General features: G+C 46.2%; 107 protein-coding genes and 3 pseudogenes (2 of these 110 running past the window's edge). 39 read left to right on the top strand and 71 right to left on the bottom strand.

Annotation, left to right across the window (positions count from 1 at the left end; genetic code table 11):
• Positions 1-599, top strand: the end of a protein-coding gene (locus NSU05_RS04410) for an MFS transporter (RefSeq protein ID WP_038428641.1). It extends 958 nt beyond the left edge of the window; the window shows 599 of its 1,557 coding nt (coding positions 959-1,557); its start codon lies off the left edge, out of view; its stop codon occupies positions 597-599.
• On the opposite strand, the pseudogene bstA reads toward NSU05_RS04410, so the two are convergent.
• A pseudogene (gene bstA / locus NSU05_RS04405) lies at positions 596-1,133 on the bottom strand (bacillithiol transferase BstA). The gene NSU05_RS04410 and the pseudogene bstA sit on opposite strands and share 4 nt — an antisense overlap.
• Before the next feature lie 122 nt (positions 1,134-1,255).
• On the opposite strand from bstA, the gene NSU05_RS04400 reads away from it, so the two are divergent.
• Positions 1,256-2,509 (top strand): MFS transporter, encoded by a 1,254-nt coding sequence (locus NSU05_RS04400; RefSeq protein WP_014479207.1) that lies wholly within the window; start codon positions 1,256-1,258, stop codon positions 2,507-2,509.
• Positions 2,475-3,092, top strand: a complete 618-nt coding sequence (locus NSU05_RS04395) for a TetR/AcrR family transcriptional regulator (protein ID WP_038428640.1) — start codon at positions 2,475-2,477, stop codon at positions 3,090-3,092. The genes NSU05_RS04400 and NSU05_RS04395 overlap by 35 nt, the downstream gene beginning before the upstream one ends.
• A gap of 35 nt (positions 3,093-3,127) precedes the next feature.
• Here NSU05_RS04395 and NSU05_RS04390 read toward each other — a convergent pair whose 3' ends face one another.
• Positions 3,128-4,216, bottom strand: a complete 1,089-nt coding sequence (locus NSU05_RS04390) for an acyltransferase family protein (RefSeq protein WP_038428639.1) — start codon at positions 4,214-4,216, stop codon at positions 3,128-3,130.
• A 188-nt stretch (positions 4,217-4,404) separates the two neighbouring features.
• The gene (gene estB, locus NSU05_RS04385) at positions 4,405-5,037 is read right to left on the bottom strand and encodes an esterase EstB (RefSeq protein WP_003243184.1); all 633 of its coding nucleotides are present in this window, start codon (positions 5,035-5,037) and stop codon (positions 4,405-4,407) included.
• A 271-nt stretch (positions 5,038-5,308) separates the two neighbouring features.
• Here estB and padR point away from each other — a divergent pair, with 271 nt between their 5' ends.
• Positions 5,309-5,857: a transcriptional regulator PadR gene (padR, locus tag NSU05_RS04380; RefSeq protein ID WP_003233588.1), complete on the top strand. Its 549-nt coding sequence runs from the start codon at positions 5,309-5,311 to the stop codon at positions 5,855-5,857.
• Between the two features lie 72 nt (positions 5,858-5,929).
• Here padR and lnrN read toward each other — a convergent pair whose 3' ends face one another.
• The 12 genes from lnrN to glvA all read right to left on the bottom strand — a co-directional run bounded on the left by lnrN (position 5,930) and on the right by glvA (position 20,204).
• Complete coding sequence (gene lnrN / locus NSU05_RS04375) at positions 5,930-7,087, bottom strand: linearmycin resistance permease LnrN (protein WP_038428638.1); 1,158 nt, start codon at positions 7,085-7,087, stop codon at positions 5,930-5,932.
• 13 nt (positions 7,088-7,100) lie between these two features.
• Positions 7,101-8,291: a linearmycin resistance permease LnrM gene (gene lnrM, locus NSU05_RS04370; protein WP_038428637.1), complete on the bottom strand. Its 1,191-nt coding sequence runs from the start codon at positions 8,289-8,291 to the stop codon at positions 7,101-7,103.
• A gap of 11 nt (positions 8,292-8,302) precedes the next feature.
• On the bottom strand, positions 8,303-9,238 hold the full coding sequence (gene lnrL / locus NSU05_RS04365) for a linearmycin resistance ATP-binding protein LnrL (protein ID WP_024572985.1): 936 nt from the start codon (positions 9,236-9,238) through the stop codon (positions 8,303-8,305).
• A 142-nt stretch (positions 9,239-9,380) separates the two neighbouring features.
• Complete coding sequence (lnrK, locus tag NSU05_RS04360) at positions 9,381-10,043, bottom strand: two-component system response regulator LnrK (protein ID WP_038428636.1); 663 nt, start codon at positions 10,041-10,043, stop codon at positions 9,381-9,383.
• On the bottom strand, positions 10,040-11,242 hold the full coding sequence (lnrJ, locus tag NSU05_RS04355) for a two-component system sensor histidine kinase LnrJ (RefSeq protein ID WP_017696465.1): 1,203 nt from the start codon (positions 11,240-11,242) through the stop codon (positions 10,040-10,042). Before lnrJ ends, lnrK begins: the two co-directional genes overlap by 4 nt.
• Before the next feature lie 117 nt (positions 11,243-11,359).
• The gene (catE, locus tag NSU05_RS04350) at positions 11,360-12,217 is read right to left on the bottom strand and encodes a catechol 2,3-dioxygenase (protein WP_038428635.1); all 858 of its coding nucleotides are present in this window, start codon (positions 12,215-12,217) and stop codon (positions 11,360-11,362) included.
• Between the two features lie 17 nt (positions 12,218-12,234).
• Positions 12,235-12,639: a DoxX family oxidoreductase CatD gene (gene catD, locus NSU05_RS04345; protein ID WP_015252533.1), complete on the bottom strand. Its 405-nt coding sequence runs from the start codon at positions 12,637-12,639 to the stop codon at positions 12,235-12,237.
• Positions 12,640-12,792: 153 nt separating this feature from the next.
• Positions 12,793-14,607 (bottom strand): ABC transporter ATP-binding protein, encoded by a 1,815-nt coding sequence (locus NSU05_RS04340; RefSeq protein WP_038428634.1) that lies wholly within the window; start codon positions 14,605-14,607, stop codon positions 12,793-12,795.
• Entirely contained in the window at positions 14,601-16,322 is a 1,722-nt protein-coding gene (locus NSU05_RS04335; RefSeq protein ID WP_038428633.1) for an ABC transporter ATP-binding protein, read from the bottom strand. Before NSU05_RS04335 ends, NSU05_RS04340 begins: the two co-directional genes overlap by 7 nt.
• A gap of 105 nt (positions 16,323-16,427) precedes the next feature.
• On the bottom strand, positions 16,428-18,011 hold the full coding sequence (gene malP / locus NSU05_RS04330; RefSeq protein WP_038428632.1) for a PTS maltose transporter subunit IIBC: 1,584 nt from the start codon (positions 18,009-18,011) through the stop codon (positions 16,428-16,430).
• 14 nt (positions 18,012-18,025) lie between these two features.
• On the bottom strand, positions 18,026-18,790 hold the full coding sequence (gene glvR / locus NSU05_RS04325) for a MurR/RpiR family transcriptional regulator GlvR (protein WP_038428631.1): 765 nt from the start codon (positions 18,788-18,790) through the stop codon (positions 18,026-18,028).
• A gap of 64 nt (positions 18,791-18,854) precedes the next feature.
• Positions 18,855-20,204 carry a maltose-6'-phosphate glucosidase gene (gene glvA / locus NSU05_RS04320; RefSeq protein ID WP_014476180.1) on the bottom strand — a complete coding sequence of 450 codons (1,350 nt, stop codon included), beginning with the start codon at positions 20,202-20,204 and terminating at the stop codon, positions 18,855-18,857.
• 335 nt (positions 20,205-20,539) lie between these two features.
• Between glvA and NSU05_RS04315 the strand changes: the two genes are divergently transcribed.
• Genes NSU05_RS04315 through NSU05_RS04295 form a run of 5 tightly spaced genes read left to right on the top strand, consistent with a single transcriptional unit; the run spans position 20,540 to position 23,822 of the window.
• Positions 20,540-20,854, top strand: coding sequence for a WXG100 family type VII secretion target (locus tag NSU05_RS04315; RefSeq protein WP_038428630.1), 315 nt, complete (start codon positions 20,540-20,542; stop codon positions 20,852-20,854).
• Between the two features lie 5 nt (positions 20,855-20,859).
• The gene (locus NSU05_RS04310; RefSeq protein WP_015715519.1) at positions 20,860-22,083 is read left to right on the top strand and encodes a hypothetical protein; all 1,224 of its coding nucleotides are present in this window, start codon (positions 20,860-20,862) and stop codon (positions 22,081-22,083) included.
• 11 nt (positions 22,084-22,094) lie between these two features.
• Positions 22,095-22,862, top strand: coding sequence for a hypothetical protein (locus tag NSU05_RS04305; protein WP_038428629.1), 768 nt, complete (start codon positions 22,095-22,097; stop codon positions 22,860-22,862).
• A 23-nt stretch (positions 22,863-22,885) separates the two neighbouring features.
• Positions 22,886-23,443: a YfjD family protein gene (locus tag NSU05_RS04300; RefSeq protein WP_015715517.1), complete on the top strand. Its 558-nt coding sequence runs from the start codon at positions 22,886-22,888 to the stop codon at positions 23,441-23,443.
• Between the two features lie 49 nt (positions 23,444-23,492).
• A complete protein-coding gene (locus tag NSU05_RS04295; RefSeq protein ID WP_010886445.1) occupies positions 23,493-23,822 on the top strand; it encodes a YnfA family protein in 330 nt (109 codons plus the stop codon).
• A 35-nt stretch (positions 23,823-23,857) separates the two neighbouring features.
• Here the strand turns inward: NSU05_RS04295 and NSU05_RS04290 are convergent, their stop codons facing one another.
• The 12 genes and pseudogenes from NSU05_RS04290 to NSU05_RS04235 all read right to left on the bottom strand — a co-directional run bounded on the left by NSU05_RS04290 (position 23,858) and on the right by NSU05_RS04235 (position 36,610).
• The gene (locus NSU05_RS04290; protein WP_003233621.1) at positions 23,858-24,037 is read right to left on the bottom strand and encodes a small acid-soluble spore protein H; all 180 of its coding nucleotides are present in this window, start codon (positions 24,035-24,037) and stop codon (positions 23,858-23,860) included.
• A gap of 54 nt (positions 24,038-24,091) precedes the next feature.
• Positions 24,092-25,909 carry an acetoin dehydrogenase operon transcriptional activator AcoR gene (acoR, locus tag NSU05_RS04285; RefSeq protein WP_038428627.1) on the bottom strand — a complete coding sequence of 606 codons (1,818 nt, stop codon included), beginning with the start codon at positions 25,907-25,909 and terminating at the stop codon, positions 24,092-24,094.
• A 115-nt stretch (positions 25,910-26,024) separates the two neighbouring features.
• Complete coding sequence (acoL, locus tag NSU05_RS04280) at positions 26,025-27,401, bottom strand: acetoin dehydrogenase complex dihydrolipoyl dehydrogenase (RefSeq protein WP_029317474.1); 1,377 nt, start codon at positions 27,399-27,401, stop codon at positions 26,025-26,027.
• A 20-nt stretch (positions 27,402-27,421) separates the two neighbouring features.
• Positions 27,422-28,618 (bottom strand): acetoin dehydrogenase complex dihydrolipoyllysine-residue acetyltransferase, encoded by a 1,197-nt coding sequence (gene acoC, locus NSU05_RS04275; RefSeq protein ID WP_038428624.1) that lies wholly within the window; start codon positions 28,616-28,618, stop codon positions 27,422-27,424.
• Positions 28,619-28,631: 13 nt separating this feature from the next.
• Complete coding sequence (gene acoB / locus NSU05_RS04270) at positions 28,632-29,660, bottom strand: acetoin:2,6-dichlorophenolindophenol oxidoreductase subunit beta (RefSeq protein WP_024572068.1); 1,029 nt, start codon at positions 29,658-29,660, stop codon at positions 28,632-28,634.
• A gap of 3 nt (positions 29,661-29,663) precedes the next feature.
• Positions 29,664-30,665, bottom strand: a complete 1,002-nt coding sequence (acoA, locus tag NSU05_RS04265; RefSeq protein ID WP_015252546.1) for an acetoin:2,6-dichlorophenolindophenol oxidoreductase subunit alpha — start codon at positions 30,663-30,665, stop codon at positions 29,664-29,666.
• Between the two features lie 230 nt (positions 30,666-30,895).
• Positions 30,896-30,991: pseudogene (locus NSU05_RS04260) on the bottom strand (hypothetical protein); the annotation flags it as partial.
• A gap of 61 nt (positions 30,992-31,052) precedes the next feature.
• Positions 31,053-31,505: a DUF6884 domain-containing protein gene (locus tag NSU05_RS04255; RefSeq protein WP_038428622.1), complete on the bottom strand. Its 453-nt coding sequence runs from the start codon at positions 31,503-31,505 to the stop codon at positions 31,053-31,055.
• 176 nt (positions 31,506-31,681) lie between these two features.
• On the bottom strand, positions 31,682-32,659 hold the full coding sequence (locus NSU05_RS04250) for a tRNA-dihydrouridine synthase (RefSeq protein ID WP_015715509.1): 978 nt from the start codon (positions 32,657-32,659) through the stop codon (positions 31,682-31,684).
• A 736-nt stretch (positions 32,660-33,395) separates the two neighbouring features.
• Positions 33,396-33,680, bottom strand: coding sequence for a YfzA family protein (locus NSU05_RS04245; RefSeq protein WP_021481197.1), 285 nt, complete (start codon positions 33,678-33,680; stop codon positions 33,396-33,398).
• Between the two features lie 552 nt (positions 33,681-34,232).
• Positions 34,233-35,633 (bottom strand): 23S rRNA (uracil(1939)-C(5))-methyltransferase RlmD, encoded by a 1,401-nt coding sequence (gene rlmD / locus NSU05_RS04240; RefSeq protein WP_015252551.1) that lies wholly within the window; start codon positions 35,631-35,633, stop codon positions 34,233-34,235.
• Positions 35,634-35,746: 113 nt separating this feature from the next.
• Positions 35,747-36,610: a DNA-3-methyladenine glycosylase gene (locus tag NSU05_RS04235; RefSeq protein ID WP_003233646.1), complete on the bottom strand. Its 864-nt coding sequence runs from the start codon at positions 36,608-36,610 to the stop codon at positions 35,747-35,749.
• Between the two features lie 118 nt (positions 36,611-36,728).
• Between NSU05_RS04235 and corA the strand changes: the two genes are divergently transcribed.
• Positions 36,729-37,688, top strand: coding sequence for a magnesium/cobalt transporter CorA (corA, locus tag NSU05_RS04230; RefSeq protein ID WP_038428620.1), 960 nt, complete (start codon positions 36,729-36,731; stop codon positions 37,686-37,688).
• Positions 37,689-37,786: 98 nt separating this feature from the next.
• Positions 37,787-38,647 carry an NAD(P)-dependent oxidoreductase gene (locus tag NSU05_RS04225; RefSeq protein WP_014476157.1) on the top strand — a complete coding sequence of 287 codons (861 nt, stop codon included), beginning with the start codon at positions 37,787-37,789 and terminating at the stop codon, positions 38,645-38,647.
• Positions 38,648-38,684: 37 nt separating this feature from the next.
• Here NSU05_RS04225 and pdaA read toward each other — a convergent pair whose 3' ends face one another.
• A complete protein-coding gene (pdaA, locus tag NSU05_RS04220) occupies positions 38,685-39,476 on the bottom strand; it encodes a delta-lactam-biosynthetic de-N-acetylase (protein ID WP_003244439.1) in 792 nt (263 codons plus the stop codon).
• 101 nt (positions 39,477-39,577) lie between these two features.
• A complete protein-coding gene (locus NSU05_RS04215; RefSeq protein WP_003223132.1) occupies positions 39,578-39,763 on the bottom strand; it encodes an SE1561 family protein in 186 nt (61 codons plus the stop codon).
• Positions 39,764-39,907: 144 nt separating this feature from the next.
• On the opposite strand from NSU05_RS04215, the gene yfkAB reads away from it, so the two are divergent.
• Both yfkAB and mscC read left to right on the top strand, forming a co-directional pair.
• Positions 39,908-41,029, top strand: coding sequence for a radical SAM/CxCxxxxC motif protein YfkAB (yfkAB, locus tag NSU05_RS04210; protein WP_003233655.1), 1,122 nt, complete (start codon positions 39,908-39,910; stop codon positions 41,027-41,029).
• A complete protein-coding gene (gene mscC, locus NSU05_RS04205) occupies positions 41,030-41,872 on the top strand; it encodes a mechanosensitive ion channel protein MscC (protein ID WP_010886444.1) in 843 nt (280 codons plus the stop codon).
• Between the two features lie 38 nt (positions 41,873-41,910).
• Here mscC and NSU05_RS04200 read toward each other — a convergent pair whose 3' ends face one another.
• Positions 41,911-42,705 (bottom strand): YfkD famly protein, encoded by a 795-nt coding sequence (locus tag NSU05_RS04200; protein ID WP_082200930.1) that lies wholly within the window; start codon positions 42,703-42,705, stop codon positions 41,911-41,913.
• 70 nt (positions 42,706-42,775) lie between these two features.
• Positions 42,776-43,831 carry a calcium/proton exchanger gene (gene cax, locus NSU05_RS04195; protein WP_003233658.1) on the bottom strand — a complete coding sequence of 352 codons (1,056 nt, stop codon included), beginning with the start codon at positions 43,829-43,831 and terminating at the stop codon, positions 42,776-42,778.
• A 167-nt stretch (positions 43,832-43,998) separates the two neighbouring features.
• Between cax and NSU05_RS04190 the strand changes: the two genes are divergently transcribed.
• Positions 43,999-45,174, top strand: a complete 1,176-nt coding sequence (locus NSU05_RS04190; protein ID WP_038428616.1) for an MFS transporter — start codon at positions 43,999-44,001, stop codon at positions 45,172-45,174.
• A 198-nt stretch (positions 45,175-45,372) separates the two neighbouring features.
• On the opposite strand, the gene NSU05_RS04185 is transcribed toward NSU05_RS04190, so the two are convergent.
• Genes NSU05_RS04185 through yfkJ form a run of 3 tightly spaced genes read right to left on the bottom strand, consistent with a single transcriptional unit; the run spans position 45,373 to position 47,032 of the window.
• Positions 45,373-46,200: a YihY family inner membrane protein gene (locus NSU05_RS04185; RefSeq protein ID WP_038428615.1), complete on the bottom strand. Its 828-nt coding sequence runs from the start codon at positions 46,198-46,200 to the stop codon at positions 45,373-45,375.
• Positions 46,201-46,223: 23 nt separating this feature from the next.
• On the bottom strand, positions 46,224-46,544 hold the full coding sequence (locus NSU05_RS04180; RefSeq protein ID WP_038428614.1) for a hypothetical protein: 321 nt from the start codon (positions 46,542-46,544) through the stop codon (positions 46,224-46,226).
• Between the two features lie 17 nt (positions 46,545-46,561).
• The gene (gene yfkJ / locus NSU05_RS04175) at positions 46,562-47,032 is read right to left on the bottom strand and encodes a protein-tyrosine-phosphatase (protein WP_019712686.1); all 471 of its coding nucleotides are present in this window, start codon (positions 47,030-47,032) and stop codon (positions 46,562-46,564) included.
• Between the two features lie 202 nt (positions 47,033-47,234).
• Here yfkJ and NSU05_RS04170 point away from each other — a divergent pair, with 202 nt between their 5' ends.
• The gene (locus tag NSU05_RS04170) at positions 47,235-47,450 is read left to right on the top strand and encodes a DUF1128 domain-containing protein (RefSeq protein ID WP_003243712.1); all 216 of its coding nucleotides are present in this window, start codon (positions 47,235-47,237) and stop codon (positions 47,448-47,450) included.
• A gap of 92 nt (positions 47,451-47,542) precedes the next feature.
• On the top strand, positions 47,543-48,733 hold the full coding sequence (locus NSU05_RS04165; protein ID WP_038428613.1) for an MFS transporter: 1,191 nt from the start codon (positions 47,543-47,545) through the stop codon (positions 48,731-48,733).
• A 38-nt stretch (positions 48,734-48,771) separates the two neighbouring features.
• On the opposite strand, the gene yfkM is transcribed toward NSU05_RS04165, so the two are convergent.
• On the bottom strand, positions 48,772-49,290 hold the full coding sequence (yfkM, locus tag NSU05_RS04160; RefSeq protein WP_014479166.1) for a general stress protein 18: 519 nt from the start codon (positions 49,288-49,290) through the stop codon (positions 48,772-48,774).
• A gap of 242 nt (positions 49,291-49,532) precedes the next feature.
• Between yfkM and NSU05_RS04155 the strand changes: the two genes are divergently transcribed.
• Entirely contained in the window at positions 49,533-53,852 is a 4,320-nt protein-coding gene (locus tag NSU05_RS04155) for a multifunctional 2',3'-cyclic-nucleotide 2'-phosphodiesterase/3'-nucleotidase/5'-nucleotidase (RefSeq protein ID WP_082200929.1), read from the top strand.
• A gap of 36 nt (positions 53,853-53,888) precedes the next feature.
• Here the strand turns inward: NSU05_RS04155 and NSU05_RS04150 are convergent, their stop codons facing one another.
• The 4 genes from NSU05_RS04150 to treP form a co-directional block, all read right to left on the bottom strand.
• Positions 53,889-54,554: an NAD(P)H-dependent oxidoreductase gene (locus tag NSU05_RS04150; RefSeq protein WP_029726870.1), complete on the bottom strand. Its 666-nt coding sequence runs from the start codon at positions 54,552-54,554 to the stop codon at positions 53,889-53,891.
• A gap of 139 nt (positions 54,555-54,693) precedes the next feature.
• Positions 54,694-55,410, bottom strand: a complete 717-nt coding sequence (treR, locus tag NSU05_RS04145; RefSeq protein ID WP_038428609.1) for a trehalose operon repressor — start codon at positions 55,408-55,410, stop codon at positions 54,694-54,696.
• A gap of 20 nt (positions 55,411-55,430) precedes the next feature.
• Positions 55,431-57,119 (bottom strand): alpha,alpha-phosphotrehalase, encoded by a 1,689-nt coding sequence (treC, locus tag NSU05_RS04140; protein WP_029317488.1) that lies wholly within the window; start codon positions 57,117-57,119, stop codon positions 55,431-55,433.
• 70 nt (positions 57,120-57,189) lie between these two features.
• The gene (treP, locus tag NSU05_RS04135) at positions 57,190-58,602 is read right to left on the bottom strand and encodes a PTS system trehalose-specific EIIBC component (protein WP_003233682.1); all 1,413 of its coding nucleotides are present in this window, start codon (positions 58,600-58,602) and stop codon (positions 57,190-57,192) included.
• A 188-nt stretch (positions 58,603-58,790) separates the two neighbouring features.
• Here treP and NSU05_RS04130 point away from each other — a divergent pair, with 188 nt between their 5' ends.
• Genes NSU05_RS04130 through NSU05_RS04115 form a run of 4 tightly spaced genes read left to right on the top strand, consistent with a single transcriptional unit; the run spans position 58,791 to position 62,783 of the window.
• The gene (locus NSU05_RS04130; protein ID WP_038428608.1) at positions 58,791-60,332 is read left to right on the top strand and encodes a spore germination protein; all 1,542 of its coding nucleotides are present in this window, start codon (positions 58,791-58,793) and stop codon (positions 60,330-60,332) included.
• A complete protein-coding gene (locus NSU05_RS04125) occupies positions 60,313-61,467 on the top strand; it encodes a Ger(x)C family spore germination protein (protein ID WP_038428607.1) in 1,155 nt (384 codons plus the stop codon). Before NSU05_RS04130 ends, NSU05_RS04125 begins: the two co-directional genes overlap by 20 nt.
• Before the next feature lie 15 nt (positions 61,468-61,482).
• On the top strand, positions 61,483-61,683 hold the full coding sequence (locus tag NSU05_RS04120) for a hypothetical protein (protein WP_003233686.1): 201 nt from the start codon (positions 61,483-61,485) through the stop codon (positions 61,681-61,683).
• A gap of 23 nt (positions 61,684-61,706) precedes the next feature.
• Positions 61,707-62,783 (top strand): endospore germination permease, encoded by a 1,077-nt coding sequence (locus NSU05_RS04115; RefSeq protein ID WP_038428605.1) that lies wholly within the window; start codon positions 61,707-61,709, stop codon positions 62,781-62,783.
• On the opposite strand, the gene NSU05_RS04110 is transcribed toward NSU05_RS04115, so the two are convergent.
• The 3 genes from NSU05_RS04110 to NSU05_RS04100 form a co-directional block, all read right to left on the bottom strand.
• Entirely contained in the window at positions 62,780-64,195 is a 1,416-nt protein-coding gene (locus NSU05_RS04110) for a sodium:alanine symporter family protein (protein ID WP_015252561.1), read from the bottom strand. The genes NSU05_RS04115 and NSU05_RS04110 overlap by 4 nt on opposite strands.
• Positions 64,196-64,319: 124 nt before the next feature.
• Complete coding sequence (locus NSU05_RS04105) at positions 64,320-64,712, bottom strand: DUF1992 domain-containing protein (protein WP_003233692.1); 393 nt, start codon at positions 64,710-64,712, stop codon at positions 64,320-64,322.
• Between the two features lie 18 nt (positions 64,713-64,730).
• Positions 64,731-64,868, bottom strand: coding sequence for a hypothetical protein (locus NSU05_RS04100; RefSeq protein WP_082200928.1), 138 nt, complete (start codon positions 64,866-64,868; stop codon positions 64,731-64,733).
• A 100-nt stretch (positions 64,869-64,968) separates the two neighbouring features.
• On the opposite strand from NSU05_RS04100, the gene ltaS reads away from it, so the two are divergent.
• Positions 64,969-66,918, top strand: coding sequence for a lipoteichoic acid synthase (ltaS, locus tag NSU05_RS04095; protein ID WP_003233694.1), 1,950 nt, complete (start codon positions 64,969-64,971; stop codon positions 66,916-66,918).
• A 32-nt stretch (positions 66,919-66,950) separates the two neighbouring features.
• On the opposite strand, the gene nagE is transcribed toward ltaS, so the two are convergent.
• Positions 66,951-68,309, bottom strand: a complete 1,359-nt coding sequence (gene nagE / locus NSU05_RS04090) for an N-acetylglucosamine-specific PTS transporter subunit IIBC (RefSeq protein ID WP_003243372.1) — start codon at positions 68,307-68,309, stop codon at positions 66,951-66,953.
• A gap of 171 nt (positions 68,310-68,480) precedes the next feature.
• Between nagE and map the strand changes: the two genes are divergently transcribed.
• From map to NSU05_RS04070, 4 genes are all read left to right on the top strand, one after another.
• Positions 68,481-69,230, top strand: a complete 750-nt coding sequence (gene map / locus NSU05_RS04085; RefSeq protein WP_038428604.1) for a type I methionyl aminopeptidase — start codon at positions 68,481-68,483, stop codon at positions 69,228-69,230.
• A gap of 81 nt (positions 69,231-69,311) precedes the next feature.
• Entirely contained in the window at positions 69,312-69,626 is a 315-nt protein-coding gene (locus NSU05_RS04080) for a DUF3243 domain-containing protein (protein WP_003233700.1), read from the top strand.
• 106 nt (positions 69,627-69,732) lie between these two features.
• A complete protein-coding gene (locus tag NSU05_RS04075; protein WP_032722995.1) occupies positions 69,733-69,888 on the top strand; it encodes a hypothetical protein in 156 nt (51 codons plus the stop codon).
• A gap of 156 nt (positions 69,889-70,044) precedes the next feature.
• Positions 70,045-70,182 carry a YflJ family protein gene (locus NSU05_RS04070; RefSeq protein WP_003239885.1) on the top strand — a complete coding sequence of 46 codons (138 nt, stop codon included), beginning with the start codon at positions 70,045-70,047 and terminating at the stop codon, positions 70,180-70,182.
• Between the two features lie 40 nt (positions 70,183-70,222).
• On the opposite strand, the gene NSU05_RS04065 is transcribed toward NSU05_RS04070, so the two are convergent.
• Positions 70,223-70,888, bottom strand: coding sequence for an MOSC domain-containing protein (locus tag NSU05_RS04065; RefSeq protein ID WP_038428602.1), 666 nt, complete (start codon positions 70,886-70,888; stop codon positions 70,223-70,225).
• 66 nt (positions 70,889-70,954) lie between these two features.
• Between NSU05_RS04065 and NSU05_RS04060 the strand changes: the two genes are divergently transcribed.
• Positions 70,955-71,230, top strand: coding sequence for an acylphosphatase (locus NSU05_RS04060; protein ID WP_038428601.1), 276 nt, complete (start codon positions 70,955-70,957; stop codon positions 71,228-71,230).
• Here NSU05_RS04060 and nosA read toward each other — a convergent pair.
• The 10 genes from nosA to NSU05_RS04010 all read right to left on the bottom strand — a co-directional run bounded on the left by nosA (position 71,221) and on the right by NSU05_RS04010 (position 81,509).
• On the bottom strand, positions 71,221-72,312 hold the full coding sequence (gene nosA / locus NSU05_RS04055; protein ID WP_003233711.1) for a nitric oxide synthase: 1,092 nt from the start codon (positions 72,310-72,312) through the stop codon (positions 71,221-71,223). The two genes, NSU05_RS04060 and nosA, sit on opposite strands and share 10 nt — an antisense overlap.
• A 118-nt stretch (positions 72,313-72,430) precedes the next feature.
• On the bottom strand, positions 72,431-73,225 hold the full coding sequence (locus NSU05_RS04050) for an MBL fold metallo-hydrolase (protein WP_038428600.1): 795 nt from the start codon (positions 73,223-73,225) through the stop codon (positions 72,431-72,433).
• A gap of 55 nt (positions 73,226-73,280) precedes the next feature.
• The gene (gene citM, locus NSU05_RS04045) at positions 73,281-74,582 is read right to left on the bottom strand and encodes a citrate transporter CitM (RefSeq protein WP_003242978.1); all 1,302 of its coding nucleotides are present in this window, start codon (positions 74,580-74,582) and stop codon (positions 73,281-73,283) included.
• A gap of 42 nt (positions 74,583-74,624) precedes the next feature.
• The gene (locus NSU05_RS04040) at positions 74,625-74,750 is read right to left on the bottom strand and encodes a hypothetical protein (RefSeq protein ID WP_003233716.1); all 126 of its coding nucleotides are present in this window, start codon (positions 74,748-74,750) and stop codon (positions 74,625-74,627) included.
• Between the two features lie 26 nt (positions 74,751-74,776).
• Complete coding sequence (locus NSU05_RS04035; RefSeq protein ID WP_038428598.1) at positions 74,777-75,736, bottom strand: tripartite tricarboxylate transporter substrate binding protein; 960 nt, start codon at positions 75,734-75,736, stop codon at positions 74,777-74,779.
• Positions 75,737-75,738: 2 nt separating this feature from the next.
• Positions 75,739-76,419 (bottom strand): two-component response regulator CitT, encoded by a 681-nt coding sequence (gene citT / locus NSU05_RS04030; RefSeq protein WP_038428596.1) that lies wholly within the window; start codon positions 76,417-76,419, stop codon positions 75,739-75,741.
• Positions 76,391-78,019: a two-component sensor histidine kinase CitS gene (gene yflR, locus NSU05_RS04025; protein WP_038428595.1), complete on the bottom strand. Its 1,629-nt coding sequence runs from the start codon at positions 78,017-78,019 to the stop codon at positions 76,391-76,393. The genes citT and yflR overlap by 29 nt, the downstream gene beginning before the upstream one ends.
• Positions 78,020-78,146: 127 nt before the next feature.
• Entirely contained in the window at positions 78,147-79,583 is a 1,437-nt protein-coding gene (locus tag NSU05_RS04020; protein ID WP_003233725.1) for an anion permease, read from the bottom strand.
• A 126-nt stretch (positions 79,584-79,709) separates the two neighbouring features.
• Complete coding sequence (locus NSU05_RS04015) at positions 79,710-80,972, bottom strand: pectate lyase (RefSeq protein WP_038428594.1); 1,263 nt, start codon at positions 80,970-80,972, stop codon at positions 79,710-79,712.
• 189 nt (positions 80,973-81,161) lie between these two features.
• Entirely contained in the window at positions 81,162-81,509 is a 348-nt protein-coding gene (locus NSU05_RS04010; protein WP_003233729.1) for a general stress protein, read from the bottom strand.
• Between the two features lie 243 nt (positions 81,510-81,752).
• Between NSU05_RS04010 and NSU05_RS04005 the strand changes: the two genes are divergently transcribed.
• The 6 genes from NSU05_RS04005 (at position 81,753) to NSU05_RS03980 (ending at position 87,186) form a co-directional block, all read left to right on the top strand.
• Entirely contained in the window at positions 81,753-82,121 is a 369-nt protein-coding gene (locus NSU05_RS04005) for a YfmB family protein (protein WP_015252572.1), read from the top strand.
• A 109-nt stretch (positions 82,122-82,230) separates the two neighbouring features.
• The gene (yfmC, locus tag NSU05_RS04000) at positions 82,231-83,178 is read left to right on the top strand and encodes a Fe(3+)-citrate ABC transporter substrate-binding protein YfmC (RefSeq protein WP_003243996.1); all 948 of its coding nucleotides are present in this window, start codon (positions 82,231-82,233) and stop codon (positions 83,176-83,178) included.
• 71 nt (positions 83,179-83,249) lie between these two features.
• Positions 83,250-84,251, top strand: coding sequence for a Fe(3+) dicitrate ABC transporter permease FecD (gene fecD, locus NSU05_RS03995; RefSeq protein WP_033883245.1), 1,002 nt, complete (start codon positions 83,250-83,252; stop codon positions 84,249-84,251).
• The gene (gene yfmE, locus NSU05_RS03990) at positions 84,248-85,249 is read left to right on the top strand and encodes a Fe(3+)-citrate ABC transporter permease YfmE (RefSeq protein ID WP_003243506.1); all 1,002 of its coding nucleotides are present in this window, start codon (positions 84,248-84,250) and stop codon (positions 85,247-85,249) included. Before fecD ends, yfmE begins: the two co-directional genes overlap by 4 nt.
• A 12-nt stretch (positions 85,250-85,261) precedes the next feature.
• The gene (yfmF, locus tag NSU05_RS03985; RefSeq protein ID WP_003233737.1) at positions 85,262-86,062 is read left to right on the top strand and encodes a Fe(3+)-citrate ABC transporter ATP-binding protein YfmF; all 801 of its coding nucleotides are present in this window, start codon (positions 85,262-85,264) and stop codon (positions 86,060-86,062) included.
• Between the two features lie 104 nt (positions 86,063-86,166).
• On the top strand, positions 86,167-87,186 hold the full coding sequence (locus tag NSU05_RS03980) for an NADP-dependent oxidoreductase (protein WP_033883243.1): 1,020 nt from the start codon (positions 86,167-86,169) through the stop codon (positions 87,184-87,186).
• Positions 87,187-87,238: 52 nt separating this feature from the next.
• Here NSU05_RS03980 and NSU05_RS03975 read toward each other — a convergent pair whose 3' ends face one another.
• Entirely contained in the window at positions 87,239-87,685 is a 447-nt protein-coding gene (locus NSU05_RS03975; protein ID WP_038428593.1) for a GNAT family N-acetyltransferase, read from the bottom strand.
• 67 nt (positions 87,686-87,752) lie between these two features.
• Positions 87,753-88,883, bottom strand: a complete 1,131-nt coding sequence (locus NSU05_RS03970; protein WP_038428592.1) for a DEAD/DEAH box helicase — start codon at positions 88,881-88,883, stop codon at positions 87,753-87,755.
• Between the two features lie 172 nt (positions 88,884-89,055).
• Between NSU05_RS03970 and NSU05_RS03965 the strand changes: the two genes are divergently transcribed.
• Positions 89,056-90,612: an ABC-F family ATP-binding cassette domain-containing protein gene (locus tag NSU05_RS03965; protein ID WP_038428590.1), complete on the top strand. Its 1,557-nt coding sequence runs from the start codon at positions 89,056-89,058 to the stop codon at positions 90,610-90,612.
• A 119-nt stretch (positions 90,613-90,731) separates the two neighbouring features.
• Here NSU05_RS03965 and NSU05_RS03960 read toward each other — a convergent pair.
• The 7 genes and pseudogenes from NSU05_RS03960 to yfmT form a co-directional block, all read right to left on the bottom strand.
• Positions 90,732-90,885: pseudogene (locus NSU05_RS03960) on the bottom strand (hypothetical protein).
• Positions 90,886-91,176: 291 nt separating this feature from the next.
• Positions 91,177-92,367 (bottom strand): MFS transporter, encoded by a 1,191-nt coding sequence (locus NSU05_RS03955; RefSeq protein ID WP_003233759.1) that lies wholly within the window; start codon positions 92,365-92,367, stop codon positions 91,177-91,179.
• Between the two features lie 65 nt (positions 92,368-92,432).
• The gene (locus NSU05_RS03950; protein WP_014479143.1) at positions 92,433-92,855 is read right to left on the bottom strand and encodes a MerR family transcriptional regulator; all 423 of its coding nucleotides are present in this window, start codon (positions 92,853-92,855) and stop codon (positions 92,433-92,435) included.
• Positions 92,856-92,979: 124 nt separating this feature from the next.
• The gene (locus NSU05_RS03945; protein WP_038428587.1) at positions 92,980-93,426 is read right to left on the bottom strand and encodes a YfmQ family protein; all 447 of its coding nucleotides are present in this window, start codon (positions 93,424-93,426) and stop codon (positions 92,980-92,982) included.
• 122 nt (positions 93,427-93,548) lie between these two features.
• On the bottom strand, positions 93,549-95,438 hold the full coding sequence (locus NSU05_RS03940) for an ABC-F family ATP-binding cassette domain-containing protein (protein ID WP_038428586.1): 1,890 nt from the start codon (positions 95,436-95,438) through the stop codon (positions 93,549-93,551).
• Positions 95,439-95,571: 133 nt separating this feature from the next.
• Positions 95,572-96,432 (bottom strand): methyl-accepting chemotaxis protein, encoded by an 861-nt coding sequence (locus NSU05_RS03935; RefSeq protein WP_003233767.1) that lies wholly within the window; start codon positions 96,430-96,432, stop codon positions 95,572-95,574.
• 13 nt (positions 96,433-96,445) lie between these two features.
• Positions 96,446-97,903, bottom strand: coding sequence for a benzaldehyde dehydrogenase (gene yfmT, locus NSU05_RS03930; RefSeq protein WP_019712579.1), 1,458 nt, complete (start codon positions 97,901-97,903; stop codon positions 96,446-96,448).
• Positions 97,904-98,152: 249 nt separating this feature from the next.
• Here yfmT and NSU05_RS03925 point away from each other — a divergent pair, with 249 nt between their 5' ends.
• From NSU05_RS03925 to NSU05_RS03915, 3 genes are all read left to right on the top strand, one after another.
• Positions 98,153-99,538: an amino acid permease gene (locus NSU05_RS03925; RefSeq protein WP_029946523.1), complete on the top strand. Its 1,386-nt coding sequence runs from the start codon at positions 98,153-98,155 to the stop codon at positions 99,536-99,538.
• Between the two features lie 92 nt (positions 99,539-99,630).
• A complete protein-coding gene (locus tag NSU05_RS03920; RefSeq protein ID WP_015252588.1) occupies positions 99,631-100,338 on the top strand; it encodes a YjjG family noncanonical pyrimidine nucleotidase in 708 nt (235 codons plus the stop codon).
• Between the two features lie 111 nt (positions 100,339-100,449).
• A complete protein-coding gene (locus NSU05_RS03915) occupies positions 100,450-101,679 on the top strand; it encodes an MFS transporter (RefSeq protein ID WP_003243467.1) in 1,230 nt (409 codons plus the stop codon).
• 30 nt (positions 101,680-101,709) lie between these two features.
• Here NSU05_RS03915 and NSU05_RS03910 read toward each other — a convergent pair whose 3' ends face one another.
• The 7 genes from NSU05_RS03910 to cypD all read right to left on the bottom strand — a co-directional run bounded on the left by NSU05_RS03910 (position 101,710) and on the right by cypD (position 112,315).
• Positions 101,710-102,645: a putative nucleotide-diphospho-sugar transferase gene (locus tag NSU05_RS03910; protein WP_015252589.1), complete on the bottom strand. Its 936-nt coding sequence runs from the start codon at positions 102,643-102,645 to the stop codon at positions 101,710-101,712.
• Complete coding sequence (locus NSU05_RS03905; RefSeq protein ID WP_003233779.1) at positions 102,646-103,824, bottom strand: glycosyltransferase family 2 protein; 1,179 nt, start codon at positions 103,822-103,824, stop codon at positions 102,646-102,648.
• A 28-nt stretch (positions 103,825-103,852) separates the two neighbouring features.
• Complete coding sequence (locus NSU05_RS03900) at positions 103,853-104,764, bottom strand: putative nucleotide-diphospho-sugar transferase (protein ID WP_038428585.1); 912 nt, start codon at positions 104,762-104,764, stop codon at positions 103,853-103,855.
• 23 nt (positions 104,765-104,787) lie between these two features.
• Positions 104,788-105,756, bottom strand: coding sequence for a GDP-mannose 4,6-dehydratase (locus NSU05_RS03895; RefSeq protein WP_003244102.1), 969 nt, complete (start codon positions 105,754-105,756; stop codon positions 104,788-104,790).
• Positions 105,757-105,762: 6 nt separating this feature from the next.
• Positions 105,763-106,527, bottom strand: coding sequence for a glucose-1-phosphate cytidylyltransferase (locus NSU05_RS03890; RefSeq protein WP_014479136.1), 765 nt, complete (start codon positions 106,525-106,527; stop codon positions 105,763-105,765).
• Between the two features lie 236 nt (positions 106,528-106,763).
• The gene (gene ltaS1, locus NSU05_RS03885; RefSeq protein WP_003243930.1) at positions 106,764-108,683 is read right to left on the bottom strand and encodes a lipoteichoic acid synthase LtaS1; all 1,920 of its coding nucleotides are present in this window, start codon (positions 108,681-108,683) and stop codon (positions 106,764-106,766) included.
• Between the two features lie 446 nt (positions 108,684-109,129).
• Entirely contained in the window at positions 109,130-112,315 is a 3,186-nt protein-coding gene (cypD, locus tag NSU05_RS03880; RefSeq protein ID WP_038428584.1) for a bifunctional P-450/NADPH--P450 reductase, read from the bottom strand.
• Between the two features lie 149 nt (positions 112,316-112,464).
• On the opposite strand from cypD, the gene NSU05_RS03875 reads away from it, so the two are divergent.
• A complete protein-coding gene (locus tag NSU05_RS03875; RefSeq protein WP_003233793.1) occupies positions 112,465-113,535 on the top strand; it encodes a DUF3900 domain-containing protein in 1,071 nt (356 codons plus the stop codon).
• Between the two features lie 34 nt (positions 113,536-113,569).
• Here NSU05_RS03875 and NSU05_RS03870 read toward each other — a convergent pair whose 3' ends face one another.
• On the bottom strand, positions 113,570-114,679 hold the full coding sequence (locus NSU05_RS03870; protein ID WP_015715487.1) for an FAD-dependent oxidoreductase: 1,110 nt from the start codon (positions 114,677-114,679) through the stop codon (positions 113,570-113,572).
• Positions 114,680-114,841: 162 nt separating this feature from the next.
• Between NSU05_RS03870 and yetL the strand changes: the two genes are divergently transcribed.
• Positions 114,842-115,343, top strand: the 5' portion of a protein-coding gene (gene yetL, locus NSU05_RS03865) for a transcriptional regulator YetL (protein WP_038428583.1). Its footprint extends 2 nt past the window's final position; only the first 502 of its 504 coding nucleotides appear in the window; its start codon is at positions 114,842-114,844; only part of the stop codon is in view: it crosses the right edge, with 1 base visible at position 115,343.

Genomic DNA, 115,343 nt, shown 5'->3' with positions numbered 1-115,343 from the left:
TGGCTTCCGGAATCGGCGCTTGGCTTGGCGGAGCGCTTACCGACCAAAAAGGTCCTGTAAAAACCGTTATTCTTTCGGGAATCATCTCATGTGCGGGGTTTGCTTTATTTCCGTTCTGGGTGACGGAAAAATGGGAGTTTATGATCGCAAGTGTGGCAGCTGGGATCGGTTTTGGCTTTCTGTTAGGCGCTCCGCTGAACGTCCTTGTATCAGAAGCGGCAAAAACAAATAAGGGTACAGCTCTTGGCACGCTTTCATTAGTAAGGCAAATTGGACTGACCTTGGCGCCTACTCTTTATGCAGGTTTTATCACAGCCGGGTTTGACCAAATAGGTGATGAGATCAACAGCCGCTTATCGGACAGCGGATATTCAGAAAAGGCGATGCAGATGATTCCGGAGATCGACAGTTCTGATGTTTCTTCTTTACAAGAACAAATCGAACGCATTCCCGTTCCTGAAGTCAAAACCGCGATAAGCGACGCCATTCATGCGAGTGTCGCCAGCGGCTATGATCAGTTATATGCAGCGGCTGCTGTGATCTCACTTCTGGTGATTGCTGCTATCAGTATTCCGGCTTTCCGCCGGCAAAAGCGTTAAGACCACCCCATCCGTCTGGAAAGCTCCGTAATATGAGCGATATGATGATGTGAGTGCCAGACATACAGGCCGAGCGCGTTCTCCAGGGTAATGATCTCCTTTGTATCAGGGTGATAAAATCCGCGCTTAAATTGCTGATCCGTCAGAGTGCGGAGCAGAGCCGTCCATCTTCCGTGAAGCTCCTGCAAAAGCGCGAGTGAGCCGCTCGGATCTGCCGTTTTCGAGTCTTTTAGCTCCGACCATGCTTTTTCATCATACGGACGAATAGCCGGTGTCTCTTCCGTCAAGCTCAATTTAAAACGAATATAGCTGTTCATATGACTGTCAGCCAGATGATGAACAACTTGCCGAACGGTCCATCCACCGTCCCGGTACGGTGTGTCAAGCTGGCTGTCCGTCATGCCCTCTACAGCTTGCTTCAATTTTGCCGGCACTTCTTCAAGTACTTGAATCCATTTATCTTTTTGCTCCTTCGAGTATGGATTCCCTCGGCTTGTATTCTCCTATTGGGTAGCTTAGATTGACTGATGTCATGCATGTTCTCCCTTCTATTCAATCTTCTCCTTTATTTTACAAGAAAAAGATTGTGTATTGTGTCTTTTTCCCATACAATAAAAACGACACTAGTGTCATTTTAATAATCAGGAGGATGAATCATGGAAAAACCGTTGTTTCGCAATCAAAAAGGACTGATGACACTGTTAGCCTCGCAAACCATTTCTTCACTTGGAGACTGGCTTCACATTTTGGCCGTGCTAACATTAGCCGCTTTTCAGCTTCATGCTTCTCCATTAGATATGTCGCTTTTAATGATGTCGTTTGCTTTGCCTGTCATTGTACTCGGACCTGTATCGGGTCTGCTTGCCGACCGTTTTGACAGAAAAACGATCATGTTTCTGTCTGAAATCGGACGTGCCCTCACCGTTATCAGCTGCGTTTATGTCAGTGAGCTTTGGCAGCTTTACGTATTGCTATGCCTTCAGAGCTGTTTTTCTTCACTTTTTTCACCTGCTAAAAACGGAAAGCTTAAGGAATTGGCTCCGGAAGCACACATTCAGCAGGCTGTTTCCGCCAGCAGCATCATTGATAACAGTGCAAAAATCTTCGGCCCTGCCCTTGGCGGCATGCTGATCGCTGCTGTCTCTATACATTCTGTTTTCTATATTAACGCCGGCGCCTTTCTTCTTTCCGCTGTCATTTTGTTTTTCCTCCCCAAAGATGCTTTTTTACAAAAAGCCAATACACCTCAAGAAAAAACATCAGCACTTGCTTCTATTAAAGAAGGCCTTCAGTATTTGAAACGGATGCCGCTTCTTTTAATAGGCTTACTCACAGCTTGCGTCGTTCTCTTTGTTTTGCAGATTGGTGATTCCCAGGCTATCATTCTTATCCGTTCTTTTTCAGGCGCTCCGCCTGAGCTTGCAGGCTGGTGCATGGCCGTCAGCGGAGCCGGCATGCTCCTTACGGCGGCAATTGCCGGCAGACGGCGAATCACCTCTTATTTTCTTTATTTCTCAGCTGGGACCTTTCTGCTTGGACTAGCAACTGGAGGCGTGCCATTTCTGAGCGGAATGGGAATTGCCGGCATTGCTCTTTTTATTTTCGCTTTTTTCATCATGGGAGCGGCTTTTGGTCTGGTCCATATTCCATTTCAAATTCTCGTGCAAACAACAGTGCCGGTTGATTACAGCGGCAGGGTGTTTGGCGCCATTCAGAGCGCGACAACCCTCGCCTCCATCCTCGGCATGGCGGGCGGAGGCATGCTGGCGGAATGGATCGGTGTTTCACTTGCTTTTCTTGTCTGTGGCTGCTTGCTGATCTTGATTGGGTTGATTACACTTGTAGGTAAGAAAGTTTCAGAAAGCAGGCGATATCTTGTCACCAAAAGTAACAAAGGAGCACAAGGATAAACGACAGGCAAAGATTTTAGAGGCTGCCAAAACGGTTTTTAAACGTAAAGGATTCGAATTAACGACGATGAAGGACGTTGTAGAAGAGTCAGGTTTCAGCCGGGGCGGTGTCTATCTTTATTTTTCAAGCACTGAGGAGATGTTTCGCCGCATTATTGAAACAGGGCTGGATGAAGGACTCCGAAAGCTTGATAAATCAGCTGAACACCAAAGTGTTTGGTCCGCCATTTCAATCTATTTGGATGAACTGTCTGAGGGCCTGCGTGATGTAGCAGATACGCTGGCGCCGGTGCAATTTGAATATTTAGTGACAGCTTGGCGGAATGAGGAACGTAGGCAGTATTTGGAGAAAAGGTATGATCTTTTTGTGGAAAGATTTTCAAAGCTATTGCAAAAAGGGATCGATCAGGGAGAGTTTCAGCCGCTTCAGCCTCTTGCGACTATCGCCAAGTTTTTCCTCAATATGAATGACGGCATCATTCAAAACGCCCTGTATTTCGATGAAGAAAAAGCTGATGTATCTGGACTTGCTGAGTCTGCAAAACTATATTTAAAAACAGTTCTGCAAGCGGATGAGAAGTAAAGAAACGCGGCAGGAGCCCCCCTGCCGCTTGTTTTTCACCCTGCGTGATCACGCACTTCGACTGTTACCTTCTTCTGTTTTGGCTGATAAATTTTCCCCACAAATAAATACCCATATTTGAACTTATTCAGTGCCCACGAGGTCAGAATCGGGCCGGCTGTACACACGGCAAACAGCAGGAGAACAGCCGGTACGGCAGGAATTTCGGGCATATTCAAAAGCAACACGTAGCCTATAATCATAAAATAGGCATGAAGCAGATAAATCGAAAAGGAATAGTTGCTGATAAACATCATGATTTTCGGCACATGCTTCATTTTGGAAAACAAGTGAAAACACAGGAAAATCATGCTTGTTGAATACAGCATGATATCAGGCCGCTTCGAGCTGATCATGCCGATTTCACCGACATAAGAAACAGTGACAACCAGCGCCCCAGAAGCAATTGCGGCGCCGTACACCACCCAGCGGTATTGGTTCAGCAGCGCTAAAAAACGCTTGTATTCTTTTCCGCAATAGTAGGCTAGACAAAAGTAGAAAAGCCAGCCTGCGAACGGAACCCAGAAGAACGGAAATGCCCCGCCCTCTTCAGAAGCAGGAGCCGGGCTGGCTGCGGAGAAATAGCCTAAATAAGCGGCTGTCACCACAAATGAGATAGACAGCACCCATTTCGGCGATGCTTTTTTCAAGTACTCATGAAACATCATATGCAGCATATAAAATTGAAAGATGACGAGAATGAAGTATCCGATAAAGTTTCCTAAGAAAACGTTCGCCAGATATTTTTGCACAAACGCGAGAAAGGTTACCTCTCCCCCCATCGCACTGGTCATCAGCAGCGCATCGATGGCCGCGATAAATAAAAAAGGAACAAAAATCACTTTTCCCCGCTTCTTTAAAAAACCGTCAGGCACCCCATCAGGATAAGAACGGGCCAGTAAAAATTCAGAGATGAAAATAAAAGCGGGCGTGCTGAACATCAGGAGTGTGCGGAAAGAATCAACAGTGTGAGAAATATCTGCAAGAGCTTCTGCCTGAAGCATCAGGACCATTGAAATGATATGGAGCAAGACGACACTTAAGCACGAAATGCAGCGGATCATAAAAATTTCTTTAATTTGCATAACAGCGCTCCTTTTATTTCAAATTGATAGAAATCGATGGTTGTACCTTAACATGTCCGCTCTATTTGAAAAAGTGCCTGATGTCATAAATTGACGTATGCATGATAGACTAAGGTCATAAGACCCTATGGCTTTCTCAGACGAAAAAACCCACTGTAACGGAGGCAGCAGGTTGTTTTTTGAAGATATTAATTTGTATTGAGGCCTCCGCCATTCAGCCCTTCTTTGATATAGCCGTTCACTTGGCTATTAGAAAGCAAGCCAATATGACCGATGCCATAAAGCTGGATGTTTCGCGCTCCTTGTAACCGAGACAAGCTATTGATGACAATTTGATCATTGAGACTGTAAATAGATGTATAGAGGATCTTTTGATTAGGGTCTGTGCCCGGTAGCGCCGTTGATGATACTAAACCATTAGCCCCTCCAAGCGTTACGACATTTTGAATCTTATTGCCTCCGCCTAAATATTTAATATAGTACAGCGTATTGGCGCCTCCCATACTATGAGCCACAATATCTACTTTTTTTGCCCCCGTCTCTTTTAAAACACGGTCAACATATGAAGCAAGCTGCGGGCCGTTATTTAGGTTATTTCCTGTTTTATCATAAAAATCAATTGCGTACAGTTTGTTGCTTTGCCAGCCTTGAGAAATTAAGTAGTTTTTAATAGCGAAAAAGTTGTATGATGCACCACTTATTCCATGAACAAGAACGACAGGATTATGTACTGATTCAGCTTTTGCGCCAGACGGCGGAGCGGCTAAAACAGATAGAATCAGCGATAAACAAATAATGAATGCCATAAGTACTTTTTTCACGTTTCTTCCCCCTTAAAATGTTTATACCACCAATTTCCTATTATACATAAAAAATCAATATGGTTAATATTTTTTCTGAAAATTAAATTTAAATCTCTTTTATATGACGGAGATAAATCGGATACCTTCTGACAAACCTTTTATCTTCATTTCCAAAGAGCCCGGTTGTGTTCCCTTCCTCCCTTTTCTATAATAAGGGGAATAGGCAGTTAGAATCACAGTTGAGCACCGGCTCATCTGTTTTGCGAAACAGCCAGACACGGAGGATAGCATGAGAGTATTAAAATACGCCATATTAGGGCTTTTGCGAAAAGGCGAATTGAGTGGATACGATATTACGAGTTATTTTAAAGAGGAGCTCGGCCAGTTTTGGAGCGCCAAGCACAGCCAGATTTACCCTGAGCTCAAAAAGCTGACGGATGAAGGATTTATCACGTTTCGGACAACGATTCAGGGCACAAAGCTGGAGAAAAAGATGTACACCCTGACAGACAGCGGAAAGCAGGAACTGCATGACTGGCTGATCCGCCACCAGCCGATACCCGAGACGGTGAAGGATGAATTTATGCTGAAGGCTTATTTCATTTCTTGTCTATCGCGCCAGGAGGCTTCTGATTTGTTCAAAGACCAGCTGCAAAAACGACAGGCCAAGCTTTCTGACTTACAGGGAAGCTATGAAAAGCTTATGGCTTCAGCAGAGCCGATGTCATTTTCTTCACCGGACTTCGGCCACTATCTTGTGCTAACGAAAGCGCTGGAGCGGGAGAAAAATTACGTTTCTTGGCTGGAATCAATTTTAGCTATGATAGATAAGGATTAACCGCAGTTCAGGCTACACCCATACGAATGTACCCACATGCTAAAAAACATCTGCCTAAACGGCAGATGTTTTTTAGGCTCGGAGCGCTTTCAGCCCCGCTGCGAAAGTGATCGCAGCAAATGCAAGCAAAATGCCGCAGATTCCGAGAATATCTGTGACGCGGGCACCGTTAGCGATAATCTCCGTCAGCCCGCTCATCGCCCACTTTTGCGGAAGAAATTCAGCGATGGATTGCATAAATTTCGGTTCAATGTCGATCGGCCAATACATCCCGCTCACCATACATGTTGCGATGACAAACAAGTTGCCGAACGCAAGCTGCTGTTCTGGCGTTCTGACGTTGGCCGCAATCATCAATCCAATGCCGACAACGGTCAATAGAAAAAGTGACACTAATACAATAACTGCAGCCGGATTCCCCCAGTTGATGGCAAACAGCCAATGGGTGGAAAGAAGCAATATGCCAAATTGAATCCAGCCAATGACAAAGAAGGACAGCACATACCCAGCACCGATTTCCACTCGGCTGACAGAGGCTGTAAGCAATCTGGACCAGACGCCGTTTTTTCTTGCTTCTAAAATGGTTCCAGCCGCTCCCATCATGGTCAGCATGACAAACAGGATGGAAAAACCTGCTGCTCTGGAGGCTGTGTCACTTGCTTCCGCGCCCTCTTTTTTATCACTGAGCGTCTGCCGTTTTACAGCCGGAACTGTATCTTCATGTTTTTTGGCGAAAACGGTTTTATACGCCGCCTTCCAGTTCTCTCCCGCTGTCTGAGATGCCGTTTTTGCCGCGGTCACCTGAATATTGAGCGTTGCCAATGTGCTTTCTGCATATTGTTTGACCATCGACGCTTCCGACAGTTCAGGGCCGTGACGGAAAATCAGTTCAGGGTTTTTGCCTTTTTCCAGCTGTGTCTGGAACGAGCGGGAAATAACGATGATCCCGGCAATTTTCTTTTGTTTCAGCTTTTCTGACGCTTTGTTTTCAGACACGTTTTCGAATGTATACATATCATCGTGTGCCTTCAGCTGCCGAATATAATGCTGTGAGAGAATCGTATCGTCCTGATCAACGATTGCAAGCCGCACCTTATCATCATTGCCGCCGAGCATACTCCCAAATACAAAGGTAAGCAAAAGCGGGGCAGCAAACATGATCAAATAGTTCTGTGGCTTCTTAAAAATGAGAGAAAGCTCAATGCCGCAAATGGCTAGAATTTTTTTCACCTTTTGTACCTCCTTATCTTGTATGAAGCCGTCTGATACCAATTACAAGTGAACAAAAGCCGATCGCCGCAAAAAGAAGCACAGGCTTTTGAAGGTCAGCCCAGCCTCCCCCTTCCATTAAAGAAAGAAAGCCGTCAAGCGCCCAGCGATTTGGCACCGCTTTGGATACAGACTGCAAGACGTCCGGAAATTGGTACAGCGGCAGCATGGACCCGCCGAGAACCGCAAGCAATTGAATGCCGAAGCCGCCTATCGAGTCTGCAGATTTCATATCGCTGATGCACGACGCAAGCAGCATTGAAATACCAGATACAGCTGCGGCGTAAGAAAGCCCGAGTACACTCACAAACAGCAGATTACCGCCCCAGTCCACACCAAATACATTGATTGTGACGATCAGAAATATGAAAAATTGTATGATAGCAAACAGATACGTCCCAAGCCATTTTCCGAAGAGAATGACGGATTTTTGCGCAGGCGTCATCAGCATTCTGGCAAGCGTCTCCGTATCCTTTTCCTGTAAAAACGATTTCGCCCCGACTGTCATATGAAACAGCATAAACATGCAAAGCATTGCCGCCGAATAGTATTGAAAGCTGGTAACGGCCTTGCTGCCGACAGATTTTTCTGCAATAGTCAGCTTGTCACCTGTTTCTTTTTCTAGCGTCTTTGCCAGCTTTTCTGCAAACTGTGCAGGGTCAAGTTTTCCTTGCTGTACAGCTTCCGTTTTGCTGATGTAGTCCATTGAGGCTGACGCGGCTTCCTTTACCGCTTTATATTGCTCTATAAAAGAGCTGGCAGCTGTTTCGATGATGGAACTTTTCAATGTTTGATCAGGTGCGGCATAAACAACAGCTGAGGTTTTGCCGGCTTCCCAATGGTTCGGGATGACGATGCCTACATCGATTTTCTTTTCATCAATCAGCTTCTTCATCTTGTCTTCGCTGCCGGCTTTTGTGGCCTTTATCGACTTCATTTTTTTGAGAACATCTTTTGTAAACATGTTCGCTGCATCTGACTGGTCTGATTGAATGTAGCCGACTTTGATGTCATCAATCCGGTTGCCTCCGTCAACAACTGATCCGAGCGCCGCCCCTAAAATACACGTTAGGATCAGCGGCATTAGGATAAGCATCATAAACCCTTTTCTGTCCGTGATTCTGATTTTGACATCTTTCCATGCGATCCATATGCTTTTTTTCATTGCCGCCCCTCCTAATCCCGCAACGTGCGGCCGGTCAGATTCAAAAACAGGCGCTCCAGATTCGGTTCCTGCACCTGAAGAGACAGCAGGTTTATATGATGAGCAGCGGCTTCAGCAAGCAGACTGGTGACGACTTTCTCATGATGAGCCGCAGAAATGTCGATTTTGAGCTCTGACTCCTGGACTGTTACATCATTCACATGAGCCAGGGAACGGATCGCCAAAAGAAACGCTTCATCGATCCCGCTGACTGTGAGCTGAATGATGGTATCGCCTCCAAGGCGGCTGCACAAATCAGTTTTTGTGCCAATCGCAATCATTTCCCCCTGATCAATAATTCCGATCCGATCGCATAAAAACTCAACCTCTTCCATGTAATGACTCGTATAGATCACCGTCATGCCCGTTTCGTTGAGCTGTTTGACCGTTTCTAAAATGTGATTTCTCGATTGAGGGTCAATACCGACAGTCGGTTCATCCATAATCAGCAGCTCGGGCTTATGCATTAAAGCCGCACCGATGTTGATTCTTCGTTTCATCCCCCCGGAGAACGTTTCAATCTTATCTTTAGCCCGCTCAGTCAGACCGACATATTCAAGGACCTCAGCCGATCTTTTTTTGGCCTCGCCGTGCGTAAGTCCGTACATTTTCCCCCAAAACATAAGATTCTCATGAGCCGTCAGCGTCGGATATAATGCAATTTCCTGCGGAACAATGCCGATTTTTTGTTTCGCTTTGGCCGTTTCTTTTCCGATGACATAGCCGCCCACCGTGATGTTCCCGCTGTCATGCGGCACAAGGCCGGAAATCATCGAAATGGTTGTGGACTTCCCCGCACCGTTTGGCCCGAGCAGACCGAACGACTCCCCCTTTTGGAGGGAAAAAGAAATACCTTTCACGATTGTTTTTTTTCCATATGCCTTTTTGATGTTTTCTGCTTGCAGCACGTCGTCTCACTCCTTTTTTGATCCATTGCCATTGTAGAAGAAAGAAAGGCGTGCGGCATGTAGCGGCAGATAGAACATAGGGCATGAAAAAAAGGCCTGTAAAAGGCCTTTTCAGAGAAGCATATATGCAAAACGTCATATGTCAAAAGACAGATATACCATATCTGACCGAGTAAATGGCGGCTTGGGTTCTGTCCCTGACAGCCAGCTTGCTGATAATATTTGAAACGTGGTTTTTGACTGTGCCTTCTGTAATGTAAAGCTTTTCGGCAATTTCTTTGTTATTGAGCCCGTACCCCAGCTCAGCCAGAACTTCGATTTCGCGCTCGGTCAGGTCGAGCAGCTCGTTAGGTTTTTCTATCTCTTTTATTCCTTTCAGCTGTTTTTCACGCTTCCATTCATTCAGCATTTGGGCAGTCAATTCCGGCGGAAGCACCATTCCGCCAGAATGAACAGTCATCACCGCTTTTACAATCGTATCTGCCGACATATCCTTCAGCAGGTACCCGCTTGCTCCTTCTTCAAGCGCTTCAGCAATCAGCGCTGAATCCTTAAAGGTTGTCAGCATCAAAACCTTTACGCCGGGCAATGAGCTTGTGATTAATTTTGTTCCCTCCACCCCGTTGGAAACCGGCATGCGGATGTCCATTAATACGATATCCGGCTCCAGCTCTTTCGCCTTTTCGAATGCTTCCTGTCCGTTTCGCGCCGTTGCGATCACATCGAGCTCTTCTCGGAGCTGGAGCAGGGATGCCAGCCCTTCTCTGACGATATCCTGATCGTCGGTAATGATGATCTTAATCATGATAAACTCTCCTTTTGCTGCACGGGCCTGAAGCTCCATTTTTTATTGGCAAGTGAAAATTCTGCATTCACAGTAAATCCTTGATCCTGTTCGCTTTCAAAGCGGATCGTTCCGCCATGCTCCGCTGCCCGCTTTTTCATATTCAAGAGGCCAAAGCCAAGTGCCGCTTCGGGATTGCCTTTTCCGTCATCCTTAATGACAAGGCTGATGCTGTCCGTTGTGCAGGCAAGCTGTATCGAACAAGCTGCGGCGCCGCCGTGCCGTTTGGCATTGGTCAGCGCTTCCTGCACCGTTCTGATCAGGGTCGGATGAAGAGACAGCGGAATGATTGCAGGATCGCCGCTGACCGCAAATTCTGTTGTGACCCCTGCATTTTTGCAAAAGTCCTCTGTCAGCTGTTTCAGCGATTCGATTAGCGAAGGATCGTTTTCAGTTTGCAGAGTGCGTACTGATAAGCGGACATCATCAAGCGCTTCACGGGCAAGTGTTTCACAGACACCTACTGTCTCATCCGCTTTTTGGCTGTCTCTTTTTTGCCATTCACGCAAAAGCTGCAGCTGGACGAGAAGGGCCGTCATTTTATGCCCCACTGTATCATGGATTTCCCGCGCCATTCTGTTCCGCTCGTAAATGGCAGTCAGCTCTTCAACCTGCTTCGCATATAAATGGAGCTCCTGATGTGCAGCAGACAGCGCCAGATGGGACTCCGTCAGTTCCTGAAACTGCTGTTTTGCCGTATCCTGCGCATCCAACAGCTTGCGGATTAATTTGCCCACGACACCGCAGAAGACAACGAATGTCATGCTAGTCAAATGATCAATGACAAATTCATTGCCGAACATCGCATATGTACGGATGAGGACGGTCAAAAATAAAATAGAGGAAAGACATAAGACAGACCATGCTGTTCTTTTAGGAAACCCCCGCAGAAAAAAGGCGACCGCAACCGGACAAAGCATAATAATGAACAAACCTGTGCCGGGAAAGATAAATCCGAACGAAAAGCCGATTGCAATATCAATCAGGCAGAACCAGATGGCATTTGTCTCTTTTGTCAGCAAAACATGATTGGCTGCATACATGGCAGCACCTGCTGCTATAAATACATATCCAAACCAGTTATCCTCTTTCACAATGGACAGATACATTAAACAGCTCACCATCAAGGTGAACATTCTCGTAAAAAAAAGAGCTTTCACGCTCATCACTCCCGATACCCAATTCCCTTCTTATCATACCTGCCTCAGGGCATTTTTGACAGGAGTTTCTGGAAAATAAAAAATCCCTCTGCCGTTATTTCGGCAAGGGGATTGCAGTTAAATCACAAATGTAATATAGGCGCCGGAAACAGGGTCTTTCACACGAAAGCTGTTTTCCGTCTCTTCAATCGAATACCCGGCATGTTTGACTCGGTTTGCCACTAAATCCAGCTCTTCTTGGTGAGGCAGGACAACAGTGTAATAGTCTAGTCCGCTGGCATTTGTCGGTTTAGGCGGCGCATTTCTTCCCGCCCAAATGTTTAAGCCGATATGATGGTGGTACCCCCCGGCTGAAACGAAGAGGGCGGACATGCCCGCATAGTTTCCGACAATGTCAAAGCCCAGTACATCTGTATAAAACGCCTTTGCTTCTTTCAAATCACTGACATGCAGATGAATGTGTCCGATGATTGTATCGTTCGGAAGCGATGTTTTCCGCTCATCTCCTGCCTCTTCCAGAAGGCCCTCAATGTCAACAGCGGTTGTCGTCATGACATAGTTTCCTTCCCGATCACGCTGCCACGTGCTGCGGGGGCGGTCAGCGTACATTTCAATGCCGTTTCCGTCAGGATCAGACAGGTAGAGCGCTTCGCTGACAGCATGGTCTCCATGTCCGATAGCAATGCCGTGTTCAATCAGGCGGGCGAGCGCGATCCCAAGTTCTTTCCTGTCCGGAAGAAGAATCGCAAAGTGATAAAGGCCTGTCACAGACCGTTCAGGCAAGACGACAGCGCTCGGATTTTCTTCAAGAATAAGCAGTACGCGTTTCCCGTCAGCCGTTAATTCCGCTTGGCGATCCGTCTTTTTTAAGACTTGAAAACCGATGACGTTACAGTAGAACTGAAGCGAACGCTCCAGACTGCGAATTGTGAGTTTGGCATAGCCAATGTGTGTATCCTCATGAATTCTGGTCATGCTGCATGCCTCTTTTCTTATGCTGAAACGTTTTCGTTCTTTTTTCCTTTAAACACAAATGGGTCCAGCGCCAGGAATCGACTTCCAGTAAGCGCCAGGTGAATGGATGTCAAAAGCAGAAGGTAATCAAATTCTGCATTGCCCATGAATGGCGCTTTCAGCTTAACAGTGATGATGGCGCCGATCAGTGTAAGAGCGAACAGTACACCGACAATACGTGTAGCCAATCCGAAGAAGACAAGCACTCCGCCAATGAGTTCAATCGCTGCGATGACATACGCCATAAAGCTTGGAAGGCCTATGCTGCCGAAAAATTGGATGGTGCCCTCCATTCCCTGAAACTTTGATAAACCGTGAACAAAAAAGATAATACCTGTAATAACTCTTAAAAGTAATGTGCCAATTTCAAATGATTTATTCATTTTATCCTCCTTGATAAATGTTATCACTTACTTAATGTAAGCTAGTATATATACATAACTTGTTTACGTCAAGTAATTTTGTTACATTTTACGAAAATGAAATAAAAGTACTATAAAACTGTAACAAAAAAGACCTCTGTGCAGGACAAAGGTCTATTTCTCAAATTGGCTTTCATATAAGTCACTGTAAAATCCTTTTTGCCGAATCAGCTCGTCATGGCTGCCTTTTTCAATCATTTCACCGTCTTTTAGCACCACAATCTGGTCCGCTCTTTGAATGGTGTTCAGCCTGTGGGCAATGATGACGCTTGTTCTTCCTTCCATTAAACGGGCGAGCGCTTCTTGAATGTTGACTTCTGTAACGGTATCAATGTTGCTTGTCGCTTCATCCAAAATGAGAAGAACCGGATCAGCAAGCACCGCCCTCGCTATAGAAATCAACTGCTTCTGTCCTTGACTGATGCCCGAACCGTTTTGCGTCAGCACGGTGTCATACCCTTTTGGCAGCCTTTCAATAAAACTATGGGCATTCGCTGTTTTTGCAGCGGCTTCGACTTCCTGATCAGAAGCATCAAGCCTGCCGTAGCGAATGTTTTCTTTGATCGTTCCCTGAAATAAGAAAGAATCCTGAAGAACAAACCCCATGTTTTTTCTCAGGCTTGCTCTAGTAAGAGTTTTAATATCTGTACCATCGATTAAAATTTTTCCTTTGTCAGGCTCGTAAAAACGGGCGAGAAGGTTAGTGACGGTTGTCTTTCCCGCCCCCGTCGGCCCGACAAACGCGATGGACTGCCCGGCAGGCACGGTAAACTGTAAATGCTTCAGTGTCTGCTGCCCTTTATCGTAACCGAAGGACACATCCCGGAATTCAATGCTGCCTGTTTGGATGGGCTGATGCACGGCGTTCTTTTCATCCTCGCGCTCTTCTTTTTCATCAAGCACGTCAAACACCCGTTCAGCGCCGGCGATTGCGGACAGCATCGTATTAAACTGGTTGGCCAGATCGTTTAAAGGGCGTGTAAATTGTCTTGAATACTCGGCAAAGACGACGATGGAGCCGATCGAGATCCAGCCTTTCAGCGCAAACAAACCGCCGATTGCCGCAATCATTGTAAAGCTTAAGTTATTCAAAGAGTTCATGACCTTCGGGATAAACCCGGAAATCGTCTGCGCCCAAAAGCCCGACGTCTTGAGTGCAGCGTTTTTTTCGAGGAATTCAGCAGTAATCTGCTTCTCACGTGAATATGCTTTGATGACCTTTGCGCCTGAAACAGATTCCTCAATATACCCATTCAGATCACCAAGGTTTTTCTGCTGTTCTTTAAACAGCTTTCCCGTTCGGTTGGTGATCCATTTCAGGCTCGCTGCCATCACCGGAATAATGGTCAGCGTAATCAATGTAAGGAGCGGGCTCATGTACAGCATCACCGCAATCGTCCCGACAAAGGTGATCACGCTTGACAAAATTTGAATGACTGACGTGTTTAAGGTAGAACTGACATTTTCGATGTCATTCGTCACCCGGCTCATCAGCTCGCCGTGCCGCTGTTTATCAAAAAATGGAATCGGCAGCTCATGCAGATGGGTGAACAATTCGCTTCTCATTCTGAAAACCGTGCCCTGCGAGATCGTAATCATCCAATAGTTTTGAAACCAAAGCGACAGGGACTGAATGATATAGATAGCGAGCAGAAGAAGCAAAACGGGAATCAAGCCGCTGACCGTTTTCCCGACGATAAAATGGTCAATGGCCTTTCCGATCACAAAGGGGCCAAGGAGCCCGAATATCGCGCTGATGACAACCATCAGCATGACAAGTACGAGCAGTCCTTTTCGTTCAGCCAAGTAAGACCAGATTCGTCTCAGTGTGCCCTTTGTATCCTTTGCTTTCGCCCGCTTTTTCGCGCCTTCTTTTTTGTCAATTGGCAGTTTGGGATATTGGAAAGGCTTGCGGATGTCTTTTAGCATGACTCGCTCCCCTCCCTTCCGAATTGTGACTCGTAAATGCGCTTGTATAACTGAGATGCAGAAAGCAGCTCACTATGAGTGCCTTTTTCAATCAGTTCGCCGTCCTCAAGCAGCAAAATCTGATCAGCTTTCATCGCCGTGGTCATTTTTTGCGTAATGATCAATGTTGTGCACTCGTATGTACTGATTGCCTCAAGCAGCTTCGCCTCCGTTTGCAGGTCAAGCGCGCTTGTGCTGTCATCTAAAAGAAGGATAGCCGGTTTTCGAATCAGCGCCCGCGCAATGGAAATCCGCTGCTTTTGGCCGCCGGACAGGTTGACGCCTCTTTGCCCCAAAACAGTGTCATATCCATTTGGGAGCTTCAAAATCGTTTCATGAATTTGCGCATGTTTGGCCGCATCCATTATTTCATCTAGTGAAGCATTTTCTTTACCCCAAGCGATGTTTTCTTTGATTGTGCCGGAAAACAAGAGGACTTCCTGCGGTACATATCCAATTTGCCTGCGCAGCCCTTCAGCCGGAATATCTTGAACCGGCTTTTCATCTATGTAAATGCGGCCTGAATCCGGCTGATAAAGCCGCGGAATGAGCTGAAAAAGCGTGGACTTGCCCGAGCCCGTCGCACCGAGAATCGCGACCGTTTCTCTTGGCTTTGCGGAAAATGAGACATTCCTGAGCGCTTCTCTGTCCATTTCAGGATAGCGAAAGGATACATGCTGAAACTCAATCCGTCCTGACAAACGATCAGATATGGTGCCTTCCTCCCGCTCGTCGCCTTCTGTTTCAAGCACCTCACCGATTCTATCCCCTGAAGCCTTCGCCCGGGTGAAAATCATAATCAAAAACGGAAACATCGAAAGCGCGCCTGTAATTCGTGTTGCGTAGTTAATTATCGCAACAACATCGCCAACCTGAGTGCTTCCGCTCGTAATACTGTAGGACCCCGCCCACAAAATCAAAAGGATGCAGAGATTCATCAAAAGCATCAGTACAGGCATCGTGAATTCCACAAGCTGAAAGGCCGAAACCGTTTTTTCCATCAGCCTTGTGTTGGCTTTGATAAATCGTTTGACTTCGTGGCTGCCGCGAAGCAGCGCTTTGATCAGCTTGATTGCGATTAAATTTTCCTGCATGATGGTGTTCACTTCATCCAGCCTTTTCTGCACTGAGCGGAACAGTGCCCCGCCTTTCCTTAATACCCATAGCAAAAACAAGATCAGGATCGGAATGGTCACAAGCAGAAAAAAGCCGAGTTTCACATTAACGGCAAGCGACAGCACAATGCCGCCTGCAATCATTAAGGGAGCCCGCAGCATAAACCGCAAACTCATAAAAATCATATTTTGAACCTGTGTGACGTCGTTTGTCAGCCTTGTAATATAAGAAGAGGATGAAAACTGTCCAAATGTGGAATAGGAGAAGGACTGGATTTTTTGAAAAAGCCCTTTTCTCGTATCATAGGAAAAGCTTTGGCTGACATGGGCGGCATAAAAGGAATTCAGCATCCCCGCCGCAAAGGATAACACGGTCAGCCCGATCATGACCGTGCCCCATATCCATACATGCCGCAGATCTTGCTTCAATATCCCATCGTCGATGATTTTTGCAATCAATAAAGGCTGCATCAGTTCAACTGCAAGCTCCGTCAGCATAAGAATCAGAGCAATTCCCGCCAGCAATGAATATGGTTTTAAAAACGACAAAGCCTTTTGCATGTAAAAGCCTCCAAACCCCTTTTTACTCGATTGTCTCTTTCTTTACTTTACTATGGCGGTCTTTTTGACGGCAAACGAAAACCCTCCCGAAAAGGAGGGCAGTCTTTATTGATTCAATATTTTTTCCACACGCTCCCGCATCTGCGGTACGCTTAATCCGATAATCACCTGAAACGCCTTCCCGTTCCTGACGACGCCGTGTGCGCCAAGCGCGCGGAATACGCTGTCGGGTTCAACCTTTGTTTCGTCCTTGACACTGACTCTGAGGCGGGTGGCGCAGTTTGTGACTTCAGTGATGTTGCCTTTTCCGCCCAGCGCTTCAATATACAGAAAAGCGGTGTCATCTGCCGTTTCAGCAGCGGAGGCCGTTTCATCCTTGTTTTTTCGTTCTCTGTATTCCTTTTTCGAATATAGCTTTGTTTCCTGCTGTTCATCCTTTTCCCGTCCTGGTGTAGCGATATTGAATTTGAGGATTAAAAATCTGAAGACGAAAAAATAAATTGCTGTAAACGAGAGCCCGATCAAAATTTGATACACATATGTCATACCGTGGCTGCCAAAGAGCGGAATCCAGTTCAAGGTCACCGCCTCAATCAGTCCGCCTCCCATATTTCCGACGACGCCGGCCATATACATAACTGTCGACATTGTGGCGGCAAGCACGGCGTGAACCGCAAATAAGAAAGGTGAAATGAATAAGAACGTAAACTCAATCGGCTCTGTAATACCGGCGACAATCGCTGTCAGTGTGACAGGAATCAGCAGCCCTGCGACGAGTTTTTTCTTTTCCTTTTTGGCTGTCACATAAAAAGCCAGGGCGATACCCGGAATACCGAAGATTTTCGAGTTGCCGTGAAGCGCGAATCCGCCTTGCGGAAAGAGCTCCTTCAGCGGTTTGGCGCTTTGCGAATATTCGCCGAGATGCTGTGCCCAATACGTGACGATCCCGCCTTCCGCTACAGCCGGGCCATAAATAAACGGCGTGTAAATAAAGTGATGAAGGCCGGTCGGAATTAAAATCCGTTCCAAAAACGTGTATATCCAAACGCCCACCGCCCCAGAAGCAACCAGGAAGCTTTGAAGCGAGCCGATTCCCGATTGAACCATCGGCCAAATATAAGACACAGCCAAGGCAATTGGGATCATAATAAAGAAGGAAATCATCACGATATATGTTGAGCCTTGAAAGATGCCGAGAAAATCGGGCAGTTTTTTATCAAAATAGCGATTATGCAAAAAGACGACAATCGAAGAAATAAAGATGGCTCCGATAATGTTGGTATCGAGCGTTTTTATGCCCGCAATCATCGTTAATCCGCTCGTTCCGCCGACCTCTTGATTCATGTCGACGCCAAATGCTCCTCCCCATACCGTCAATATCGCGCTGACAAAATAGTTGAATGTCAGGTAGACAGTAAGCGCTTCCAAACAAGCGCGTGCCTGAGCTTTCTTCGCCAAAGCAACCGGGATGCCAATGGCGAATAAGAGCGGCATTTGGTTAAAGACAGTCCAGCCGCCCTGCTCAATGATATACCAGCACTGATACCAAAAACCGTCAGGATCGGCGAGCGGTCCCATGAGGGTTTTATTTTTAAAGAGCGTGCTGATACCGACGATAATGCCGGCGAACGCGAATAATAAAACAGGCACAAACATCGCGCTTCCAAAGCGCTGAATTTTTTGCATCATACCAGAACCCCCTGCTACTCATTGTCATTTTTTTCTGCCTCTTTGTAATCAACATATGCGCGGAACAATGCTTCGCCAACGAGAAAAAACGGTGCAAAAGCGACAATTTCCGTTTTATCGCTTAATGTCACAGGTTTGCTTGTCGCATAAAGATTATGCGGAGTCAGCTGGGCGAGGACATTGTTTTTTAAATTCGTAATGGAAATAAAGGGAATACCCTTTGCAGAAAGCATTCTTGCCTGAGGAATCAGCTCCGGTGTTTCTCCGGAAAGAGAAATGATGATAAACAGATCGTTTACTTTAAAATCATCGCGCATCAAATTAAATTCATTTGTATCTTCAATTAAAATAAGATAGCGATGGCGCGGAATAAACATTCTTTGCAGGTCGCGAGCGCATATCTTTTGCGCATTTCCAGAACCGTAGACGAAAATGCGGTCCGCTTCATCAATTAGCTGGCACATGTCCGTCATGTCCTTTGTCCGTAAGAACTTCAAATTTGCTTCAATATCATCAAGCAGCTTTTGAAAACTCATATTCTCGCCTTCTTCCGGCTGATCTTCCCACTTTAAAAAGACGCGAAATTCACTGTAGCCGCTGAAACCGAGCTTTTGGGCAAGCCGTAAAATTGAGGAACGCGATACACTGCAAGCTTTGGCCAGCGCGTCGATTCCAAGGTGATAGCATGTGTGCTTATGATTCAATATATATTTTAAAATATGAAAATCGTTGTCATTCAATTTGCTGTAGTGCTGATTGATCAGTTCTTCGAGCTGCATATCAGATCCCCCCATTTTCTTTCTATTATATACAATTACAGATTCGAAAATGGGGGAATTTCAGTTATGATATGCGGGTCGGGCTTTGATCAAGCTCAGGCCAGAAGTCTTTGTTGGCCTCCATTAAATCCTCGAGAATGAGTCTTGCCACACGCGCGTTCGGCACTGTTTTTGACAAAATTAGCGCCTGCCACAGCTTTTGGAACGATTTCTCCGCCCACGCTTCAACAGTCAGCTTCTCAACGGATACCTGCTGCTCCATAAGCCCTTTTTGGAATTGCGGAATGGTGCCGACGGTAATCGGTTCAGGCCCATTTGAGCCGACAATGCATGGAACCTCGACCATCGCAGTCGGGTCAAAGTTCGCAATTGCGCCGTTATTTTCAACGATCAACAGCATTCTTTCACCTGTGTTGTAGGCAATCGCCCGGGCAAGATCAACGATATATGATGCGTGGTCATCGATTTTGATTTCGCTGTTTTCTGTGGACTGCTCACGTGTAATCATGTCACATTGGCTGAAAATAAAAGCTTCGCGCCCTTCCATCACTTCATTTGCCCGCGTATGATTCGGATTTGATTTTTTCACCATATCATCCGGGAACAAATAATATTGCAAATACGTATTCGGCAGTGTATCAGGATCTGCGGCCTGCACGTCACGCGCTTTGGCGAATGTGTCATTCCAGCTCGCCTCCACCGCTTCAGCCTCTGTTTTCGGAATATAGCCGTATTGAGATACATGCTCCTTCAGCTTCGGCATTAAATCGTTGCCCTCTTGATCCTGAATTGATGTCCACCAGCCGAAGTGATTTAATCCGTAATAGCGGACCTTCATTTCTTTTCTTGAGGATAAGCCAAGAATTTGCGCCATCCGGTCTTCGATCCCAACCGGCATATCACAGATATTGAGAATTTTAGAATTCGGTCTAAGGCGTCTCGTAGCTTCAGCCACAATTGCCGCCGGATTGGAATAATTGAGCATCCACGCATCAGGCGAGTATTTTTCCATGTAATCTAATATTTCAAGCACACCGCCGATCGAACGCATACCGTATGCGATCCCGCCCGGCCCGCACGTCTCCTGGCCGACAACTCCGTACTTTAACGGAATTTGCTCATCAAGCGCACGCATCGCGTATTTCCCTACTCTGATGTGCGCCATAACAAAATCGACATCTGTAAAAGCTTCTTCCGGGTCAGTCGTCGCTGCAAATTCAATATCCGGCGCTTTTTCTCTGATAAAAACGTCACAGGCGCCTGCAATTCGATCCTGTCTCTCCTTATCATTATCATACAGCTTCAGCTTTCTGATCGGAAACTCCTCCAAATGGTCCAAGAGCATGAGTACGATCCCTGGAGTGAAAGTGCTCCCTCCGCCCGCTATTACGATTGAGAATGATTTTTTCTTCATATGACGACCTCCTTGATAACGTTTACAATTCCATTTATACCATGAGATAGCCCGTCCCGTAACACGTTTGGCGCACTTAGGTCATTTGATCAACTTTAGTGTTTTTTCCCATAGAGCGGGAAATTTCTCATTTGGCTTATGTCTGAGGGATTTGTTTTTTTTACCTTTTTTGTAATCTTAAAGTCTCACCAACTGTGAATTTTAAGTGAATATACGCCCTTCCAATTCTTATGAAAAGGTTCTTTTGTACGATTCGGATACATGCCGAATTATTTATAATCATTTATATAAAACATCCAATTGTGCGTGAATTTAGAAAAGGCAGGGGACAAAAGTTGGACTCATATAAAGTCATTGAGCTGGCAAACAAGTACAGTGCGGCCGCAGAAGAGGTCAGAAGCTCCAAAATGCTGCTTGAATCCCGGTTATCTGCATTGGGAGATACTTGGCAGGGCAAAGCAAGAGATTCGTTTGACCAGGATTTCGAGGAAACGAAAGCCGCCTACGATCAATTCGAACAGGAGCTGCTTGAAACAAGCCAAGAGCTGAAGGCTGCCGCTGTCAAAATAGAAGAACGAAAAGCTGAAATTGCCAGAATGGAAGAACTGGAGCGTAAAGCAAGAGAGGAAAGACATAAACTCGGGAGGTGAACGGTGTGTCAGGAAACATTGCAGTTGATCCGGATAAGCTCGAACAGCTTGCAAATGATGTAGTCACTGAATTAACTGATATGGAAAATAAATATAAGGACCTGCATGTGGAGCTGGGGCAGATGATTTTGCAGTGCGATCCCCGCTACAGCAGCTGTTTTTCCGGAGTGGGTGATGCGTGGAGCTCAGGAAAGGCGCTCGTCACTAAGCTGAGTGACAACGAGATTTTCATCAGAAAAACGGGCGATAAATTTGTGGAACAAGATGATATTTTGCGAAAGCTCTACAATGCCTACGACAAATACGGTACGATGACAAGCTTAACCGCCCTTATGCTGACGCAGGGAAAATATTACGGATTAGGGCTTACGAAATTTGTGAAACAGCCAAGCGGCTTGCATACAGCCCAGCACTCAAAACTGCTCTTGGATATTTCCAGGGCCGTTGACAGCTCACGTTATCAAAAAGCGGCAAGAGTGCTTTTGAATCCTAAATATTTGTTGAAAAAGACAAACCGTCCTTTTTCAGATTTGGTACATAAAAAGTTTACAAAATACTTCCCTCAGGACACGGTGGATTTTTCAAACAGCGTCAGAAGCTACACAAAAGGATTTCTTAATGAAGCCGGCGTACGCTCCACTTTGAAGGATGTGGGAAAAACGGGCTTGAGATTCGCGAAAGGAAATGCCATTACCGCCACACTGATTACCGGTGCGACCGAAACATTCGGAGCAGGCGTGAAAATTGCTGAAAATTATGCAAAATACCAAGACAAACCCGAAGTTCTCAAGCGTGAAAACGCCAAGGCCGTCGGGAATGCTGTGAATAATACGATTTTTGTTGCCGGCGGTGCCACAGCTGGTGCTGTTGTGGGCGGTGCCGTAGGAAGTGTGTTAGGTCCTGTCGGCACAGTAATCGGAGGCACAATTGGTTCGGCAGTAGGAGGGTTTGTTGGGGAAAAAATCGCAAAATTCACATCAGTCTATGCTGAAAAAGCAGCGATAAAACTTAAAGAACCGATCCATGCTGTCGTTGATACAGCCAAAAAAGGACTGGAATCAGCCGGCAAAGTCGTCAAATCAGTGAATGACGGCATAGATGCGGCGAATAAAACGATACATAAAGGGATAGACAGTGCGAAAAAAGGAATAGAAAAAGCAAAGAAAACAGCGGATTCGCTCATACACGGCGCAACCCATTTCCTTAAAGGGAAATTTTCATTTGGATAGGAGAATAAACAATGAAGCAGTTTACAATCAGCATAGAAGAACTCTTGTTTTGTTTTTACAGCGAAGGGTTTTTTGAACAGGGAATGGCCTTAAAACAAGCCTATTTTCCCGAAATAGAAGATGAACAGCTCGGCGCCTTATTTGAAGCCGCGTGCCGCTCACTCTTAGCCAAAGATGCGGCGGAATATCGGAATCATCAATATCGGCTAAAGGACGAATACTGTCCGTTTATCCATGTGTTAAACGACGCGGACTATACAGTGAAGCTGTCCAAATTTGATGAACAAGGCAAAGAACAGAATATATCCTGCCATGTTTCAAAGTTTGGCACTTACTCTCATGAATTGCTGTTTGATGAACAGGTGCATAGAGTCAAAAAAATGGATTCAACTAATGGATTACTCTCTAAAACATCCGAGTTTTTAAATATAATAGATGCAGAAGATCACAAAGAATCACTGATCTCTCTGACATCAACTGAATTTGAATTGCTTTTGGAGGGCGCTTCAGACACTCCCACACATCTCAAGGAGTTTCTAGATAAGCATGATCACCAAGAGGACGTTAACCGTTTTGTAAATGATCTTGCTTTGCGAAAAGGAAAAATGAATACGCTGATGCGGCTGGTTTATGACAAAGACAACTCCCCGGAAGTGGCTGACATGGCTTTCGTTCTGCCTGGCAGCCATCATACTTGGCTGGTAACAGGTATTACCCAAAATGAATTTTCTATCGTAACAGCAAATAAAGATGTGATAAAAGGAATACTTTTTTGCTAAAGAGCGATAAAGGAGAATAGCAATTGAAAAACAATGAAGTAATTAAGGTCAAAAGCAGACTGTTTTTTAGAATATGGCTGTTCCTCGCTACAGGGGGCGCCTTTATTGTGGGAGTCTGGCTGGTGTCTGAAGCCCTCACGTTTGAATCTAAATATGCCCTGCTTTATTTGGGCGGCGGATTACTGGCGATGATTTATGGATTGATCACATTCTTTATGGCTTTTCCTGCGTTCACAAGCCGTGGAAATGTCATTTTCACCATAAAGACCGGACCTAGTGGCGAAATCTTCTCGAGAAAGCGCAGCGTGCTGTTTTCCGAGGTGAAGCGGCTTTATATGGGACGCCATCAATACAGTTTGAAAGGAATCTTTTTTGAGGATATTATCATCGAGAAAACAGACGGCAAAATCGTTCGAATCCCGACCTGGAACATCATCGCGAATCCGTTGTTTTTCGAAGCGGTTGAACGCTATATCCTTCCCCATTTGAATGAAGAGGCTCAAAACAATTGGATCAGCCAATTTACAGAGGTTCAGCGAAAAGCGTATTTGAAGGAATTTGAGAATCATCCGAAGCTTTAAAAGCTCTCCTCCTCTATAATGAAAGATAAATGCAAATTGAGGAGTGCTCATGATGCTGATTACCATTCTTTTATTTCTCGCGGCAGGGCTTGCTGAAATTGGCGGCGGATATCTGGTTTGGCTATGGCTGAGAGAGGCAAAGCCAGCCGGCTACGGAATCGCCGGGGCGCTGATCCTCATTGTATACGGCATTCTTCCGACGTTTCAGTCCTTCCCATCTTTCGGCCGTGTATACGCCGCTTATGGCGGAGTATTCATCGTGCTTGCGGTCCTGTGGGGATGGCTTGTTGACCGGAAAACACCTGATCTGTATGACTGGATCGGCGCATTCATTTGTCTCATCGGTGTCTGTGTTATTTTATTTGCGCCGCGCGGATAACAAAATGGCCTGCTTATGAAGCGGGCCATTTTTGTTTAATCCTCTTTTAAGCTGTTCAGCTGCACTTCATGCTCCTGCTGCGGTTCGTCAAGCGGATAAATTCTTGCTGTTCCGTTTTCTTCATTCACGTGCTGAATGTATATAGGAACGCCGTTGTATGTTACTTTTTTCATGTCGGGAGATTCTACAATTTCTTTCGCCCTTTGAATATTCATCGTAAACACCCTCCTTCAATACATAATGTTTCCATTTCCTGAAGGAAGTATGCTTTATGATTCAGCGGACAAGTTGAATTTTTTCAGGCGTTTGTAGAAAGTGCTTCGGGGGATCCCGCTGATTTTTGCGGCTTGAGAGACGTTTCCTTTTGCAGATTCAAGCGCTTTGATCATCATATCCTTTTGGATTTGCTCACGAAAAGTAAGCACGCCGGCAGCAGCCGGCTTTTTTTCTGCAGAGCTGGCCGGCAATCCAGCGGCTTCCAGTAAAGCGGGAAGCGATTCATCCCTCAGCCGGCCGTCCGGAAATCTGATAGAAAGACGTTCAAACACATTAAACAGCTCACGGATATTCCCCGGCCACTTCCATTGCTTCAGCACACCACAAAAATCAGAAGGAAGTTCGCCGGGCCAATGATTCTTCTGTTTGTAGTACTCAAAGAGGTCCGGGATATCCTCGGTGCGATCGCGTAATGGAGGGAGTTCAATTGGATAGACATGAAGACGGTAAAACAAGTCCTCTCTGATTTTTCCGTTTTCGGCAAGCTCGCGTAAATCACAATGTGTGGCGGCAATAACTCTGATATCAACCGGAATTTCTTTCGTCCCGCCGATTGGCGTTATCTTGCGTTCCTGAAGCACCCGTAAAAGTGCAACCTGCATCGAATGGGAAATTTCTCCGATTTCATCTAAAAATAATGTGCCTTGATTCGCTTTTTGAAAGGCGCCCTTATAGCCATTTCGTTTCGCTCCCGTAAAAGCGCCCTCTGCATATCCGAACAGTTCGCTTTCAATCAAATCAGACGGCATCGCTCCGCAATTGACAGCAACAAACGGACCGTGACGTCTCTCACTGTTCTCATGAAGCGCGCGAGCCGCGACTTCCTTTCCCGTACCAGTTTCGCCCGACAAACAGACCGTTGCATCTGCCGCAGCTGCACGTTCAAGGTTCATCAGCATCGCTTGCGATCGGCCGCTTTTCCCGATCACTCCATTGAATCGGAACACCTTCTTTTTCTTTTGTTCCGAAAGATAAAAACAAGTGCCGCCATCTCCTATGGTGACAGCTTTTTCGATTGAGTAGCCCCGTTCCTTCAACTCATACAGGTGCCGGCCCTGCCAATCAGGCATTGAGGTTCGAATCGGTATGCTCGCACTGATGATGTGCTGCTTGTTATTGCATAGCACCATCGGCACACTGGATGCAGCCCTCTCTCCAAAACGGCTGATCAGCTCGAGCTCTTTCTCACGGCTTTTAGCTGCAAGTTCCCGTTCAGCTGCATAGGCGATCGCAGTGGCAATACCGAGCATATGAGGATGAGCGCCTGCCGCCGGACACGATATGTCAATCACACCCGCAAGGCTGCCATCCTCATGGTGAATCGGAGCGGCTGAACAGTTCCAAAGATGGGAAGCAATGGAGTAATGCTCTGATCCTTGTATCGCAACCGGCTCGCTGATGTGGAGCGCCGTGCCAATCGCATTTGTTCCGACAGCCGTTTCCGTCCAGCATGCCCCTTCAACAAAGTTGATGCGTTTGGCTTCATAGAGCGCGAGGGGATGGCCGTCCAATGCCAGAACAACACCGTCTGCATCAATTAGCAGCGCCATCATTTCCATTTCTTTTATGGCAGGCAGCAGTTTTTCGAGGTAAGGCTTTGCGGTCGTCAAGAAGAATGAATGTTTTTTTGACTGCTGATCCAGCTCCGTTTGCTGTAAAACCTTCGGGCCTTTTTCTAAATAAGGATTGACCTCAGCTTTTTTGCAGCGATGCCATGACTCTGCAATCCGTTTTCTTAATCGGGCTTCGTCAAGCACACCGTCTTTCACAAAACGTTTCCAGGTTTGCAAATCGTTTGGGACCGAATTCATTTCCTTGATCGCTCCTCCCTTACACGCCGTTTTCATCTATTGTAGGGGAAAAATAAAGCGCTTTCAACAATAAAAAAGCCGGCGCCTTATATCCATGCGCCTGCTTTTTCCTTTATTATGCATGTACCGCAAGGCCGATCGTGCTTAACAGCGCCTCATGCAATGTTTCCGATAAAGTCGGATGGGCGGCGATAAAATGCTCCGCCATATCTGCCGTCATCTCACCATTCATGATCGCTGCCGCTTGGCCGATGAGCTCGGTTACATCCGGGCCAATCATCGAGACACCCACGATTTCGCCGAATTCCGGTTCAGCCATGATTTTGACCTTTCCTTCCGCTTGCTGTTTAATGAGCGCCTTGCCGTTTGCGGAAAATGAAAATTCGCCGATCTTCACATCCCCGTATATGCTTCTTGCCTGTCGTTCTGTCATTCCGATACACGCGATTTCTGGGGACGTATAGATGCAGCGCGGCACATGTTTCTCATTGATTTTGACATCCCTTCCGGAAGCATGAGAAGCAGCGATGATGCCCTCATGGAAAGCGGCATGCGCCAGCTGAATGCCCCCTATAGCATCTCCGCACGCGTAAATATGAGGCACGTTCGTCTGCATGTGCCCATTCACCGGAATGCCCTTTGGAGAAAAATCAACTCCGGCCTGTTCCAGCTGTAATCCGTCAAGACGGGGTTTTCTGCCGATCGCCACCAGCACATAATCGGCCTTCGTTTTAAACTCTCGCTGACCGCTTTTCCATATTGCCGTTTTGGCCGTTTGATCCACCCGCTCTAATCTGGATGAAGTATGCACTTCGACACCGTCTTCCTCAAGTTTCTCCTGAAAGAGACGGGCAATATCTTCATCTTCAGCCGGAATCAGCTGGTCCGCTGTTTCAATGATGGTCACCTTCGATCCCAATCTGGCGAACAGCCCTGCATACTCACACCCGATGACACCGCCGCCGACAATGACTAGTGAAGACGGAATCTCGGAAAGAGAAAGCGCGTCTTTGCTGTCGATGATCCATTCGCCGTCAAACGGAGCGAAAGGCAGCTCGATTGGCTCTGATCCGGAGGCAATCAATACTTGGTCCGCCTCTCTGATTTCTTTTCCGTTTTCTCCTTCGATTAAGAGCTTTCTTTCAGAAAGAAAGGAGGCTGTTCCCTTTACAACCTGTATTTGATTTTTCTTCATTAGGTACTGTACGCCTTGGACAAGCTGACTGACAACCTGTTGTTTTCGGCTTTGCATTTTACTCCAATCGACTGATATCGCACCTGCCGGAAGTTCGATCCCAAAGCTGTCGGCATGCTTGATTTTATCAAGAACGTTTGCGCTTTCTAACAAAGACTTTGTCGGGATGCAGCCTTCATTCAGGCAGGTCCCCCCAAGCTTGCCTTTGTCAATGAGCAGCACGTTTCTGCCCTGCTGTGCCGCGGAGACCGCAGCCGCATAGCCTGCAGGTCCGCCGCCGATAATGGCTAATGTCATGTCGTTTTCACCTGCTTTTCCTATAAAATTAATACTGCGGGTTCTTCCAAATATGTTTTAATCGCCTTCAGGAATGCAGCGGCTGGGGCGCCGTCACACGCTCTGTGATCAAATGTCAGGCTGAGCGGCAGGATCGTGCTTCTGACGATCTCCTCCCCTTGATACACCGGCGTGTCATAGCTTGCTCCGATGCCGAGAATGCCTGTTTCCGGCGGATTTAGTATCGGTGTGAAATGCTCAACTCCAAACGCGCCAAGGTTTGTAATGGAGAAGGTAGAGCCTTGCAGTTCTTCGCTTCCCGCACGTCCCTCGCGTGCTTTTTTGGCATTTTCTGAGATTGATTGAGCCAGTTCAATCAGCGATAGCTTTTCAGCATGGCGGATGACAGGCACCACTAAGCCGTTTTCCAAGGCTACAGCCATACCAAGGTGTACATGGGGATGTGTGATGATGCGCTCATTTTGATAAAAGCTGTTCAGCACAGGGTGAGCTTGCAGAGCGAGAACGGCGGCTCTTGAGACAAAATGAGTGATCGTCAGTTTTGTGCCGTATCTCTCTTCCGCAGTTGATGAAAGCTGTTTTTGAAGAGTGGCAAGCTTAGTGATATCAGCCTTCATCGTGATCGTCAGCTGCGCGCTGTTTGCCAGGCTTTCCTGCATTCGGGCAGCGATGACCTTTCTCATGCCTGTCACCGGGATTTCCTGCGCTTTCTGTTCCGAACCAGGCTTTGCCTGATCTTTTTTCTGTTCAGCAAGAGCCTTTGTTACGTCATCCTTCACGATTCGTCCGCCTGGTCCAGTTCCTTTCAGTTGTTTTAGGTCTAATCCTGCTTTTTCTGCTATTTTTCTGGCGACTGGAGATATTTTCATTCGATCTTTTTTGGAGGCTGCGGGTTTGTTTTCTTGTTTGACGGGCTGAACGGCTTGCGGCATATTGTCTTCAGCAACAGGCGCACTCGCCTCTTCCTGCACCGACTCATTGGCGTCCCCGATATAGCAGATAGCTGTGCCGGGCGGAACCTCTTCTCCCTCTTTCACTTTGATATCGATCAGCGTTCCTTTTTCAGGCGCTTCGATCTCCATTTCAATTTTCTCCGATTGAATGCTGGCAATGCTTTCTCCCTTTTCAACCGGGTCGCCTACTTTTTTATTCCATATCGATACTTCCCCTTGTTTCATGGCCATTCCCAATTTTGGCATCACTACTTTTACCGCCATTTGTGTCCCCCCTTTAATTCATTGCCGGCTCGCCAAGCAATTCAAGCGTGACGCTGACAATTTTATCTGGTGTCGGCAAATATTGATCTTCAAGCACTGGTGAAAACGGAACCGGTGTATGCGGCGCTGTAATCCGTTTAATCGGCGCATCAAGCAAATCAAAGCCCTTGTCAGCGACAATCGCAGCAATATCCGTGGCAATGCTGCATCGCGGATTGGCTTCATCAATGATGATCAGCCGGTTTGTTTTTTCTAACGATGTGAAAATCGCATCCTCATCCAGAGGAGACAGACTGCGGGGATCAAGCACCTCAGCTTCGATGCCCCTCTCTGAAAGCTGTGCAGCTGCTTCAAGCGCGGTATTGACCTGCTTGCCGACTGCAAATAGCGTGACATCATTGCCTTCACGTTTGATGTCCGCCTTTCCGAGCGGAATTGTATAATAATCTTCCGGCACCTCGCCCTTCATGTTGTAGGACGTTTTGTCTTCAAAGAAGAACACCGGATCATTATCTTCTATTGCTGCAAGCAGAAGACCTTTGGCATCATACGGATTGGATGGAACAACCGTCTTCAGTCCAGGGATGCTCGTGAAAAGGCCATACAGCGCTTGTGAATGCTGGGCAGCGGCCCGGAACCCTGCTCCGTATGTGGTGCGGACGGTAATCGGCACTTGCGCTTTTCCGCCGAACATATAACGGAATTTCGCCCCTTGGTTGATCACCTGATCAAAGCACGTGCCGATAAAATCGTTAAACATCAGCTCGGCAATCGGTCTCAAACCGGTTGATGCCGCAGCCATAGCCGCACCCATATAGCCCGCCTCAGAAATCGGAGTGTCCAGCACTCTTGTACGCCCGAATTCCTGTACGAGTCCCTTTGTGACCCCTAATACACCGCCCCATGCTTCATCATCCTGCAAATGATCGACCGCCGCTCCCCCGGCGACATCCTCACCGATCAAAAGCACATTTTCGTCTCTTCTCATCGCAAGCTTCATTGCTTCATTGATCGCGTCTGACATGCTTATGACTCTCGCCATCTCTTACATTCCTCCTTTTTCATATGACACGTACACATCTGTCAGCAGCTCCGAATCTTTTGGATATGGGCTGTCTTCGCTGAACGAGACGGCTTTTTCAATCGATTCGCTGACACGCTGTTCAATGTCTGACAGCTTATTAGCATCTGTTTCTTTTAAAAGGTAGTTTTTAAAACCTTGAATGGCATCTTTTTCTTCAAGGTGCTCAACTCTTTCATCCTTCGTTTTATAGGTTTGGGCATCTCCTTCGAAATGGCCGTAGTTTCTGTAGGTCATACATTCAATCAAAGACGGGCCGCCGCCGTTTCTTGCTCTTTCTATCGCTTCCTCGGCTGCCTGGTAAACTGCTAAAATATCTTTGCCGTCAACTGTCACCCCCGGCATGTTATAAGCAGCCGCCCGATCGGCGATTGAATCGCAGGCTGATGCGTACTCAAATGGGGTAGCTTCGCCATAGCCGTTGTTTTCAGCAACAAATACGACAGGAAGGTTCCATACAGCCGCTAAATTCAGCCCTTCGTGGAAGGTGCCTTGGTTATTTGCCCCGTCCCCGAAAAAGCAAACGCTTACATTTTTAGTCTGTTTATATTTAGCCGTGAGCGCTGATCCGCATGCGAGCGTAAAGCCGCCCCCGACGATTCCATTTGCGCCTAACATGCCTTTATCAAGATCCGCAATGTGCATAGAACCGCCCTTGCCTTTGCACAATCCGGTCGCTTTCCCGAAAATTTCCGCCATCATGCCGTCCAGGTCACAGCCTTTGGCGATACAATGTCCATGTCCCCTGTGGGTGCTTGTAATGCTGTCGCCATCATGTAAATGAGCGCACACCCCTACAGCCACGGCTTCCTCACCGGCATATAAATGAACGAATCCGGGAAGCACTCCCTGGGCGAACAGGTCATGCACTTTGTCTTCAAAGCCCCTGATCTCCAGCATCTTTTGGTACATCCACAGCGCTTTTTCCTCAGTTAATGACAAGCCCTCTCGTTTTAACAATTCCATTTTGTGCGCCTCCTTCTATTTAGGGTTCACCATTAAAAATGCAAGAAGTGTGCCAGTCTTTTGAGCCCGTAAAATCAGTCTTCTCGTCTTCACCTTGGAGACAGTTTGAGACGTGTGTCTCGTTTTGTCTCAAACTGATTCATTTGTCTCGTTTTACAGCATGCAAAAAAAGACCGGATATCACCCGGCCTTTGACAATGATCGACTTATTTATTTCCTTGGAAATCTTTTTAACTTCCTAGTTCCTCTGCATCGTTTGACTGAATAGCTGCTTTTGAAAGAAAATCAATTGAATATTTGACATATGCGATACCGCCATCTTTTCGGCATCTGTTTTTGATAACCCGCTGGCACACATGTTCACACTCTTTTCTACATATGTGCGTACTACAGTTCATGCTTTTCTTCAACAGCCCGGTTCAGCGCTTGGAGCATGTAGCCTATGCCTTTGTAAGATGATAGCGGCCAGCTGATATGCTGGTGTTCTCCGATGACGGCGTTTAGAACGCTTCGATATTTTTTTCCGCCAAGCATGACTAGCTCTTCGATATTAGAAAAGCCTTTTTCGTGAAATTGACGGCTCAGCTCGTCCGCTGTCATGATTTCCGGATGACCGGTGCCAAAAGTGACATCGTAATTTCCCGAAACGAGATCATTAGGGCGGAGGAACCCGTGCTTCGCAGACAAAATCACCCACTCATCGAAAAATGCTTTCGCATACCGTTCGCACGCCTGATGAAACGGGCTGAGATAAGCGTCCTCTGCTCTTACCGGCCCGGCATCAGGCTGGACGTCCCAGATTTTTTTCTTGCCGCAGGGGATGATGCATAGTCGTTTCATTTTCCTCTCCCCCTTTATAAGATATCTCCACTAAATATACCATTATTTTCTTACAATAAATTAGAGAAAAGACAGGCTGAGTAAAAGCTGCGTACAAAAAAGACCCGGATTTACCGAAAATCCAGGTTTATTTTAGTCAAGAATTGTGTTAGCCTCTTTTGAATCAAGCACTGCTGTTACTCTATCCCATCAAGATACTTTCTCTCAAAGTCGTCGAGCAATGCACGCACTTCATCTGTTGACTTTGTGTTCATGCATTGATTTCTTAATTCACTTGCCCCTCGGAACCCGCGGAGATAAATTTTGAAAAAGCGAGGAAGAGGCTTGTACGGACGGGCTTCTAATGCTGAATATTTATCATGAAGATCCAGATGCAGCCTTAAGAGATCAAGCAATTCCTTGCTGCTATGCTCTTTCGGCTCCTTTTCAAAGGCAAATGGATTTGTAAAAATACCACGCCCAATCATAATTCCATCAACACCGTATTGTTCAGCAAGTTTCAAGCCAGTTTGGCGGTCAGGGATATCCCCGTTTATTGTTAACAATGTATCTGGTGCCACCTCGTCACGAAGTTTCTTAATCTCCGGGATGAGTTCCCAATGCGCATCTACTTTGCTCATTTCTGCTCTTGTGCGCAGATGAATAGAAAGATTGGCAATATCCTGTTTCAGTATGTGTGTCAGCCACTCGCGCCATTCGTCTACATCCGTGAAACCAAGTCTTGTTTTTACGCTTACGGGCAATCCCCCTGCTTTTGCTGCTTGTATTAACTCTGCTGCAACTTCCGGCCGGCGGATAAGACCGCTTCCCTTACCGTTCTGTGTCACATTAGGCACAGGACAGCCCATATTGATATCTAGTCCTTTAAATCCTAACTCTGCCATGCCAATACTCATTTTACGGAAGTTTTCAGGCTTATCTCCCCATATATGGGCCACAATTGGCTGTTCATCCTCTGTAAAAGTCAAACGGCCGCGCACGCTATCCTTCCCATCCGGGTGGCAATAGCTCTCTGAGTTTGTGAACTCTGTAAAAAACACATCCGGTCTGCCTGCTTCACTTACTACATGCCGGAAAACAACATCTGTCACATCTTCCATTGGTGCCAGTACAAAAAATGGCCGTGGCAATTCACGCCAGAAATTTTCTGTCATAACAAAAATCAAATCCTTTCATTAGAGGATACAGCTAGACCTGTATCTCAATATTAAAAAACTGACCATGCTTCTTTTTACACTTATCGCATGCGAAAGCATTTCTTATCAATCTATAGTAAATTTTGAACATTTCACGTGGGATAATTATCTACCCTATTTTTTATATTGTGGTTAACTCGCGCTGACCTTCGTCTTTCTTAGTGGCCTTACTTTTGAACTTTTGGATAAAAAGGATTCCAACCTAAATAGAATATCATATGAGTTCTCCATATTACCAACGCAAAATAATTGCCCTGTTATTGAAGATAAGATATTTAACACTACACCATATCCGTATCTCTATATCATATTTGCGGAAAAACTAATAGAGATAAAGCAAATTGAGTTGGGGGTGGTATAACTGAGTACTCAAGAGAATAAAAAAAACTCTACTTAAGCTGCTACCACTTGTGAATCACATGGAGTAAAGAGGATGAGAAGAGAAAATAAATCCTTATTTAAAAGAATTCAAGAACTTCAATCTGAATCATTTGGGATTTGCTCATGATTTAGAAAATAACCAACGCAGCAAGTGGCAACCTACTATATATTTGTATAGGGTTATAATTCGGTAATCCTGATCCAGAACCAATAAAATAGACTGCTGACTAAATGTCGCAGTCTTCACTCATAAGATAATTAAGAAAGTGTTCATTTTCTTTCATCATTAAATAAGGCATCAGAAGTTATTGCTTTAATTTCGAATATCCTTTGTTATCCCTGTAATTATTTGTATAATAGTGAAAACTCCCAAGAAAACAGTAATAATATTAAACCATGGATTATCATAGAATGAAAGATATGTTTGAAAGAAATCTAGTTCAACTATGTTTGCTGGGAATCCATTCATTTCTCTATACTTAGGACCCCATCCCGTTAATTCTACAAAATTAAAATAAAGCTGAGATACTAAAAATGCCAAAAATGTTTGAAACCAACTTCTTTTATATAACGGTCGTTTTTTATATACTTTATCCATTTAGTTATCCATTTCCTTCTCTGCAATACTTTTTAGCTAGTATAACCATTGTTGGTATTACTGTAATAGTTTTTATCGTCTCGGCACTATTATTTTAGTGCTCATACGTTATTCATTTTAAAATGGAGTTGGCCATCATTTTCACCTCTTTCGTTTATTACAATGTTTCAACTTTTTACATCGAATGACTCTTGAAATGATATACGCCATACCTTTCCTTATATTCCTATAATCAATATTTCACACGTAATAACTGCAAGTCAATATATAATTTTACAAATTATGAAAATATATCTATGATTTTACATCATTTTACTCATGTATTTTAATCATACTGGGAGGATATTTTCCCGGTTAAATAACGCTTTTTTTCACCCGCTTTTCAACACGTTTTTTCAACTCTTTTCGCCAGTTAAAATAAAGATCTCCGAGAATGAGAAGGAAGATAAAATTGAGAACAGACAGTTAGGACAAGGGCTGCGCACGAAAAAGACCCGGAAATCGGAATTGTTTATTTTACCGAAACCCAGGTCTTATTAGGTATTGTTTATTTTAGTTAGACGATTTCAATACAAGTCTCGCCACTGCTTCCACATGCGCCGTCTGCGGAAACATATCGACAGGCTGGATATAGTCCACGCGATAGTCCTTCGACAGCGTCTGCAAATCCTTCGCAAGCGTGGATGGATTGCAGGAAACGTAGACGAAGCGTTTCGGTTTGACTTTTTTGATCGTGTCCAGGAACGTGCTGTCACAGCCCGTTCTTGGCGGGTCTACAATGACGACGTCCGGGCGGAAGCCTTCTTTCGTCCATTTCGGGAGCCAGTGCTCGGCTGTTCCTGTTACGTATGTGGCATTTGCCATTCCGTGTTTTTTGGCGTTTTTCTTAGCATCGTCAATCGATTCCTTGATGACGTCCATGCCGCGGACTTCCTTCGCTCCGTCCGCAACCCACATGCCGATAGTGCCGACGCCGCAATACGCATCAACGACTTTTTCTTTTCCGGTCAGCTGCGCCGCTTTTTTCACTTCATCATACAGCTTGACGGTCTGTTCCGGATTGAGCTGGAAGAAAGCGCGGGCGCTCAATTCAAAAGATACGTCGCCGAGCACTTCTTGAATCACTGTTTTTCCGGCGAGCGGTTTTGTTTTCTCGCCAAAAATCACTGAAGTTTTCGCACCATTTACATTCTGAATAATGGATTTGACCTCTGGCAATCGCTTTTGAATCGCTTTGACGATTTCTTCCTTGTGCGGAAGCGTTTCTTTTGCGGTTACAAGCACGACCTGCACTTCGCCTGTTTCAAAGCCGACTCTCGTCACGATCGTGCGAACGTCGCCTTTTCGTTTTCTTTCATTATAAACAGACACATTGAAGTCCTCTAAAATGCGGCGGACGATGCCTGTTGTTTTGTTCGTTGCCGGATGCTGAACGATACAGTCTTTAATCGGAACGATGTCATGAGAATCAAGGCCGTATAAGCCGGCGATGATGCTGCCGCTTTGCGAGCGCCCGATCTGGAATTGGCTTTTATTGCGGTAATTCCACGGGTTGTCCATGCCGATCGTTTCTTTGATTTCCATGTTTTCAACTTTAAACTTCGTATGGCGTTCAAGAGACTGAATGACGATATCGCGTTTTTCCCGAAGCTGCTGGCTGTATGCAAGGTGCTGAAGCTGACAGCCGCCGCATTGCTCATAAACAGGGCAAGGCGGTGCCACCCGGTGCTCAGACGCCTTGCGGATTTTCTTAATGCGGCCCTCCGAAAACTTCGGCTGGACCTTTGTGGCCTGCACAACAACTTCTTCGCCAGGAAGCGCGCCGGGCACGAAGACGACTTTTTTCTTAAAATAGCCGACACCTTCTCCGTTAATGCCGAGACGCTTAATCGTCAGCGGAAAGGTTTGTCCGACCTTCAGTTCGACGGGCGCCTGTTTCTTTTGTTGGTTCACGTTGTTCTCTCCGTTTCTATATGAAGCTTTCTGCAGCTGGCAGAAAGTGAAATGGTTTTTTCACATCTTTCTAGTATAACACGTTTGCAGGATTTCCTTCATTGTCAGACGAATTATTCTATACTTCTCCACAAATACAAAGACGCATAGCTTAAATAAGGCTCCCACTCCTTGCTCATCGCCAGCATGACATCCTTTGCCGGCTTATCGTCCAGCTGAAAATGGCGTTTGATGGCATTCTGGAGGCCGATATCGGCAAGCGGGAATAAATTGGGACGGCCAAGTCCGAACATGAGGACATTTTGCACGGTCCACGGGCCGATACCCCTGATTTTGATCAGTTTCTTCATAATGTCTTCATCCGCCATATGCGGCAGCTCTGACAAGCTGAGTGTGCCTTCTGCGATCATCCTTGATGTATCAATGGTGTATTCCGCTTTTCTCATGCTGAATTGCAGATCACGCAGATCCTGATAATCAAGTTCCGCAATCGTTTCCGGCTTTGGATAGCACCACACGCCATCCTTCTGCTCGCCAAACGCATGAACAAATCGTTCTGTTAGCGTGTAAGCGAAGGAAAGATTAAGCTGCTGGTGGATAATGCATTTCATCATGCAGTTGTACACGCTGTAGTCCAGAACAAGCGGCGTCCCGGCATGCTCTTCAAAAATGGCGGACAGGCTCGTTTTTGAAAAATGATCCAGAACGTGCTGCAAATGATTTTCCCATTGAAAAATCCGCTTGATTTCCTTCATCATTTCTCCCTGATCCGTTTCCCCGCTGACGAGGAACTCAGGCTCGCCCGCATGGCCTAACGCCTGTACCTTTACAATACATACGTCCCCCGCTTGATTTCTGATTGGCACACGGACTTCCCTCGCCTCTCGATCAACAGCATTGAGGGGGTCTAAAGACAGCCTGTCCAGCACGCGGTCAAAATGATACGGAGGCGTGACAGATACTTTTTCCTTCCACATGAGATCCACCCTTTTTTCCGTTTTTGTTCAGTATAACATGCCGCTTGAATTAGGCAGAGAGTACCGTATACTTTTCTCATAAAGACCGCATGATATAATGGCAGGTGGAGGGTTGTTTATGATCAACATTACCGCAATCACAACAGAGCATCAGCTGCTGAAAAATATACCGATCGAACGAGTGGAACAGCCTGATATTGCATGGTACTGGGTTGATTTTTACGGCCCGGAGGATACGGAAACGGCGTTATTGAGAGATTTTTTTCATTTTCACCCGCTTGCCATTGAGGATTGCTTCCAGCACATGCAGCGGCCGAAGCTTGACCATTATGACGGCTATCGTTTTTACGTGATTCATGCGCTGAATAAGGAAACACTTGAGACGGAGGAAGTCGATATCTTTCAAGGCGAAAAATTTGTCGTCACCTTTCATTTACACGAAACGCCCGGTATCGCTAAAGTCCGGGAGCGTTTGTATGCTTCACCGGATATATTGAAAAAAGGGCCCGGGCATATTTCTTATATGATCATGGATCAGCTTGTTGATGAATATTTTCCTCTCGTGTATAAAATTGAAGACCGGCTGAATGAAATTGAAGAAAGCCGTCCCCACAAAACGTATGGAACGCTGATGAACGAGGTGTTTGATCTCAGAACAGACCTATTGCATTTGAGACGGACGATTATCCCGATGCGTGATTTGCTCTACCGGATTTTAAGCCTTGACCATGTGAAAGAGCAGCGGGAAACGAAAGCCTATTTCAGCGACATATACGATCATTTGTTAAAGTTGTCTGAAATTGTGGAATCCAACCGTGACATGACGTCCGACTTGCGTGACAGCTACGTGACGCTAAACTCAAACCGGATGAATGCGATTATGATGACACTGACGATCGTATCAACCATTTTCATCCCGCTCACCTTTATTGCCGGTGTATACGGTATGAACTTCGACTTTATGCCGGAGCTGCATTGGAAATTCGGATATTTCGCTGTACTTGGCCTGATGGCCGCGCTTGTGATTGGAATGCTGATTTGGTTTGTACATAAAGGATGGTTCAATATTTTTAAATGAGGACAGCGAGCAGCTGTTCTTTTTTGTTGTAAGCCGATCGCTATGCATATTCTGTTCATATTGTTTATAATGGAAAAAATATTCAGGGAGTGATCAGATTGAAAATTGCTGTCATCGGACTCGGCAATATGGGACAGCCCATTGCCCGAAATGTTCTTCAAGCAGGCTACGAATTGACTGTCTATAACCGGACGAAACAAAAGACAGAAGACCTTGTCACAGAAGGCGCACAGGCAGCTGATACGCCGCGGCTGGCGGCAAAATCCGCTGATATTGTCATCACAATGCTTGCAGATGATGATTCTGTCAGCACCGTGACATTCGGAGAAGACGGGCTGCTTGAAGGATTAGCAGAGAACGGCATACACATCTCGATGAGCACAATCAGTGTTGAGTTCTCAGAAAAGCTCGCAGCAGCTCATGCAGAGAAAGGACAATTTTTTCTCGCCGCTCCTGTCCTTGGCAGACCGGATGCCGCAGCCAAAGCCGCGCTCCGTATCATAACAGCCGGACCGGCAGAAGCAAAGCAAGCTGCCAAGCCTCTGCTCGACAGCCTGAGCCAGCAGGTATTTGACGTCGGCGAAGAAAGCAAGACGGCAAATGCAGCGAAAATCAGCATCAATTTCTTGCTTGTGTCCATGCTGGAGGCGTTATCTGAATCCTTTTTAATGATGGAGAAATACGGCTTAGAACAAAAACAATTTTTAGAAATCGCCAGCGCGCTCTTTGGTTCTCCAGTCTATCAAAATTACGGAACCATTATGGCCGAGCAGAAATTTGAGCCGGCCGGCTTCAAAATGTCTTTAGGGCTGAAGGATACCAACCTGGCACTCGCCGCCGCAAAACGGGTTTCTGCAAATCTTCCTCTTGCCGAGCTGGCCAAGAGCCATTTTGAAAGCGGGATTGAGAAAGGCTTCGGGGATCTGGACTGGGCCGCACTGATTAAATGTATAAAATAAAGAAAAGCCTCTCCGTTTAAGGAGAGGTCTTTCTCTTTTACAAAGACGGCAGCCTCATTTCTTTCTCAAACATCAGATCATCAATGCTTTTAAATGTGTAGCCCTGTTTTTTCAGATCTGTAATCGCGTCATCCAGCGCTTCTGCATTGTCCCTCGATACGGTGTGAAGCAGGTAAATGGCTCCCGGGTGCGCCTGCTTGATCATATGATCGTAGGCATATTTCTTCCCCTTTTGGTTGTTGATTTTCCAATCAACAAAAGCGACCGACCAGAAAACGGTTTGATAGCCGAGGCGTTTCGTTTCTTTCAGTACGTACTCACTGAACACGCCGCGCGGCGGACGCAAGTACAGATTGTCCTGCTTTCCCGTAATTTTATAAACCTCTTCATTGACTGAATCAAGTTCATCCTGAATCTGATCAGCTGTTTTTGTCGTTAAATCCGGATGGTGAAAGGAATGATTGCCGATAATATGGCCCTCATCTGACATTCGTTTGATCAGCTGAGGCTGGTCCTTTACGAAATGCCCGGTAACAAAAAACGTTCCTGTTACGCGATGTTTTTTTAAGACATCAAGCACTTTTGGCGTATAGCCATTTTCATATCCGTTATCAAACGTTAAGTAAATCGTTTTTTCCTTTGTATTCCCTAAATAAAACGCGTCATATTTTTCAATTAAACTGTTCAGCTGCTTCCCGGCATCTGGCGGCTGATGATTGACACTTCGTTTAAAGCCCCAATTAATCGGCTCATTCGGCACCGCTTCCGCCTGTGCTGCACCTCCGGCAAGCAATACGGCGGCGCAGCATATTGAACACATCCACTTCATGGCCAGCGCTCCTTCTGCATTTTTTCTTATTTTACAGATAGGGGCTTTGTTTTATACTGTTGCTTTATGCCAATAAAAAAAACCGCGGCGGGCTCGCGGTTTTATTCCCAATCTTTTTTAAAACGTTCGTATTTGGCTTCCAGGTCATCAAGCATGCTGATGAGCCTGTCTATATCTTCAACGTCGGTTGCTTCAGGGTCTAATGAATCGATGACGTTCATAAACATGTCAAGTCTGTTCTTTAAATAATCAATCTGCTGATCTTTATTGTTTACGGCGTTCCCCATTCTGTTCCTCCATTCATTTTTTATTATGGTAGCTCATTTTTTGCCGTTTTTCAATCGCCGCGCTACTTGCGATCTTGGCAAATCAGGTCTAAAATTAACTGTTGGCAGCGTTAGTATGCCCATTTATAAAGGAGTTAGATAGTCATGACACAAAATACGAAGCTGCGTCCGATTACGCCCGAGTTTGACCCTTGGGAAGCCTATATGGATGTTGACCAATACGGAGACATGCAGCTGACAAACGTTGAATTCACAACGACGACACTGTGCAATATGAGATGCGAGCATTGTGCTGTAGGCTATACATTGCAGCCTAAAGACCCGAATGCTCTGCCAATAGATCTTCTGTTAAAACGGCTGGAGGAAATCCCGCGCCTCAGATCCATCAGCATCACAGGCGGAGAGCCGATGCTTTCGCTGAAATCAGTAAAAGAATATGTTGTTCCTTTATTGAAATATGCCCATGAACGGGGTGTGCGGACACAAATTAATTCAAATCTGACCCTCGACATCGAGCGGTACGAATGGATCATTCCGTATCTCGATGTGCTACATATTTCACATAACTGGGGAACAGTTGAAGATTTTGCTGAAATCGGCTTTGCCATGATGGACAGAAAACCGACCTTCGAACAGCGCGCGCGCTATTTTGAAAAAATGATCGAAAACAGCCGCACGCTCGTGGATGCCGGAGTAATGGTATCTGCGGAAACGATGCTGAACAAACGAACACTTCCGCATATTGAGCATATTCACCGCCAAATCACAGAAGATATGAAATGTCAGCGTCACGAGGTCCACCCAATGTATCCAAGCGATTTCGCAAGCGCTCTTGAATCCCTCAGCCTGAAAGAGATGAGACAGGCCATTCACCGCTTGCTGGATATTCGTGATGAAAATACGTGGATGCTGTTCGGAACGCTGCCGTTTTATGCCTGCAGTCCGGACGAAGACGACCAAAAGCTGCTTCGCCGGCTTCGCGCGGCGAAAAACGTCACAGTGCGAAATGACCCTGACGGCCGATCCCGCCTGAATGTGAACATTTTCGATGGAAACATTATCGTGACCGATTTCGGTGATACCCCGCCGCTTGGCAACATTCAGACGGACAGCCTCCCTTCCGCCTATGAAAAGTGGAGAGAGACCAAGCTTGCGAAGGAACTAAGTTGCCACTGCCCGAATGTCCGGTGCCTCGGACCGAATGTTCTTGTCAAAAACAGTTATTATCAGGATACAGACTTCACAAAACGTCAAGCCAGGAGTTAGATGCGGATGAAAGAAACACTTACGGAGATTTTTCAAAATAAAATCGTCGATATTCTCCTCGTTGCCGTTATCCTTTGGATCGGTGTCTTTATCATCAACCGGCTGGTACAGCTATTTTTTAAACGGACGGATTTTATTGAAGAAAAAAAGGAAAAAACGATTGAAAGCCTTGTCCGTTCTGTCACCCAGTATACGGCGACAATTGGTTTTATCTTTTACGTTATTTCTTTATTTGTGCATGATTTCGGCAAGATATTGGCCGGGGCGGGCGTAGCAGGTATCGTGATCGGTTTTGGCGCCCAATCGCTGATCAAAGATGTGCTGGCTGGTGTGTTCTTAATATATGAACGCCAGCTGCACAAAGGCGATTATGTCACCGTCAACAACTTGTTCAACGGAACAGTGGAGGAAATCGGCCTCCGCTCGCTGCAAATCCGGGAATGGAGCGGGAAGCTGCTCACCATCAGCAACGGCGAGGTCAGACAAATAGAGAACTATAATATTGATTTTATGCGGATTACCGAATCCTTTCTTATCAGCTTTAAAGAAGATCCGGACCGCGTGTACAGCGTGTTGGAAGAGGCATGTGACATGCTGAATGAAGAGCTTCGTGATTCATTGAAGCGGGATGAATTCGGCAATCCGACAGAACCATTTCAAATCCACGGCATCACCGCATTGAATAAAATCAATCGCGGCGTCGAATTTACGGTTAAAGGCATGGTGAAAGATGATGATTATTTCAGTGCCAGCCTTGCAGTCAGACGGGTTCTCGTTCGCCAGCTCTACCAAAACAATGTGCAAATGCTTGAGGAAGCGGTCCGAATTGAGAGAACCCAATAAACAAAAAAACTGATTCCGAGTTGGAATCAGTTTTTTATTTATCTTGGCAGTGAGGAAAGCTGAAAACCAAACGTGACATGATCTTGAACTGGAATCCACGCGCCGATTCCCTGTGACGTGACATTTTTCACGATGAGTTTTCGTTTATTTCCTTTCAGCACTAAGTACACTTCTCCGTAAGTCACTTTTCCTTTTTCATTCACAGCCGGTGCATATGCATGTAAATAACCGATTTTTTTAGGAGCGACTTTATAAATCTGATCCCGTTTTGTGCCAGCCCCGATGACCGTCTCAAATGCAAGCGGAAGGTTCGTTTTCTTCATTGCTTTTTGCATCATCATGCTTTTGACATCTTCAGCATTTGGAACTTTAGCTGTGAGGCCGCCCTTCACTCTGTACTGCTGTTCCTGGGCATAATGCATTTCAGCCGTTTCTTTCCCGCCGCGGTTATCCGCACGGTTTGTATTGATTTTTTTATATTCCCAGTTTGCGACTGTTTCATTTGATTCATAGCCGAGCGCCCATTTCCCGAGAAATATTGTCGCCCGGTACCCTACTGCAAGCGGTGTGCCGGATATGTTGGATTCATTCAGCATTTTGATGAGATGCGGATTTTCAATCTTCACCTCAGAATGATCGAGCAATTCCTTTGCCAGCTTGCTCGGCTGAAGCATTGGCTGATCCTGTGAAGCATTCGGATACGTGTTTTCCTTTGAAATGCTTGCGACAGAATTAGGAACCTTAAACTGCTTTTTCGCGTGGATGGGCTGAACGCCGAAAAAACTAAAGAATAACAACACGATAAGTGTGGAATGAAATAGCTTTTTCATCATATCACTCTTTCTATGGCATTTTCCCTTAGTCTTTTCATCCCGCTTTGTTGTTATCCATCATTTTTTCAGGTTAAAGAAGGAAAAAGCCGATCGCCATAATGACATATGCAGCAAGCAGTGTCGCCCCTTCAAACCAGTTGGAATCCCCGTCATTCGAAATCGCGATCATCAAGAGAACCGCTGATACCATCGCGACGAGCTCCGGCAATGTAAATACAAGCGGCATGCTTGTCGGAAAAAAGATAGAACAGATGACGAGAACCGGTGCGACAAACATAGCGATCTGCAGCGTAGAGCCGACTGCAATTTCAACCGCAATGTCCATTTTATTTTTGAAGGCCATAATAATCGCTGACGCGTGCTCCGCCGCATTTCCTACAATCGCCACGATGATGACCCCGATAAACAGCTCGCTCCACCCGAACTGTTCAGCAACCGAGTGAAAGGTATGGACCAGGTTTTCGGATATGTATGCAACCACAATCGTTGCCGCAAACAAGACAATCGTCGCAACCTTCCCTGACCATTCCGGCTCTTCCTCTTCTTCAGACTGAGCGGCATTATTCGGCTGATAAACGCCCCGATGCGTGACAAGTTTAAAGTACAGCGCCGCCACATACAACAGAATCATAATGATGCTGATGCCGATGCTTAAATTGAGCTTGCTGGCGTTTCCCATACCAACAGAGAATACCTCCGGAATCACAAAGGCGACAATGATGGCAAAAATCAGAAGCCCGGAGTTATGGCGGGCATCATGGATATTAAATTCCTGCCGCTTATATTTTAAACCGCCGACAAAAAACGATAGGCCCGCTACCAGCAACAGGTTCCCCAGCACTGAACCGGTTAAAGAGGCAAGCACGATTCCTGTCAGGCCTTCTTTTAATGCAAAAAGGGAAATAATCAGCTCCACCGCATTCCCGAAGGTTGCATTCAACAAACCGCCGATACGCGGTCCTGCAATGATGGACAGTGATTCTGTCGCCCTCCCCATATAGCTTGCAAGCGCGATAATCGTCACGCAATAAACGGCAAATAGAACCGCGGAAGGCCAATGCATCAAACTGCCAATCACAGAAAGCGGAACACCGGCCGCCACTAAAATAAAAAAGATACGATTCATGGTGAAATAGCTCCTTTTTTATGACTTGTTTTATTTTTATTCTTCACAAAAACCTTCATGATTACACGAGGGCAAATGTATAGCGTGATATAGGCTTTTTTCAGGTTGCCTGCTTTTGGAAAACATTGTACGATCAACATAGATTCCACATAAGGAGAACTGACACGATGTCACGATTTCATTTCTTTATCCTTGTCTTGCTCGTATCCATTTCCGGGTTTTCACAAGGCATGCTGCTGCCTGTCATTTCAATCATTTTTGAAACAAATGGAGAATCCGCTGCTATCAACGGCCTGCACGCGACCGGGCTGTATATCGGTGTGCTTTTGGCTTCGCCGTTTATGGAAGCGCCGCTCAGAAAGCTCGGGTTCAAGCCGCTGATCGTCATGGGCGGAAGCATTGTCATTTTAAGCTTATTCGGATTTATTTGGCTTCAGTCAGTTTGGGTCTGGTTCCTGCTTCGCCTGTTCATTGGAATCGGCGACCACATGCTTCACTTCTCTACGCAAACGTGGGTGACCTCCATGTCATCAAAACAAAATCGCGGAAGAAACCTGTCTATTTATGGGCTTTCCTTTGGCCTTGGCTTTGCCGCAGGCCCGTTCATGGTGCCGCTTGTCAAGCTGAGTCCGTCGCTTCCTTTTATCGTGTCCGGCTGCATCAGTCTGTTTGCGTGGCTTTTTGTTTTCTTTCTACAAAATGCATACCCGGAAACCAGTCCTCATGAAACCAAATCAGACAATAGTTTCAGGCGATTTTATCAGGCCATGCTGTTTGGGTGGGTTGCCTTTATGCCTACATTTGGCTATGGCTTTCTGGAAACGGCGCTGAACGGAAGCTTTCCGGTGTACGCGCTCCGTTTGGGGATATCAGTAGACGCAGTAGCGATCATCCTTCCCGCATTTGCGATTGGAAGCATTATTTTTCAGTTTCCGCTCGGCATCCTCAGCGATAAATACGGCAGGCGGAATGTGCTGCTGGTGATTTTACTGACTGGGGCTCTTTGCTTTTTCATCGCCGGTGTATTTCCTTCGCCTTACGTGATCGGCGGCTGCTTTTTTATTGCAGGAATGGCAGTAGGATCAACCTTTACACTTGGCATCAGCTATATGACAGATCTTCTTCCGCCCCACCTCCTGCCGGCGGGAAACCTGCTTTGCGGCATTACCTTCAGTCTCGGCAGCATCCTCGGCCCGATTGCCGGCGGCTGGTATATGCAGACATTTGAAAGCGCAAACTTGTTCTACTTCATTACTCTCACGCTTAGCGCTGTGTGGCTGGCCCTTGTGCTGGGCAAACCGAAAAGCTGGTCACCGGCTGAAACCTATTCTTCATCTTCTTAATCAAAAAGCCTCCTGACATCATGTCAGGAGGCTTTTATGCTAATGGTAGCCGTTTTGTCCGTTGGCGCTTCCGCTTGTTTTATGGCTCGATTTGCTTTTCGAGTTTTGTTTGTTATGGCTTCCGCCTTTTTTCGTATGCTTGGTCATCACGAATCCCCCCCGACTTCTTTTTGAACCGAAGTTCGTTTATAGGGTGCGCTAATGGTAGGGATTTTCATCAGGAAGCTTTTTACGTTTATGTAAAAGAGCGTTGATTTCTCCGCCTAGGATAATTAAAATGCCGCTCAAGTAAAACCAAATCATCAGAACGATGATTCCCCCGATGCTCCCGTAAGTGGCGCTATAGTTCGCAAACGTGCTGACGTAAAATGAAAACAATGTGCTGACAACGATCCAGCCGATGGTCGCAAAGACCGCACCCGGCATGACAAACCGGAGAGACAGCTTTTTGTTCGGCGCAATCATATACAGCGCGGAAAAAACAATCAGTAGCACAAGCGGGCTGACACCCCAGCGAATGGCGGCCCAGACGGATAAAAACAGATCCGACGCGCCGACAAAGTCAGAAGCGAGCCTTCCAATCTCCCGGCCAAATACCGGCAGAAGCAAAGCCACTAAAATCGTAAATACCATGGCAATCGTCAAAAAAATAGAGGTTAGACGAACAATGATAAAAGAGCGGTTTTCTTCCACATCATACGCGTGGTTCAGCGACCGGACGATCGCGTTCATTCCATTAGACGCAGACCATAATGCGGCGATAATCCCGAATGACAGCAAACCGCCATTTCGATTATTTAAGGTTTGATGGGTAATGGATTCAACGAGAGACATCGCACTGGCGGGAGCATATTGTTCTATGACTCCTAAAACATCATCGGTAGAAAGCGGAAGATACGCGGTGAGCGTCAGCATAAAAATCAAAAACGGAAACAGTGACAATAGAAAAAAATACGCCAGCTCCGCTGATTTACTTTGTCCTTCATGAAGGGTGTATCTGCTGAAAAGCTCTTTCAAAAAACTCATGTCGTCTCACCTCGCATGTTTGATCATTTTTTTGAAAAATGCTCTTTCGTTTCTTGCACGAGTTCCATCACTTGCGGCGCTGTTTTCTTCAGCTCTTTCACCTGCTGGTTCACAAAGTCGACTTCCTTTGAAAGCGTTTGGGCAAGCTTTTTGGCCTCATCCACTTTTGTGATAACAGTGTTTTTTAACAGCTCCGGATTGCTTTTATACAGTGAAAGTTTATGCTTGCATGTCAGCCATCTCATGCCGCACGCCTGTCTTGTCGGCTTATGGAGCAGTGATAACGCCGCGCCTGCCGCAGCTCCGAGAAATATCCCTTTCAGCATTAAACGTTCGTTGTTCATGCAAATTCTCCTTTCACTCACAATTGTTTTTCTTTTTGAATAGACGCAAGCAGATGCTCACAGCCCGATTTGATTAATTGGCAGACTTCTTCAAAATTCCCTGTGTAGTAAGGATCGGGAACGTCGGCAAGATCTGAATCTTCAACATAGTCCAACAGCCTTTTGATATGTGAGGTGTTTTTAAATCCCGCCATGCTTCTGAGACTTCCGATATTTTCTGCATCCATTGCAATGATGTAATCAAAATCGGCCAGATCCTGTTCGCTGACTTGACGCGCCAGCATGCCATCAAAGCTGATTCCTTCTCTGCGCAATATCTCCTGCGTTCCCTCATGCGGCGGATTGCCGATGTGCCAGCCGCCGATTCCCGCTGAGTCCGCCTTGATTTTCTCCTCTAATCCTTTTTTGGCTGCAAGGTCCCGAAAAATCGCTTCCGCCATCGGAGACCGGCAAATGTTTCCTAAACAAACAAATAACACGCTTATCATGTTGTCCAACCTCCCTATTCTTTGCCCCTATTTCTCTAAAAAGAAACCTTCATGAATATCTTAGTAGGATGTTCATTTTCTTTTCAACTGATGTCTTCACTTTTTTGGAATGAACAGCCTGCTTTTAGAATAGGGTTTTTTTCTGATGGAATTCTGTTAGAATAAAACATACCTATATTGCGCATAGAAAGGATGGAACCCTTTGTCCAGCCCAAATACAGAAACATTAACTCAAATGATTGAAGAGATTTCCCAAAAGCTGAACATGCTGAACGTCGGCGTAATCAAAGCGGAGGATTTCAGTGATGAGAAGATTGAAGACCTCACGTACCTTCACAGAATGGTGATGAAAAAAGAATCATTCAGCCCAAGTGAAATGCAGGCGATTGCTCAAGAATTAGCCTCGCTTCGTAAATAATGGAGACTGGCCGGAAACTCGGCGAGTCTTTTTTATCATTTCCCCAAACCAAAACAGCAAAGTGTTCGAATAAGATTTGAAGGAGTACAAGCATGCAAACGACATCTATCAAAACAGCATCCGGAATGTATATCAACTACTTCTTTCTGGGGATGGTCAACATCATTCTCGCATCCAATATGTCTTCATTAACAAAACAGTGGAATACCGATCCGACCGGCATCAGTTATGTCATTGCCGCTATCGGATTTGGCAAACTGCTGACATACGGCATTTCCGGCGTTCTATCAGATAAAATCGGCAGAAAGCCGCTTGTTGTCGCTTCTGCGGGAATTATGGCCGTCTTTTTAGTCGGTATTCCTTTATCACCGAGCTATGAGCTGGCGTTTGTGTTCGCCTTATTAGCCGGAGTCGCAAATTCAGCGATGGATGCCGGAACATATCCGGCCCTAACCGAGCTCTTTCCGTCTGCTTCCGGTTCGGCGAATGTCTTGGTCAAAGCCTTTATGTCTGTCGGGGCCGCACTTTTGCCGCTTTTGATCACATTTTTATCAGACCACAGCATGTTTTACGGATTTGCTTTTTATCTGCCGGCAGCGGTCTATCTCCTGAATATTATTTATTTATCAACGCTTTCGTTTCCTAAAAAACATAAGAAACCAACTAATAGCGGCCAACAGGAATCTCCCGTTTTCTTGTCTGAACCCGTTTTTCAGAAGGAAGGCACCGCACTGATTATCATCGGTTTTACATCCACGGCTTTATTTACGGTTTCTCAAATCTGGCTCCCGAGCTACGCGCAAAAGGCAGCCGGTTTAGCTGAATCAGCATCTGTACAATTGCTGAGCTATTATAGTATAGGATCTCTGGCATCTGTTTTATTATTAGCCGTTTTGCTGAATAGATGGGTCAAACCTGTCTTCATAACGCTCTTATATCCTATTATTACTTTATGTACGCTCGCAGTCATGCTGACCGTTCATATCCCAGTTGTGCTGGACATCACTGCCTTTTTCTTAGGCTTTTCAACTGCGGGTGTGTTTCAAATTACCATTACGTTAATGACAGAGCTTTTCTGGAAGCGAAAAGGAACCGTTACCGGAATTGTAGCGACCGCTTCAAGCCTTGCATCGATTCTGCTGCCGATTGCAACAGGGCTTATCGCAAAAGCGGGGGGCATCGCCCATATTTTCATATTCGACTTCGGCATTGCGGTCATCGGAACGGCTGCAGCTGCTTTCTTGTATTACAGGTACCAGAAACTGACAGGTGCTCAAGCCTAAGCAACAAAAAACGGACGCCCAAGAGCGTCCGTTTTTTCTTATTTCTCAAGCAATGCCAATGACTCGCGGTTAAATGCCGGTATATCTTCCGGTGTGCGGCTAGTGACCAATTGATCCTGGCAAACAACCACTTCCTTGTCCACAACGTCGGCACCGGCGTTTTCCATGTCAACACGAATGGACGTATAGCCCGTCGCTTTTCGGCCGTCGAGCGCTTTCGCATTGATTAAAAGCTGCGGGCCGTGGCAAATGGCGAATACCGGTTTTTTGTCAGTCATAAACGCTTTTGTAAATTGGACGAAACGATCGTCAGCGCGAAGCTGGTCTGGTGAAAATCCTCCGGGAATCAAAAGCGCATCAAAGTCTGAAGGGTTTACGTCGTCAATGGACGCGTCAACCGTCACTTCCGCTTTTCCCTGCTTGCCTTTTACTGTTTTTCCTTTTTCTTTTTCGATGACAGTCAGTTCATGTCCCGCTTCTTTAAAGGCTTTCGCAGGCTCAGTGTACTCGCTGTCCTCAAAATAATCTGTTAAAACAACTGCAATTTTTTTCCCCATGATTCATAACCTCCCGCTTTATATGTCTACATAAAACACTCTACCCCAGCCACACTAAAATAAACATTCCGCGATTGTGGCAAACGATAAGCATAAATACCCAGTATTTGTCGCTTGATACTGATACATAATACTCATTTTTCTCCCTTTTACAATAATCATAAAGAAACACCTACAAATAGTTACAAAATATTCTTACAATAGGAGCTGTAACACAAATTTCGTTGAAAGGTGGAGAACTGGTGAGAATACAGAAAAGACGAACACACGTCAGAAACATTCTCCGTATTCTTTTGCCCCCAATTATGATACTTAGCCTAATCCTCCCAACACCACCCATTCATGCAGAAGAAAGCGCGGCTCCTCAGGTGTATCTGAGTATTTTGGCTACGACTGATATTCATGCCAACATGATGGATTACGATTACTACAGCGACAAAGAAACGGCGGATTTCGGTCTGGCGAGAACAGCGCAATTGATCCAAAAGCATCGCGAGCAAAACCCTAACACCCTTCTTGTGGATAACGGCGACTTGATTCAAGGGAATCCGCTGGGTGAATACGCGGTGAAATATCAAAAAGACGATATTATCTCCGGCGCGAAAACCCATCCGATTATCGGCGTCATGAATGCGCTGAAATACGACGCCGGAACGCTTGGCAATCATGAATTCAACTACGGGCTCGACTTTCTCGACGGCACAATCAAAGGAGCCGATTTCCCAATTGTAAATGCCAACGTCAAAACAACTAGCGGTGAAAACCGTTATACGCCGTATGTGATTAATGAAAAAACCCTCATTGATGAAAACGGTAATGAGCAGAAAGTAAAAGTCGGTTACATAGGCTTTGTCCCGCCGCAAATCATGACATGGGACAAAAAGAATCTCGAGGGGCAGGTTCAGGTGCAGGATATCGTAGAATCCGCCAATGAAACGATCCCGAAAATGAAGGCCGAAGGCGCAGATGTCATTATTGCCCTCGCCCACACCGGCATTGAAAAGCAGTCACAATCATCAGGTGCAGAAAACGCCGTGTTTGACCTTGCCACTAAAACGAAAGGCATTGACGCGATTATCTCGGGCCATCAGCACGGACTCTTTCCTTCCTCCGAGTATGCGGGTGTTGCTCAATTTGATGTGGAAAAAGGAACAATTAACGGCATCCCTGTCGTCATGCCAAGCAGCTGGGGCAAATATTTAGGCGTGATTGACCTCAAGCTTGAAAAGGCAGAGGGCTCATGGAAGGTAGCAGATTCCAAAGGAAGTATTGAATCTATTGCTGGCAACGTCACATCAAGAAACGAAACCGTTACAAACACCATTCAGCAAACACACCAAAACACACTGGAGTATGTCCGAAAGCCAGTCGGCAAAACCGAAGCAGATATTAACAGCTTCTTTGCACAGGTCAAAGATGATCCTTCCATTCAGATCGTGACTGACGCGCAAAAGTGGTACGCTGAAAAAGAAATGAAGGATACCGAGTACAAGAACCTGCCGATTTTATCCGCTGGAGCGCCGTTTAAAGCAGGCGGCAGAAACGGAGCCAATTACTATACAAACATTCCAGCCGGAGATCTTGCGATTAAAAATGTCGGTGACTTGTATCTTTACGATAATACTGTTCAAATCGTCAAGCTGACAGGCAGCGAGGTCAAGGACTGGCTGGAGATGTCAGCAGGCCAATTCAATCAAATTGATCCAGCCAAAGGCAGCGATCAGGCCTTGCTGAACGAGAATTTCCGCTCCTATAATTTTGACGTGATTGACGGTGTCACATATCAGGTCGATGTGACAAAACCGGCTAAATACAATGAGAACGGAAAAGTGATCAATGCGGATTCATCCCGGATCATCAACCTTTCCTATGAAGGCAAGCCGATCAGCCCAAGCCAGGAATTTCTCGTAGTCACCAATAACTATCGTGCGTCCGGAGGCGGCGGGTTCCCTCATCTGACGAGCGATAAAATTGTCCACGGCTCTGCAGTTGAAAATAGGCAGGTGCTGATGGATTACATTATTGAACAAAAAACAGTCAATCCAAAGGCAGACAACAACTGGTCAATCGCGCCTGTTTCCGGCACGAATCTGACGTTTGAATCCTCGCTTTTGGCCAAGCCATTTGCCGATAAAGCAGAAGACGTCGCTTATGTAGGCAAGTCTGCGAATGAAGGCTATGGTGTGTATAAGCTGCAATTCGATGATGATTCAAATCCAGATCCTCCTAAAGACGGACTGTGGGACCTGACCGTCATGCACACCAATGATACGCACGCACATCTCGATGATGCAGCGAGACGAATGACGAAAATCAACGAAGTACGCAGCGAAACAAATCACAACATTCTCCTTGATGCGGGAGATGTGTTTTCCGGCGATCTGTATTTTACTAAATGGAACGGTTTGGCCGATCTGAAAATGATGAACATGATGGGCTATGACGCCATGACCTTCGGAAACCATGAATTTGACAAAGGCCCGACAGTGCTTTCTGATTTTCTAAGCGGAAACAGCGCAACCGTTGATCCGGCGAACCGCTATCACTTTGAAGCGCCGGAATTTCCGATTGTCAGCGCAAACGTAGATGTGTCAAATGAGCCCAAACTGAAATCATTTGTCAAAAAGCCGCAAACCTTTACCGCAGGTGAAAAGAAAGAGGCCGGCATCCACCCTTACATTCTGTTAGACGTTGACGGGGAGAAAGTCGCCGTATTCGGCCTGACAACGGAAGATACGGCCACCACATCAAGCCCGGGCAAAAGCATCGTATTCAATGATGCCTTTGAAACAGCACAAAACACCGTCAAAGCGATTCAGGAAGAAGAAAAAGTAAATAAAATTATTGCATTAACCCACATCGGGCATAACCGGGATCTTGAGCTAGCCAAAAAAGTAAAAGGCATTGACTTGATCATCGGCGGACACACTCACACCCTCGTAGACAAAATGGAGGTCGTGAACAACGAAGAACCGACGATCGTGGCACAGGCCAAAGAATACGGCCAATTCTTAGGGCGCGTTGATGTCGCATTTGATGAAAATGGCGTTGTGCAAACAGACAAATCAAATCTGAGCGTGCTGCCGATTGATGAACATACAGAAGAAAACGCAGAAGCAAAACAAGAGCTCGATCAGTTCAAAAGTGAATTAGAGGACGTGAAAAATGAAAAAGTCGGCTACACGGATGTGGCGCTTGATGGCCAGCGTGAGCATGTGCGCACGAAGGAAACAAATCTCGGAAACTTCATCGCGGACGGTATGCTGGCAAAAGCGAAAGAAGCAGCCGGCGCCAGAATAGCGATAACAAATGGCGGCGGCATCAGAGCCGGCATTGACAAAGGTGATATCACACTCGGCGAGGTGCTCAACGTGATGCCGTTCGGCAATACGCTTTACGTGGCCGATTTAACCGGAAAACAAATTAAAGAAGCCCTTGAACAAGGCCTAAGCAATGTGGAAAATGGCGGCGGCGCTTTCCCTCAGGTGGCCGGAATCGAATATACCTTTACATTAAACAACAAACCTGGACACCGTGTGTTAGAAGTGAAAATTGAATCGCCTAACGGAGACAAAGTTGCTATAAATACGGATGATACCTACCGCGTGGCAACAAATAATTTTGTTGGTGCCGGAGGAGACGGATATTCTGTCTTTACAGAAGCCTCCCATGGTGAAGACCTTGGCTACGTTGATTATGAGATTTTCACCGAACAGCTGAAAAAACTAGGAAACAAGGTCTCTCCTAAAGTTGAAGGACGGATCAAAGAAGTATTCCTGCCGACAAAGCAGGAGGACGGCAGCTGGACACTTGATGAAGACAAATTTGCGATTTACGCTAAAAATGCCAACACGCCATTTGTCTATTATGGAACACATGAAGGATCTCAAGAGAAGCCTATCAATCTTAAAATGAAAAAAGATCAGGTCAAACTTTTGAAAGAAAGAGAATCAGATCCTTCATTGACGGTGTTCAACTACTGGTACAGCATGAAGATGCCAATGGCGAACCTTAAATCAGCAGACACTGCAATCGGAATCAAGTCGACGGGAGAATTGGATGTGTCACTGGCAGATGTATATGACTTTACAGTGAAGCAAAAAGGAAAAGAAATAAAATCATTCAAGGAGCCCGTTCAGCTTTCGCTTCGCATGTTTGATATTGAAGAAGCCCATAACCCTGCCATTTATCATGTCGACAGGAAAAAGAAAGCTTTCACAAAGACAGATCACGGATCAGTTGACGATGATATGGTGACAGGATATACAAACCACTTCAGCGAATACACGATCTTAAATTCCGGAGAGAACAACAAACCAGGCGGAAAACAGCCAACTGACGGAAACGGAGGAAATGATACGCCTCCCGGCACTCAACCGACTAACGGCTCTGGAGGAAACGGTTCGGGCGGATCAGGAACAGACGGTCCGGCTGGCGGCCTGCTTCCGGACACAGCCACATCCATGTACTCGATCCTGTTGGCCGGATTTCTGATCAGCGCACTCGGCACCGCAATGTACTTACATCAGAGGAGAAAACAGAATAGAGTGAATCAGGCATAAAAAAGAGCTGCTCGCTAAGCGAGCAGCTTTCTTTATTTAAACCCACTTCACAACATCTTCAACAGCAGATCTTGTTTTCGGACGAGGGTCTCTCACTCGGTAGCCAAATGCCACCATCACAGAAATATCGAAGCTTCCGTTTTCCAGAAGGCCTTCTTCTTCAAGAATACGGTGAATGTGATCGTACTGGAAGCCTTCGATCGGGCAGGAATCAACACCGATTTGCGCAGCGGCAGTCATCATGTTGCCAAGCGCGATATAGGTTTGTTTTGATGCCCAGTCAAACAATGTTCTGTCACTTTCAAGCAAATGCAAATCGTTTTTCTGGAATTCTTCTGTTTTGCTTAAATAGCCTTCGTACACGTCTTGCGGCATTTGTTTTACTTCTTTTAAATGACGTTTGATGTAGTCCGCATTATATTTGATATCCTTCGCTGTACGCGCAAGAATCAGGACGAAATGGCTTGCGGTCGGCAGCTGCTTTTGCGCGCCCCATGTGTATTCACGAAGCTTCTCGCGGAAATCCGGATTTTGGACGACGACAAATTTCCAAGGCTCAAGGCCGAGTGAGCTCGGAGACAGTCTTCCTGTTTCTAAAATAAATTCAAAATCGCTGTCTGACACTTTTTTATTCGGGTCAAATTCCTTAGTCGCATGCCTGAAATTGTATGCATCCAGAATTTGTTTCTTTAGATCTGCCATGTAAAACACCTCTCCTTTAGGTTACTCTCATCTCTATTGTAGCCATTATGATAAAAAGTAAAAGTACGCACATTTTTGTTGGATAGTATCAATTTTGATACCAAACAAAAAAGCGCGCTGCCGCAGGCAGGCGCCTCTCTCATTTCCCCCGCCGCGCAAAATCAACAAATCGGAATTTGTCGAGACGGTGTCTGCTTTCCGTATATTGAAACAAACTGGTATCCTCCAAAAAGACGTAGTTTCTCACCACGACCATATGGTCATAGCCGCGTAAATCGAGCAGCTCTCTGTCCTCGTCCGTACACGGCTCGGCGACAATTTCTTTTTGGGCGTAACTGATCGAAAGACCGAGCTCTCCTTCTATATATTCATATATGGAGTTTTCACAAATTTCTTTCGTCAGGTGAGGGACATGCTTTCTGAAAAAGTAATCCTTGTCCAAAATCACATGTTCCCCGTCAATCTTTCTAGACCTGATGACTTCCCAGATGTCGTCATCCAGATTGGCCCGGAGCTGTTTTTGGATCAGCTCTGACGGAGGCTCCAGCCCGAATTTGTGTACAGTTGTTTTCGTTTCTTTGCCAAGCGTTTGCGCGAGCTCCTTGAAGCTGACAAGGCCCGAAACGGGAAACTGCATTTTTTCACGATTGAGCACGACGGAGCCTTTTCCCCTGATTTTCTGGATATAACCGTTTTGCGCGAGCATATGAAGCGCCTTTCGGACCGTTTCTCTTGATGTACCGTACTGTGCGGTCAACTCATGTTCAGACGGAAGAATCTCCTCCGCTTTCCATCGGCCGCCTTCAATTTGCTGTGCGATGTCTTTATAAATTGTGATGAATTTATTCGCCTTCATTATGGACCACCCAGCTTAGTTTAACACGGTTTTGTTAAACGATAAACAATGGACTCATACGGGCGAAGCGTCATGTTCTGAAGCCCTTCCCTTGCTTCATCGTTCGTCAACAGCACCTCTGCCTTCCATTCGTCAGGCGCTAAAGAGTCCGGCAGTGTAAAGGCCGCCTCTGTCCCGTAAAAATTATTGATCACGAGCAGCTTTTCATTGCTGCCGTGTCTGAGATACGCAAAAATGTTCGGGTCATCCTTTGCGATTAACTCATACGTTCCCTCTGTCACAATGTCATACATTTTGCGAATTCGAATCAATTTTTGATAATGGTAAAACACCGAATTCTGATCCCTCAGCGCCGCTTCAGCATTGATTTCCCGGTAATTTCCTGCAACCGGTATCCATGGTGTGCCCGTTGTAAAACCGCCATTCTCCGTAGCATCCCACTGAACGGGGGTTCTGGAATTGTCACGGGATTTCGCCTGTAAAATGGCTGTGATCTCTTGATCAGCCATTCCTTTTTCCTTAAAGGCGTGATACATGTTCAGCGATTCGACATCCCGATAGGAGCTGATGTCAGTAAACTTCGGATTCGTCATCCCCAGCTCCTCGCCCTGATAAATATAAGGCGTGCCCTGCATCATATGAATGGCCGTAGCAAGCATTTTCGCCGATTTCACCCTATATGCGCCATCATCTCCATATCTTGATACAACGCGCGGCTGATCATGATTGCACCAGAACAGAGCGTTCCATCCTCCTCCTGCGTGCATCCCCGTTTGCCAGTCGGATAGGATCTCCTTCAGCTTCAAAAAGTCAAACGGCGCCAAGGCCCATTTTTCGCCGTTAGGATAGTCAACCTTGAGATGATGGAAGCTGAATGTCATATCAAGTTCTTTATTGTCAGGATTCGTATACCGGATACAGTGGTCTACGGTTGTTGAAGACATCTCACCGACCGTCATGCTGTCGTAATGTGAAAACACCTTTTCGTTCATTTCATGCAGAAATTCGTGCACACGCGGCCCGTCAGTGTAAAAAGAGCGGCCGTCGCCGCCGTCCTCCGCATTCGGAAAGCGCTGATCTTTAGAAATCAGGTTGATGACATCAAGCCTGAAGCCATCTATTCCCTTTTCAAACCAAAAATGCATCATGTCATAGACATGCTTTCTGACCTCTTCATTTTCCCAATTCAAATCAGCCTGTGTCACATCAAACAGATGCAAATAGTATTGGCCCGATGCTTCGTCAAGCTCCCATGCCGAGCCGCCGAATTTCGATTCCCAGTTCGTCGGAACAGAACCGTTTTCCTGCGGGTTTTTCCATATATAAAAATCACGATACGGGCTGTCTATTGAAGAGATCGCCTCGCGAAACCATTTGTGCTCTGTTGACGTATGATTGACAACAAGATCCATGACGATTTTCAGGTCTCTTTTATGTGCTTCGGACACTAGCCGCTCAAAATCCTCCATCGTTCCGTATTCAGGATAAATCGAGTAATAATCACGAATATCGTACCCATTATCATGCTGAGGAGAATCATAAATCGGCGTCAGCCAAAGCACATCCACCTGAAGTGTTTTTAAGTAATCCAGCTTTTCAATAATGCCGTTCAAATCGCCGACACCGTTTCCCGTCGTATCGTTAAAGCTTTTCGGATAAATTTGATAAACCACAGCTTTTTTCCACCATGGCGTTTGTTCTGTTTTCATCTGTCTCCACCACCATATTTAAATTGAAAATGGGAAAAGGGAACGTTCAACACGTCCCGCTCCCCATTTGTTATTTATGTTTGAATCTCGCATACGCGTATGTTCCGGCAAACGGCACGATCAATACAATAGCCATCCCGATTGCAAACGCGCCCCAGTACTGGCTCATGATTGAGAAAATCCCCGGCACGCCGCCGACACCAACGGAGCTTGCCAGCACACCTTGAGAAGAAATATACATTCCGGCCAGGCCAGAGCTGACCATTGCAATGATAAACGGGAATCTGTATCGCAGATTCACCCCAAAGATGGCAGGCTCTGTAATGCCAAGATAAGCAGAAATCCCTGATGTGAGGGAGAGGCCTTTTTGTTTCTCATCCTTCACGATAAACATCATGGCCAGAGCCGCCGAACCTTGTGCGATATTAGAAAGCGCCAGCATCGGCCATAAAAAGGTGCCGCCGAGCTTTGAACCGATGAGCTGCAGGTCGACTGCAAGAAACGTGTGATGCATACCGGTAATCACGAGCGCTGAGTAGAAACCGCCATATAACAGACCGCCCAGTGCGGCAAAAGAACCAAACACCGAGATAAGCCCTGAAGTCAGTACATTACCGATCGCAAATGTAATCGGGCCGATAATGATAAAAGAGGCAAATCCTGTTAAGAGAAGCGTAATTGGTGCGACAACGAGCAGCTGTATGCCCTCAGGTGTGCGTTTTGTTAAAAATACCTCAATCTTCGCCAGCATATAAGAAGCAAGCAAAATTGGGAGCACCTGGCCCTGATAGCCGACTTTCTGCACCTCTAGGCCGAATAGATTCCATACCGGGATCTCTCCGCTTTGTTCTGCCGCGCCATATCCCCACGCATTCAGCAAATCAGGATGCACGAGCATAACCCCGAGCACAATGCCGAGAAGCGGATTGCCGCCGAACCGCTTGACTGCAGACCATCCGATTAACGCAGGCAAAAACGTAAAGGCCGTGCCTGCAATCAGGTTAATCATATTAGCAAGATCCGCCCACTGCGGATAAACCTGCACAATCGATTTTGTGCTGAAGAAAATGCCTTCCGCCGTTAAAATGTTATTGATCCCCATTAAAAGACCCGCCGTGACAATCGCAGGCAATATTGGAATAAAAATATCTGCAAGCGTTTTCACAGCACGCTGCAAAGGATTCATATTTTTTTCTGAGGCCTTCTTCACTTCATCCTTTGTTGACTCGCCAATCCCCGTTTCCTTAACCAGTTCAGCATATACTTTATTGACAGTTCCCTGGCCGATTACGACCTGAAACTGTCCGTTTGTCGAGAATGATCCCTTTACCACATCAATTTGATCAAGCATCTCTTGGTCAACCTTGCTTTCATCTATTAAAGCAAAACGCAAACGTGTAACACAATGAGTTGCCGCTGCAATATTTTCAGCACCGCCGACTGCTTCGACAATCTGACGTGCCGATTTGTTCAGTTCCCCCATGCCAACCCCTCCGTATCCGTTTTTATAACTTGTATATACAATTTATAATCATATTGTATTCCTGTATATACAGGTAGTCAACACTTTTTTATAGCGCTTTCATCCTAGTCTGGAATATATGAAACAGACAAGGTTACCCTAAAAGTCACAAGCACTTATTGTGACATTAAAAAGCAGGGTGAGCCTCTATGAATATACGCGACAAAGCGCTTCAGCTCATCAAAGAGCTTGAAGACAATCAGGACAGACCGATCTCTCCCAATTTGAAGGAAAACCTCGATAATCTGACCTTATTAACAGAAGGCTGCTCAGACATCGTATTTAGACAATTTGACTTTGGAAACGGGCTGTGCGGATTTATTGTTTATATCGAAGGAATTGTAAAATCTGAACATATTCAGGATCACGCCCTCCGCCCTTTCTTAATGCATTTGACGGATCAAATAGATGAACATGAAGAGGCGCTGCAAAATACTCTATCAATTTCAAGTGTTGCATTAGAAACGAGTATGAGCAAAGTGGCTGCATCCATCATTGAGGGGAACGCGGTTTTATTTGCCGACGGGCACTCAAAAGGCCTGATCTTAAATATAAAAGGCGGACAAAGAAGAAGCATTGAAGAGCCGATAACAGAATCGACCATCAGAGGGTCAAGAGAGGGCTTCACTGAAAGCCTCAGGGTCAATACCGCGCTTGTGCGCTTTCGCGTCAAAACGTTTCAGCTTAAAATGATCTCGTTTAAAATCGGCACGAAAACCAAAACCGATGTTGTCTTGGCCTATATTGACGGGCTTGCCGATCCAAAGGTCATTGACAAAGTAAAAAAAAGAATCAAAAAGATAAAGATTGATGCTGTCTTAGAAAGCGGATATATTGAAGAGTTTATCGAAGACGACACGTACTCGCCATTCCCCCAGCTGCAATACACAGAAAGGCCGGACACCGTCGCCGCCCAGCTTCTCGAAGGCCGATTTGCCATTTTCACAGATAATACGCCCTTTGTCTTAACAGGCCCGATTACGTTTTGGCAGCTTATGCAGGCCAGTGAAGATTACTATGAGCGTTATTTGATGTCTAACTTAATCCGCTGGCTTCGCTATATGTTTTTATTCGTTGCTTTATATTTGCCGGCTATTTATGTTGCCGTTATTACATACCATCAGGACTTAATGCCGACAAACTTAATGTTCAGTGTGGCCTCTGCGCGTGAACCGATTCCTTTCCCCGCGATCATAGAAGCATTGATTATGGAAATTTCTTTTGAGGCTCTCCGTGAGGCGGGAGTGCGCCTGCCGAAAACCATCGGCCAGACCGTCAGCATTCTCGGGGCCCTAGTCATTGGGACAGCCGCTGTTGAAGCGGGAATTGTGTCTGCCCCCATGGTGATCATCGTATCGTTAACAGGGATCGCGTCATTTACAATTCCGCGGTTTAACTTAGCTATCTCCATCAGGATGCTTCGTTTCCCGCTTATGTTTTTGGCGAGTATTTTTGGGATATTCGGCATTATGCTCGGCACAATTATCTTAGTGCTTCATTTATGCAAGTTGCAATCTTTCGGCATTCCTTATTTATCCGGGATTTCTCCGTTTAAACGAGATGAAGTAAAAGATATTTTTGTCAGGGCGCCTTGGTGGACGATGACCAGAAGGCCGGGCACGTATTCGCGCGGCAACGGACAGAAGGGAGCGAAAAGAGAGGACCCAAAAGATGAAGAAAACAATATATAAGTGTGTTTTGCCGCTTCTCATTTGTATCCTTCTATCGGGGTGCTGGGACCGGACAGAAATCAATGACATTGCATTTGTTGTCAGCTCAGCCATTGATAAGAAAAAAGATCAGTATCGAGTGGCCATGCAGATTCCCTTGGTCGGCCAATTAGGCGGACAAACAGGGGGCGGCGGCGGAACTGCCGGTTCAAAAACATGGTATGTTGATTCAGCTTCCGGCACTACGATCAGAGAAGCGAACAACAAGCTGCAAACCTCCTTGTCACGGACAATCAATACGTCCCACAGACGTACAGTCATTATTGGAGAGGATATGGCGAGAGACGGCGTTGCCCCAGTCTTTGATATTTTAACGCGAAATCCGCAGAACAGATTAACGGCGCTCATTTTAGTCAGCCGGGGAGAAGCGCGGGACATTTTAAACACCGATGTTCAGCTTGAACAGTTTCCGGCGGAAATGATTCGGGAGCTGGCCATTATCGCAACGACCCGCCCCGTTTTCTTAAGCAGATTCATGTCTGATCTAGTAGAAATAGGCAGTGATCCGTATGCACCGGTCATCTCTGCATCTAAAACAAAACCTGGAGGGAAAGGCAAATCTAATTTGAAAATTGACGGGCTTGCGATCTTTAAAAAGGACAGATTGATGGATATTTTCAAAGATGAACACATGACAGCAGCCCTGATGTTGCTGAATCAAGCCCGCCAGCCAGAATTCATAGTAGACCTGCCGAATCAAATGGGGCAAGCATCCATTCAGCTTCAAAAGTCCAATGCATCCTTTCATGCCGCTGAAAAAAACGGAAAGCTGTCAATGACAATCGAGATCAGAGCCAAAGGAATTATTATGGAAAACCAATCAACCTATGAGACGAGAGAAAATGACCAGTATTACATCATTCAAAAAGCACTAAACAGAACCATAAAGAAGGATGTGATCAGCACCGTTCATCGTTTGCAAAAGCTAAAGGCGGACCCGGCCGGCTTTCAAGACAGGACCATCAGAAGCACGGCAACCACGAAGAATCTGCTGAAAAAGGAATGGGAAGAGGTATATAAAGATATGGAGGTTCACGTCGTCCCAATTGTGACGATTGAGCAGGGCGGTGTCCTATACAAAACGATCAGCCATTAATGGAGGTGCGTCAGCATGATCAGCTATATCGTACAGACATTGATTGTGTGCATTGCCATATACGCATATGAATGGAAGAATTTTCGTTCCGCTAACAATCTAACAAAATGGGCCTTCAGCCTGCTAATTGCAGGAAGTGCTTTTCTATGGATTTATATGAGAGTGAATCCCCTGCTTCCGCGGCTGGGGCACCTGTTTAAATATATTCCGTTTTGAACATGACAGAAAGGATGTGCTTTATGGACAAGACCTCTGCATACCAAGGATTATTTTTCGGAGCTCTGTATACGTTAGCAGTCGGATTAAAGCATGCTCCGATTCTCATGATCGAATCAGCAAAACAAAATGCCTGGCACAGCTACATCCTCGGCGTTGTCATCGTGATTCCGGCACTCTGGCTCATGCATAGGCTGATGAAAAAGCATCAGGATAAAAATATCTATGAGCTGCTGAGCGATTCCTCACCAATCGCAGGCCGGATTATCATTTTACTGTTTTCTTTGTATTTCCTGTTAATCAATGCTCATGACATCCGTTTTTTCATCAATTTGATTAACATTTTATTTCTCCCGAGAACACCAATGGCTGTTCTTGGCGGTGTTATTATCTTTGTGGCGATCTGTATTGCCAGAGAGGGAAAAGAAACATTGACCAGAATGGCGCAGATATTCCTATTTCCATTCGGCATCCTGGTCTTGTTCCTTCCATTTACGCTGGCCACACAAATTGAGCTTCAAAACTTGACACCTGTTTTTGAAGGTCTAATCCCATACCTTCAATCAGGCTATTACGCGTTTGGGACAATGGGGGAATTGATTATCCTTCCGCTTCTCTTCTCAAACCGGAGCGTCCCGCTAAAATACACCATTTTCGCGATACTGCTGGGCGCTTTATTGCTGGCCGTGATGTTATTTTCTTCAATTTCTGTCTTTGGTCCCAACCTGACATCTACTTTCTTTGATCCTGCTTATATGGTCATCAGGCAGATCCGCATTACGGATTTTCTGGATCGCTCAGACCTGATCATCGCGGCTTTTTGGATTCCAGTCATTATGGTGAAGATAGCAGGTTCCCTATATATCGTGGTATACGGCCTTTCGTTTTCACACTCAAAAATCGACCCGAAAGCCATGTATACACCAATCGGCATGCTCTCAGTCGTATGCAGCTTTTGGTTTTTTTTAAATACAAATCAGCTAATCGACTTTAACAGAATTAAACCAATTATTAATGTAGTGATTTCTCTTTTGCTGCCTTTACTCATTTATTTGATCATAAAAAGCAAAGCGGTGTTCGGCGCCAAAGCAAAGCACTAGGAGTTTTTAGCTTCTTTTGTTTGATAAACAGGATTCTGTTTTGTTTTTCTTATATCTTTCAGGTAGTACTGTTCAGATGTAAAGAATTCGGTGTACAGCGCTTTTACCTTTCTGCTCAATAACAACAGCGCAATCACATTTGGAACGAGAATAAAAGCCAATGCTAAGTCCAAAAAACCCCAAATGGCTTTTGCTCCGCCTGCGGCACCTATGATAATAGCCGCTAAATAAACGAATTTGATCACGTGTCCTGCCAGCCGCCCGAACAGAAATTCAGCTTGCTTTACGCCGTAAAAAATGACAACCATAATGGTTGATACGACAAAGAAGACTAGGGAAACCGAAACGAAGTACCCTCCGCCAGAACCGAAATAATGCTGAAATGCAGCCGTCGTCAGTGCTGCCGGATCAATTGAGGCGTTCTTCCCTGTCCAGACACCAGATGCAAGAACGACAAAAGCGGTGGTCGTGCAGATGATCAAGGTGTCAATGACAATGCCGATCACAGACCAAAACCCTTGCCGCACAGGATGATCAGTCATTGCTGCCGCATGTGCAATCGGGGCTGTTCCCATTCCGGCTTCATTAGAATAAAGCCCGCGGGCAAATCCCCAGCGAACGGTTTCCGCCAACGCAGCACCTGCGAACCCTCCAACTGCTGAAGAAGAGGTAAACGCATTTGAAAAAACGAGAGAGAAAAACGCCGGCACTGATGATAGATTCATGAGAACAATCAGGAGACCGGCACCTGCGTATGCCCCTGCCATAAGAGGTACGACAAACTCTGTTACTTTTCCGATCCGCTTTACCCCTCCTATCACCACTAAGCCGATCAAAAACGCAATTCCGATTCCTGCGTATATTTTATTGAAAGAAAACGTCTCGGCAAGCGAGACTGAAACCGAATTTCCCTGAACCATAATGCTGGGAATCAGCTCCACAATCAGCGCAACAGAGAAGAATACGCCGAGCCATTTCATGCGCAGCCCTTTTGTTATGTAATACATCGGTCCCCCGACGTATTCACCCTGCTCATTTTTTTCTCTGTAATGAACAGCAAGAACACTTTCAGAAAACTTAATCGCCATGGCAAATAAGGCAATAAGCCACATCCAAAAAACCGCTCCCGGCCCTCCAAACATAATAGCGGCGGGCACACCGACAATGTTCGCTGCACCGATCGTTGAACTGAGGGCTGAGGTCAATGCCTGAAGCGGTGTGACTGTGCCCTCTCCCTTCGGTTTTTTTCCTACGCTGCCGATTGTCTGTTTGAAAATGTATAAAGGATAGCGAAATTGAAAACCTTTCAGCAAAATAGTGAAATACAACCCCGTTCCCGTCAGCAGGATGATTAGCGGCGGACCCCACAGCCAATCAGATATATGCTCTATCCATACTAATAGTCGTTCCATCCCATCACCCTTTTTTCGTTTATGGGTCATTTCCCATAGATGGAAAAACATAAACCTTTTGACATAGAACTTGGAACATAAAAAGGATGGCTTTTATCAATCGCCATCCTGCAGATCAGACAAATCAGCTGGAAGAAGGTCTGTTTCGTCCAAGCCGGTCATATACTTTATTCTTATAAAAAGCGGATGCTGGCTTTGAAAACATGCCTTTTTTGTCGACAAGCTTATCAAGCAGCAATTGCTTTTCAGATTTTTTTCTGATTAATTGCTCGCGTTCTTTTTCGTCATAGCACTTTTCGATTAAATGGTCGATGGTCATAAGCTCTTTTTTGAGCGCGCCCTCGTCCTCTGCCATTCCCGCGTTTTTCAAAATACGATAGCCCATGCGCAGCGATTCCGGCAAGTGTGCCGCGTCATCCTTCGGCAGCGGCTTCCCCATTCCCGGGAGGTTTTGAAAGTCCCCGTCTTTGATGGCGCGCTTAATTTTATCTTCAGACACAATATGGGAAAAATCCATCATTTCACCTCTTTTTATCTATACCTTATATTTTATCATACAATTCCCAATGTACCATTTTATTCCTCTATTTCTAGAAAGATACCTTGTTTTACATTTGGTAATATCAAAGCGAAACGTTGATTCGACGGCGTTTTTCGCCACTTTCTCCCTCATACGATTTTCACTTTTCTAATCTGCTGATTCGTGTTATATTGGATACGTTCGTTTTTTCTATCGTTTCGCTCGAACTGGATCGGAAAAAAGGAGTGTAACAATGAAAACATTTATAAAAGAAAGAGGACTGGCCTTCTTCTTAATCGCGGTCGTCCTGTTATGGATCAAAACGTATGTCGGTTATGTCCTGAACTTCAACTTAGGAATAGACAACACGATACAAAAAATATTGCTTTTTGTGAATCCTCTTAGCTCAAGCTTGTTCTTTCTTGGCTTTGGACTCTTGTTCAAGAAAAAATTACAGCAGACAGCCATTATAGTGATTCATTTTTTAATGTCTTTTTTACTGTACGCCAACATTGTGTACTACAGATTTTTCAATGATTTTATTACAATTCCGGTCATTATGCAGGCTAAAACAAACGGCGGCCAACTCGGAGACAGCGCATTTTCGCTGATGAGACCGACTGACGCCTTTTACTTTATCGATACGATCATCCTGATCATCTTGGCGATCAAAGTAAACAAGCCTGCCGAAACGTCAAGCAAAAAATCGTTCCGAATTATTTTTGCGTCTTCAATTCTTGTGTTCTTGATCAACCTGGCAGTTGCGGAATCAGACCGTCCTGAATTGCTGACAAGATCATTCGACCGGAACTATCTTGTGAAATACTTGGGAACATACAATTTCACGATTTATGACGCTGTACAGAATATCAAGTCCAACAGCCAGCGCGCGCTTGCCGATTCCAGCGACGTGACGGAAGTGGAAAACTACATGAAAGCCAATTACGATGTGCCGAATAACGTGTATTTCGGCAAAGCGGAAGGAAAAAACGTCATTTACGTTTCACTTGAATCTTTGCAGTCATTTATCATCGACTATAAAATTGACGGCAAAGAAGTGACACCGTTCTTAAATAAACTGGCACATGATAACGAAACGTTCTACTTTGATAACTTTTTCCACCAAACGGGACAAGGTAAAACATCTGATGCTGAATTTATGATGGAAAACTCTCTGTACCCGCTGGCTCAAGGTTCAGTTTTCGTAAACAAAGCGCAAAACACGCTGCAATCCGTTCCGGCGATTCTGAAGTCTAAGAATTACACATCTGCTACTTTCCACGGGAACACGCAGACGTTCTGGAACCGTAACGAAATGTACAAGGCGGAAGGCATTGATAAATTCTTTGATTCTGCTTACTATGACATGAACGAAGAAAACACGAAAAACTACGGCATGAAAGACAAACCGTTCTTCAAAGAATCAATGCCGCTGCTGGAAAGCCTGCCGCAGCCGTTCTATACGAAGTTCATTACCCTGTCTAACCACTTCCCATTCGGAATGGATGAGGGGGATACAGACTTCCCGGCTGGAGACTTTGGTGACTCTGTCGTCGATAACTACTTCCAGTCAGCCCATTACCTTGATCAGTCCATTGAACAATTCTTCAATGATCTGAAAAAAGACGGGTTATATGATAAATCGATTATTGTGATGTACGGAGACCACTACGGCATCTCTGAAAACCACAATAAAGCGATGGCGAAAGTGCTTGGCAAAGATGAAATCACTGATTACGACAATGCCCAGCTTCAACGGGTGCCGCTCTTTATCCACGCTGCCGGCGTGAAGGGCGAGAAAGTTCATAAATATGCCGGAGACGTTGATGTGGCTCCTACCATTCTGCATCTGCTCGGAGTGGATACGAAGGACTATCTGATGTCCGGTTCTGATATTTTATCGAAAGAACACCGTGAAGTGATTCCGTTCCGAAACGGAGACTTTATTTCACCGAAGTACACGAAAATATCCGGTAAGTATTACGACACGAAAACCGGAAAAGAACTCGATGAATCCGAAGTCGACAAGTCAGAAGACTCGCTCGTCAAGAAGGAACTTGAAATGTCCGATAAAATCATAAACGGAGACCTGCTGCGGTTCTACGAGCCGAAAGGTTTTAAGAAGGTGAATCCTTCTGATTATGATTACACAAAACATGACGAAGATTCTTCCGAAACGTCAAAGGATAACGAAGATAAATAAGAAAAAGCGGAGAGGGCAACCTCTCCGCTTTTTTATTTGACAGCAGCCCTCAATTCTTCCGCCGCAAATTCCACATTCGGGCCAATAATGACTTGAACCGATTGCCCCCCTGATTTGACAACCCCTTTTGCGCCTGCTTTCTTTAGCAGCGCTTCATCCACCAAAGCGGTATCCTTCACAGTCAGTCGCAGCCTTGTGGCGCAATGATCAATGGTTTGAAGGTTTTCTTTTCCGCCGAGCCCTTTCAGCATGATGTTTTCATTTACATCCTGAACAGTATTTTCATCCAGCACTTCATCTACATCATCGTCTTCCCGTCCAGGCGTTTTTAAATTCAAAGCCTTAATCAGTACATAAAACACGATAAAGTATACTGCCGCATAGCATATACCTACCAAAAGCAGAAGCAGCGGTTTTTCCGCGATTCCATAGCTGAGCACATAATCGATAGCTCCGGCTGAAAAAGAGAAGCCTGAGCGGATGCCGAGCCAGTTGACGATAAATAAAGATAACCCGGTTAAGACCGCGTGAACAGCGTATAAAAGCGGAGATAAAAACATAAATGCAAACTCAATCGGCTCCGTAATCCCTGTGATAAACGCCGTTAAAGCAAACCCAATCATCATCCCAGCCGTCGCTTTCCGTTTAGACGGCTTCGCAGTCACAACCATAGCCAGACACGCCGCCGGAAGACCGAACATCATGATTGGGAAGAATCCGGTCATATATGTGCCCGCTGTCGGATCTTTCGCGAAAAAGCGCGCCAGATCCCCTGTCACTCCGTTATATTCCCCGAATTGGAACCAAAAAATATTGTTCAGCACATGGTGAAGGCCAAGCGGAATTAACAGCCTGTTGAATAGGCCGAATATGCCTGCCCCGATGCCGCCGAGCCCCAGCATCCACTCTCCAAATGAGTTTATACACGATTGAATCGGCGGCCAGACGACTCCGAATATGCCCGCTAAAATGATCGTAATAATGGCTGTTAAAATCGGCACAAGCCGTCTGCCACTGAAGAACCCGAGATATTCAGGCAGCTTGGTATCCTTGAAGCGGTTATAGGTGTAACCGGCAATTAAACCGGCAATAATTCCCCCAAACACCGCCATGTTATTTGTTTTATCAATTGTCTTTGTTGCCGCGTCAAGCATCAGATACGATATCGCCCCTGATAAACCCGCTGCCCCATTGCTGTCTTTTGAAATGCCGATGGCAATTCCGATCGCAAAAATAAGCGGCAGATGATCAAAAACCGCCGTCCCCGCCTGATAGACAAACGGGATATTAAATACATCCTCTCTGCCAAGCGCAAGGATAATTCCAACCGCAGGCAGAACTGCAATCGGGAGCATAAATGACTTCCCGAGTTTTTGTAAAAATGAAAGCATACCCATCCCCCTCATACCCTTTTTTTTCAAATATACCACATAAGATATCTAGTGATCTATACCAATTTTCCCGGGGGTATTTCTTTTTTCCCAGGTCCGTGTGTTTCCTATTTTTAAGACAGTTGTGGTAAGCTTAATCTAGATTATTTAAAAAGAAAGCGGGAATGACAGATGATTGTAACAAACGATCAAGAATTAGAAGGCCTGAAAAAAATCGGAAGAATCGTCGCGCTTGCGCGTGAAGAAATGAAGCGGAAGGCAGAGCCCGGCATGAGCACAAAAGACCTTGACCTTATCGGAAAAGCTGTGCTTGATGAGCATGGCGCCGTTTCAGCTCCTGAGAAGGAATACGATTTTCCAGGCGTGACATGCATCAGCGTAAATGATGAAGTGGCTCACGGCATACCAAGCACATCCAAAATTTTAAAAGCAGGGGACCTTGTCAACATCGACATCTCCGCTGAATTTGGCGGCTTCTATTCCGACACAGGCATCTCATTTGTGCTCGGTGAAGGAGAAGAACGCCTTCATAAGCTTTGCCAATGCGCGGAAAACGCTTTTCAAAAGGGGCTTCAGCAGGCAAAAGCGGGCAAGCGCCAAAACCAGATCGGAAGAGCCGTTTATCATGAAGCACGCTCTCAAGGCTTTACCGTCATCAAAACCCTGACCGGCCACGGAATCGGCCGAAGCCTGCATGAATCGCCGAATCACATCATGAACTATTATGATCCGTTTGATAACGCACTGTTCAAAAATGGCACAGTCATCGCGCTTGAACCGTTTATTTCAACGAAAGCAGAAACGATTGTTGAAGCTGGAGACGGCTGGACGTTCAAGACGCCGGATAAAAGCATGGTTGCCCAAGTTGAACACACGATCGTCATCACAAAAGATGAACCGATTATCCTGACGAAACTGTAAAACACATTCCGGGCTTCCGGCAGGTTTAACCTCCTCCATTAGCAGGTAAAACATCATTATTCTGCACGAGGAGGTCTTGCAATGAACAGAGATCAAGAAAAAATCCAAATTGAAAACGAAATGAACGCGATGCATGGCACAATAAAAGAAGACATTTTAAAAGACTTTGATGAATTTAAAGGCTACCTGAAAAAACAAGTCAACCGAGGCAAAAAGCTGGGATTGGATGACGGCAAGCTTGTGAAAAGCGCTGCGATCCTGGGAGACTATCTCGCAAAGCATGAAGAGCCGCAAAACGGTGAAGAAATGCTGCTGCAAGAGCTTTGGAGCGTTGCAGACGAAGATGAGAAAGAACATTTGGCACAGCTTCTGGTCAAATTGGTTGATAAACAATAAAACATGAGCCGGGCGATATGCGCCCGGCTTTCTTGATATTATCACAGCCCGGCTCTTTCAGATATGCTACACTACTATTATGTCTGTGAAAGGAGCCTTTATCTGCATGTGGTTTATTATTTTCGGCATCATTTTTTTCATTGAAGGCATCATTATAACCGTTTACGGCGTTAAGAAAAAAAACGGGATGCTCACATATATCGGCATTGTTTTCGCCATTATGACATTTGGCGTTGTCATGATCAAACTAACCGGCCATTAAATCATATTCGGCTTTTGCTCCGCATATACATACAGAAGAACATTCGCACATCTAGTTCGAAAGGCTCAGTTTTCCCCGCATCTCTTTTCAGCATCTTTTTATAGATGTTACAATGCCAATCGTTTCGAAATCAGATAGGGAAAGGAGTTTTCTGACATGCATTACGGCAGTAAAGGCTGGTATGTGGCAGAACTAAAAAAGCAGGGGATCACGCACCATGAGGGAAGAAAGCTTCAAAGCTATAAAACCTATTTTCTTGCCAACCTGCTTGAAACAAAGAAAAAACAATCTTAAATATGGCAAAGCCGCGCACGTTGATATGCGCGGCTTTTTTCTATTCAACCGGCAGCAGCCTGTCCTTTTTTTTCATAAAGGACGCTCTCCAGCTTTCCGATAGTGCAGCCTCACTTAAAATCCGTTCAATGGCGGTGAGATTTTTTGCATCATGGTAGTTGATGCGGTTGGCGAACTGGACGGATATGCCCTTCTCTCCTCTGGACAGCAATTCAAGGTTCGCGCCGGGAGACACCCTGCCCTCCTCCAGCACGCGAAAATAAAACCCTGTATAGCCGGTTTGCTGGACCTTCAGCACCATTTCTTTTACACCAAACTTTTTCGCCAGCTTTACACACGGCTGGCGCGGCTGGCTGACCTGAACAACAGCTTCATCAAGCCTGAACACATCCCCGATGCAAACATTCTCCTCAGTCAGGCCCGCGACCGTCAGATTTTCTCCAAATGCGGCATTTGACAGCGGTCTTGAGAGGAACTCTTCCCAAAACGGATAATGCTCCGCCGGGTAGACACAGACAGCCTTATCAGGTCCGCCGTGGTTGACGAGGTCCGCCTGTCCGTCTCCTTCAAAATTCTCCCGATACAGCATGACGGCTGATTCAGCCGGACGCTTCATGATGCCGGTATCGATTTTCTTTCCGTCATATTCAAGCGTCTGCGGTTTTCCCAGATTAAGAGAAAGAACTGAATAGCGCTCTGGTTTCATACAAACACATCCCCTTTACAGGTTGTAAAATGATTGATTATCATAAAAAGAAAAGGTGGTTTTTACATGCTTCAATACCGAATCATTGTAGACGGCCGGGTTCAAGGTGTGGGCTTTCGCTATTTTGTTCAAATGGAAGCTGATAAGCGAAAACTGGCCGGCTGGGTCAAAAACCGTGATGACGGGCGTGTCGAGATTTTGGCAGAGGGTCCGGAAAACGCCCTGCAATCGTTTGTTGAGGCTGTAAAGAACGGAAGCCCTTTCTCAAAGGTTACCGACATCTCTGTGACTGAATCCCGCAGCCTTGAAGGCCATCATCGATTTTCTAGTGTTTACTCATAAGGCTTATCTTGATAAAAATAGTTCGGCTTAACGATTGAGTTATCATAGGATCGGTGGAAGATATGAGTGGCAGCGGGTGAAATTGGCGGAATCAGCCACGTCCAGTCCCCCGTCAGCTTTCTGCCCGCTTCTTCCTCCTGTTCTTCAAACCGTTTAAACTGGCTTGCCGCTGTATGATGGTCAACGATGCTGACACCCTGCTTTTTATACGAGTGCAGCACAGCTTTATTCAATTCAACTAGCGCTTGATCCTTCCATAAATCCGTATTGTAATCAGCGGCGATGCCGATCACGGACGCTACTTTTTTCAGCTTGTCGTACCGCTTTTCATCTGCGAGGTTTCTCGCTCCGATCTCCGTGCCCATATACCAGCCGTTAAATGGCGCGGCATTATAATGAATGCCCCCGACCTCAAGCTTCATATCAGAGATGATAGGCACGCCGTACCACTTCAGCTCCAAATCAGAAAACGCCTCGATGTCCGGATGTGTGATTGGAACCTCGATCACAAGTGAACGCGGCAGCTCATACCAGACAGGCTGTTCGTCGCCTTTCATGCGAAAAATGAGCGGCAGCAGGTCAAAATCCGTTCGTTCTCCGCGCCAGCCGAGCTCTTCGCAGGCTGCTGTCAGGGAACAGGAAGCCGGGTCGCCGATTCTTTCTCCGTCTGACTCATATCCAGCGTACCGGATCAGCTGATGATTCCAGATCTCGACTTGCTTTTCACCCTTCTCTTCCGGAGGGAAAATCGTAATGGTCGGTCTGATTTTCCCGTTATTGGTGGCGGTTTCAATATGGTGAAAGAGGGCGTCACGCACTTCCTCCTTCGTCCGGACGTCTCGTCTGTCAATAACATTCAGCGAATTCCAGAACAATCTGCCGATGCAGCGGTTGCTGTTTCTCCAAGCCATTTTCGCTCCGTGCTCCAGCTCTTCCTTCGTATGTACATAGCTTCCGGTCAGGTCAATTTCACTTTTAATGTCCTCGAGACGGTCTTTCACTTCCTCCTCCTTTCCCAATTCCTGATAGCATGCGGCAATAAACGCTTTCGCTTCGTTCCAGAGTATTTCTTTTTCTTCCAACAAACTCTCCCCTTCACATCACTTCATGCTTTTCATTGTATCGTTTTTAAGCGGCAAGACAAATGATTTTTCTGCAACTTCCTGGAAAACAATAAAAAACACCCGCGTGGTGCGGGTGTCAAATAGACGATAACCGATTTGCCAATTCAGTTAAGTCACTTCGAAAGTTTTTGCCGGTCATCGGTATGCCGTGCCCTGTCAATAACGCTTCCGGTTCAAGACCGGCCAGCTTTAGAATGGACTCCGCGGCCGTCTCTGTGTCAGGCGTGAAATAAGCCGGCGGCCCGTGAAGCTCCTGTTTTTGTATCAAGACGTCAGCCATTTTCTCCTGTTCCACTGTAATAACAGCATCACCTGCTACAAGCACGCGGCCGTCATCGCGGAATAACGAAATATGGCCCGGCGTGTGTCCTGGTGTCGCGATCCACATCCACTCGTCAAGAAAAGGGACTGAACCGTCTTCCGGCAGTGCCTGGACATGTGAGGAAATATCGATGGAGTGCCGCGGAAACAGCGGCGACAGCTTAGCGACCAGCCCGCTCTTGCTGTCAGGACGAGCCGGAGGATAATCCTCTTTACCTGTTACATAAGGCATTTCCCGAGAATGGACATAAACAGGCACATCCCAATGCTCAAGGATCTCTTCGATTGCCCCAATATGGTCAAAGTGCCCGTGTGTGAGGATAATCGCCTTCAGCTGAAACCCTTCACCGAATCTTTGTTTGGCTTCATTGACAATCATGCCGGCTGCTTGAGGCATGCCGGCATCAATTAAAACAAATGAGTGAGGTTCAGAAGGCAGCTGAATAAAATAGACATTCGCAATTTGCACAGTCAGGCCGTGCACCCCTTTTGCCGCTTCGAACCCCGTTCCGCTTCTGACTGAAGTCAGCGGCATATAAGGATCACTCATAATGACACCTCCGGAATGTTATATGCCGTTAGTGTGTGTCATTACGCCTGAATTATCATACGGAAATAGAGATCGCACCGATCAATAGAGCGATAGCCGTCATGACGATCACTGCGAGAACCGCCCATTTCAATGCGAATTTTTGATGGTCATCAATAGAAACTCCGACGAGCCCGACAAGCAAATGAGTGGATGGCACAAGCGGACTCAGCATATGAATCGGCTGGCCGATAATAGAGGCTCTGGCAATTTCCACTTTATCCACACCGTATGCGACAGCTGTTTCTGATAAAATCGGCAGCACCCCGTAGAAATACGCGTCATTCGGCATCAAGAATGTGAAAATGCCGCTTGTTAAGGCAACAATCGCTGGGATCAATCCGCCCATTTGTTCCGGTATCATGGACACGAGCGAGATCGCCATTTCATCAACCATTTTCGTGCCTGTCAAAATCCCCGTGAACACCCCCGCGGCAAAAATCATTGAACCGATAGCCAGCACGTTGCTGGAATGCGCCGCGATGCGCTGTCTCTGATGCTCGAGATTGGGATAATTCACAATCAGCGCAATACAAAACGCAATGACAAACAGTACGGTTAAACTGACTTTACCCGATACTAAACATCCTATTAAAGAAAGCGTTAACAATAAATTGAACCACCAAAGCTTCGGCCGCTTCCACTCATCTTCAACCGCAGCAGCCGGTTCATTGGCATTGGCTGGCTGTTTCAGTTCAATCACACCAAGGCGCTTTCGTTCCGCTTTTCCAAGCACATACGCAACTGCCACCATACAAAGCATCCCGCTTGCAATGACAGGAATCATCGGCCCTGTAAGCTCAGCTGGATCAACCCCCAGCGCACTCGCCGCCCTCGGCGTCGCACCGCCCCATGGAATCGTGTTCATGATTCCCATGCCGACTCCCGCGATTCCTGCCAAGATAATTGGCCGGATGCCTAGCAGCAAATAGAGCGGAAGCATGGCGCTTGTCGTAATCATGTACGTTGTCGAGCCATCTCCGTCCAAGGCGACGAGCATTGTAAGGACCGCTGTCCCGACAACAATTTTTAAAGGGTCTCCTTTGACCATGCTTAAAATTTTGCCAACCATTGGATCAAACAGGCCTGTATCAATCATAATTCCAAAATATAAGATCGCAAACATAATCATGACCGCAGTCGGCGCGACTTGCTGAATCCCCGAAATCATCATGTCCCCAACTTCAGTAAATCCAAATCCGGCGATAAGCGCAAACACAATCGGCGTCAAAACTAATGCTGTTAAAACAGAAAGCCGTTTTGTCATGATCAATGCCATAAACACAAGCATCATGAGAAAGCCTAAGATTGCTAACACATCCATTCCCCCTTAAATGAATCCGCTTACATTTTTTCTCCCTTACTCCCCTTTTTGTCTTGCCTTTTTGCCATCGTATGGGAAAACCAACCGCAAGTAAATAATTTGGTTTTTTTGTATTTTTAATTTTTTAAAACCGTTTTGTTCTTTTTGATCAATTTTCGGCATGAAAAAAATCCCGGGATGCCGGGATCTTAATTTCCTGTCATGATGCTTTGATAAAAAGCGGATTGCTCTTCTAAAAACCGTTTCGTTTCCCTGCTGTTTAAATAAAAGCTTTCCCAGTCCTGTTCGTTTATTTTCCGCTTCCATTCAGGTGAAGAGGTGACCTTCTTTAGCGCTTGATCCCAGTAAGAAATCTCTTCCTCAGACATATTTTTCGGGCCCAAAATCCCTCTCCAATGAGAAAAAACAAACGGGATTCCCTGCTCCTTCCACGTCGGTACATTTGGAAAACCGGGAAGTCTTTTATCAGATGTTACAGCGGCTAACGTGATATCGCCGTTTCGTTCATATGGTTTCGCTTCAGAAAGGGTCATGGAAGCCGCTTCTATCTCATGTCTGATCAGCGCCTGAATGAGCTGTTCGCTGCTGTCATACTGTGAGAATTGAATGTCAAACGGGTCAATGCCGTACATATCTGCCGCTCTGACGAACGAGAGCTGATCATCATTGCCAAACCCCGGGGCAAAGCCGATTCTCACCTTGCCGGGATGCATGTTGATCTCATTCAGCACATCCTTGCCATTTGTTAACGCTGATCCTTTTGGCAATGCAACCGTCTGCCATTCCTTGGAGAGAATGGCGAGCGGCGTAAAATCGGCCATTTTTAATTTGCTTTGCCCGAGAAGATCATTGCTCAATATTAAGCTGGACGTCATGCTGATGGTTTGTTTGCTGCTTTTGTTGACATATTTCCAGCCTTTCTCTCCCCCGCCGCCGGATTTATAGACGATATGAACATCATCCTTCACGATCTGCTTCTGCCTCAAAACTGATTGGATCGCCTGCGCTGTGACATCCCAGCCGCCAGAAGGTTCGGCAGGGACGACAATTTCTATCGGCCCGTCCGGCAGGCGCGGCGCAGCCGCCTGCCTGATATCACCCTGAGTAAAGATCAATAGAATAATCAATAGGATTATAGATTTTTTCATATCTAATCCGCCGCCAAATAATATTTTCTCTCCGGCCTGCCGATAATTCCGTATTCAAGCTCGGCTCTTGCTTCTTCCTTTGACACAAGGTACTCGGCATAACGGCGGGCAGTTGTTCGTGACGCCCCCATTTTTTCCCCAAGTTCCTCCGCTGTCAATCCTTCTGACGCAGTCTGAAGCGCTTCCTTAATTTTTCGCAGTGTAATCGAATTAATGCCAGTCGGCAAATTCTCTGCCGGCAAAGCTGTCTTCACACTGTTCCCAAAAATATGGTCGATCATGGATTGGCTGACCTCCGGCTGAGACATGAGCAGCTTCCTTTTTTCTTTATACTGAAGCAGCACCTGCCTGAACTTGTCAGCTGTTACGGGTTTGATCAAATAGTGGGCAATTCCCGCCCTTAGCGCTTCCTGCAAATGACGGGTTTCTGTTGCCGCTGTGATAATCATAATGTCCACTTCAGGAAATCGGCTTCGTATATCAGGAATCAACGCGGTCCCAAGCTCGTCCGGCATATAAATATCCAGCAGAAGCAAATCAGCCTTGTGTTCCTTCAAAAGCGCCAATGTCTCTTTTGCGTTAGCCGCCTTGCCGATAATCTTGAATCCATCAAGCTGTTTAATCAATCTCTCATGGATTTGCGCAACTCGAAAATCATCCTCCGCAATCGCGATGTGAATCAAATGGATTCCCCCTTTGTTTCTCCTTCGGTATAAACACAGTGAATACCGCCCCGCCAGTTTTTTGATTCGCCAGTTCGATCCAGCCGCCCAGTTCACGCACTGAGTCTTTCACATTGGCCAGACCGTAGCCTCTCCTCATCCCCTTTGAAGAATAGCCTCTCTCAAACACAGCTTCTATTTTCTCTGGCGGCACACCGGGCCCTGTGTCTGATACTTCAATGACAATGTCATGGCCCATATCCGTGATAAAAAACAAAACTTCCTTCACGCTTTGCTCCGCTACAGCTTCGAAAGCGTTATCAATTAAATTGCCAATAATCGTAATAAGATGGGACAAGCCGATATGCGCAGGAAGAGGCGCGAGTGAGCTGTTCTCATCAATCACCAGCTTGACCTTCTTTTCCGATGCCTTGCTTATTTTCCCTAACAAAATGGCCTGCACCTGCTGCGAATGGATGTTATGGAATAAAAGATCATGCTGTTCATTTTGTATCGCATATTCCTCTTTTATCAGATCAATGGCTTCATCATACTCCCCAAGTTCAAGCAGCCCTAAAATCGCATAAAGCTTATTTGAAAATTCATGAGTCTGCGCCCTGAGATCCTCAGAATATTTGCGAACCTCTGTCAATGTGTCGATCAGCTTCTTCAGCTCTGTTTTCTCCCTGAAGCTGACGACAATCCCATATGCCTGCCCGCCTTGATTCATCACTTTCGTATTGATAATAAACACTTGATCGTTGACGCTTACTTCCTGGTTCGGCAGCATTTCTCCTTTTTCAAGCACAGACATCAGCCCTGCTCCCGGCATGACGTCATCTATAGGAAGATGGGTCACAGGCTCGGGCAGCTTCAGCATCTCGGCCGCCGATACGTTCATCATGGTGACGACGCCTTCACGATTGGTGGCAATAATCCCTTCTCGAATCGCGAAAAGCATTGCGTTCCTCTCACGATATAGAGCCGCGATCTCATGCGGTTCAAGCCCAAGCGTATCCTTTCTGATGCTTTTCGCCAGCACGGCGGCGCCAATAAATCCGAGCAGCAGTACAAGCACAGCAATCACACTCAAATTTCTCAAATGCTTTTTGATGCTTTGCTCTGTCTCCGTTTGCAGAAAATCAACAGATACGCTGCCGATCACTTGGCTGTATCCCTTCTGTTCTTTTATAATCGGCGCGCTCCCTCTGATCACTCTTCGTCCATCCGCTTTTGTTTCAGAAACATACGAACCGCCAAACAAAATTTCTCTGCTGCGCTCCAGTTTCTTTAATCCGCTTTTTCCAGAGGCGCTGCGAATGTCTCCTTTTTCGTCCAAAACATAAATGGCAAACGCGCCAGTCTGTTCTTTCATTTGTTCAATGACCTCTTGCGTCTGAGCCGCATGTCCGTCTTTTCTCTCAATGAGCTCTTTAACCGGCGGCATATAGGAAATGGTTCTCGCCGTTTGAACCGCCAGCTGCTCTGCCTGTCTCCGTTCTCCCTGTGTATGCTGAACGGCTAACGTAATGGTCAGCACACCAATGACAAAGACCAGCAGAGCCGCAATCAGCCCCATTATTTTTGTTTGCAGGGAAAAATGGAACCGCTTTTTCACCACAGCACCAGCCGTCCTTTCTACCTAGATCATACCATTTTTCACAGGAAATTTTCTCATTTTTCAAAATCCGTTTTCTTGCGAAGGAGTGAAAATAAAAAAAAGGCAGACCGCGTCTGCCTTTTTCTTTCTACCATATTCCTAGTACTTTCCACCATAATCCGCCGATCACAAGCCATACGATGATATGAACAATCGACAGGATAAATCCGATGGACCACCATTTGCCTTGCGGGATGTAGCCTGCTCCGAAGAAGACCGGAGCCGCTCCAGAACCGTAGTGAGTCGTTGACCCGAACAGGTTACTGATGAACGCGAGGCTCAGCGCTGCTAAAAGCGGCGGTGCGCCCGCTGCCACGACGACAGCCAAAAATGCTGAATACATCGCACTGATGTGGGCTGTCGCACTTGCAAAGAAATAGTGAGAGTAATAATACACAACAATTAAAATGATGAATGCCACAATCCAAGAGAACCCTGATACGGATGATTTCATGGCATTACTGAACCAAGACACCATGCCTAATTCATTCAAGAAGTTGGCGAGCATGACAAGCGCCGCAAACCAAGTGAGCGTATCCCAAGCGCCCTGTTCTTTCTTGATATCATCCCAAGTCAGAACTTGTGATAATAAGAGAACGGCCAAACCGATCAATGCGGTTGTGGTTGCGTCGATGTTGAAGCTGCCGCCAAAAATCCACAGCACAAGCACCAAAAGAAACACGATAACCATGGAAAGCTCCGATTTTTTGAACGGTCCCATTTCTTTCAGTTTTTCTGTTGCGATTTTCGCCGCATCCGGTGTTTCTTTGATTTCCGGCGGATACAGCTTGTAAATCACAAGCGGCGTGATGATTAAGCTTACAAGTCCCGGCACAATCGCGGCAATTGCCCAGCTTGTCCATGTTAAGTCCACCCCTGCGACATCATGGGCCAGCTTGGCAATCAGCGGGTTCGCCGCCATCGCTGTCAGGAACATAGCAGATGTGATCAGATTCCCCTGAAAACCGGTTTTTAATAAGAATGCACCGATTTTTCTCTCTGTTCCATTTGCCGGGCTTGATCCGAATGTTTCGGATAATGATCTGATAATAGGAAATATAATGCCTCCTGCACGCGCCGTATTACTTGGAATAGCAGGTGAAAGTATTAAATCACTGAATAACAGTGAATAAGAAAGTCCAAGGGTTTTTTTCCCGAATTTCTGAACGAATACATACGAAATTCTCGCACCGAGCCCGGTTTTGATAAATCCCCGGGAAATAAAGAATGCGATAACGATAAGCCAAATGGTCTTATTCCCAAATCCGCTTAATGTATCCTCAATTGATAGTGTTCCAGTTAGTGCAGTAACCGCCAATGCAAAAATTGCAATTGCACCCATTGGCAAGGGCTTGGAGATAAAGCCGATAATTGTCGCGACAAAAATCGCAAACAAATGCCAAGCTTTAGGTTCAAGTCCGGACGGAGCGGGAATAAACCAGATGATTAGTCCCACAGCGACAGTAATAAGCAATGGAACAAGCTTTACTGCTGACTGTTTTCCTGCGTCTTTTTCTGAAGCCATAAATAGGTCTCCTCCTATATACTTGTTTTCCGATCCCCTTTTCCATTCTACTCCTTAACTAAGTTAATAAACATTTTAATTAATTAAAAAACACAAAGGTTAGCACCCTTTGTGTTTTTCACTTTCTTAATTTAATTTACCCGCACCCGCTTGATTTATAACATTTGATTTTACATTAGCAGAAGCATCAATCGCCCCATGCAGAGACGGCGTCCAGCCGACAGAAGAGCTCAGCCCGTTTGCAGCCGATGCGTTGATCTGTGTGCCGTTCAGCAACGTGCCGGAGTCATATAAAGCCGTTCCCCCGCTGAATACGCTGATCGTTTTAGCAGCTGAGAGTCCCGGTACGTCAATGACATTGTTTTGGGCATAGATTTTAGATGACTTTCCGATTCCCCATGCATAGCTGAAAGGATAACTTGAAGAGCTTGTGCTTCCTTCATAATAATTGTTGTATACGTGCACTTGCCCGAAGCGGACTCTCGGCGCGCGCTGGACAATATTTTTATAGCGGTTATGATGCAGCGTAATTTTTAATTTGCCGTCATCGGAGGTTTTGCTGTCACTTGATCCGAAAATGGAGCTTTTATCATGATCGTGATAATAGTTGTAGGACATCGTGATATAGTTAGCACCGTTGGAAGCATCCGTTTGGCCGTCATGGTGCTGATATTTTCTTCCATAATATTTCGGTGATGTGCTGTCCGGACGCGAACCGTCATTAAATGTACAGTGATCAATCCAGATGTGTGTGCCGCCGTTTATCGTGATGTTGTCGTATTGTGAGTTCCAGTTCCCTGAGCTTCCGTCAGTCGGATCCCATTGCGGAAAATAGTCATAGGCATCCTGGAATTCAATGTTGCGAATAATGACGTTATCACTCTTGATTTGGAAGTTTCCTCCCACGACTTTAGCGTTAGTCCCTGAACCGACGATCGTCGTGTTTGCAGGAATATCGACCATGACCCGTGCTTTTTGGTTTTTCTGCGAGCGTGCTCTCGCTTCTTCTTGTGTGCCCGACGGCTCTTTTTTGCCCCATGTGCTAGGATCATAGGCTTTCAAATATTTGTCCAAATCATACTCCGGATCTTTATAGTCATTTAGGCCAAGCGGCTTCAGATTGTCATCCACGTTCATGTCAATCGTTCCCTTGATATAAATGATTTTTGGCGTTGTGTTCGTTTCCTTCCCTAATGCCGAGACAAGCTGGTTTCTGTTGCTGACGGTATACACATTTGAGGACGATGCTTTTGATCCGCCTGTCGTGCCGGTCGAGTACGCGCCCCAGCCATCATTGGATCCCAACGTCTGGTGGCCTAAATCAGCTGCGTTCGCGCCAGCTGGAGTCAATCCTAAAAACAAAGCCGTAGCTAACATCACTTTTTTCATCCACTATGTACCCCCATTTTCTATTTTGTGAGATTTTATTCCAATTTATCACAAAAATATAATAGCAAATTGAGGGACATGCAGAACCGAAAATTTTCCGCTATCCTATTGCGGCATTCTGCAAAATGCCACCGCAAAGACCGCAAAAAAACCAAAAGGCCGTCATGGCCTTTTGGTTTTTTCCTTGCTTTATGCCCAAGCTTTCACTTTTTCGTTATCTGTCACAAAGAGAAGCACTTTTCCTTCATCTAAGCGTTTTTCAAATTGAGCGGCTTCATCTTCAGAAAAACCGATTTCGTGAATTTTATTGCGGAGCTCGTCTCCTTTTTTATTGAAGATATTTCCCACCGCGTGCTTGAAACCTGTTTCTTTGGCTCCGATCGTGTTGGCGTTCGTGTTGTCTGCCAGGCGTTCCGTTCTGTCATCGTCGTGAGCTAAGACGTATACATCCTCTTTCGCAACACCCATTTTCTGCAATTCCTCTACATCCTTCATGAGCTGTTCGTCATTTGTATACTCTTTTACAACTGGTTTCATGTCGATATTCCTCCTTCATGTTTTCTATATTTCTTTCATACCCGATCGTCTGTACCTGAAACAGATTCCAGAACATTAAAGAGAAAAACAGGAGGAATGGTAGTAGCTATTTGTTTTCCGTCCATGGTAAAGTGATAGGAACGGAACCTATTTTCAGAAAAATCAAAATTAAGGAGAAGCCGCTGCACGGAGCACACGACCATGAAACGCTGCCTTTATCCGTACGAGCAGGAGGTATGTCTAATGCAATACTTTTCACCAGAACAGCAATACAATGCTTGGATTGTGAGTGATTTAGTCAAACAGATTTTCCATAAGCGTGCCGGATGTTCACCAGGAATTCACGAGCTTGCGGTTTTTGCCGAGGAACATTTTCATATCGATATCGACTTTGTTTTCTCGATTATCATGAATATCGGCGACATTGAATTTGCACTAACAGATGAAATAGAAAAGAAATTGTCCGGTTATCTCAGCACTCTCCTTCCTTATGTCACTGCTGATATGTTCGAAACCTCTAAAGCCAACGCCCATGCGTTTTTGTCTCGAAGACACGGTAACGCTTCATACCACTTATTTGTGTCTGATGATGCTTTCATGAGAAAGCAGTAAAAAACGCAGCTTTCTTTACTAAAAAAATATTGACATGATAAGCCATGCTATTATAGTGTTACATGTGATAATGATTCTCATTACTAAATCTGAAAAAAGGAAGAATGACATGCGCACCTATTCTAACAAGTTGATTGCCATCATGAGTGTTTTATTGCTCGCCTGCCTCATTGTATCCGGCTGTTCATCAAGCCAGAATAACAACGGAAGCGGCAAAAGCGAGTCTAAGGATTCCAGAGTGATCCATGACGAAGAAGGAAAAACGACAGTAAGCGGCACACCTAAGCGGGTGGTTGTGCTTGAGCTTTCATTCTTGGATGCCGTTCACAATCTCGGCATTACGCCGGTGGGCATCGCCGATGACAACAAAAAAGATATGATTAAAAAGCTTGTCGGCAGCTCCATTGATTACACATCTGTAGGCACACGCAGCGAACCCAATCTTGAGGTCATCAGTTCCTTGAAGCCTGATTTAATCATCGCTGACGCTGAGCGCCATAAAAACATTTATAAACAGCTGAAAAAAATCGCCCCGACGATTGAATTAAAAAGCCGTGAAGCGACATATGACGAAACGATCGACAGCTTTACGACCATTGCTAAAGCATTAAATAAAGAAGATGAAGGAAAAGAAAAGCTTGCCGAGCACAAAAAAGTCATCAACGATCTAAAAGCCGAACTTCCGAAAGATGAAAACCGCAACATCGTTCTCGGCGTTGCAAGAGCGGATTCCTTCCAGCTTCATACATCATCATCCTATGACGGAGAAATCTTTAAAATGCTAGGCTTTACACACGCTGTGAAGTCAGATAACGCCTATCAAGAGGTCAGCCTTGAGCAATTGAGCAAAATCGATCCTGATATTTTGTTCATCTCAGCCAACGAAGGCAAAACCATTGTAGATGAGTGGAAAACGAACCCGCTCTGGAAAAATCTCAAAGCGGTGAAAAATGGACAAGTCTATGATGCGGACCGTGACACTTGGACAAGATTCAGAGGCATCAAGTCTAGTGAAACAAGCGCCAAAGATGTGCTTAAAAAAGTGTATAATAAATAGGACAAATGAGAAGCGAGGGGAATCCTTGCTTCTTCGTTTTTGCAACCAGACGCAGTAAGGAAGTGAGACTGTTGTATCAATCAGCCAAACGGCGCTCATCATCAAGACTGATGATGTTCATCATTGCACTGATTATTTTTATATTTGGGCTTGGGCTGAATCTTTCAGTAGGAGCCTCAGACATCGGCATCATAGATTCATTGAAATATCTTTTTGTATGGGACGGTTCAAAGGAACAGCTCATCATCTCTACTCTTCGCCTTCCCCGCACATTAATCGGCGTTTTTGTCGGCGCCAGCCTAGCTGTAGCAGGGGCGCTGATGCAGGCTATGACCAGAAACCCTCTGGCTTCACCCCAAATTTTCGGTGTGAATGCGGGTGCATCGCTTTTTGTCGTTGCTTCTCTCGTCATTCTGCCGGCATCGCCCTATTCATCTGTTATATTCGCTTTTGCGGGTGCGGCAGCAGGCGGCGCGATTGTGTATATGATTGCCTCATCCGGCGGAATGACACCTGTCAAGCTGGCGCTGTCAGGAATGGCCGTGCACTTGTTCCTCTCCTCTATGACACAGGCCATCATTATTTTAAATGAGTCAGGTGAGGATGTTCTGTACTGGATGACAGGCGCAATCGACGGCAGCAACTGGCAGGACGTCATAACCATCGCTCCGTTTTCTGTCATTGGCATCGGGCTTGCCCTCGTATTTTCCGGTTCTGTTTCTGTTCTCGGTCTCGGAGACGAAACAGCAAAAGGGCTTGGACAAAATATGAACGGCATCCGGATTCTGATCAGTTTGATTATTTTAATCCTTTCCGGCGCTTCCGTAGCCGTCGCCGGGCCGATTGGCTTTGTCGGGCTGCTCGTCCCGCATATTGTCCGCAAGCTGATCGGAGAACATTATCAATACGTGCTTCCGTTTTCGGCACTGTTCGGTGCCATTTTGCTGGTGTACGCAGATGTTCTGGCCAGATGGATTGCATTTCCTTATGAATCACCGGTCGGCATTGTCACCGCGATTATCGGAACGCCGTTTTTCTTATATTTGGCAAGGAAAGGGCGACATCTGAAATGAAGAAAACAACCAGAAAACAAAAACGCCCCTTGCTGGCGATACTCATATTGGCCGTGATTTTGATCGTTCTGTCCGTCATCAGCATTGGAATCGGTGCATTATACATTTCACCTGATGCGGTAGTGACGAATCTGCTGGGATTGGATCATTCCTTTGAATTTATCATCCAGCAATATCGTCTGCCCCGCATCATATTAGCGATTTTGGCCGGTGCTGGGCTTGCCGCTGCCGGAGCGATTTTACAGGGTGTGATCCGAAATCCGCTCGCTTCCCCAGACGTTGTCGGCATTTCAAAAGGCTCCGGACTTGCGGCGATGGCTGTGATTCTCATCTTTCCTGAGTCGCCGGTATACGTGCTTCCGTTCTCCGCATTTGCCGGAGCCGCCATTATTGCTGTACTATTATTAATGATAGCCCGAAAAAAGAGCATTCAGCCCTCTTCACTGGCTTTATCAGGCATTGCTTTAGGCGCGGTCTGCCACGCCGGAATGCAATATATGATGGTCAAGTTTCCAGGCGACGTGAATGCTGCACTCATTTGGCTGACAGGAAGCCTCTGGGGAAGAAACTGGGAAGAAGTCAAGCTGCTTGCGCCATGGCTTTTGATTCTTTTTCCGATCGTCTGCATACTCATACCGAAGCTGGATCTTATGTCACTCGGGGATGAGCTTGCACAGGGTCTCGGAGAAAACGCAAACCGGCTGAGATTCATCCTGATTTTCACCGCGGTGGCGCTGGCGGGAAGCTGTGTAGCCGTCGTCGGCTCAATCGGTTTTATCGGCTTGCTTGCTCCGCATATCGCCAGACGGCTTACCGGAGAAAAAGCTAAATATTTACTGCCTGCATCGGCATTGATTGGTGCTATTATATTATTAATTGCAGATACGTTAGGGCGCGGCATCATGCCTCCGGTTGAAATACCTGCCGGAATACTGACAGCCGTGATCGGCGCGCCTTATTTCTTATATTTATTGAAATTCGAAGCGAGGAAACAGTAGGGAGAGGATACCATGGGAAAACTGGCTGCAGACCAGCTCACTCTTTCATATGACAGTACAGTGATTATTGACGGAGTCGACTTAAAGATAGAAGAAGGAAAAATCACTGCGCTCATCGGCGCTAATGGCTGCGGTAAATCAACAATCCTCAAATCGCTCGCCAGGCTGATGGCCCCGAAAAGCGGTACAGTGCTACTAGAAGGAAAAGACATCCACCGCCAGCCATCAAAAGAAGTCGCAAAAAAACTGGCCATTCTTCCACAATCTCCTCAGGCCCCTGAAGGATTGACGGTAGAGGAGTTATGCTATTTTGGCAGACATCCTCACAAAAAGCTGTTATCCAAGCATACCCAAGAGGATCATGACATGGTAGAGTGGGCGCTGGAAGCAACGGGCATGATTGAACTGAAGGATCGGACACTTGATGCCCTCTCAGGCGGCCAAAGACAAAGAGCCTGGATTTCCATGGCACTTGCGCAAGGCACTGATTTGCTTTTGCTTGATGAGCCGACCACGTATTTAGACATCTCACATCAGATTGAAGTGCTTGAACTGCTGAAAAAGCTGAACCGCGACCATGGCCGCACCGTTGTCATGGTGCTCCATGATTTAAACCAAGCCGCTCAATACGCTGACTATCTAATCAGTGTGCTGGACGGAAAAATATACAACGCCGGAACACCGGAAGATGTGTTCACCCAGCCATTTTTCCGTGAAGTCTTCGGCTTGGAATGCTGCATCATGAGAAGCCCGATCGACCAGAAGCCAATGTGCCTGCCGACGGGACTGTGCCCGAAATTACGGGCGAAATGAAAAGGAGAGGAGCCCCCTCTCCTTTTTTGTATGCCAGCTTACCTTTTGTATTTCCTCTCCTGTCCATGTTACAGTGGTGTCAACCAAGTGATAGGAGGATGAAAATGACAGCATCTCAGCAGCAAATTCAATTAGCAAGACGTCCACAAGGTATTCCTGTTCATGAAGACTTTCGCTTTGAAACCATTCCGGTTCCTGAACCCAAGCAAGGGGAAGTGCTTGTCAAAACGCTTTATGTATCGGTTGACCCTTATATGCGCGGCCGTATGCAGGATACGAAGTCATATGTTGAGCCGTTCGCCTTGGATAAAGCGCTTTCTGGCGGGGTTATCGCTGAAGTTGTGTCAGACGGGAATCATCTGAAAAAAGGCGATATCGTCATCGGAAATCTCAGCTGGCAGGAATTTTCCGCTGTGAGCGAGTCTGCCTTGCGAAAAATTGATACAAGCCTTGCTCCCGCTTCGGCCTATCTCGGCATTTTGGGAATGACCGGCTTAACAGCATACTTCGGATTGCTGGACATCGGACGCCCGAAGGAAGGCGAAACCGTGGTTGTCTCCGGAGCTGCTGGAGCCGTCGGTTCAACAGTCGGGCAAATTGCCAAAATCAAAGGCGCGCGAGTCGTCGGCATCGCGGGCTCTGATGAAAAAATCGACTATTTAAAACAGGAGCTTCAGTTTGACGAAGCCATCAATTACAAAACAGCGGATGATATCCAAAAAGCGCTTCAAAACGCTTGTCCTGACGGTGTCGATGTGTATTTTGACAATGTCGGCGGACCGATTTCAGACGCGGTGATGAATCTGCTCAATGAATTTGCCCGCATTCCGGTGTGCGGCGCCATTTCTTCCTATAACGCAAAAAGCGAAGCAGATGACATGGGCCCTCGTGTCCAATCAAAACTCATTAAAACGAAGTCGCTGATGCAAGGCTTTATCGTAAGCGACTACTCCGATCGTTTTTCTGAGGGAGCAAAACAGCTGGCCGAATGGCTGAAGGCTGGTAAACTCCATTACGAGGAAACCATCACAGAAGGCTTCGAAAACATTCCTGACGCGTTTCTCGGTTTATTTAAGGGAGAAAATAAAGGGAAACAGCTGATCAAGGTCAGTGATCCGAGCTGAATGAAGATGAAAACGGGAGGGCTTTTTGCCCTCCTTTTGTGTTTCGATGAGATCAGTTGCGAAGAATCAGCGTAAGAAAACCATCTTCATCAGGTTCCGTGTCTTCTAAAGTGAATCCTGCTGCTTGAAAGCAAGCTAAACTGATTCGATTGTCTTCTTCAATGCATGCCACCCATTCTCGCACGCTAGTAAAATCAGGTTCGGTCATCAGCTTTTGCAGTATCCGTTTTCCGTACCCTTGAAGCCGGTACAAAGGATTGACGATCAATCCAATATACGTCCGCTCCTCTCCGAACTCAATAACGACCATCCCTGCCGGCAGCTGTCCATCATACGCCATGATGACAGTATCGTGTTTATCTTTATTTACTCGTGCATACCACTCATCTAATGGCAGCATCCCTTCCATTCTCCGCCTGGTATCCTCATTCTCAAACCAGTGTTCAAGGATTTTCAGCTCTGGCTCCTGCATTACTTGAAACCTGTCTATTGAAGACATTTTCCCACCTCCGCGCAAAATCTTTTCTATTATTTTACAACAAAAAAAGGGCTCTTCGCCCTTCTTTTTATTTCGTCTTCAGTTTTCCGCCTGCATACACAGCTTCACTCAGTTCAACACCAAGCTTCTTCGCCATTTTTTTCAGCTTTGATTCCTCCAATTTCGTCACAAGGCTCAGCACGTTGCCTTCTTTTCCGGCCCGGCCTGTTCGTCCTGATCTGTGGACATAGCCATCTTCATCAGGAATATCAGCATGAATCACGTATGGCAGGTTTTCAATGTCTAAACCGCGTGCGGCAATGTCAGTCGCCAATAAAAGAGGAAACTCTCCGTCTTCGAATGCGGCAATGATTTTTGCCCGCTCCATTTTTTTCGCTTCACTGTGCAAAACGCCGAGTTCAACGTGGTGATATGCCAGTTTTTCCGCATATACACTCAGGTTGCCGATGTCTCTCACAAATACGAGTGCCTGCATGCCTTGAAGTCTAGACAGCTTTTGCAGCAGCTTCACTTTGTCGCGCTGGTCGCAAATCAGGTATTGATGCTTCACTTTCCCTGCCTCCGCCTTGCTTCGCTGCACCTTCAACACCTCAGGCTCTTGCGCCAATTCGCGGAGCACATCCTCTGTTTCCTTTTTAAGCGTGGCAGAGAAACATAGAAGCTGGCGGTCTCTTAATGTCGTTTTAATAATTTGTTTGATCGTCTCGCGATGCTCCGGCAGGATAAGCTGATCCGCTTCATCAAGTACAATCGTTTTCACTTCATGCATTTTGAGTTTCTTCGCTTTAATCAGTTCAAACACCCTGCCCGGCGTGCCGACGATGATATGCGGATGTTTCTTCAGCTTTTCGACCTGCTTCTTCACATTCGCCCCGCCGATTAAGGAAGCCGCGCACAGCTCTGAGCCCGCTTTCCAATCCTGAATCACCTGAAAAATCTGCATGACCAGCTCACGGGAAGGCGCTAAAATCACCGCCTGCGGATGCTTTTGCTCTGGTTTGATCCGCTCCAAGACCGGCAGCGCATACGCCAGCGTCTTCCCTGTGCCTGTCGGCGATTCTGCAATGACATCCTTTCCGTCTATGATCAGCTGGGCTGCCTGCTCTTGAACAGGGGTTGGCGTTTGAAAGCCGGAAGCATTCCAATTCTCTTGTATAAATGATTGTGCATTATGTAAAAATGGCCAAGTTTGCGTCATTTTGTTCTCCTCAATTCCTGAAATCTATTCCATAGTATCTCAAAACCTCGCCCGGAACGCAATTTTTCTTTTTCTTTCCTATACCTTTCAACATTCCGAATCCTCCTTTATAATCAAAAGGGTGAATATTACACGCCGATTGTGCGTGTTTGATAACGATAGAGGTGTAAACATGAGTATTTTGTCTGTAAAGGATTTAAGCCACGGCTTCGGGGATCGGGCCATTTTTAATAACGTTTCCTTCCGCCTGTTAAAAGGCGAGCACGTCGGCTTGATCGGCGCAAACGGTGAAGGAAAATCAACCTTCATGAATATTATTACCGGAAAGCTTGAACCTGATGAGGGAAAAGTCGAATGGTCAAAAAATGTCCGTGTCGGATACCTTGATCAGCATACCGTGCTGGAAAAAGGAAAATCTATTCGCGACGTCCTGAAAGACGCATTCCATTATTTATTTGCGATGGAAGAGGAAATGAACGAGATTTACAACAAAATGGGCGAGGCTGATCCCGACGAGCTCGAGAAGCTGCTTGAAGAAGTCGGCGTCATTCAAGACGCGCTGACAAACAATGATTTTTATGTCATTGATTCCAAGGTGGAAGAAATCGCCCGCGGTCTCGGTTTGAGCGATATCGGTTTAGAGCGGGATGTCACCGATTTGAGCGGCGGACAGCGCACAAAGGTCCTTCTCGCTAAGCTTCTCCTTGAAAAGCCGGAAATTCTGCTTCTCGATGAGCCGACCAACTATCTTGATGAACAGCATATTGAATGGCTGAAACGCTACCTGCAGGAATACGAGAACGCGTTCATCCTGATTTCCCACGATATTCCGTTCTTGAATAGTGTCATCAACCTGATTTATCACGTTGAAAATCAAGAGCTGACACGCTATGTCGGCGACTACCATCAGTTTATGGAAGTCTACGAGGTGAAGAAACAGCAGCTTGAAGCGGCCTACAAAAAGCAGCAGCAGGAAGTCGCGGAGCTGAAGGATTTCGTTGCCCGCAACAAAGCGCGTGTCAGCACGAGAAACATGGCGATGTCCCGCCAAAAGAAACTCGATAAGATGGATATGATCGAGCTTGCGGCAGAAAAGCCAAAGCCGGAATTCCACTTTAAGCCGGCGAGAACGTCAGGCAAGCTGATTTTTGAGACGAAGGATCTCGTGATCGGTTACGATTCCCCGCTGTCCCGTCCGCTCAACCTCCGCATGGAACGCGGCCAAAAAATCGCCCTTTACGGCGCAAACGGAATCGGAAAAACAACGTTGCTGAAAAGTTTGCTTGGTGAAATCCAGCCGCTCGAAGGCTCTGTTGAACGCGGTGATCACATCTATACCGGCTATTTCGAGCAAGAGGTCAAGGAAACAAACAACAATACGTGCATCGAAGAAGTATGGAGCGAATTCCCTTCTTATACCCAGTATGAAATCCGTGCCGCACTGGCAAAATGCGGACTGACGACAAAGCATATCGAAAGCCGCGTCTCCGTATTAAGCGGAGGCGAAAAAGCGAAAGTCAGATTGTGCAAGCTAATCAACTCAGAAACAAACCTGCTGGTGCTCGATGAGCCGACAAACCACTTGGATGTCGATGCCAAGGAAGAGCTCAAGCGCGCCCTGAAAGAATACAAAGGCTCCATTCTGCTCATTTCCCACGAGCCAGACTTTTATATGGATATTGCGACAGAAACGTGGAACTGCGAGTCTTGGACGACGAAAGTGCTTTAATTTATAAAAAAACCCGCCTGCTAAAGGGCGGGTTTTTTACTGCCATTTATTCTGAACGATTCTCAAAAGCTCTCTGTCTTTTAAAATGAGCTGCAATGGAGATGTGAATTCATCAAGTGTCAGCTCTCTTTTGGCAGACAGCTCATAGTCTTCCTCATCAGCCCATGCGGTGAACCATTCAACCGAAAAGCTGTTTTTCATGACGCTGTGTATATAATGATAGAGCACCTGTAAACACTTCTGATCATATTCGTCAGGCTTTGCCTTATCCATGGCAAACGTCCCCTCTACAGCATGAACCATCACTTGAAATGGCAATCGTAAATGAACGGACACATTCTCAGCTTCTGCAAGATAAATCCCAGCCGCATCAATGTCTGACCGAAGCGGATGCCCTTTCCGCGAACGCCGTTCTTGCTGACCGAAAAAACCGGTTTCTAAAGGGAGTTTTCAGCCGAAAAATAGTAAAATTGTGTCATAAAGGTTGTCCTTTCCTTCACCAATTCGATTATGATGCATTATAACGAATAAAAAGACACTGCATCTTCGCAGTGTCTTTCGTTATTAATGTCCCGCCTTAATTCCAGCAAGATGTTTACGTCCCATGAGAAGGACAAGCATGCCGACAAAAACGACGATTCCGCCTACTGTATATGGTGTGCTTGCAGTAAAGTGTTCTGACAGCATTCCTGCAATCCACGGGGCGAGCGCGCCGCCGATGAAGCGGACTGAGCTGTAGGCTGAAGACGCGATTGAACGTTCAACCGGCGCAGAACCCATCACAGCGGTTGTCATGATCGTATTCACCATACCGAGGACAGCACCGGCGACAACGATACATGTAATAATCAAAGTCTGATGGTCTGTCCAGATCCCCATAATAACGAGAATGGCCGCAAAGGCGATAAAGAGAACGACGAGCGAACGCACTGTGCCCAGCGCTTTGTGCACGAGCGGCGCCGTAAAGACTGACGTAATCGCCAGCAGAAGGCCCCAGCCGAAGAAGACATATCCAAGACCGTGTTCATCTAAATCCAGAACGAACGGAGAATAAGCAAGCAAAATAAAAAATCCAAAGTTGTATAAGAATGCCGATACCGCCATTGTTAAAAGGCCTTTATATTTGAGCGCCTTCATCGCATCAAACACACCGACGCGTTTCGCCGGTTTCGGCAATTTCGGAAGCATGAATGAAATCGCGATTAACGCAATAAACATCAGGACAGATACTCCAAAAAACGGTGCGCGCCATGAAATGCTTCCAAGCTCTCCGCCTGCAAGCGGCCCGACGGAAATCCCGAGACCGAGCGCAGCCTCATACAAAATAATCGCTTGGGCGCTTCCTCCGACTGATACGCCGACGATGACCGCAAGCGCTGTTGAAATAAACAAAGCATTCCCTAATCCCCAGCCGCCGCGATAGCCGACTAACTGAGCGATTGAGCTTGAGCTGCCGCCAAGCCCCGCAAACACAATAATAAAAATAAGTCCGAGAATTAATGTCCATTTCGCGCCGATGCGGCTGGAAATGGCTCCTGAGAAAAACATCATAAATCCGGTTACAAGCAAATAACTTGTAAACAAGAGTGATACTTCACTAGGTGAAGCATGTAATTGTGCGGCAATGGCCGGAAGAATTGGATCAACCAGCCCGATTCCCATAAAGGAAATCACACAGGCAAACGCGACAGCCCATACTGCTTTTGGCTGGCTGAGCAAGCCTGTTTTCTGATTCACTTGTGTTGTCTTATCCATTTGACCTGACCTCCATCTTTATTCCATTAAAAGAAACGCTACAAAAATAGCGTTTGGCAAACTTTTCATTCGATTGATTGAATGGCACGTTCCGCTTTGCCTTTCATGCCCTGCAGGCGTTCTTTAAAGCTTTGAAATGTGCGGATTTTCTCATCAATCAAACTCAGCTGGTGATTCAGGGTTTCCTGAATTTCCTCCAGTTTTTCTTTCCGTTCTTTGGGATCCAGTGACAACAAATACCCCTCTTTGTTTAACTCTAGCTGGCGGCTGGTTTCCATGAAATGCTGAAGCTCCTGAAGGGAAAAACCGAGCACCTCTTTTGTGCTGATGACTTTCTCAAGCTCCTCCATATCATCCTCTGAATAAAGCCTTACGCCGCCGTCTGTCCGTTTCGGCGCCGGAATCAAGCCGATTTCTTCATAAAACCGGATGGTCCGCTTTGTCAGTCCGCTTCTTTTGGCCACTTGATCAATCTTCATCCATTCCAAGGTAAATCCCCCTTCGCCGTTTCTGTTACCATTATACACCTTTTGACCCTTAACGTAAACGTTAAGTTTTAAAAAACAATAAAAAAGACGAGCAGCATAAAGCACCCGTCTTTCACTTTCCTGTTTAAGCTAAACTTCCCGCCACTGACAGAGACTCTTTTTGAAGGCTTTCAGAAAGCACTCGATACGCGATCACTTTCTTCTTGTACTGTTTCACGACGTCGATATGGTCGTCATAGCGGTACACGAACAGCTTCACGTCTTTGTTTCCTTTTTTTGTATCTATCACCAGCGGCGTGCCGCCGTTTTCCGGATGTAAATAACGCTCTTCATCACCTGGATAGATATAATATTTTTCCAGGAAGATAGCTTCGTTAAATTGATCAATCACTTTCTGCTTCTCTGTACCCTTGAGACGTTTTCCATCTAGAGAGAGACTCGCATTTTCGCCACTAAGCTTGGCGTGCACTTCAAATTTGCTGAGCAGCCATTCTATGACGCCTGTAGGAAGACAGGTTAATACGATTTTCACCAGACTCATGAGAATTAACATCACGATCGCCCATGTCATACTTCATCATCTCCGTTAGTTTTCCATGTGCCGCTGACACACAATTTTATCCTAACATAAGCAAGCCGGTTCGTTTTTGTCCATTATGTGAAAAAAAGCGCGGCCTGCTGCGGCCACGCTTTTTAGTTTTCCAGTTCTTCGATCATGAGGGACAATTCTGTCCAGCGGTCCATCGCAGCCTCAAGCTCTTCCGCAGTTTTCGCCTGCTCGGCCATCAGCTCTTGGATTTTGCCAAAATCACTGCCTGCTGCGGCGATGTCAGCTTCGAGCTGTTCATGCTTTTCTTCCAGCTGGGCAATTTTATCTTCGATGCCGTCCCATTCCAGCTGGTCTTTGTAAGAAAGCTTTTTCCGTTTTTTCTTCGGCTCGGCTTCAGCCGTTTTTTCCTCAGCTGCCGGTTTTGGGACCACTTTTTTCGCTTTTGACTCCTCCATATAGTCGCTGTAGGAGCCTTGAAAGCGGGAAATGACGCCATTTCCTTCAAATACAATCAAACGGTCGACGACGCGGTCAAGGAAATAGCGGTCATGGGATACGGTGATGACGACGCCAGGGAACTGGTCAATATAATCCTCAAGAACGCTTAATGTTTCAGTATCCAAATCGTTCGTCGGCTCATCGAGAAACAGGACATTCGGCTCCTGCATGAGAACCTGAAGCAAGTATAAACGGCGTTTTTCCCCGCCGGACAGCTTGCGGATATACGTCTGCTGCATCGAACGCGGGAAGAGGAAACGCTCGAGCATTTGTTCAGCTGTAATCATATCGCCATCTGCCGTTTTTACGACCTCCGCCGTTTCTTTTATATAGTCAATGACCTTTAACTCACCGTTCATTTCACTATGATCCTGAGTATAGTAGCCGATTCTGACCGTCTGTCCGATCGTAATATCGCCTCCGTCCGGCGTATGACGGCCGGCAAGGGCATTTAACAGCGTTGTTTTCCCGATGCCGTTCGGCCCGATGATCCCGATCCGTTCACCTGGTATGACAAGTTCATTAAAACGGTCGACGAGCATGCGGCCGTCATAAGCGATCATGACGTTCTCCGCTTCAATAACCTGTTTTCCGAGACGGTGCGAGCCAATGGCAAAATCGAGTGAACCTGATGACTGAGGGCCTTTCTGCTCTTTAAGCGTCTCTACCCGGTCAATTCTCGCCTTTTGTTTTGTTGAGCGGGCTTTCGCTCCCCGTCTGAGCCAGGCCAGCTCGCGGCGCAGCAGGTTTTGCCGCTTCGTTTCCTTTTGCTCAGCCTGCGCTTCCCGTTCCGCGCGTTTTTCTAAAAACACTTCATAGTTGCCTTTGTACGTGTAGAGGCTGCCTCTTTCAAGCTCATAAATGCGGTTGGTGACACGGTTTAAGAAATATCTATCGTGCGTCACCAGCATGACGGCGCCGGGATATTGGCTTAAATACCCTTCAAGCCACTCAATCGTTTCATTATCCAAATGGTTTGTCGGCTCGTCCAAAATGAGCAGATCAGCGGGCTGAATTAAGTTTTTGGCAATGGCTACCCGTTTTTTCTGGCCGCCTGAGAGCTCATTGACCGGTTTTGTTACGTCGTTGACGCCCAGCTTAGACAATACGGTTTTTGCCAAGGTGTTTGCATCCCATGCATTGTTTGCGTCCATTTTCGCTTGTGCTGCCAGCAGGTGTTTCTGGCGCTGTTCATTTTCGGGATCTTTCCCCAGTTCATACAGCGCTTTTTCATATTCACGCAAGGTTTTCATCACAGCCGATTCACCGGAATAGATATGCTCCAGCACTGTTTGCCCCGCAGGCAGCTCCGGGTCTTGATGAAGAAATTCGACCTGCACGCTTCCGGATTTCGTGATTTCTCCTTCTTCGATAGATTCCAAGCCGGCAATCACTTTCAGCAGCGTTGATTTTCCTGTTCCGTTCGGCCCGATTAATCCGATTCTCTCATTCTCTTCAATATGAAAGGAGATATGGTCAAATAATGTTTTATCTCCGTATGTTTTATAAAGATTTTCCGCTTTTAATATGCTCATGGTTCCTATCAATCCTCACGTAAGTTCATGTGTACATTTTAAATCAGCCGCTGGAATAAAACTAGTAAAACGTCAGACGAATTTCATGGAAATGCAGGATAGAAAAAGACCGGGGACATTTGTCCCCGGTCTCTTACTCTTCCTCAAGCGCTTTTTCGGCCATTTTTGCAAGATGCTGCGCGCTTCCTGAAATCTCCTGCATCGTGGCGGAAATTTGTTCAACGGCAGCGGCTTGTCCGTCTGTATGCTGATTAATCGACTCAATGGATTCCTCCAGCCCTTTCAGCAGGCTGTGGATTTTTTTCGTAATCTGGTCAATTTGGCCGACATTTTCTTTTGAATGCGTCGCTAGCTTTCTGATCTCATCTGCGACGACAGAGAATCCTTTTCCAGACTCCCCTGCTCTTGCCGCTTCGATCGCAGCGTTCAAGCCAAGCAGATTGCTTTGGTCAGAAATGCCTTTAACAGTGACTGAAATATCGGCGATTTCACCGGCGCTTTCGCTTACTTTTTTCGCCTGAGAGGAAATGCCCGACATTTGAGTTGAAAACCCGTTAATTGATTCAGAAATGTCGGAAATGGCCGCGGCCGTTTGTTCAACAACAGCCGATAAGCTTTCCGCCACATCATGCAGCTTTGACGACTCCTCAAGGCTCGTTCCGAGGCCGACGCCTCCAATGACTCTTCCATTCTCGTCGTGCAGCGGGATGGCACGCGCGATCAATGGGAAGCCGAACAATTCTTTCGGAACCATGCTCGTCTTCTTCTGATTGCTTCGGATGGCATCTGTGATAATATCCCCTTCCTGCAGCGGATCGCCGGCTTTTACGTTCAGCGAAAAGGTTTTGGCCGGTATATTCACGAGCAGTTTTTCCGTATCATAAATGCCGATTGTAATATCATCCTGAACCAGGCTGTTTAAATAAGGGGCTACTTTGATAAATGCGTCCAGAATATCTGCGGTTTCTTTTTCCGTATTTATGGTCAATTCCATTCACTCCTTTTCATTAATAAGGGAAGCTGCGTTTTTCGTGCTGGACCGAGATCCATTTCAGCGTTGTAAATTCTTCGAGGCTCCACTCACCGTTTAAACGGCCGAGGCCTGATTGCTTTTCACCGCCGAAGGCTACATTCGGTTCATCATTGATGGTCGTGTCATTGACGTGAATCATGCCTGTTTCAATGCGTTTCGCAAAAGCCACGCCGCGCTCAAGATTTGACGTATGTACGGCACCGCTCAAGCCAAACGGGGTTTCGTTTGCGATATCCACCGCTTCGTCTTCTGAATCAAACTTCATAAAGGAGACGACTGGTCCGAACAGCTCTTCCTTGGCAATGCTCATGAACGGTTTGACGTCTTTTAAGATCGTCGGTTCCACGATCGTCCCGTTAAATCCGCCAAGCTTCACTGGTACAGCGCCTTCTTCAATTGCTTGCTCAACAGTCTTCATCAGCCCGTCCGTCTGTCTGCTGTTGATTAATGGCCCGATAATCGTATCAGGATCCATTGGGTCGCCTACTTTCAGCGATTCCACTTTTGCCTGGTACAGCTCAAGGAACTTGTCATAAATAGAAGAATGAACAAGCACGCGGTTGGCTGACATGCAAATCTGTCCTTGATGTGTAAATCGGCTGAACACCGCCGCATTGACCGCATATTCTATATCTGCATCCTCAAGCACGATGAAGGCGCTGTTCCCGCCAAGCTCAAGAAGCGGCTTTTTAAAATGTTTCATCGCAAGCTGTCCGATGTAGCTGCCGACTTTCGTAGAACCGGTAAATGAGATGATCCGCGGCACTGGATGCTCAACGAAGCTGTCGCCGATTTCAGCAATGTCTGTGACAACAACATTCAGCAGTCCCGCTGGAATTCCCGCGTTCTCAAAAATTTTCGCAATCAGCGTTCCGCCGCAAATCGGCGTTTCCTCATGCGGCTTTAGCACAACGCCATTGCCGGCTCCGAGTGCAGGCGCCACTGATTTCATAGATAAAAAGAATGGGAAGTTAAACGGACTGATGACACCGACAACGCCTGCCGGCACGCGATATAATCTGTTTTCCTTGCCATCTATTGTGGACGGAAGAATTTTGCCTTCCATGCGGACAGGGAACGTTGCCGCTTCTTTTATGATGTTTTTGACAAGACCGATTTCAAAAGCTGCTTTGAGCCTTGTTCCGCCAAGCTCTTCCATAATCAAATAAATGATGGCTTCTTCGTTCTCTTCGATATACGTGACGGCTTTTTCTAAAATGGTTCTTTTCTCAAACGGATTGACCGCATCCCATTTTTTCTTTGCCAGCGCCGCTGCCCGATACGCTTCATCTACATCGTCAGCAGTCGCTTTACGGAATGTTGTGAATGTTTTTTGAGTATAAGGATTTTTGTTTTCCAATACATTTGGGCTGCTGCCCTCCTGCCATTTCCCGCCGATAAACTGTTTATTCAACTCTTCATATTGAAACATGGTCAGCATCTCCTTTATAACCGCAAATCAAAATATGGGCGAATCTATTTTTTCTATCGGTTCATCTTGCATAAAATTGAATATACGATTAGTAAAAATTACTATCCTATGATACGGCAACGCTGTTTCGCTTCTATCATTTAAAGCAGAAAAATATTTTATTGACTGCGTCAAATTTCGACAATATAATACAACAAGAACTGCATATAATGATTAGAATATTTTGAATATTTCTAGGAGGAACTTTTGATGAGTTCATTATTTAGAAAAAAACCGCTTGAAACATTGAGTGCGCAGAGCAAGTCAAAAAGCCTTGCCCGTACGTTAAGCGCATTTGATTTAACCTTGCTCGGTATCGGTTGTGTCATCGGTACAGGGATTTTTGTCATTACAGGAACAGTGGCAGCGACCGGTGCAGGTCCCGCCCTCATCATATCGTTTATTTTAGCGGGGCTCGCCTGTGCGCTGGCTGCTTTCTGTTATGCTGAGTTTTCGTCTTCCATTCCGATTTCGGGAAGCGTGTACTCATACTCATACGTGACACTTGGAGAGCTGCTCGCCTTTTTGATCGGATGGGATCTCATGCTTGAATATGTCATTGCACTGTCGGCGGTTGCCACCGGCTGGTCTTCATACTTTCAATCACTGCTTGCCGGCTTCAATCTTCATATTCCGGCTGCACTGACAGGAGCGCCGGGAAGCACGGCGGGCGCCGTATTTAACCTTCCGGCTGCGGTGATCATTCTCCTCATCACTGCGATTGTCAGCAGAGGCGTCAAGGAAAGCACACGCTTTAACAACGTCATTGTACTGATGAAAATCGCGATCATTTTATTGTTCATTATTGTCGGCATCGGCTATGTGAAACCGGACAACTGGTCTCCTTTTATGCCATTCGGGATGAAAGGCGTCATACTTAGCGCTGCCACTGTATTCTTCGCGTACCTTGGGTTTGACGCGGTTTCTAACGCATCAGAGGAAGTGAAAAATCCGCAAAAAAACATGCCCGTCGGCATTATTTCAGCTCTAGCCGTCTGTACGGTTCTGTACATCGCGGTATCGCTTGTGCTGACAGGCATGATGCCTTATGCCAAATTGAATGTCGGAGATCCTGTATCCTTTGCGCTGAAATTCGTCGGACAGGACGCTGTTGCCGGAATTATTTCTGTCGGTGCGATTATCGGGATTACGACGGTGATGCTCGCTTTGCTGTACGCTCAGGTTCGTTTGACATTTGCCATGAGCAGAGACGGCCTTCTCCCTGGATTGTTCGCAAAGGTTCATCCGTCATTTAAAACCCCGTTCCGCAACACATGGCTGACAGGGATCGTTGCAGCGGGAATCGCCGGCTTTATTAACCTCGGAACGCTGGCCCACCTGGTGAACATGGGAACACTTGCTGCGTTTACAGTCATATCTATTGCTGTCATTGTGCTAAGAAAGAAACATCCTGAAATCAAGGCGTCCTTCAGAGTGCCGTTCGTTCCGGTTGTGCCGATTATCAGCGCAGGCATCTGCATTTGGTTCATGTACAGCCTTCCCGGCGTCACATGGCTTTCATTTGTCATCTGGATCGCTGTCGGAACGCTGGTTTACTTCCTATATTCGAGAAAACACAGCTTATTAAACAAATAATCTCTTTTTAGCCGGCGGTGCCTCACCCGCCGGCTTTTTCCTTTTTTTATGTGCTATACTTTGAATACATATGAGGAAAGGGAGACACACAGATGAAACGATACCGCACTTTATTATTTGATGTAGATGATACCATCCTTGATTTTCAAGCGGCAGAAGCTTTAGCCCTGCGTTTGCTGTTTGAAGATCAGAACATTCCTTTAACAAATGACATGAAGGCGCAGTATAAAACCATCAATCAAGGTCTCTGGAGAGCCTTTGAAGAAGGTAAGATGACACGGGATGAAGTCGTAAACACACGTTTTTCCGCTTTGCTCAAGGAGTACGTTTACGAAGCGGACGGCGCTTTGCTTGAGCAAAAATACCGCCGCTTTCTTGAAGAAGGACATCAGCTTATTGACGGTGCATTTGATCTCATCTCAAATCTGCAGCAACAGTTTGATTTGTACATCGTGACAAACGGCGTGTCTCACACACAATATAAGCGTCTCCGTGATTCAGGATTATTTTCATTCTTCAAGGACATTTTCGTTTCTGAAGACACAGGCTTCCAAAAGCCGATGAAGGAATATTTCGATTACGTATTTGAACGGATTCCTCAATTTTCAGCAGAGCACACATTAATCATTGGGGATTCACTGACTGCTGATATCAAAGGCGGACAGCTCGCCGGGCTTGATACTTGCTGGATGAACCCTGACATGAAGCCGAATGTGCCAGAGATCATACCAACCTATGAGATTCGTAAGCTTGAAGAGCTATATCACATTTTGAATATCGAAAATACTGTCAGCTGCTAATCAGGCTGACGGCGTTTCTTTCATAAGAGTCTTTTTTCCTCTTGATAAATTCTTCACCTTATGAATAATATGGTGGTATGCTTTGGTTATATATGTAAGGAGGAGACTCAATTGGCTATCGCCGCCCCGTTAAAAGAAAAAACAGTTCAAAAACCAGGCACCACGGTGTATCCGATTTTGATTATTATCGGAATTTGCCATATGCTCAACGATTCGCTTCAGGCTGTGATTCCGGCCATGTTCCCTATTTTGGAACGCTCCATGAGCCTGACGTTTACACAGCTCGGCATCATTGCTTTCACATTAAACATGGTGTCATCCGTCATGCAGCCTGTTGTCGGCTGGTATACCGATAAACGGCCGCGGCCGTATGCGCTGCCAGTCGGTTTGACCGCCAGCATGCTTGGCATTTTGGGCCTTGCATTTGCCCCGTCATTCATAACGATCTTATGCTGTGTGTTTTTCATTGGATTAGGCTCGGCCATTTTCCATCCGGAGGGCTCCCGTGTGGCGTATATGGCCGCCGGCACAAAACGCGGGCTCGCCCAGTCGATTTATCAGGTGGGCGGAAACTCAGGCCAGGCGATGGCGCCGCTGATCACCGCGCTGATCCTTGTGCCGCTCGGGCAATTCGGCGCTGTTTGGTTCACGCTTGTCGCCGCGCTTGCTGTTATGTTTCTCATGTATATTGCGAAATGGTACGCCTCACGTCTCGGCAGCCTTGCCCAGAAATCAGGCAAGCAAAAGAAAACGGCTGAAAACACGGCCATCACCAAATCTGTTGTATCTGCTCTTATTATTATTATATTTCTCATTTTTGCTCGTTCTTGGTATACGAGTGCGATCGGTAACTTTTACACGTTTTACGCGATGGATACATATCACGTAAGCATTCAGCAGGCACAAAGCTATATTTTTGTCTTCTTGCTGTTCGGCGCGATCGGCACGTTTCTCGGCGGCCCGCTTGCAGACCGTTTTGGAAAACGCTTCGTTATTCTCGGTTCGCTGTTATGCTCGGCGCCGCTGGCGATTGTGCTGCCATTTGCCGGCCCGGTTCTCGCCTATGGCGTGCTCGCATTGATTGGCTTGGTTCTGATGTCGAGCTTTTCTGTAACGGTCGTCTACGCACAGGAGCTAGTTCCTGGAAAAATCGGCACAATGTCCGGTTTAACCGTCGGGCTTGCCTTCGGGATGGGCGCAATCGGCGCTGTGGCGCTGGGCGCTCTGATTGACGCCGCGGGCCTGACCCCGACGATGATCGCCATTGCCTTTCTCCCTGTTCTCGGCATCCTTGCCTTCCTATTGCCAAGTGACCAGAAGCTGAGAGAATGGCATAGCTGAAAAAACCCCTGCCAGGCGGCAGGGGGTTTTTTAATCCAGCTGGATAAAATGAGTGTCAGGCACTGCGTGCTTCGGGATAAAGCCATCCGCAAAGTCCGGAAACGCCGACTGTATTTCATCAATCCATCTTTTCAGATTTAATATATACGGCATATAAATCATCTCAATTGTCGCTTCGTCTTCAATCCGGTAGTACCAGCAAAGATTAAACTCTTTTTCTGTCACCAGTGTAAACCCAGAGAAATGATAGAAAATCAGCGGCGTTTCATCTATATACACGCGGCCGTCCTTTTGCCCGACCTTATAGTTTTCGATATTCCAAAGCGCTGTATTGGCTCCTATTGATTTGACAACATGAACACCTTTAAACTGCTCCGGCCATTTCTCCACATATCTTTGATCACCATATGTCTTTCGTTCCGTATCCATTTCGACCGTGCAAAATTCAATACAGTCCTGTCTCCACTGCCACACCGCTTCATATGCTTCCTTTGTATTACCGGCGCCGACAAAGCCTGTATTAAAGCGTCCGGTTCGGTCGTAGTAGGACATGAAGCGCGGCGAATTACGATGATCAGTCAAATACAGAGACGCCGTTGGGTTTTCTGCAAAAATACGTGCCGGATCAGAAAAGAAAAATAGATCCGTATCCATATGGGCAAAGTATTCAGCGTCATCCCACTTGCTCATCACATGAAACAAAAAGGCGGGCTTTAACGTCCAGCAATATTCATGAAACGTTCTGTTGCTTTTCGCTTTCAACAGCTCCGGGTCTTCCATTTCATGCAGCTGCACAAAGGTTACATGCTCCCATGGAACGTGCTGAAGCAATTCATACGCTTTCTGGTCGACACACAGCACATATAAATGAAAATCATCGCAATGCTCATGGAGAGAATGAATCATAGGCATGAGCTTAAAGATATGTGTCCTTGACACTATCGTTGAAAAATGAAATGTACTCACTTATACCACATCCAATGATCTAAGATCCACGTGCAGCAAATCGTTGACAAGCGCATACAGTGCGTTGGCAAAATCGTTCACGCCTAGCTTTTTCTTCGCCTTAGGCAGAAGCTTGCGGACAGTTTGTAAATCAAAGCTTTTCGCCGTCACCCTTGGGGATTTCTTTCGCCAATCCGGATCAATGTTGCGCTCTTTAACAACATGCAGAAGCTCAAGAAACAGATTCAGCAGCATATCATATTTCTGTGATTCCAGCAGCTTTTGAATATCAGCCATGATTCTGTTCGTCATGTCAGGCGGGAACGGCCCATTAAAAGCGAGATGAACGTCTAAGGAGCGGATGTTATTGTATTTATCGCACATATAGGCAATGTTTGCCCGAATATCGTCTACAGACTTACAATTGCTTGGATGTTCCTGATGAACACTGACAATATCACGGCGAAGCCTGAAGGTCAATCCGGCCTGATGAAGCCTGATCCCGAGGTCATAATCCTCAAACCCGTACCGCACAATGCCTTCGTCAAATAAACCGAGGTCAACCACATGCTTGCGTTTCACAGAGGAATTATTCGTGATAAAAAAGCGCCATGGCATATGATAGCCTTTCAAGTCATCGCCGTACTCATCTAAAATCTTCTTGAGCACGTCTATAAAGTCGGTATCGAGGTCAAAGCTTTTATCAAGAAAGCTTCCGTTTTTGATGTCCGCTTCCTCCAGCAGCTTTTGTTTGTCTTTCTTCGGCATTTCACCTGTGAGCTTTGCGAGCTGTTCCTTATGTTCTTCTTCAAACCGTTCATAGTAAAAACTGTAGATCCGTTTCCAAAACAACCCGCACACGACGAGATTCTCTTCGTTCTCATGGGCTTTAATATGTTTTGCCACAAGGTCCTTTGCCGCAAGCATATCGCTGTCATGGAAAATCAGGATGTCTCCTCTGGCATTGCGAAGCGCCTGATTTCGTCCGTACGCAATGCCCCTGTTTTCTTTAATCCGTGTAAAGATCAGCGGAAAATCAGCTTGAAATGACTCAAGCATCGAGAGCGTCCCGTCCTCAGAGCCATTGTCCGCTACAATGACTTCGAATTCTTCATCGCACTCCTGCTGGTTTAATGACAGAAGGCTGTTGTAAAGACGCTCCTTTGAATTATATGCAGGAATAATAACGCTTGCTTTCACTTCATTTTCACTTCCTGTATTTACTCATTTATTTGTTGTCATCTTTTGAAGCAAAACCGTTAAATTCAGGGTCTAACGTTTTGATGTGCTGAATGATATGCGGCAGTGTCTCTTGATACAGTTCATGCACAAACGGCAGATCTGTGCGGGTTGTTTCATGAATCTGTTTGATTTCATTGATGCTGACGATTCGGTATCCGCTGAAATGATAAAAGATCAGCGGACTGCCATCCTCCAGCACGATCCGGCCATCTTTCCAGGAAAACGTATGCTGCCCATAATTCCAATGGCCGATGTTCACGCCGGGTGTTGTAATGTCACACACATTCGGAAACAGCTCAGACATATAATCCAAATAGCCCTGATCACCGAATTTTCCTTCACCCGGTGCATTTTTGCATTCCTCAAGACAGCGTTCCTTCCACCACTCCAAGCAATCCGTGCCTGCATCATCATGCTTGAAGCTGATAAACCCGGAATTATATCTGCCTAAAAGACGCTGCAGCATGTCAATCTGCTCTTTCTCAAAAGAAGGGATTACAATATCCCCCCGTGAAAGCAACACCGAGCAGTCCGGCTGGTTTTCAAAAATCGGCGATGGATCTGCATAGAAAAAGAGATCCCCGTCAATATACGTCACGCGCTCCAGCTCGGGATTGCTGTTCAGCACAGCTTGCAGAAAGATCGGCTTCATCGTCCAGCAATACTCACTTTGATCTCTAGTTTCCTTCAGCTTCAATAGCAATTCATTTTCAAGAGCGGCCACCGGCACAAGGTTCAGCTGCTTCATCTTCAGCTTCTGTAACACGCGGTGCGTATCTTCATCCATGCAAAGTATAAAAATGGGACTGTCTTGATCAACTTGCTCTAACGACTTAAACAAAGCGACTGCCTGATATAATCTTCCTTTTGATAAAACGGTGCAATACGCGCTGGTCACAGTCTTGTTCACCTCGTTTCACATTACTTTTTGAAGAATTCCGTATACCACTCAATCGTTTTTTCAAGTCCCTCATCAATAGTGTAGGCCGGTGTCCAATTCAGCAGCTTTCTTGCTTTTTCCGCGGATAAATATTGATGTTTGATTTCATTGCTTCCCTGATTCAGCACCTTAGGTTTCAGATTACTGTTCATTTTCTTTAATATTTTCTCTACCAGTTCAAGTACGGTCAGCTGGATCTCATTGCTGAAGTTAAAGGCCTCTCCGGCAAGATTGTTTTCTTCCATTTTTTCTGCAAGAAGCAGATAAGCCTGAACGGCGTCTTCAATATAGAAGTAGTCCCGTACAAAGGTGCCGTCGCTTCGGATTTCCGGCGCTTCCCCGTTCAGCACAAGCTGAATCGTCTGAGGAATGATGCGGTTGAAGTTCAAATCTCCGCCGCCGTATAAGTTTCCGCAGCGCGTAATGCAGACCGGAAGCCCGTACGTGTGAAAATAGGTGTGGCTGATCAGATCTGCGCAGCTTTTTGAGACGTCGTACGGGTGCTTGCCTTGCAGCGGCATGTTTTCATCGTATGGAAGGTTTTCTTGATCGCCGTAAGCTTTATCACTTGAAGCGACAATGACCCGCTTAATTAACGGATGCTTGCGGCAGGCTTCGAGAATATTCCAGGTGCCGAGGATATTCGCTTCAAAGGTAGAAATCGGGTTGCGGTTTGCCACGCCGACAATCGCTTGTGCAGCAAGATGAAAGACTGTGTCGATCTCATACTCGCCAAGCGCGCGTTCAATCACAGCCAAGTCCTCAAGAGAGCCCCGCACGATGTTCATTTTCTTGATATGTTCTCCCTGATAAAGATTGGATTGAGGCACATGATCCCTGACAAGCCCCGTAACGTTTGCGCCCTGTTCAATCAGCTCTTTCACCAAATAGCTTCCTAAAAGACCTGTGCATCCCGTGACAAATACGTTTTTATTTTTCCAGAAACTCAAATCGATTCACCATACCTTCCATACTTGTTGTCCTTGATTCCACATTTTGTTGACTTCTAAGAGATTTTTATACGTATCGATGGCCGTCCAAAATCCGTAATGGCGGTACACAGCAAGCTCCCCATCTTTAGCAAGATTCTTCAGCGGTTCATCTTCGAACATCGTGTTTCCGTCCTTCGGCAAATAATCGAAAACCTTTGGACTGAGAACGAAGAATCCGCCGTTGATGATTCCGTCACTTGATGTCTTCTCAGAAAATGTTTTCGCCATGCCGTCCTCAACCGTCAAGGTGCCAAACTGCGAGACTTTGTCAATGCCGGTGACAGTCGCGGCAGCACCTTTTGTCTGATGATAGCTGATGAGATGGAAAAGATTGATATTGGCCAGCCCGTCCCCATAGGTAAGCAGAAATGTTTCATCACCGATATAGTCTTTCGCCTGCAAGATTCTTCCGGCTGTCAGCGTATCTTCCCCAGTCTCCAAAAACGTAATTTTCCACGTTTCAGGCTGTCCCAGCATCTGTACCTCTCCCGTAGAGCTGTCGAGTGTCAGGCTGTTGTGCTTCCATTCATAGTCGAGAAAGTATTCCTTGATTTTTTCTCCTTTATAGCCCAAAAGCAGAATAAACTCGTTTACTCCGTAGTACTGATAAATTTTCATAATATGCCATAGAATCGGTTTGCCGCCTATCATGGCGAGCGGTTTAGGAATGTCATTCGTGACTTCACTCATTCTCGTTCCTTTTCCGCCGCAGAGAATGACCGCTTTCATCTCTACCCCTCATCTCTATGAATATTGAGTTCGAAACCTGGTACATCTTCACAATCTATCAAGGCATTTCCCCGATAATTTGTCCGATTTCAATCCGGTTTCAAAATCTACTGTAATGATATGAGAGAAAGCCAGCCTTGGTGACCAAATGGAATCTATTTTTTCAAGTTGGTTGTATAACCAAAAAAAAGAGCCTTGAGCGAAGGCAATGCGCCCGCTCAAGGCTCTTTTTCATCTTATTTGATTTCTTTCTCCTTGCCGTAATGATAGTCAGACGGATCAACGGCTTTGAAATCATTTAGTTTATGGAACCTCAGCAAGTCTTTGTACAGGACACTGTCTGAAAGGCTCAGCTGCTGGTTCACTCTTGTTTTCAGATTCTTCGTTTCTTCATTCGCTTTCAGTTTTTCACCTGTCTTCGTATCGTAAATGATATTGTCGACTGATGTGTACTTCGGCGTTACGAAGTCTCCGTTTCTGAATGCCACTGTATCGTCGTGGTCTTTAGAGAATAAGTCAGTACCAAAGTTGATGTATTTCTGAGAATCAATTCCTTCTAAGTGCAGAAGTGTCGGCATGACGTCAATTTCGCCGCCATACGTATGGTTCACTCCGCCTTTTTTGCCAGGAACGCGGATCATCAGCGGCACACGCTGGTTCTGTGCGTTTTGATAATCTGTGATCTCTTTTCCAAGAATCTCTTTCATCGCTCGGTTATGGTTTTCAGAAATACCGTTATGGTCACCGTAAATCATGATGACTGAGTTGTCATACAGCCCGGCTTCCTTCAGCTCCTTGAAGAATTGCTCAAGCGCTTCGTCAAGGTAACGCGCTGTCTGGAAGTAGCTGTCAACTGTGTTATCGCCAGTTGTCGCTTTTTTAAGAGACGCGTCTTTTTCATCAAGGTTAAACGGATAATGGTTTGTCAATGTAATCAAATGCGCATAAAATGGCTGTTTAAGAGATTCAAGCTTTGGAATCGATTCTGTAAAGAACGGCTTATCCTTAAGCCCCATATTAATCACATTTTCATCTGACATATCATACGTGCTTGCGTCGAAGAACTTGTCATATCCGATATGTTTGTAAATCTGGTCACGGTTCCAGAACGATTTGTAATCACCATGCAGGACGGCGCTTGTATAGCCTTCCTTCTGGTCTAAAATCGCAGGAAGCGACTGGTAGGTGTTTTCGCCTTTCGTCACAAACGCGGAGCCTTCAGGAAGACCGAAGATCGAGTTATCCATTGTCAGCTCGGCATCAGATGTTTTTCCCTGGCCTGTCTGATGGAAGAAGTTATCAAAATACGTCACATCTTCCCCGCCGTGCGCAAGTTTATTTAAGAAAGGCGTCACCTCTTCACCGTTTAGCTTGTAGTCAATCAGGAATGACTGGAAGCTTTCGAGGTGAATTTTAATGATATTTTTGCCTTTGGCAGAGCCGAAGTACTCGGCGTTCGGTTTTGCATAATGAGACGTCGTGTAATTCTCGACGCTTGTTAAATCATCGCTGCTTGCATAGGCCCGTTGCGTTTCTGTTTGAGCCGTCTGTACACCGTCATAAATGGTGTAGTTGTATAAACCTAAATATTTCACAATATAATTGCGGTCAAACGTTCTTGTCAGCAGCTGCGGACGGTCTTTTTCCGCATAGTGCAGGTTGATGAAAAACAGTGCGATCCCAGAAAGGATCACTAAAGATGCAAAGCGTTTTTTCATTTTGTATTCTTTTAATTCAGGTCTCCAGATCAATACCGCAATCAAAATGATAATATCTAAGAAATAGAAAATATCATGACCGGCCATGATACTGAAAATCCCGTCTCCCATGTTTCCAACGTTTCCGGACTGTTTAATGTTCGGGAACGTCAAGAAATCGTCAAAGAAACGATAGAATAAAATATTTGCATATAACACAAATGTCATCAAGAAATCGATAATCAGCATAATAATGGCTGATTTACGCCCTTTCGCCAGCAAAGCCAGTCCTAAAAAGAAGACGGCGCTTGAGAATGGGTTAAATATCAGGAGGATCTCCTGAGTTGTGCCTTTTACCCCAAGATTAAACTCAGTCTTGTAGGATAAATACGTTTTTGCCCAAAACAGTATAACAGCCAGCACAAAAAAGCTAAGTTTGTAAGAAAAAAGTTTCTTCATGGCAACCTCTACTTTCTTAAACACTTTAAGTTCTTCATTCATATTTACCTGCTCTTTATATTCTGCCTTCCAATTCCTTCTTTCCAAACAAAATCAAGGCATCACACAACAAGAAATACACCGCGGCAAGCCGGAATATTTATGTTTCGCACCATATCATTTTTATTACAACCATTTGGAAACCAATCACTGGACGAAAGAAACCTTCATTTCGTTTCACATTTTTTTCTCGGAAATAAAAAAAGGATTTCTTTTGTCATGTGTGCCTTTGAAAAAAGAAATAGATACCGAGTATAAGAATAACATAAACTAGCAAAAACGAAAAATAGGTTTTGCAGACAGCCCGCCCTTCCGGCGGACTGAAGTTATTGTATGCATGAATGTTTAGCGCGATCACCATTTTTTCGATAGGACAAAAAAGACTGGATGTCTCCAGTCTTCTTTATCTATATCCCTGCCCAGACATCCTTAGCGTACATACCGGTATCCTGCAGATGTCTCAGCCAGTTTTGCGCTTCTTGCTCCCCGGTGCCATGGACAGACTGATACGCCTTTTGCAGTGCCGCCTCCACATCCGGGGCCATTTTGCTGCCGTCACCGCATACATAAAGCCTGCCTCCGCGATCAAAAATTGATATTAACGTTTCTGCATGGGCAGCCATGACATGCTGGACATACGTTTTCGGCATGCCTTCTTTGCGGGAAAAGGCTGTGTGGACAGTGACAATTCCGTCTTTTTCAAACTGCTCAAGCTCATCGCGGTATATAAAATCACGATCGTTCCTGCATCCAAAATAGAGATGAGCTTCACCGAGCGTTTTCCCTTCCCGCTTTAAAACTTCGCGGGCTTGAAGGAAACCGCGGAATGGCGCGACTCCCGTGCCAGGTCCGACCATAATGATTGGCGTTTCAGGGTCTTTCGGAAGCTGAAACCGGGATTCCGGTGTGCGGATAAACATCACGACATCATCACCGGCTTGACGCTCAGCTAAATCATTTGATGCCACACCCCTGTATTCGCCACGGCCGCTCCACGCCGGGCCGCGCACAACGCCGACTGTGATTGATGCTTGCCCCGGATTCACTCTTGGAGAGCTTGAAATCGAATAATATCTCGGTTTTAACGGGCGTAATAGCTCTAAAAATCGTTCAAACGGCATGTCACATGCTTCGTACTTTTCAAGCAGATCCAGCATGGAAATTCGTTTTTTCAATATTTGTTCCTGATAAACACCCTCTGCTGTCAGTTCTTCTAATTCGCGCTTATGCGGCGGACACACTGTAAAAGCGGCCAGTTCACGTATTTGCGCTCTTGTGGCTGCTTCCTGCACCTCGACGCTGTAGCTGAGAAGATCATGCAGGCTGACAGGACGGCCCAATGGCAGATGCCCCGCACTGCGGCCGCTTGCAGACAATGTCACTTGATCGGTTCCCTTCAGACCGAATCTGTGGAGAATCCGGTTGACATTGGTTTGGCTGTTTTTTGGCAATACGCCAAGATGGTCGCCCTCTTGATATTCAACATCCGGCGGCAATGCAATTTCGATATGGCGAGTGCTTCGATCGCTGTCTGCGGACTGGAGTTCACGATTTTCGGCAATGGATGCGTGAGAGGCTTCGTACGATCTAGCGAGCGGAGACTCGCCCAGCCCTCTGACAAACTGAAGGCTTAGCGTGCTTCGTTCCTTATCGGCGTTTTCATTCAGCTCCAGTCCGAATGCCTTAATGGCGTCCGCCCACATGCTTTTTTTCCACTCGTCAAGCTGCCCTTCAAAATCACCGCTGACATCACCTTCCCCGCGCGCAGAAAACCGAGTCGCGCCTTTCTCCGCAAGCTGCTCATCAATGAATCTCGGCACGTATTGATACGTGCTCGCCCAGTTGTGGTCGCCGCAGCCAAATACCGCGTAATGGACGCCCTCAAGCTCACCCGGTTTGATTTCTTGAAGCCACTGCACGAACTGTCCGGCATTGCTTGGCGGCTTTCCATTATAAGACGAGGTCACAATGACAACCGCTCCCTCTTTCGGCAGCTTTCCAATCCGGTCGTTCAGAGGTGCTGTCTCTGTCCTTACGCCGTGAAGACTGGCAGTATCAGCAAGCTCCCGGGCGACGCCTTCTGCGGTGCCGGTATCTGAGCCGTACAGCACGAGAAGCGGGCGGTTGTTAAGACCGATGACTGATGTGCCCTTTGCTTCCGTTTTCTCCTTTTGCTCATCAGACGCGGCTTTTTCAGCTGCCCGGACGTCTGCATGAATGGCTTCCAGATGACGGCTTTGAACCCTGATGTGAAAATCGCCCGGCTTAAGTGTTAAGGTTTGTTTGATATCAAGCTCATAATTCTCATGATCAATCAGCGTGAAATATTTTAGAATCATGCCCAGCACAAGTGTGGCTTCATGAAGGGCAAACTGCATGCCGATACAGGCCCGTTGTCCATTTCCGAATGGTTTGTACGCATGATGAGGCACTTGGTCCTGATGCTCAAACCGTTCCGGCCGGAATTCTTCTGCGTCCTTTCCCCAAGCGTCTCGATCACGATGAAGCTGCGGAATCAGCACAGAAATTCTGTCATTCGTCGTGATCGGGAATTTCCCGCCAATGACTGTGTCTGCTTTTGGATAAAGGCTGAAAGCCGGAGCTGTCGGCCATAAGCGCAGTGATTCATTTAAAATCATCCGTATGTATGTAAGCTCCAGCACTTGTTTATAGGTCGGCGCTGCATCCGTCAGCACCCGATCGACCTCTTCATACGCCTTTTTCAGTTTGTCAGGATGCTTCAATAAAAAATAAGTCGCAAAGGAAAGCAGGCCGCTCGTTGTTTCATGGCCGGCAATCAAAAACGTAATGATTTGAAAGCGGATATTTTCGTCGTCGAGCTTTTCACCCGTTTCCGGATCTTCCACATTCAGCATGCGGGCGAGCAAATCTTTTTCATCCTGGTCTCCATTCGCCCTGCGCTCTGCAATAATGCTGTCGACTAACGAAAACATCGTTTGAATATCATGGCGGAATTGCCGCTTTGTTCTGACCATAAGCTTATCTTGAACATCAAGCCGCTGCATTTGATGCATCGCTTCATCAAGCGCCCGCACCATGCTGTTGATAAACGGGTGGGGCGTTTCTCTGTAGTAACTGTTAAAGCGGTAGTTAAACCCGCATAGCCCAATGGTGTCGAGCGTCAGCCGGGTCATATCTCCCGGGACATCGACTGCTTCATTCGGATTGAGCCTTGCCCATTTTTGAATGAGCTGAACAGCGATATCGACCATTTTCTCATGATAGTCCTTCATGGCCCGCTGGCTGAACGTCGGCATCAGAATGTTGTGCGCTTTTCTCCAGTTAGGCTCATGCGTCCAGCTCGTAAACAATCCGTCACCGGAAAATGCGCGAACCTTTTCCAAGGCGCCTTCAATGCTTTTATCAAACCGTTCTTCATCACAAACCTCTTTCACCAATTCGTGGCCGGACACTACAATGGTCGTGCCCGCGGGTGTATGGATTTGAAAAATCGGGCCCTGTTCTTCCGCCAGTTTGATCAGCGAAAGCGTCGGCTTGTCTTTATCGATTAAAGGCAAATTGCCGAGCGGCCCAAACGTCTTCGGCTGAGGAATCGGGCTTGTTTCCTTCATCGAACCATTCCTTTCCGTATGAGATGCCTTCTATTTGACTACATTTCCCTTTCATGGTCATGATTATTCCGTTCTCCCAATTGACGCATGATCGCTGTTTTTTCTATACTTGAGAAGCTGTACAATACGCGAATAAGGTGAGTTTATATATGGATTTTGAAATTCGGTTTTTATCCTTTTATGTCATACAGGTGGAAGGCAAAGATGAGCAGGCGAACAAGCAGTTCAAGCACTTCCAGACCCTTGATACGGGCGAATTTGAAGAAAGCGAGCTGAAGGACTTTCTCGACGGGGAACTGAAAAAAATCGTCAAACGGAAAGCAGACCGCCATCCGCAGTCCGAGCAGGTGCCGACGAAAATCGGCCATTTTATCGTCGAGCCCGGCCACGAGCTCGATTCCAACCCAAACTACAACATGTTCAACCGCGCGCGTCTGGCGGAAACAAAAGAAGACTTCAATGAGCTGAGCGAGCAGTTCGTCCGCACGTACCTTGACACAAGCGCGGTTCGCGGCGGCGTGTTTCTCGTCGCTTCGGCCGTACCGAGAAAATACTTTGATGAGTCATTTGTCTTCATTATGAAATGTGATTTTGAGCCGAAGGTCGCCCGCATCTCTGACGCGTCTTCTCTCATTAAAAAAGTCGAAATGGCGATCACGACAAAAAACATGAAAAGCATCCAATACCCGTACATGCCAGAGGAAGGAATGGTCGAGGAAGGTGAACTGAAAATCCACCAGGCCTCGCACGCCCGCTATTTTGAGGACTTTCTGAAATTCGTCGAGTACGGAGAATCGATGCCGGAAATCATGAAAAACCAGGTCATGAACATGGTACAGGAGCACGTCTACGAGACATTTGAAGACAACAGCGAAGAGCTCAAGCAGTTCGAGCACGACATTGAGATTTGGGAAGCAAGCGAAAAGCGGGAAATCCAAGAGCGCCTCGACACCCATCAAGTCATCGAAGCCTCCGCCCAAATCATCGAGCACACGCCAGAGGCCCAGCTGAAAATGAAAGTCGGAGAAACAGAGATTAAGGGATTGCTAGCGGATTTTGGCGATTCTATTCATCTCGCAAAAGTAAACGGGCGCTATGTCGCGCTGATTGAAGCCGAGACGATTTCGTTTGAGAAAGGCAGTTCACCGGTGGAGTTTTATAAGCCTGAGGGGCTGCATGAGGTGATTGAGCGGATAAGGAATAAAACAGAGCAAGATTAAAAAGTCCAGAAATCACTTTCTGGACTTTTCCTATTTAATACCCTTCCCTCAACACCGCATAGCACTCCCCAATCAGTTCTTCCGCTCCCGGCTCTCCTTTCAGCCCACGGCGGACGATTTCCGATGATAGGTTCTGGACTTTGAGCGCTCGTGGGGCTCTTCTTTTGTAGTACGCCTGTAATGCTGTTTCGTGGTCGGCGTGGTTTTGGAGTTCTTCGGCGAGGACGATGGCATCCTCGATCGCCATTGCCGCTCCTTGCGCCAGGGTCGGCGCGCCGGCGTGGGCGGCGTCTCCTCCGATGATGACGCGGCCTTTATGCCATGGCTCCTGCACGGCGACCTGCTCCAGTTTGTTAAAGATGACAGGATGCTGTTTTGACATGTGCTTTGTGACAAAATCCAGCCCCCGAAAACTAGAAAGAATCTCTTTTACTCTATCAAACCGGGTATCTTCCTCATCCCAGTAATCGCTCGTGCAAGGCTGGAGGACGAAGACATAGCCAGCGTGTTCTGCCAATGGCACCACCCCGATTTGTGTGTCTCCGCTTCTATACATGAATGTTGCGTCCTCGAATGTGTAATCAGGAAGTTCGATATAAAAGCGCCACGCTCCCATGCCGAGATGCTCTTTTTCCGTCTCCTTTTGCAGCATTATATCGCGAACAACGGAGTGAATGCCGTCAAAGCCCGCCAGAATGTCAGCCTGCATCTTTTCTCCATCTTCACATACGGCAGTGACCGATTCAGCTGTTTCTTCATAAGCGACAACCTTTTTCCCCCACTTGATGTCTACACCCACTGCCTCGGCATGCTTCATGAGAATGTCATTTAACGTTTTGCGCAGGATATTATTGCGTCCCGGAAGTGAATCGTCTAAAAAGGATTCACTGACTTGAAACAGCAAATTCCCCTGTTCATCAAACGTTTTAAACCATTCTGTTTGAAAGCCGTGCTTACAGCACTCTTCGAATACGCCCAGTTCTTTCAACACCGCCAGTGCGTTTTGCGGCTGAAGAATCCCCGCACCTGTTTTTCGGTTTTCTGAAGCCGCTTCACATAAGGTGACGGAAAACCCTGCCTTACGGAGAGAAATGGCCGCTGACAAGCCGCCGATGCCGCCTCCTGCAATTAACATATGTTTCATATCAATAACCACCTTTTCAGCTCTATATGTATTAGTTAGGCGCCTAACTATATAACCTTACTATGTCCCAAGAAAAGCTGTCAATCATCTCCAAGCCAAGTTGCGTTATGGTTTTCCCTCCTTTATAATCGTGTCACAACGAATGTACGGGAGCTACTTGCGATGGAATTAAAACATTTACCGAAATATAAGCATATAACAGAGCACGCCGAAACGTATGCCAATATTGACGCCGGCTCTCTTGAATTGTTTTTATCTCTTTTTGATATTTCAAAAAAAATGAATCATGTGATGGAGCATTACTTTGCTGGCCGAGGGCTTTCAGAAGGAAAATTCAAAATCCTGATGCTGCTCTTTGATGCCAAGGATCATAGGTTAAGTCCGACAGAGCTTGCCAAACAGTCAAACGTCACGAAAGCGACGATTACAGGCCTGCTGGACGGACTGGTGAGGGACGGTTTTGTCAGGCGCAGGCATCACACAGAGGATAAACGAAAAATCAGCATTGAACTGACAACGGAAGGCAAAGCACGCCTTGAGGAATTTCTGCCCGGCCATTTCAGCAAAATCTCAGCGGTCATGGAAAACTACAGCGACGAGGAAAAAGACATGTTCGTGAAGATGCTTGGTGATCTTTTTGAAAGGCTGAGCGTGTTTAAAGACT

This window comes from Bacillus sp. EU52, from assembly GCF_037964975.1.
Taxonomy (GTDB): Bacteria; Bacillota; Bacilli; order Bacillales; family Bacillaceae; genus Bacillus; species Bacillus subtilis.
The sequence above is the reverse complement of the archived record's forward strand: the minus strand, read 5'-3'. Positions and strand labels throughout refer to the sequence as shown.

Bases quoted from the DNA above. Each gene is read 5' to 3' on its own strand.
- NSU05_RS04400 (WP_014479207.1), top strand. From the start codon at position 1,256: ATGGAAAAACCGTTGTTTCGCAATCAAAAAGGACTGATGACACTGTTA.
- NSU05_RS04390 (WP_038428639.1), bottom strand. From the start codon at position 4,216: ATGCAAATTAAAGAAATTTTTATGATCCGCTGCATTTCGTGCTTAAGT.
- padR (WP_003233588.1), top strand. From the start codon at position 5,309: ATGAGAGTATTAAAATACGCCATATTAGGGCTTTTGCGAAAAGGCGAA.
- lnrM (WP_038428637.1), bottom strand. From the start codon at position 8,291: ATGAAAAAAAGCATATGGATCGCATGGAAAGATGTCAAAATCAGAATC.
- lnrK (WP_038428636.1), bottom strand. From the start codon at position 10,043: ATGATTAAGATCATCATTACCGACGATCAGGATATCGTCAGAGAAGGG.
- catE (WP_038428635.1), bottom strand. From the start codon at position 12,217: ATGACCAGAATTCATGAGGATACACACATTGGCTATGCCAAACTCACA.
- catD (WP_015252533.1), bottom strand. From the start codon at position 12,639: ATGAATAAATCATTTGAAATTGGCACATTACTTTTAAGAGTTATTACA.
- NSU05_RS04340 (WP_038428634.1), bottom strand. From the start codon at position 14,607: ATGCTAAAAGACATCCGCAAGCCTTTCCAATATCCCAAACTGCCAATT.
- NSU05_RS04335 (WP_038428633.1), bottom strand. From the start codon at position 16,322: ATGCAAAAGGCTTTGTCGTTTTTAAAACCATATTCATTGCTGGCGGGA.
- malP (WP_038428632.1), bottom strand. From the start codon at position 18,011: ATGATGCAAAAAATTCAGCGCTTTGGAAGCGCGATGTTTGTGCCTGTT.
- glvR (WP_038428631.1), bottom strand. From the start codon at position 18,790: ATGCAGCTCGAAGAACTGATCAATCAGCACTACAGCAAATTGAATGAC.
- glvA (WP_014476180.1), bottom strand. From the start codon at position 20,204: ATGAAGAAAAAATCATTCTCAATCGTAATAGCGGGCGGAGGGAGCACT.
- NSU05_RS04305 (WP_038428629.1), top strand. From the start codon at position 22,095: ATGAAGCAGTTTACAATCAGCATAGAAGAACTCTTGTTTTGTTTTTAC.
- NSU05_RS04295 (WP_010886445.1), top strand. From the start codon at position 23,493: ATGATGCTGATTACCATTCTTTTATTTCTCGCGGCAGGGCTTGCTGAA.
- NSU05_RS04290 (WP_003233621.1), bottom strand. From the start codon at position 24,037: ATGAATATTCAAAGGGCGAAAGAAATTGTAGAATCTCCCGACATGAAA.
- acoR (WP_038428627.1), bottom strand. From the start codon at position 25,909: ATGAATTCGGTCCCAAACGATTTGCAAACCTGGAAACGTTTTGTGAAA.
- acoL (WP_029317474.1), bottom strand. From the start codon at position 27,401: ATGACATTAGCCATTATCGGCGGCGGACCTGCAGGCTATGCGGCTGCG.
- acoC (WP_038428624.1), bottom strand. From the start codon at position 28,618: ATGGCGGTAAAAGTAGTGATGCCAAAATTGGGAATGGCCATGAAACAA.
- acoB (WP_024572068.1), bottom strand. From the start codon at position 29,660: ATGGCGAGAGTCATAAGCATGTCAGACGCGATCAATGAAGCAATGAAG.
- acoA (WP_015252546.1), bottom strand. From the start codon at position 30,665: ATGGAATTGTTAAAACGAGAGGGCTTGTCATTAACTGAGGAAAAAGCG.
- NSU05_RS04255 (WP_038428622.1), bottom strand. From the start codon at position 31,505: ATGAAACGACTATGCATCATCCCCTGCGGCAAGAAAAAAATCTGGGAC.
- NSU05_RS04250 (WP_015715509.1), bottom strand. From the start codon at position 32,659: ATGACAGAAAATTTCTGGCGTGAATTGCCACGGCCATTTTTTGTACTG.
- NSU05_RS04245 (WP_021481197.1), bottom strand. From the start codon at position 33,680: ATGGATAAAGTATATAAAAAACGACCGTTATATAAAAGAAGTTGGTTT.
- NSU05_RS04235 (WP_003233646.1), bottom strand. From the start codon at position 36,610: ATGTGGAAGGAAAAAGTATCTGTCACGCCTCCGTATCATTTTGACCGC.
- corA (WP_038428620.1), top strand. From the start codon at position 36,729: ATGATCAACATTACCGCAATCACAACAGAGCATCAGCTGCTGAAAAAT.
- pdaA (WP_003244439.1), bottom strand. From the start codon at position 39,476: ATGAAGTGGATGTGTTCAATATGCTGCGCCGCCGTATTGCTTGCCGGA.
- NSU05_RS04215 (WP_003223132.1), bottom strand. From the start codon at position 39,763: ATGGGGAACGCCGTAAACAATAAAGATCAGCAGATTGATTATTTAAAG.
- yfkAB (WP_003233655.1), top strand. From the start codon at position 39,908: ATGACACAAAATACGAAGCTGCGTCCGATTACGCCCGAGTTTGACCCT.
- mscC (WP_010886444.1), top strand. From the start codon at position 41,030: ATGCGGATGAAAGAAACACTTACGGAGATTTTTCAAAATAAAATCGTC.
- NSU05_RS04200 (WP_082200930.1), bottom strand. From the start codon at position 42,705: ATGATGAAAAAGCTATTTCATTCCACACTTATCGTGTTGTTATTCTTT.
- cax (WP_003233658.1), bottom strand. From the start codon at position 43,831: ATGAATCGTATCTTTTTTATTTTAGTGGCGGCCGGTGTTCCGCTTTCT.
- NSU05_RS04190 (WP_038428616.1), top strand. From the start codon at position 43,999: ATGTCACGATTTCATTTCTTTATCCTTGTCTTGCTCGTATCCATTTCC.
- NSU05_RS04185 (WP_038428615.1), bottom strand. From the start codon at position 46,200: ATGAGTTTTTTGAAAGAGCTTTTCAGCAGATACACCCTTCATGAAGGA.
- NSU05_RS04180 (WP_038428614.1), bottom strand. From the start codon at position 46,544: ATGAACAACGAACGTTTAATGCTGAAAGGGATATTTCTCGGAGCTGCG.
- yfkJ (WP_019712686.1), bottom strand. From the start codon at position 47,032: ATGATAAGCGTGTTATTTGTTTGTTTAGGAAACATTTGCCGGTCTCCG.
- NSU05_RS04165 (WP_038428613.1), top strand. From the start codon at position 47,543: ATGCAAACGACATCTATCAAAACAGCATCCGGAATGTATATCAACTAC.
- yfkM (WP_014479166.1), bottom strand. From the start codon at position 49,290: ATGGGGAAAAAAATTGCAGTTGTTTTAACAGATTATTTTGAGGACAGC.
- NSU05_RS04150 (WP_029726870.1), bottom strand. From the start codon at position 54,554: ATGGCAGATCTAAAGAAACAAATTCTGGATGCATACAATTTCAGGCAT.
- treR (WP_038428609.1), bottom strand. From the start codon at position 55,410: ATGAAGGCGAATAAATTCATCACAATTTATAAAGACATCGCACAGCAA.
- treC (WP_029317488.1), bottom strand. From the start codon at position 57,119: ATGAAAACAGAACAAACGCCATGGTGGAAAAAAGCTGTGGTTTATCAA.
- treP (WP_003233682.1), bottom strand. From the start codon at position 58,602: ATGGGGGAACTGAACAAATCGGCACGTCAGATTGTCGAAGCAGTCGGC.
- NSU05_RS04130 (WP_038428608.1), top strand. From the start codon at position 58,791: ATGAATATACGCGACAAAGCGCTTCAGCTCATCAAAGAGCTTGAAGAC.
- NSU05_RS04125 (WP_038428607.1), top strand. From the start codon at position 60,313: ATGAAGAAAACAATATATAAGTGTGTTTTGCCGCTTCTCATTTGTATC.
- NSU05_RS04120 (WP_003233686.1), top strand. From the start codon at position 61,483: ATGATCAGCTATATCGTACAGACATTGATTGTGTGCATTGCCATATAC.
- NSU05_RS04115 (WP_038428605.1), top strand. From the start codon at position 61,707: ATGGACAAGACCTCTGCATACCAAGGATTATTTTTCGGAGCTCTGTAT.
- NSU05_RS04110 (WP_015252561.1), bottom strand. From the start codon at position 64,195: ATGGAACGACTATTAGTATGGATAGAGCATATATCTGATTGGCTGTGG.
- NSU05_RS04105 (WP_003233692.1), bottom strand. From the start codon at position 64,712: ATGGATTTTTCCCATATTGTGTCTGAAGATAAAATTAAGCGCGCCATC.
- NSU05_RS04100 (WP_082200928.1), bottom strand. From the start codon at position 64,868: ATGAGGGAGAAAGTGGCGAAAAACGCCGTCGAATCAACGTTTCGCTTT.
- ltaS (WP_003233694.1), top strand. From the start codon at position 64,969: ATGAAAACATTTATAAAAGAAAGAGGACTGGCCTTCTTCTTAATCGCG.
- nagE (WP_003243372.1), bottom strand. From the start codon at position 68,309: ATGCTTTCATTTTTACAAAAACTCGGGAAGTCATTTATGCTCCCGATT.
- map (WP_038428604.1), top strand. From the start codon at position 68,481: ATGATTGTAACAAACGATCAAGAATTAGAAGGCCTGAAAAAAATCGGA.
- NSU05_RS04080 (WP_003233700.1), top strand. From the start codon at position 69,312: ATGAACAGAGATCAAGAAAAAATCCAAATTGAAAACGAAATGAACGCG.
- NSU05_RS04075 (WP_032722995.1), top strand. From the start codon at position 69,733: ATGTGGTTTATTATTTTCGGCATCATTTTTTTCATTGAAGGCATCATT.
- NSU05_RS04070 (WP_003239885.1), top strand. From the start codon at position 70,045: ATGCATTACGGCAGTAAAGGCTGGTATGTGGCAGAACTAAAAAAGCAG.
- NSU05_RS04065 (WP_038428602.1), bottom strand. From the start codon at position 70,888: ATGAAACCAGAGCGCTATTCAGTTCTTTCTCTTAATCTGGGAAAACCG.
- NSU05_RS04060 (WP_038428601.1), top strand. From the start codon at position 70,955: ATGCTTCAATACCGAATCATTGTAGACGGCCGGGTTCAAGGTGTGGGC.
- NSU05_RS04050 (WP_038428600.1), bottom strand. From the start codon at position 73,225: ATGAGTGATCCTTATATGCCGCTGACTTCAGTCAGAAGCGGAACGGGG.
- NSU05_RS04040 (WP_003233716.1), bottom strand. From the start codon at position 74,750: ATGCCGAAAATTGATCAAAAAGAACAAAACGGTTTTAAAAAATTAAAA.
- NSU05_RS04035 (WP_038428598.1), bottom strand. From the start codon at position 75,736: ATGAAAAAATCTATAATCCTATTGATTATTCTATTGATCTTTACTCAG.
- NSU05_RS04020 (WP_003233725.1), bottom strand. From the start codon at position 79,583: ATGGCTTCAGAAAAAGACGCAGGAAAACAGTCAGCAGTAAAGCTTGTT.
- NSU05_RS04015 (WP_038428594.1), bottom strand. From the start codon at position 80,972: ATGAAAAAAGTGATGTTAGCTACGGCTTTGTTTTTAGGATTGACTCCA.
- NSU05_RS04010 (WP_003233729.1), bottom strand. From the start codon at position 81,509: ATGAAACCAGTTGTAAAAGAGTATACAAATGACGAACAGCTCATGAAG.
- NSU05_RS04005 (WP_015252572.1), top strand. From the start codon at position 81,753: ATGCAATACTTTTCACCAGAACAGCAATACAATGCTTGGATTGTGAGT.
- yfmC (WP_003243996.1), top strand. From the start codon at position 82,231: ATGCGCACCTATTCTAACAAGTTGATTGCCATCATGAGTGTTTTATTG.
- yfmE (WP_003243506.1), top strand. From the start codon at position 84,248: ATGAAGAAAACAACCAGAAAACAAAAACGCCCCTTGCTGGCGATACTC.
- yfmF (WP_003233737.1), top strand. From the start codon at position 85,262: ATGGGAAAACTGGCTGCAGACCAGCTCACTCTTTCATATGACAGTACA.
- NSU05_RS03980 (WP_033883243.1), top strand. From the start codon at position 86,167: ATGACAGCATCTCAGCAGCAAATTCAATTAGCAAGACGTCCACAAGGT.
- NSU05_RS03975 (WP_038428593.1), bottom strand. From the start codon at position 87,685: ATGTCTTCAATAGACAGGTTTCAAGTAATGCAGGAGCCAGAGCTGAAA.
- NSU05_RS03970 (WP_038428592.1), bottom strand. From the start codon at position 88,883: ATGACGCAAACTTGGCCATTTTTACATAATGCACAATCATTTATACAA.
- NSU05_RS03965 (WP_038428590.1), top strand. From the start codon at position 89,056: ATGAGTATTTTGTCTGTAAAGGATTTAAGCCACGGCTTCGGGGATCGG.
- NSU05_RS03955 (WP_003233759.1), bottom strand. From the start codon at position 92,367: ATGGATAAGACAACACAAGTGAATCAGAAAACAGGCTTGCTCAGCCAG.
- NSU05_RS03945 (WP_038428587.1), bottom strand. From the start codon at position 93,426: ATGACATGGGCGATCGTGATGTTAATTCTCATGAGTCTGGTGAAAATC.
- NSU05_RS03940 (WP_038428586.1), bottom strand. From the start codon at position 95,438: ATGAGCATATTAAAAGCGGAAAATCTTTATAAAACATACGGAGATAAA.
- NSU05_RS03935 (WP_003233767.1), bottom strand. From the start codon at position 96,432: ATGGAATTGACCATAAATACGGAAAAAGAAACCGCAGATATTCTGGAC.
- yfmT (WP_019712579.1), bottom strand. From the start codon at position 97,903: ATGTTTCAATATGAAGAGTTGAATAAACAGTTTATCGGCGGGAAATGG.
- NSU05_RS03925 (WP_029946523.1), top strand. From the start codon at position 98,153: ATGAGTTCATTATTTAGAAAAAAACCGCTTGAAACATTGAGTGCGCAG.
- NSU05_RS03920 (WP_015252588.1), top strand. From the start codon at position 99,631: ATGAAACGATACCGCACTTTATTATTTGATGTAGATGATACCATCCTT.
- NSU05_RS03890 (WP_014479136.1), bottom strand. From the start codon at position 106,527: ATGAAAGCGGTCATTCTCTGCGGCGGAAAAGGAACGAGAATGAGTGAA.
- ltaS1 (WP_003243930.1), bottom strand. From the start codon at position 108,683: ATGAAGAAACTTTTTTCTTACAAACTTAGCTTTTTTGTGCTGGCTGTT.
- cypD (WP_038428584.1), bottom strand. From the start codon at position 112,315: ATGAAGGAAACAAGCCCGATTCCTCAGCCGAAGACGTTTGGGCCGCTC.
- NSU05_RS03875 (WP_003233793.1), top strand. From the start codon at position 112,465: ATGGATTTTGAAATTCGGTTTTTATCCTTTTATGTCATACAGGTGGAA.
- NSU05_RS03870 (WP_015715487.1), bottom strand. From the start codon at position 114,679: ATGAAACATATGTTAATTGCAGGAGGCGGCATCGGCGGCTTGTCAGCG.